The sequence below is a fragment of the Streptomyces sp. NBC_01669 genome (genome assembly GCF_026339735.1).
Lineage (GTDB): Bacteria > Actinomycetota > Actinomycetes > Streptomycetales > Streptomycetaceae > Streptomyces > Streptomyces yanii.
In genome coordinates, this window is record NZ_JAPEQG010000001.1 from 2358492 (window position 1) to 2473834 (window position 115343).

Annotated in this window: 98 protein-coding genes and 2 pseudogenes (2 of these 100 cut by a window edge); 37 read left to right on the plus strand and 63 right to left on the minus strand. The window is 70.3% G+C overall.

Annotated elements, in window-relative coordinates; translation table 11 throughout:
• From OG972_RS10310 to OG972_RS10330, 5 genes are all read right to left on the minus strand, one after another.
• Positions 1-2168 carry the 5' portion of a cell division protein FtsK gene (locus tag OG972_RS10310; RefSeq protein ID WP_266980329.1) on the minus strand. Its footprint begins 55 nt before the window's first position, so only the first 2168 of its 2223 coding nucleotides appear in the window; it begins with the start codon at positions 2166-2168; the stop codon falls past the left edge of the window.
• A 96-nt stretch (positions 2169-2264) separates the two neighbouring features.
• Positions 2265-2651, minus strand: a complete 387-nt coding sequence (locus OG972_RS10315; protein WP_266980331.1) for an RRQRL motif-containing zinc-binding protein — start codon at positions 2649-2651, stop codon at positions 2265-2267.
• On the minus strand, positions 2651-3301 hold the full coding sequence (locus tag OG972_RS10320) for a GGDEF domain-containing protein (RefSeq protein ID WP_266980333.1): 651 nt from the start codon (positions 3299-3301) through the stop codon (positions 2651-2653). The genes OG972_RS10315 and OG972_RS10320 overlap by 1 nt, the downstream gene beginning before the upstream one ends.
• The gene (locus OG972_RS10325; protein ID WP_266980335.1) at positions 3298-4299 is read right to left on the minus strand and encodes a DUF2637 domain-containing protein; all 1002 of its coding nucleotides are present in this window, start codon (positions 4297-4299) and stop codon (positions 3298-3300) included. The genes OG972_RS10320 and OG972_RS10325 overlap by 4 nt, the downstream gene beginning before the upstream one ends.
• Positions 4296-4595 carry a hypothetical protein gene (locus OG972_RS10330; protein WP_266980337.1) on the minus strand — a complete coding sequence of 100 codons (300 nt, stop codon included), beginning with the start codon at positions 4593-4595 and terminating at the stop codon, positions 4296-4298. The genes OG972_RS10325 and OG972_RS10330 overlap by 4 nt, the downstream gene beginning before the upstream one ends.
• A gap of 633 nt (positions 4596-5228) precedes the next feature.
• On the opposite strand from OG972_RS10330, the gene OG972_RS10335 reads away from it, so the two are divergent.
• Both OG972_RS10335 and OG972_RS10340 read left to right on the plus strand, forming a co-directional pair.
• Positions 5229-5987, plus strand: a complete 759-nt coding sequence (locus OG972_RS10335) for a helix-turn-helix domain-containing protein (RefSeq protein WP_266980338.1) — start codon at positions 5229-5231, stop codon at positions 5985-5987.
• A 2-nt stretch (positions 5988-5989) separates the two neighbouring features.
• Positions 5990-6463: an NUDIX domain-containing protein gene (locus OG972_RS10340; protein WP_266980339.1), complete on the plus strand. Its 474-nt coding sequence runs from the start codon at positions 5990-5992 to the stop codon at positions 6461-6463.
• On the opposite strand, the gene OG972_RS10345 is transcribed toward OG972_RS10340, so the two are convergent.
• The 5 genes from OG972_RS10345 to OG972_RS10365 form a co-directional block, all read right to left on the minus strand.
• Positions 6451-7023, minus strand: a complete 573-nt coding sequence (locus OG972_RS10345; protein WP_266980341.1) for an HD domain-containing protein — start codon at positions 7021-7023, stop codon at positions 6451-6453. The two genes, OG972_RS10340 and OG972_RS10345, sit on opposite strands and share 13 nt — an antisense overlap.
• Entirely contained in the window at positions 7020-7487 is a 468-nt protein-coding gene (locus OG972_RS10350) for a GntR family transcriptional regulator (protein WP_266980343.1), read from the minus strand. Before OG972_RS10350 ends, OG972_RS10345 begins: the two co-directional genes overlap by 4 nt.
• 509 nt (positions 7488-7996) lie before the next feature.
• The gene (locus OG972_RS10355) at positions 7997-10690 is read right to left on the minus strand and encodes an NB-ARC domain-containing protein (protein WP_266980345.1); all 2694 of its coding nucleotides are present in this window, start codon (positions 10688-10690) and stop codon (positions 7997-7999) included.
• Between the two features lie 564 nt (positions 10691-11254).
• Entirely contained in the window at positions 11255-11461 is a 207-nt protein-coding gene (locus OG972_RS10360) for a hypothetical protein (RefSeq protein WP_266980347.1), read from the minus strand.
• 55 nt (positions 11462-11516) lie between these two features.
• Positions 11517-11765 (minus strand): SCO4226 family nickel-binding protein, encoded by a 249-nt coding sequence (locus OG972_RS10365; protein ID WP_266980349.1) that lies wholly within the window; start codon positions 11763-11765, stop codon positions 11517-11519.
• A 351-nt stretch (positions 11766-12116) separates the two neighbouring features.
• Here OG972_RS10365 and OG972_RS10370 point away from each other — a divergent pair, with 351 nt between their 5' ends.
• Positions 12117-12344 carry a hypothetical protein gene (locus OG972_RS10370; RefSeq protein WP_266980351.1) on the plus strand — a complete coding sequence of 76 codons (228 nt, stop codon included), beginning with the start codon at positions 12117-12119 and terminating at the stop codon, positions 12342-12344.
• A gap of 727 nt (positions 12345-13071) precedes the next feature.
• Here the strand turns inward: OG972_RS10370 and OG972_RS10375 are convergent.
• A complete protein-coding gene (locus OG972_RS10375; protein WP_266980353.1) occupies positions 13072-13419 on the minus strand; it encodes a hypothetical protein in 348 nt (115 codons plus the stop codon).
• Between the two features lie 132 nt (positions 13420-13551).
• Complete coding sequence (locus OG972_RS10380) at positions 13552-14547, minus strand: LacI family DNA-binding transcriptional regulator (protein ID WP_266990388.1); 996 nt, start codon at positions 14545-14547, stop codon at positions 13552-13554.
• A gap of 286 nt (positions 14548-14833) precedes the next feature.
• Here OG972_RS10380 and OG972_RS10385 point away from each other — a divergent pair, with 286 nt between their 5' ends.
• The 6 genes from OG972_RS10385 to OG972_RS10410 all read left to right on the plus strand — a co-directional run bounded on the left by OG972_RS10385 (position 14834) and on the right by OG972_RS10410 (position 23226).
• A complete protein-coding gene (locus OG972_RS10385; protein ID WP_266980355.1) occupies positions 14834-15760 on the plus strand; it encodes a carbohydrate ABC transporter permease in 927 nt (308 codons plus the stop codon).
• A gap of 2 nt (positions 15761-15762) precedes the next feature.
• On the plus strand, positions 15763-16704 hold the full coding sequence (locus OG972_RS10390; protein ID WP_266980357.1) for a carbohydrate ABC transporter permease: 942 nt from the start codon (positions 15763-15765) through the stop codon (positions 16702-16704).
• A gap of 63 nt (positions 16705-16767) precedes the next feature.
• On the plus strand, positions 16768-18099 hold the full coding sequence (locus OG972_RS10395; protein WP_266980359.1) for an ABC transporter substrate-binding protein: 1332 nt from the start codon (positions 16768-16770) through the stop codon (positions 18097-18099).
• Positions 18100-18172: 73 nt separating this feature from the next.
• On the plus strand, positions 18173-20260 hold the full coding sequence (locus OG972_RS10400) for a beta-galactosidase (RefSeq protein ID WP_266980361.1): 2088 nt from the start codon (positions 18173-18175) through the stop codon (positions 20258-20260).
• Positions 20261-20340: 80 nt separating this feature from the next.
• A complete protein-coding gene (locus tag OG972_RS10405) occupies positions 20341-21546 on the plus strand; it encodes a sugar MFS transporter (RefSeq protein WP_266980363.1) in 1206 nt (401 codons plus the stop codon).
• Between the two features lie 399 nt (positions 21547-21945).
• Positions 21946-23226, plus strand: coding sequence for a DUF6056 family protein (locus tag OG972_RS10410; RefSeq protein WP_323135862.1), 1281 nt, complete (start codon positions 21946-21948; stop codon positions 23224-23226).
• On the opposite strand, the gene OG972_RS10415 is transcribed toward OG972_RS10410, so the two are convergent.
• On the minus strand, positions 23201-24331 hold the full coding sequence (locus OG972_RS10415) for a PP2C family protein-serine/threonine phosphatase (protein ID WP_266980365.1): 1131 nt from the start codon (positions 24329-24331) through the stop codon (positions 23201-23203). The genes OG972_RS10410 and OG972_RS10415 overlap by 26 nt on opposite strands.
• A 156-nt stretch (positions 24332-24487) precedes the next feature.
• Here OG972_RS10415 and OG972_RS10420 point away from each other — a divergent pair, with 156 nt between their 5' ends.
• On the plus strand, positions 24488-24988 hold the full coding sequence (locus OG972_RS10420) for a DUF6069 family protein (RefSeq protein ID WP_266980367.1): 501 nt from the start codon (positions 24488-24490) through the stop codon (positions 24986-24988).
• Positions 24989-25085: 97 nt separating this feature from the next.
• On the opposite strand, the gene mnhG is transcribed toward OG972_RS10420, so the two are convergent.
• From mnhG to OG972_RS10435, 3 genes and pseudogenes are all read right to left on the minus strand, one after another.
• A complete protein-coding gene (gene mnhG / locus OG972_RS10425) occupies positions 25086-25439 on the minus strand; it encodes a monovalent cation/H(+) antiporter subunit G (protein ID WP_266980369.1) in 354 nt (117 codons plus the stop codon).
• Complete coding sequence (locus tag OG972_RS10430; RefSeq protein ID WP_266980371.1) at positions 25436-25753, minus strand: monovalent cation/H+ antiporter complex subunit F; 318 nt, start codon at positions 25751-25753, stop codon at positions 25436-25438. Before OG972_RS10430 ends, mnhG begins: the two co-directional genes overlap by 4 nt.
• 8 nt (positions 25754-25761) lie before the next feature.
• Positions 25762-26262, minus strand: a pseudogene (locus OG972_RS10435) (Na+/H+ antiporter subunit E); the annotation flags it as partial.
• On the opposite strand from OG972_RS10435, the gene OG972_RS10440 reads away from it, so the two are divergent.
• The gene (locus OG972_RS10440; protein WP_266980373.1) at positions 26263-27396 is read left to right on the plus strand and encodes an FAD-dependent monooxygenase; all 1134 of its coding nucleotides are present in this window, start codon (positions 26263-26265) and stop codon (positions 27394-27396) included. It begins immediately after the preceding pseudogene.
• Positions 27397-27444: 48 nt separating this feature from the next.
• Here OG972_RS10440 and OG972_RS10445 read toward each other — a convergent pair whose 3' ends face one another.
• Positions 27445-27846, minus strand: coding sequence for a RidA family protein (locus OG972_RS10445; RefSeq protein WP_266980375.1), 402 nt, complete (start codon positions 27844-27846; stop codon positions 27445-27447).
• The gene (locus OG972_RS10450; protein WP_266980377.1) at positions 27843-29036 is read right to left on the minus strand and encodes an acyl-CoA dehydrogenase family protein; all 1194 of its coding nucleotides are present in this window, start codon (positions 29034-29036) and stop codon (positions 27843-27845) included. The genes OG972_RS10445 and OG972_RS10450 overlap by 4 nt, the downstream gene beginning before the upstream one ends.
• An 88-nt stretch (positions 29037-29124) precedes the next feature.
• Here OG972_RS10450 and OG972_RS10455 point away from each other — a divergent pair, with 88 nt between their 5' ends.
• From OG972_RS10455 to OG972_RS10470, 4 genes are read left to right on the plus strand one after another with little or no spacing between them, the layout of a single operon-like run.
• Entirely contained in the window at positions 29125-30756 is a 1632-nt protein-coding gene (locus OG972_RS10455) for an AMP-binding protein (RefSeq protein WP_266980379.1), read from the plus strand.
• 4 nt (positions 30757-30760) lie between these two features.
• Positions 30761-31588, plus strand: coding sequence for a PaaX family transcriptional regulator C-terminal domain-containing protein (locus tag OG972_RS10460; RefSeq protein WP_266980381.1), 828 nt, complete (start codon positions 30761-30763; stop codon positions 31586-31588).
• Positions 31589-31628: 40 nt separating this feature from the next.
• The gene (locus OG972_RS10465; RefSeq protein WP_266980383.1) at positions 31629-32465 is read left to right on the plus strand and encodes a GNAT family N-acetyltransferase; all 837 of its coding nucleotides are present in this window, start codon (positions 31629-31631) and stop codon (positions 32463-32465) included.
• Positions 32462-32920, plus strand: coding sequence for a hypothetical protein (locus OG972_RS10470; protein WP_266980385.1), 459 nt, complete (start codon positions 32462-32464; stop codon positions 32918-32920). Before OG972_RS10465 ends, OG972_RS10470 begins: the two co-directional genes overlap by 4 nt.
• Here OG972_RS10470 and OG972_RS10475 read toward each other — a convergent pair.
• Together OG972_RS10475 and OG972_RS10480 are read right to left on the minus strand one after the other, a co-directional pair.
• Positions 32907-35189: a bifunctional salicylyl-CoA 5-hydroxylase/oxidoreductase gene (locus tag OG972_RS10475; RefSeq protein WP_266980387.1), complete on the minus strand. Its 2283-nt coding sequence runs from the start codon at positions 35187-35189 to the stop codon at positions 32907-32909. The two genes, OG972_RS10470 and OG972_RS10475, sit on opposite strands and share 14 nt — an antisense overlap.
• Positions 35190-35193: 4 nt before the next feature.
• On the minus strand, positions 35194-36021 hold the full coding sequence (locus tag OG972_RS10480; protein ID WP_266980389.1) for an enoyl-CoA hydratase family protein: 828 nt from the start codon (positions 36019-36021) through the stop codon (positions 35194-35196).
• Between the two features lie 225 nt (positions 36022-36246).
• Here OG972_RS10480 and OG972_RS10485 point away from each other — a divergent pair, with 225 nt between their 5' ends.
• Entirely contained in the window at positions 36247-36678 is a 432-nt protein-coding gene (locus OG972_RS10485) for an ATP-binding protein (RefSeq protein ID WP_266980391.1), read from the plus strand.
• 21 nt (positions 36679-36699) lie between these two features.
• Here the strand turns inward: OG972_RS10485 and OG972_RS10490 are convergent, their stop codons facing one another.
• The 6 genes from OG972_RS10490 to mmuM all read right to left on the minus strand — a co-directional run bounded on the left by OG972_RS10490 (position 36700) and on the right by mmuM (position 45923).
• Positions 36700-38139 (minus strand): amino acid permease, encoded by a 1440-nt coding sequence (locus tag OG972_RS10490; protein ID WP_266980392.1) that lies wholly within the window; start codon positions 38137-38139, stop codon positions 36700-36702.
• Between the two features lie 213 nt (positions 38140-38352).
• Entirely contained in the window at positions 38353-39357 is a 1005-nt protein-coding gene (gene argF / locus OG972_RS10495) for an ornithine carbamoyltransferase (protein ID WP_266980393.1), read from the minus strand.
• Positions 39358-39492: 135 nt separating this feature from the next.
• Entirely contained in the window at positions 39493-40725 is a 1233-nt protein-coding gene (locus OG972_RS10500) for an arginine deiminase (RefSeq protein ID WP_266980394.1), read from the minus strand.
• 110 nt (positions 40726-40835) lie between these two features.
• Positions 40836-43403 carry a polynucleotide kinase-phosphatase gene (locus OG972_RS10505; RefSeq protein WP_266980396.1) on the minus strand — a complete coding sequence of 856 codons (2568 nt, stop codon included), beginning with the start codon at positions 43401-43403 and terminating at the stop codon, positions 40836-40838.
• The gene (locus OG972_RS10510) at positions 43400-44893 is read right to left on the minus strand and encodes a 3' terminal RNA ribose 2'-O-methyltransferase Hen1 (protein WP_266980398.1); all 1494 of its coding nucleotides are present in this window, start codon (positions 44891-44893) and stop codon (positions 43400-43402) included. Before OG972_RS10510 ends, OG972_RS10505 begins: the two co-directional genes overlap by 4 nt.
• A gap of 52 nt (positions 44894-44945) precedes the next feature.
• Complete coding sequence (gene mmuM / locus OG972_RS10515; RefSeq protein WP_266980400.1) at positions 44946-45923, minus strand: homocysteine S-methyltransferase; 978 nt, start codon at positions 45921-45923, stop codon at positions 44946-44948.
• Between the two features lie 322 nt (positions 45924-46245).
• Between mmuM and OG972_RS10520 the strand changes: the two genes are divergently transcribed.
• Positions 46246-47169 (plus strand): LLM class F420-dependent oxidoreductase, encoded by a 924-nt coding sequence (locus OG972_RS10520; RefSeq protein ID WP_266980401.1) that lies wholly within the window; start codon positions 46246-46248, stop codon positions 47167-47169.
• 187 nt (positions 47170-47356) lie between these two features.
• On the opposite strand, the gene OG972_RS10525 is transcribed toward OG972_RS10520, so the two are convergent.
• From OG972_RS10525 to tnpA, 14 genes and pseudogenes are all read right to left on the minus strand, one after another.
• Complete coding sequence (locus OG972_RS10525) at positions 47357-48181, minus strand: hypothetical protein (protein WP_266980403.1); 825 nt, start codon at positions 48179-48181, stop codon at positions 47357-47359.
• A gap of 403 nt (positions 48182-48584) precedes the next feature.
• Positions 48585-49109 (minus strand): DUF6099 family protein, encoded by a 525-nt coding sequence (locus OG972_RS10530; RefSeq protein WP_266990390.1) that lies wholly within the window; start codon positions 49107-49109, stop codon positions 48585-48587.
• A 124-nt stretch (positions 49110-49233) separates the two neighbouring features.
• Positions 49234-49593 carry a nucleotide pyrophosphohydrolase gene (locus tag OG972_RS10535; protein ID WP_266980405.1) on the minus strand — a complete coding sequence of 120 codons (360 nt, stop codon included), beginning with the start codon at positions 49591-49593 and terminating at the stop codon, positions 49234-49236.
• Complete coding sequence (locus OG972_RS10540; RefSeq protein WP_266980407.1) at positions 49590-50819, minus strand: AAA family ATPase; 1230 nt, start codon at positions 50817-50819, stop codon at positions 49590-49592. The genes OG972_RS10535 and OG972_RS10540 overlap by 4 nt, the downstream gene beginning before the upstream one ends.
• Positions 50820-50874: 55 nt before the next feature.
• On the minus strand, positions 50875-51273 hold the full coding sequence (locus OG972_RS10545; RefSeq protein WP_266980409.1) for a cell division protein SepF: 399 nt from the start codon (positions 51271-51273) through the stop codon (positions 50875-50877).
• Between the two features lie 104 nt (positions 51274-51377).
• On the minus strand, positions 51378-52655 hold the full coding sequence (locus OG972_RS10550; protein WP_266980411.1) for a cytochrome P450: 1278 nt from the start codon (positions 52653-52655) through the stop codon (positions 51378-51380).
• Positions 52652-53266: an ATP/GTP-binding protein gene (locus OG972_RS10555; RefSeq protein ID WP_266980413.1), complete on the minus strand. Its 615-nt coding sequence runs from the start codon at positions 53264-53266 to the stop codon at positions 52652-52654. Before OG972_RS10555 ends, OG972_RS10550 begins: the two co-directional genes overlap by 4 nt.
• Positions 53244-53597, minus strand: coding sequence for a DUF742 domain-containing protein (locus OG972_RS10560; protein ID WP_266980415.1), 354 nt, complete (start codon positions 53595-53597; stop codon positions 53244-53246). Before OG972_RS10560 ends, OG972_RS10555 begins: the two co-directional genes overlap by 23 nt.
• Positions 53594-54022: a roadblock/LC7 domain-containing protein gene (locus tag OG972_RS10565; protein ID WP_266980417.1), complete on the minus strand. Its 429-nt coding sequence runs from the start codon at positions 54020-54022 to the stop codon at positions 53594-53596. The genes OG972_RS10560 and OG972_RS10565 overlap by 4 nt, the downstream gene beginning before the upstream one ends.
• Positions 54019-55401, minus strand: coding sequence for an ATP-binding protein (locus OG972_RS10570; RefSeq protein WP_266980419.1), 1383 nt, complete (start codon positions 55399-55401; stop codon positions 54019-54021). The genes OG972_RS10565 and OG972_RS10570 overlap by 4 nt, the downstream gene beginning before the upstream one ends.
• A 62-nt stretch (positions 55402-55463) precedes the next feature.
• A complete protein-coding gene (locus OG972_RS10575; protein WP_266980421.1) occupies positions 55464-56462 on the minus strand; it encodes an MBL fold metallo-hydrolase in 999 nt (332 codons plus the stop codon).
• A 374-nt stretch (positions 56463-56836) separates the two neighbouring features.
• Positions 56837-58009: a Gfo/Idh/MocA family protein gene (locus OG972_RS10580; protein ID WP_266980423.1), complete on the minus strand. Its 1173-nt coding sequence runs from the start codon at positions 58007-58009 to the stop codon at positions 56837-56839.
• A 39-nt stretch (positions 58010-58048) separates the two neighbouring features.
• A complete protein-coding gene (locus OG972_RS10585) occupies positions 58049-58483 on the minus strand; it encodes a hypothetical protein (RefSeq protein WP_266980425.1) in 435 nt (144 codons plus the stop codon).
• Between the two features lie 855 nt (positions 58484-59338).
• A pseudogene (gene tnpA, locus OG972_RS10590) lies at positions 59339-59802 on the minus strand (IS200/IS605 family transposase).
• A gap of 25 nt (positions 59803-59827) precedes the next feature.
• Here tnpA and OG972_RS10595 point away from each other — a divergent pair.
• On the plus strand, positions 59828-61036 hold the full coding sequence (locus OG972_RS10595) for an RNA-guided endonuclease TnpB family protein (RefSeq protein ID WP_266980427.1): 1209 nt from the start codon (positions 59828-59830) through the stop codon (positions 61034-61036).
• 47 nt (positions 61037-61083) lie between these two features.
• Complete coding sequence (locus tag OG972_RS10600; protein ID WP_323135863.1) at positions 61084-61899, plus strand: ricin-type beta-trefoil lectin domain protein; 816 nt, start codon at positions 61084-61086, stop codon at positions 61897-61899.
• A gap of 42 nt (positions 61900-61941) precedes the next feature.
• Here the strand turns inward: OG972_RS10600 and OG972_RS10605 are convergent, their stop codons facing one another.
• Positions 61942-62742 carry a DeoR/GlpR family DNA-binding transcription regulator gene (locus OG972_RS10605; protein ID WP_266980429.1) on the minus strand — a complete coding sequence of 267 codons (801 nt, stop codon included), beginning with the start codon at positions 62740-62742 and terminating at the stop codon, positions 61942-61944.
• Positions 62743-62927: 185 nt separating this feature from the next.
• Between OG972_RS10605 and OG972_RS10610 the strand changes: the two genes are divergently transcribed.
• From OG972_RS10610 to OG972_RS10620, 3 genes are all read left to right on the plus strand, one after another.
• A complete protein-coding gene (locus tag OG972_RS10610; protein WP_266980431.1) occupies positions 62928-63812 on the plus strand; it encodes an SIS domain-containing protein in 885 nt (294 codons plus the stop codon).
• 7 nt (positions 63813-63819) lie between these two features.
• Entirely contained in the window at positions 63820-64716 is an 897-nt protein-coding gene (locus OG972_RS10615; RefSeq protein ID WP_266980433.1) for an acyl-CoA thioester hydrolase/BAAT C-terminal domain-containing protein, read from the plus strand.
• 122 nt (positions 64717-64838) lie between these two features.
• Positions 64839-65264 carry a hypothetical protein gene (locus OG972_RS10620; RefSeq protein WP_266980435.1) on the plus strand — a complete coding sequence of 142 codons (426 nt, stop codon included), beginning with the start codon at positions 64839-64841 and terminating at the stop codon, positions 65262-65264.
• A 263-nt stretch (positions 65265-65527) separates the two neighbouring features.
• Here OG972_RS10620 and OG972_RS10625 read toward each other — a convergent pair whose 3' ends face one another.
• On the minus strand, positions 65528-66067 hold the full coding sequence (locus OG972_RS10625; RefSeq protein ID WP_266980437.1) for a hypothetical protein: 540 nt from the start codon (positions 66065-66067) through the stop codon (positions 65528-65530).
• A gap of 899 nt (positions 66068-66966) precedes the next feature.
• Between OG972_RS10625 and OG972_RS10630 the strand changes: the two genes are divergently transcribed.
• The 4 genes from OG972_RS10630 to OG972_RS10645 all read left to right on the plus strand — a co-directional run bounded on the left by OG972_RS10630 (position 66967) and on the right by OG972_RS10645 (position 71068).
• Complete coding sequence (locus tag OG972_RS10630; RefSeq protein ID WP_266990394.1) at positions 66967-67728, plus strand: DeoR/GlpR family DNA-binding transcription regulator; 762 nt, start codon at positions 66967-66969, stop codon at positions 67726-67728.
• Entirely contained in the window at positions 67725-68672 is a 948-nt protein-coding gene (gene pfkB, locus OG972_RS10635) for a 1-phosphofructokinase (protein ID WP_266980439.1), read from the plus strand. Before OG972_RS10630 ends, pfkB begins: the two co-directional genes overlap by 4 nt.
• Positions 68673-68757: 85 nt before the next feature.
• Positions 68758-70755, plus strand: a complete 1998-nt coding sequence (locus OG972_RS10640) for a fructose-specific PTS transporter subunit EIIC (RefSeq protein WP_266980441.1) — start codon at positions 68758-68760, stop codon at positions 70753-70755.
• 40 nt (positions 70756-70795) lie between these two features.
• Positions 70796-71068: an HPr family phosphocarrier protein gene (locus OG972_RS10645; RefSeq protein ID WP_266980443.1), complete on the plus strand. Its 273-nt coding sequence runs from the start codon at positions 70796-70798 to the stop codon at positions 71066-71068.
• Between the two features lie 36 nt (positions 71069-71104).
• Here the strand turns inward: OG972_RS10645 and OG972_RS10650 are convergent, their stop codons facing one another.
• Complete coding sequence (locus tag OG972_RS10650) at positions 71105-73342, minus strand: SpoIIE family protein phosphatase (RefSeq protein ID WP_266980445.1); 2238 nt, start codon at positions 73340-73342, stop codon at positions 71105-71107.
• A 492-nt stretch (positions 73343-73834) separates the two neighbouring features.
• Here OG972_RS10650 and OG972_RS10655 point away from each other — a divergent pair, with 492 nt between their 5' ends.
• Entirely contained in the window at positions 73835-75271 is a 1437-nt protein-coding gene (locus OG972_RS10655; protein WP_266980447.1) for a helix-turn-helix transcriptional regulator, read from the plus strand.
• On the opposite strand, the gene OG972_RS10660 is transcribed toward OG972_RS10655, so the two are convergent.
• Entirely contained in the window at positions 75199-76203 is a 1005-nt protein-coding gene (locus tag OG972_RS10660; protein ID WP_266980449.1) for an adenosine kinase, read from the minus strand. The genes OG972_RS10655 and OG972_RS10660 overlap by 73 nt on opposite strands.
• A gap of 207 nt (positions 76204-76410) precedes the next feature.
• On the minus strand, positions 76411-76989 hold the full coding sequence (locus OG972_RS10665) for a Dps family protein (RefSeq protein WP_266980451.1): 579 nt from the start codon (positions 76987-76989) through the stop codon (positions 76411-76413).
• Between the two features lie 237 nt (positions 76990-77226).
• On the opposite strand from OG972_RS10665, the gene OG972_RS10670 reads away from it, so the two are divergent.
• Positions 77227-78594 (plus strand): NAD(P)/FAD-dependent oxidoreductase, encoded by a 1368-nt coding sequence (locus tag OG972_RS10670; protein WP_266980453.1) that lies wholly within the window; start codon positions 77227-77229, stop codon positions 78592-78594.
• Between the two features lie 50 nt (positions 78595-78644).
• Positions 78645-79772: a low temperature requirement protein A gene (locus OG972_RS10675; RefSeq protein WP_266980455.1), complete on the plus strand. Its 1128-nt coding sequence runs from the start codon at positions 78645-78647 to the stop codon at positions 79770-79772.
• A gap of 109 nt (positions 79773-79881) precedes the next feature.
• Here the strand turns inward: OG972_RS10675 and OG972_RS10680 are convergent, their stop codons facing one another.
• Entirely contained in the window at positions 79882-80604 is a 723-nt protein-coding gene (locus OG972_RS10680) for an alpha/beta fold hydrolase (RefSeq protein WP_266980457.1), read from the minus strand.
• A 58-nt stretch (positions 80605-80662) separates the two neighbouring features.
• Positions 80663-81634: an alpha/beta hydrolase gene (locus tag OG972_RS10685; RefSeq protein ID WP_266980459.1), complete on the minus strand. Its 972-nt coding sequence runs from the start codon at positions 81632-81634 to the stop codon at positions 80663-80665.
• A 615-nt stretch (positions 81635-82249) separates the two neighbouring features.
• On the opposite strand from OG972_RS10685, the gene OG972_RS10690 reads away from it, so the two are divergent.
• The 4 genes from OG972_RS10690 to OG972_RS10705 all read left to right on the plus strand — a co-directional run bounded on the left by OG972_RS10690 (position 82250) and on the right by OG972_RS10705 (position 86213).
• Entirely contained in the window at positions 82250-84130 is a 1881-nt protein-coding gene (locus OG972_RS10690) for an amidohydrolase (RefSeq protein ID WP_266990396.1), read from the plus strand.
• Positions 84131-84262: 132 nt separating this feature from the next.
• Positions 84263-84925, plus strand: a complete 663-nt coding sequence (locus OG972_RS10695) for a hydrolase (protein WP_266980461.1) — start codon at positions 84263-84265, stop codon at positions 84923-84925.
• Between the two features lie 48 nt (positions 84926-84973).
• Entirely contained in the window at positions 84974-85498 is a 525-nt protein-coding gene (locus OG972_RS10700; protein ID WP_266980463.1) for a DoxX family protein, read from the plus strand.
• Complete coding sequence (locus OG972_RS10705) at positions 85479-86213, plus strand: YoaK family protein (protein ID WP_266980465.1); 735 nt, start codon at positions 85479-85481, stop codon at positions 86211-86213. Before OG972_RS10700 ends, OG972_RS10705 begins: the two co-directional genes overlap by 20 nt.
• Positions 86214-86276: 63 nt before the next feature.
• Here the strand turns inward: OG972_RS10705 and OG972_RS10710 are convergent, their stop codons facing one another.
• From OG972_RS10710 to OG972_RS10725, 4 genes are all read right to left on the minus strand, one after another.
• The gene (locus OG972_RS10710; protein WP_266980467.1) at positions 86277-87308 is read right to left on the minus strand and encodes a helix-turn-helix domain-containing protein; all 1032 of its coding nucleotides are present in this window, start codon (positions 87306-87308) and stop codon (positions 86277-86279) included.
• A gap of 1 nt (position 87309) precedes the next feature.
• Positions 87310-88353, minus strand: a complete 1044-nt coding sequence (locus OG972_RS10715; protein WP_266980469.1) for a helix-turn-helix domain-containing protein — start codon at positions 88351-88353, stop codon at positions 87310-87312.
• A 100-nt stretch (positions 88354-88453) separates the two neighbouring features.
• Complete coding sequence (locus OG972_RS10720; protein WP_266980471.1) at positions 88454-89440, minus strand: alpha/beta hydrolase; 987 nt, start codon at positions 89438-89440, stop codon at positions 88454-88456.
• Between the two features lie 47 nt (positions 89441-89487).
• Complete coding sequence (locus OG972_RS10725) at positions 89488-92349, minus strand: LuxR family transcriptional regulator (protein ID WP_266980473.1); 2862 nt, start codon at positions 92347-92349, stop codon at positions 89488-89490.
• A gap of 245 nt (positions 92350-92594) precedes the next feature.
• Between OG972_RS10725 and OG972_RS10730 the strand changes: the two genes are divergently transcribed.
• Positions 92595-95375 carry a helix-turn-helix transcriptional regulator gene (locus tag OG972_RS10730; protein ID WP_266980475.1) on the plus strand — a complete coding sequence of 927 codons (2781 nt, stop codon included), beginning with the start codon at positions 92595-92597 and terminating at the stop codon, positions 95373-95375.
• Here the strand turns inward: OG972_RS10730 and OG972_RS10735 are convergent.
• Positions 95369-95857, minus strand: a complete 489-nt coding sequence (locus tag OG972_RS10735; protein ID WP_266980477.1) for a carboxymuconolactone decarboxylase family protein — start codon at positions 95855-95857, stop codon at positions 95369-95371. The genes OG972_RS10730 and OG972_RS10735 overlap by 7 nt on opposite strands.
• Before the next feature lie 122 nt (positions 95858-95979).
• Between OG972_RS10735 and OG972_RS10740 the strand changes: the two genes are divergently transcribed.
• From OG972_RS10740 to OG972_RS10750, 3 genes are all read left to right on the plus strand, one after another.
• The gene (locus OG972_RS10740; RefSeq protein WP_266980479.1) at positions 95980-96963 is read left to right on the plus strand and encodes a pirin family protein; all 984 of its coding nucleotides are present in this window, start codon (positions 95980-95982) and stop codon (positions 96961-96963) included.
• A gap of 37 nt (positions 96964-97000) precedes the next feature.
• On the plus strand, positions 97001-97342 hold the full coding sequence (locus OG972_RS10745) for a GNAT family N-acetyltransferase (protein ID WP_266980481.1): 342 nt from the start codon (positions 97001-97003) through the stop codon (positions 97340-97342).
• A gap of 340 nt (positions 97343-97682) precedes the next feature.
• Positions 97683-99482, plus strand: a complete 1800-nt coding sequence (locus tag OG972_RS10750; protein ID WP_266980483.1) for an AfsR/SARP family transcriptional regulator — start codon at positions 97683-97685, stop codon at positions 99480-99482.
• A 94-nt stretch (positions 99483-99576) separates the two neighbouring features.
• On the opposite strand, the gene OG972_RS10755 is transcribed toward OG972_RS10750, so the two are convergent.
• From OG972_RS10755 to OG972_RS10805, 11 genes are all read right to left on the minus strand, one after another.
• Positions 99577-100959, minus strand: a complete 1383-nt coding sequence (locus OG972_RS10755; protein ID WP_266980485.1) for an alkaline phosphatase family protein — start codon at positions 100957-100959, stop codon at positions 99577-99579.
• Positions 100956-102143, minus strand: a complete 1188-nt coding sequence (gene eboE / locus OG972_RS10760) for a metabolite traffic protein EboE (RefSeq protein ID WP_266980486.1) — start codon at positions 102141-102143, stop codon at positions 100956-100958. Before eboE ends, OG972_RS10755 begins: the two co-directional genes overlap by 4 nt.
• Before the next feature lie 13 nt (positions 102144-102156).
• Complete coding sequence (locus tag OG972_RS10765; RefSeq protein WP_266980487.1) at positions 102157-103047, minus strand: TatD family hydrolase; 891 nt, start codon at positions 103045-103047, stop codon at positions 102157-102159.
• A gap of 28 nt (positions 103048-103075) precedes the next feature.
• Positions 103076-103750, minus strand: coding sequence for an EboA domain-containing protein (locus OG972_RS10770; protein ID WP_266980489.1), 675 nt, complete (start codon positions 103748-103750; stop codon positions 103076-103078).
• Positions 103747-104679, minus strand: coding sequence for a sugar phosphate isomerase/epimerase (locus OG972_RS10775; protein ID WP_266980491.1), 933 nt, complete (start codon positions 104677-104679; stop codon positions 103747-103749). The genes OG972_RS10770 and OG972_RS10775 overlap by 4 nt, the downstream gene beginning before the upstream one ends.
• A complete protein-coding gene (locus tag OG972_RS10780; protein WP_266980493.1) occupies positions 104676-105569 on the minus strand; it encodes an SCO3242 family prenyltransferase in 894 nt (297 codons plus the stop codon). The genes OG972_RS10775 and OG972_RS10780 overlap by 4 nt, the downstream gene beginning before the upstream one ends.
• Entirely contained in the window at positions 105566-106759 is a 1194-nt protein-coding gene (locus OG972_RS10785) for an inositol-3-phosphate synthase (protein ID WP_266980494.1), read from the minus strand. Before OG972_RS10785 ends, OG972_RS10780 begins: the two co-directional genes overlap by 4 nt.
• A gap of 31 nt (positions 106760-106790) precedes the next feature.
• Entirely contained in the window at positions 106791-107585 is a 795-nt protein-coding gene (locus OG972_RS10790) for a hypothetical protein (RefSeq protein WP_266980496.1), read from the minus strand.
• 66 nt (positions 107586-107651) lie between these two features.
• Positions 107652-108932, minus strand: a complete 1281-nt coding sequence (locus OG972_RS10795; RefSeq protein ID WP_266980498.1) for an MFS transporter — start codon at positions 108930-108932, stop codon at positions 107652-107654.
• Entirely contained in the window at positions 108929-109927 is a 999-nt protein-coding gene (locus tag OG972_RS10800; RefSeq protein ID WP_266980500.1) for an ornithine carbamoyltransferase, read from the minus strand. Before OG972_RS10800 ends, OG972_RS10795 begins: the two co-directional genes overlap by 4 nt.
• Positions 109928-109989: 62 nt before the next feature.
• On the minus strand, positions 109990-115343 hold the final stretch of the coding sequence (locus OG972_RS10805; protein ID WP_266980502.1) for a non-ribosomal peptide synthetase. The gene runs 5377 nt beyond the window's last position; only the last 5354 of its 10731 coding nucleotides appear in the window; the start codon falls outside the window, past its right edge — the gene reads right to left on this strand; the stop codon is at positions 109990-109992.

Here is a 115343-nt window from a genome sequence, read left to right on the forward strand (position 1 = left end):
CGCTCGATGCCGCGCCGGTTGGCGCCCTTCCCGGACTCGGTCTTGCCCCATACCTGGCCGGTGTTGATGCCGTGCGGCTTCAGCGCGGCGGCCAGTTGCTCGGGCTCCCACCCGCCGTAGACGTCCGGCCGCAGCTCGGCGAGACGGGCCACGACGACTTCGGACCACAGCTTGGGCTCTTCGGCTGGCACGACGGCGAGGATGTCGGTGAGCAGGTCGTACGTGGATGCCTCGCTGGCCTCGAACGTCTCCCCGAGCGCGTGCCCGGACAGGGTTCCTGCGGCTTCGCGCAGGCGGCGGGCCCGCAGCCCGATCACCTCGGCGGTGGGGGCGTCGACGTAGACGGACGAGACGATCCTCGCGTCGGCGCCTTCACCGACGAAGTAGTGGATGCCCTTGTCCTTCCATGAGAACATCGTGGCTCGGATGCCCCGCTTGTAGGACGAGGTGCCCAGGACCATGTCGTTCTCCAGCTGGCCCATGACCTTCAGGCACCACCGGGCCGACGCGTTCGCGCTGATCCCGGTGGGCAGGGCCTTCGCGTCCGGGCGCTGCGTGGCCAGCAGGAGCACGATGCCGGTGGCGGGTCCGCGCTTGACCAGGTCGGTGCAGATCTCTTCGAACTCCCCGCCGTGCTTGGGGTGCTCGAACCAGACCTGGCACTCATCGACCCCGATCACGATCGGATGCAGCCCGAGCTTCGGCTTGTTCGCCAGCTCGGACGTGACCTTGGACTCGGGGCAGATGTCCCGCGGCAGGGACCGGATCATCTTCGCCCGACGTCGCAGCTCGGTGCGCAGTTCCCGCAGGTCAGCGAGGGCGTACTCGATGTCCTCGTCGTCGTCCCCGGCCCGGTGCCGGTGCGAGACCCGCTCGCCCACGGGGTCGAGGTCGCCGGTGCCCTTGAGGTCGTAGGTGTGAACCTCGGCCCGGGTGTCGAGGGCGGCGATGAGCAGGAGCAGGCGGAGCAGGAACGTCTTACCCATGCGGGGGATGGCTCCGATTACGCCTGCAATGTACATCAGGGTGATGTCGACCCAGCGTCCGCGCTGGTCAGTGCCGAAGGAGACCGGCTTGAACAGGTCGACGGAGCCACCCTTGACCAAGGGCCATGCGGGCTTCGTGGCCGTGGACATGTCCTGATCGCCGACCCAGAGGACCAGGCGCCCGGTGTGCTCGTCCGGCACGGCCTCGGGCCACACGCAGCCGAGCGGGCGGCGCAGCCCGGAGGCGAGCTTGTCCCGGCGCTCGATCACGTCGGTGACGGTCACGCCGTACGGGAGATCGCCCTCCGCACGCCATCCAGGACCGTCGCGGGTGATCGGGGCGGTGAACGTGAACCCGTCCCGCCCCTTGCTCTGCACCTGGTTGATCGCCGTGATACCGAGCGCACCGAGCGCCCGCAGCACGATGTCACTGGTGAGCTTGGGTGCCTTGGTCATCTCCACGGCCCGGGTGACGACCGGTGCGTCGGCCTGCGTGCCGGCCGACCCGAGCGCCATCAGCACCGCCCCGACCGACAGAGCCTGCAGCCAGCCGGGGGCGAGGACGTAGATGGCGAGCGCGGCACCGAGCCCGACGAACATGGCCAGCACCGTCACCAGCGTGCGCAGCCTCACCCGGCCGTCCCGCTGCCGGGAGAGCTTCAGATACTCGGCCGCGTCCTCGCGGCGGACGGACGCGAGTCGGACCGGCTCACCCTCGCGGTCGGCGGTCCACCGCATCGTGCCACCCATGAACTTCGCCGCACCGCGCGGCGACTGGAACGCGAGCCGTGCCGCGTAGTACGGGGACCGGAGCGCGTGGTACCCGGCCAGGTGGCCGTAGTGGCCTGCGGCCCAGCGGGTGGCGGTCTTGAACTCGGCGGTGGAGCGCAACCACGCGGGGACGATCGCCCGCCGCTTGGCGCCCATGAGTCGGCCCATGAACCCGGGCCCGACTTCCGCCGGACCATCGACCATCACGGGCTCCGTCGGGTCGCTCGACTCGGCGCCCGACCGTGTGGGGAACGAGTCGGCCGACCGGTCGGCGGTGTGGTCGGCCGACTCGGTACGGGCCGACCGTGCCTTGTCGAGGTCGACCACGTCCCCACCCGAGTCGGGTGCGGCGGCTGCCTTCATGTCGGCTTCGAGTCGGTTGAAGAGTTCGCTTTCGTCGTCGTGATTCACTGACAGTCCTTCCCGGACTTCTGGGGTTGGAAAGGGGTCCGGGCGGCGCTTCGGACGGCCTACCGTTCGGACCCCGCTAAGCGGTTGCTGTGCAGTTCAGGCGGCGCGCTGTTCGTCGGAGAAGGCGCAGCCGGGGCACATGCCGAGCGAGGTCGGGATGCAGTACCCGACATCCACCCGGCAGGCGGGGCAAGTGCGCCGTGCGGTCATGGCCTTGGCGAGCGCGGCCCGCTTGCCCGGCGTCATCGGCCGGACCGGCCTGGCCAGCTCGATGCGGTACAAGAACGCGACCGCCACACCGGCCTTGCGGCGGCGTGAGCGGCGCATGATCTGTGCGGCGACCGCCTGCCCACCGGGGCGCAGTCCGCGGGCGCGGAGCTGGCGGCGGGTGGCGTAGCCGTCCGGGGCGTACTTCCAAGGGAAGGTCGGTATCCCATGCAGGGCGCCGGTCGGGTCGTAGCACTTGCCGAATGTCGGGGACATCAGGCGACCGCTCCCATCTCGGGAGCGTCCGTGCGTGAGCCGCAGCGGCCGGAGCGGCGGCCGGTGACGGTGGCGAAGAGCCTGCCGAGTCCGGCCCGGCGGATACCGGCCCGGCCCTGCTTGGCCGCGTACATCGCCTCATCCGCCCGCCGTAGCAGCCCCGACAGATCGTCGCCGGGGTGGTCGGCTGCGCGGACCCAGCCGAGCGAAACCGTGGTGTGCACCTCGGGGTCAAGTCCATCGGCGGGACGGGCGAGGACGCCGTGCAGGACCGCGAGGAGGTCGGCGGCGGTGCCGTGGTTGTCGATGACGACCGCGGCAAACTCATCGCCCCCGAGCCGTCCAGCGACCCCGTGCCGGCCGACGTAGTGGGCCAGGCGGTCCGCAGTCGCTTTCAGCAGCGCATCGCCTGCGGCGTGGCCGTGGGTGTCGTTGATCTGCTTGAAGTGGTCGACGTCCGCGAGGACCACGACCGCCCGCGGGTCCTTCAAGAGGACCGTGGCCCGGCGGGTGAAGCCGTCGCGGGTGCGGAGCCCGGTGAGCGGGTCACGGCGGGCGGTGTACAGGCGTCGGCGCAGCCACAGCGTGTGGGTGGACCATCCGGCCGCGAGCGGTCCGGCAGCGGCCAGTGCGGTTAAGAGGGTGTTCATGCCGCCACCGCCCTGGGGGCGTCACCGTCGTTGTCCTGCTCGGTGTCGACGGCGTGCAGCGGCTGACCGGCCCGCTCGCTCTTGAGCGTGTCGCGCAGGATGCGGGCGGTGGCCTGGGATACGTGCACCGCGGCCCGGATCCGGTCAGCGGTCAGCTCCGCGTCCGTCCAACCGGCCGTGGTCGCCCGAGCCTCGGACAGGATCTCGTCCGGGCTCCGCTTGGTGTTCGCCTTGCCTGCCGTGCGGCGAGTCGGGCGCTTCGCAGACGGCTTGGACTCGACCGGGGGCTTGTCCTCGGGAGTCAGGTCCGGGGCGGACGGTACTGCCTCGCTCGCGAGGTTGAGCTCCCCGAGCTTGAGCAGCACGCGTTCCGGGCGGGGAGTCTTCGACCGCCACAGGCGGCCGTGCCGCTCGCGCAGCTCGGCGCGGGCCAGCAGGCGTTCCCGCTCCCGGGCCAGCGCGTCACCGTAGGAGGTGACCTCCCACAGCGTCATGCGGCGCCACAGGGCGAACGTCGACAGCGGGGCGAGCAGCCAGCGTGAGGCGCGGATCTTGTCCATGCGGCGGCCGGTCACCGCACCGATTCGTACCGCGTAGATGTGGGCGGCGATCTCGGAGAACACGACCCACAAGAGCGGCATCGTGCCGTGGGCGACCTTCGCCCATGTCCCCTGGCCAGCCGAGACGTTCAGCCCGCAGGTCACCAGGGTGAGGGCCCAGGGCACGAACCGGACCCAGGCAAGCGCCATGTCCATCCGGATCAGCATCAGGTTCGCCACGGTGAACACCGGGATCGCCAGATCGATACCGACCGGCAGCATCCACGGTGCACTGAACCCCCACCGCAGCGCGGCAGCGGACACGGCGTCGAACGAGGAGATCAGGCCGAGGGCGCCTACCCCGGCCGCGGCGAGCGCGCCGACCCCGGCCAGGCCCATTTCCGGGTGGGTCAAGGGCGGAACGGCCGGCCGATCCGGCGTCTGCGTAGTGGTCGTCATGCCGCGGCCGCCTTCCGGGACGGCCGACGACGACCGAACGGCTGCGGTAGCGGTAGCGGGATGACGTTGAACAGTTCCGGCGCGAACGTCTCGATCGCCTCGGCGGCGATCTGGCTCACGCGGTCGGGGAAGTCGGGGTTGTCCGCGAGGATGTCGCGGGCCGCGTCCAGGCGGGCCGCACGCTCCATCTCGCTCTCGCCCTCCACCCCGAGCCACAGCTCAATGGGGGTGCCAAGGGCCAGTTCGATGAACTCGGTGGTGTTGGCCGCGACGTGTCCGGCCACAATGTTCTTCATGGGTCGTGGTTCTCCCTAAGCGGTGGAACGGCCCAGAACAGCGGCCCCGGTGTCCAACCACCGGGGCCGCGCGCCGTTCAGATGAGATGAAGCGGAAAGTGATCTCCGGCTCCCCTCGACCCCGCCCGTACGAGACGGACGGAGGAGGCAACCGGCCGCTCCGCGAGGAAGCGGGCAGAGGTTCGGTTCTCCGATTCGCACGGCGCTGTTCGTTCCGGGGAGATCCGAAAGTCCCGGAGGTCGTCGCAGCTTCAAGGGGTGCCGTGCGGTTCTTTAGAGCCGATGGCGTGTCCCCCATCTGGGGTGTGGGGCCCGGTTGTGACATCGGGCCCGGTCTCGATCGGCTGGTCTCCACTCGCCTCGGCTGGAACGGTCACGGCCGTCGTACTGCGGTGGATCACGCTGTGGAGTTGTTGAGCAACTCGCTCCGGAGCCGATGCGATACCTGTATTACAGGTCCTGCATTGTGGTTCCGTCAAGCGGAGCGGTGGAACTTCTTGGCTTAGCGCCGGGATTTCCTGGCGTGCCATCAGCATCCGTGCAGACCAGGGGCGTTGGTTACCCCATACGTGGACAGCTCGGATTCATCTGGATACCTTCAAGAGGTCCCAAGACGTCCCATCGGGGGTTGCGATGTCCAACGAACGCTTACGGTCGGCCCTGCTGGCGCAGGGCATGACCGTGCAAGACCTGGCCGATTCGATCGAGGTCAACCCGAAGACGGTCGAACGCTGGATCACTCAGGGCAAGGTGCCGTACCGGCGACACCAGTACGCCACTGCGTCGCTGCTCAAGGTGGACGTGACGACCCTGTGGGACGACTCCCGCGCCGTCGACACGGCGGCAGACCTGAGCAAAGCGGAGATCATCACCATCTATCCGCACCGCCACATGGTGCCCAACAGCTTGTGGCGTGAGATCTACGAGCGAGCTGAATCGCGCATCGACGTCCTGGTCTACTCCGGACTATGGCTGTCGGAAGATCCCCTCTTCCTCGACCTCCTGAAGCGGAAGGTGCAGGGGGTAACCCAGGTGCGAATCCTGCTGGGAGATCCCGACTGCGCTGCGGTGCACCAGCGCGGCATAGACGAAGGTCACCGCATCATGGACGGCAAGATTCGCAACGCACTGATGAACTACCGCCCACTCTTCACGAGCCATCCCGACATCGGCTTTCGCCTGCACGACGGCACGCTCTACAACTCGCTCTTCCGGTCCGATGACGAGATGCTCGTGAACACCCACGTGTACGGAATCGGGGCGTACATGGCGCCTGTCCTGCACCTGCGACGACTTCCCGGAGGCGGGCTCTTCGACACCTACGCGAATAGCATCGAACAGACCTGGGGCAGTGCGCGCCCGGTTGCGGATCACGACATCACGGGAGCTTGAGCATGGGACGCATCGACTACCTTCACGACCCCGACGGCCCGCCGGCCAACTCGGTCGTGCCCTCCGTCGTGGCGTTCGTGCAGAACGAAGCGGGTCACGTCCTACTCATCCAGCGCTCGGACAACGGCCGTTGGGCGCTGCCAGGCGGTGGTCACGATGTGGGCGAGTCCATCAGCGACACCGTGGTGCGTGAGATCTGGGAAGAGACAGGAATCAAAGCCGAGGTCGTCGACATGTCGGGGATCTACACCGACCCCGGACACGTGATGTTGTACGACGACGGAGAGGCACGGCAGCAGTTCAGTATCTGTTTCCGTGCTCGCCCGGTCGGCGGCGAGGTTCGTACGAGCGACGAAACGACACAGGTCCGCTGGGTCTCCCCAGCGGACCTCGTGAAGTTCGACATTCACCCCACCATGCGGCTCAGGATCGAGCACGCGATGGATCGGACGCGAACCGCGCCTTACGTCGGCTGACGCTTGGCGGCCGACAGCCGTTCTACGACGCGCGCAGTACTGGCGAGGATCTCCGGTTCTGCGCGCCGGATGAATGTCCCGATCAGGCTGTCCGGGCCGTAGCGACCCGCGATCTCGTTCACCCGGTCCACAGGGTTCGTCGCCCTGCCGTCCGGCGTCGTGTTCATGTCGCAGTAGCAGAGCGCATCGGCGAGGTGGGGGTGCTCCCGAGGGAACTCCTCCTCCAGCTCGTCGCGGAGCCCGCGTGCCTCTGCCTCCATCCAAGCGCAGGAGTGGTGAGCCACGAGGCGCACCACCCGCTCGTCCGCTTGGGCGACGTGCCGGAGGTACCGTGCGCCGTCCATCGGGTGAAAGCCTGTCTTGGCGAGGTCGGGTGCATAGCCGATGTCGTGCAGAACTGCGGCTGCCTCCAAGAGGTCCGCGTCCGACCCCAGGATCGAGGCGATCGTACGGGCTCTCTCTGCGACCCCTTGTGAATGAGCCCATCGGCGGGGCAGGGGCTCGGAGAGCAGCGATTCGGCGAGGGGGTAGGCCCAGGCAGCCAATGCCGTGGAACTCAAGGTTTGGCACTCTCCTTTCGGTTCGGCAGGGACAGCACCGTTCGCTGCTTCCCCTGCTTCCCTTCTGACACCAGTCCGGCGGCCTGCAGTTTGTCGAGCGCTTTGCTTACCGTCGGCCGCGAGACGCCGAAGCGCGCGCACAGTGCCGACGCGCTGGGGAAGGGTGACCCCACCGCGATTTCGTCATCTGTGATCACGTCAGCCAGGCGTTCGGCCAGCGGCCGGCGGTCGACGGATTCCCCACGCCGAACCACCCGCCAGCGTCCGCCGGGCACCGGTTCCGCGACCCCCTCCTTCTGGAGAGCACCGAAGACCCGGAGCACGACGCCGCGGGATACGCCGTGCTCGCGCATCAGGTCAGCAGCCGACGGCAGCTCGGTCATCTCTTCGTCGGCGTCAATGTGAGCCCTGACCACGTCAGCGATCTTCAGGAAGGTCCCGCGAGGGCTAGCCTGCTGCGACACGCCTCTTCCCTCTCTCCGTCGTAGTTGTCTCAAGCCTGCCATGCCCTCCTCGTCTGTACTGCCCGCCGGGTACTTGGTCAGCGATCGGTCGCGGGGGAACCTCCTGTGGCTGCGGCGGTCGGCTCCTTTAGGCGCCTACCTGGTCCGGATCCGCGTAGAGCAAGACCAAGGGGACACTCATTCACGTTCTGGGTAGAACGCTGACCAACCCTCTGACGCGGCTCTCGAATACGTGCGCACGCCGGGACCGCCACCCGGCCCAGCCCGATGCCCGGCAGGCCGGGTGCCAAGTCCCGGCCGGTCGCCAGACAACTTGGCTGTCACAGAGGCCAACCGGACGGGCGGAACTCGGATTCAAGGACATGACGGCTGCACCTGGATCACTGGCGGACAGGCGTTGACGAGTCGAGCTGGTGAGGCTCCACCATTGCGTGTGGGTTGCCGGAGGAACCTCGACGAACTCCCAATGAATCGCTCCCGATCCCTCACGGCTAGGGATCCCCACTACATCAGTTGCCAGTCCCAGAGACGATAAGAACCCAAGAAGCGCGTGGACGAGCACCCGTTTCATACTCGTCGATGTCAAAACGCACTTGGCAACCCGTCAGGTCGATTTCTTCACCTCTCGCCGCAAGGTCGCGAACCACCGACGCAGGGAAGAAAACATCACTGGGGAAATCGCGGTGCGCGATGAAGCCATACCTTCCTAGCCATCCACTGACGCGCCCTGAGAGACCCTCTTGGGAGTCAGAATTTTCACTCTGAGAGCCAGAACCGCCTACAAGGCTACTGCATACTTCTCGAATTCGATCGGAAACATTCCGTGCACGGAAAATCTTGCCCACGTGACCTGGAACTTGACCCCAAGCTTGACACTTTTCGAAGAGATCGATGTGAGCTTCGATGTCCCGAAGCAAGAGGTACATTTTCCCTTCGAAGGGAGGATTCAATGCCCCTGTTGCTGTTACTGCGCGCATGAAGACTTTGGCACCCTCAAGTGCGCCGGCGGCCAGCCTCAAGTCGTATGTGCCTCTGCGTAGCTCTTGCACCCCTAACGAAAAGGCCGTATGTGCGTTGTGACTTGCCTCCACGGGCCGGAGATCGTTCTCCAGTAGATGTTCCGCCCACCTGCGCCACGAGTCGATCAGCGTAGTCAGGATGATTCTGTACAGCTTACCTGTTTCTTCGACTTCTTCTAGTGCCCAGACGAGATACTCTTGCGCCTTCTCGTATTCGCGCTGCCAGAGGTGAATAGTTCCAAGCGAATGCCCAGTTTCTGCAGTGCCAAAGAAATCGTGAGCCTCCTGTGAGTAGGGAAGAGCGGCCGTAAGGTCATGCGCTTTGCGTGCTAGATGCCCGGCTAGAAAGTGGCAAACTACTGCACGTTCCTTTCCAGGGGAGGCCTTCCGTAGCGCCGAATTGTAGGCGGCGGTTGCTTGGTCAATCCTACCTTTGGTAGACAATAGGAAGCCGTCAACCCTATCCACCTCCCAAAACTCTGGATTGAGCTGACGAGCCTTCGTTACATACTCTCTCGCTTTCTCGAAGTTCCCTCGAGAAGAGATCTTGAAAGCCATGCGAAGCAAGTGTGCAGTCGGCTCATCGTGAGAGTTCCGAACATGCACCACTGCGGGCGCCAGTTCACGCTGAGCCTCATCGGCCCGACGTAGCTCCTCGCCTTTGCGAATTTCTTGCTCTCGACTAAGAATTTGTCCGATCTCAGCCGTGCGCGGTGGCTCCACGGAACTAAGGAAGTGTCGCGCTGCTTCCGTCAGGCCAATATGGGAAACCAGAGCGTTATCTGGGCTTGGGCTGACAATGACCATGGATCCGCTAACTAGTTTCTGCACTGCTCGACGAAGCTCGTCGATCGAATTCTCGGTCAGAATAGCCAGCTCATCGAATGTAGCTACGCGCTCGAGCGAGTACAGGACTACCAGTAGTCGTTGGGTTATCTCTCCCAATGTTTCGTATACGGATCGCACGCAGAAATTAATTAGTTCATCCTGCTGAAGCAGCTTAAGGTTCGGTTGCGCGCCCGATTCCACGCTGAGGATGTACCATCGCACTGCAAGTGGGCTATACCTCAGCCGATTTACAACCTCCTTCACTGTGTCGGGTTTAAGTTCGGCCATCCAATCAACTCCGCGAGCGCGCGAGAAGGATCGGAAGAGGTTGTCGGCATCTTTCTCACGCAACGGCCCCAGTCGGACCCTGCGCTCTAGTTGCCCAACACCGATACGGCTGGTCAACAAATAAGTCACACTGTCCGGAAGCGCTTCATACAGGGCGATGATCTCGCTGCCGTCAACGGTTTCTAGATTATCGACAATTAGCAGCGTTTCGACCCCCTCAAGCATCTCTGCTAGATCAGAAACGGTACCCGCGAATTCATCAACGATAACCCTTCCCAACTGATGGACGGCTCCAGTGACATCGCGAACCGCATCGACGATGGTTTCTACGCCGTTAGCGGTCAATCTTTCGGTCTTGAGGGAAACCCAAAGAATGCACTCGTAAGGTACCTCAGGTGCATCCAGCACGCTGTAGGCCGCCTGAAGTGCCAGAGCGGTTTTCCCAATACCGCCTTCTCCCGTAATGGTAATCATGGTCTCGCGGCGGCGTAGCAGATGATCAACAATCGTTTGACAGTCGCGTGAACGTCCAACAAGCCCCGTCTCGTCGAACTCCGGCAGTGGAAGGTTGTGGAGTACCCTGTCTGAGCGTTTAGCGATGGAGCCAAAAGCGGGCTCCCAGCTGGGGTCCGCGTAAAGATGCTCAAGGGTGTCTCTTGTACTCTGCCAAAAGCGAGAAGTAAAGGAGTTTGTTGCGGAGATCGCGTTCTCGGCGTCGCCCTCTTGAAGGGGGCGGCCGTGCATCACTCGATTTCGAATGGGTACGAGTGAATCCATGTGAACAGTATTTGCGCGCAACTCGCGTGATAGCTCACCCGGTAGTGAATCGCGGTGCCGATTCAGAATGTCGTAGCATTCCCGCAGATCCAGATATTCCGCGATAGAGACATCCGCGTCCCCGCCATCCGCTTCTCTGCGATCGTTAGCCCGCTTGAAGTTGGGGCCTAGGGCTTCTTCCTCTGGAAGATGGTCCAAGATATAGCGGATGAGAATTCGTCTCAAATCAGACTCAAAAGAGTCAATTAGGACATAAAGCCTAGAACGCGTCATGCGAGTGTGCTTGATCATCAACACTCCGAGGTCCGACATCGGACAACCAAGTGTAGTTACTTCACTACCTGTTGATAAGTCGTTGTTGCATAACTCGTGTCCACCAACACCTGGGCTTGCGGCACGGTTTCAACAACCGGCGCCGGTCTGCGGGTCGGCCCGACTCGGCTGGGGGAGCGGCGCGGGTTCCCCAGCTGTTCCTCGGCTACTCCGGCTACGCGCGGAAACCGCGACCGCGAACGCCTCACCGCTGCTGACGGTGCGCGCTTGGGGCGCTCCCTTCCCTACGCAGGATTAGGCAGCTGCCGGCCTTGGCTGCCAGGGAGAGGAAGAGCGTGCTGGGCGTAGTGGTGACGGCAGTAGTTGACGGCAACATGGACGTACAAGTGCAACCCCCTGCACGCTCCTGCGGTCCTGCCGAATCCCTAGTTGCAAGTCGAATGCCACGTGCCGTGGTTAGCCGGTCGAACTTACAAAGCAGATGTCGGCGGTTCGAAACCGTCCGCGCCCACCAGTACGAAGGCCCCCAGCCGGTCGAGGCTGGGGGCCTTCGACATCCAGAAGTGACATCAACGGGGGCGGTCACTGGCGACCGGGACGCTTCCTGAGCAGCCGGCCCATGTGGCTGACGGCCTCACGTTCGCAGGAGGAACTGCCCATCCTGCACAGCACGTTGATCCGCCTCCAGGCCGAGCACCTGCCGGGCGGCAGGAACCCGAAGCCGGTCTGGCTGTGGTGCTCGGCCACCGGCCGGGCGGCCTCGACCACGGCCTGCGGATCCGCGCCCATCGACAGCCGCCGCCGCTGCCCCCGCCTGAGGTTCTCCGTGGGCAGAGGGCTTTTTTCACACGGTCAGGGGAACTGGGTGGATCTCGTCGGCCCGGTGACCAGCGCGTTCGTGAATGCGCTGGACCGCTTCAGCCGAGGGGGCCTCAGAGAGGCAGTAGACAGTCCCAGACTCCGGGTCCGCCCAGGCCTTCTCGAAGTGGACGCCTTCCTCCTTCTCGATGGCCAGGTCGGCCTTGTGGGTTTCCTTCAGCTGGTCGGCCGTGAGGCCCTTCATTCCGTGGTGGACGTCCATGAACTGGGGCATGGTGTCGTGCCTCCTTCCGACTGCCGCGTCCCGGCGGATGCTGAGTCGCTTGCTAGCTTCGTTACGTCCATCCTGTGCCTGTACGACCGTGATGGCGACCGTGCGGCACCCGCCAGCCGGTTTCCAGCACATGCGACATCGGACGAGAGGCCAGGGCTGCCAGCGCGACAGCAAGCCGTGCGTGCCCTCCACGTGCCGGATCCAGCAGTACCGGACGGGGAACTACAGCGACCGCCCCCGGAACGAGCAGGTCAGAGTCTCGTCAGGTCAGCCCCCATCCAGTTGCGCGATCTTCCAAGCTAGGGCTCTGGCGCGGTTGACGGAGGCCTGCCCATTTGGTCGGCTCTGACCATGACTGCGGACCCGAGCGAGTACGAGAGGGCCATGCCTGCGGTGTCGGCGTTCCTGAAGAAGATGGAACGAGGCGTCGACCGTACGCGAGCGACGCACACGGGGCAGCCGTACTCAACAGTCCGGCAGGCCCTTGTCCTCGCCCTGGAGGAAGAAGGGGCTCACCCGATCGTGCCGCAAGTGGTCGACGAGCTGGCCCGGCAGATCTCCGAGGGGACCAACCGCTGACACAGGCTCCCCTGTTGGTCCACACCGAGCGTGCCAGATGCGTGCCAGGTAGGGCGGGGAACAATCGAACTCCTAAAGCGGCGGTCAGCGAGTGCTCTACAGCAGGGAAGTACAGCAACCACCGCAACCACTCCTGACCACCGGCGGCCCTAAGCGACCGTTTGACGTGCCCAGCAGACCTCAGCGACCACCGTGCTCATAGTTCGCATCGAGATGGTCAGCGTCTCTCAAACTGGCGATGTCCCGGCTCGAAGTTCCCGGGCCGCCCCTGGGCCGTATGAGGGCAGCCCACGACGACTGGCAACGACCAGCAACAACCACTTCCCTGCTGGTCAGTGGCATCTGAGGGTGCATCCCCTTAGGTTGCAGCGCTGCGATGTAAGTTCCGCGACATCTGAATTCCGGACCGGGAAATGTCACCGCACCCAGCCTGCCCAGCAAGAATGCGGGCCGGAACGGGCGCGGCGACACCCGTGGGACCTCTCTGGGACTTTGCGCCGGAACCAGGCTGTTCCCGGCGACGTCGGCCGCCGGAACAAGCCGACCGTCAGCGGCCCGCGGCAGCGGCACTTCAGCCAGTGCCCGCCGCGGCCGGATCGCATCCACCCCGGAAGCATGACAGTTCCACCAACGGCTCCCGCCCTGTGGAAGGTCCTGGACTTCCCCGGCGGCAACCTCACGTCGATGACATCCACCCGCCCCGGATGCGGCCATGGATGAGGTCAGGTCAGGTCAGGCTTGGCAAGAAGCCGCCGCGGGTGGTGCCCGAGCCCAACAGGCGGGCCCAATCGAGCACTTCGGGCAGCCGGTCCAGGGAAAGGACGATCACACCGCCGACTTGCTCGGCATCCGCGCACCAGTCGGCCATGTCACCCGGCCCGGAGCTTCCTCCAGTCCCGTCGAACACGGGCGCGGCAAGGGCGGGAACGACGAGTCCGTGCTCCCCGGGTCCGTCCACGACACACAGGGTGAGCTTGGGAACGATCGTCCATCCCTCGCACCGGGGCACGACCCCATCGGGTGCGGTCAAGAACGGCAGGACGTCGTGGATGGGCGCGTCAGCAAGCAGGAGCACGGGGGTGGCACCCCGAACGAACAACGTTTTCTCAGGGCTCAGAAGCATCGGAACACTCTCGCAGGTCATGGGGCTGTTGCCTGCCCCGGCCCCTCGTGTACCGGCTTGGCACCCAGTCGGCCGCCGGATGCGTCAGCCGGCCGGCGCCGGGGGCCTCGCCGTGCTCCGGCGGATCACCAGTCTGGTCGGAACCAACGTCGTGCCCCGCTCCTCCGCGTCCGATCCGATCTGTCGCAGTGCACCCTCGACACAGCGTCTGCCCACCTCGGCGAAGTCCTGATGCACCGTCGTCAGCGGTGGTACGAACGAGCCGGAGTCCGGAATGTCATCGAACCCGACGACGCTGACCTGGTCGGGTACGGTCCGTCCGGACTCATGCAGCGCCCGCAACACCCCTAGCGCCATCTGGTCGTTGGCCGCGAAGATCGCCGTGCAGTGCGGCTCCTGGGCGAGGCGGAGTCCGGCCCGGTAGCCCGACTCCGCCGACCAGTCACCGCGCAGTGGTGCCGGTACGTCCCGGCCGGCCTCCTGAAGCGTGGCCCGCCACGCGTCGGTCCGGCGCTGCGCGGCGAACGACTCCTCGGGGCCCGCCAGATGCCAGACCGTTTCATGGCCGAGGTCGAGCAAATGCCGTACCGCGTCCCGGGCGCCGCCGGCCTGATCGGTGTCGACGACGCTGTAGCGGTCCCCGGCGTCCGAGTCCGCCACCACCACTCCGACGTTGGGCGGCAGTGACACGGTGGCCGCGTCGAGCAGATGAACCTCCATGATCACGATGATGGCGTCCACCGCCAGCTCGCCGAGGCGCGTGAAGGCACCGCGGACCTCGTCCTGGGTGGGGATCGCCACGGGAAGAAGGGTCGTGGCGTAGCCGTGCTGGGCCGCCGAGGTCGCGATGGCTTCGAGGGTACGCACGTTGCCTGTGGTGGAGAGCGAGAACGTGATGATGCCGATGGTGCGGAACTCGCCCCGTTTCAGGGCGCGGGCGGCGCTGTTCGGCCGGTAGCCAAGCTCCTTCATCGCGGCGAGGACCTGCCGCCGCGTGGTGTCGACGACGCCGGGGTGCCCGTTGGAGACCCGGGAGACGGTCTGCGAGGACACACCGGCCCGCCGGGCGACATCGGCCATGGACACCCGCCGCTGCCGACGTGCCCCGCCGGCCGGGCCCGATGCCGCCGCCCGGTCGCCCGCACCTGCGCTGCCGATCATCTGGTCCACCCGTGGCCTCACGTTTCGTCTTCGGCGGGTCAAGTGACATCGATGTAAATCTTGACGCCCTCCGAGAGGAGTGTAAGCATCTCACCGCGCGATGTTTACGTAAACATCTCGCATCACCCTCCCCCTCTCGCCCTGGCACATCTGCGCTCATTTCCGCCCGATTCCAGGTCCCCGGTACGACCAGCGAGGAAACCGCATGACGACGCTGTCACCGCCTGCCACGGCGGGCCGCCCAGCCCCGCCGCCCCGGGGGCCCCACCGCAGGCGAGCATGGGTCGGCTGGGGTTTCGTCGGACCGTTCGTCGCGGTCTTCGCCCTGGTGTTCCTGGCGCCGATCGCGTACTCGGTCTACCTGAGCCTCTTCCGCGCCCAGCTCGTCGGCGGCACCTCGTTCGTCGGCCTGGACAACTACAGCCGCGCGATGCAGGACCCGCAGTTCTGGTCGGCCCTCGGCCGGGTGAGCCTCTTCCTGCTGATTCAGGTGCCGGTCATGCTGGGCCTCGCGCTGCTCGTCGCCCTGGCCGTGGACAGCGGCCGGCTGCACGGCAGGAACTTCTTCCGTATCGCGATCTTCCTCCCGTACGCCGTGCCCGCCGTGGTCGCCTCCCTGATGTGGGCGTTCATGTACGGCACGCGCTTCGGGCTGGTCGGCAACATCAACGACACGTTCGGTGTCTCGCTGCCCGATCCACTCTCCCCCGGTCTGATCCTCGCCTCCATCGGCAACATCGTGACCTGGGAGTTCATGGGCTACAACATGCTGATCTTCTACGCCGCGCTGCGGGTGATCCCGCATTCGCTGTACGAGGCCGCGGAGATCGACGGCGCCGGACAGCTCCGGGTCATCACCGCGATCAAGCTTCCCGCCATCCGCGGCGCCCTGGTCGTCGCCACCATTTTCTCGATCATCGGCAGCTTCCAGCTGTTCAACGAGCCGAGCATCCTGCAGAACCTGGCGCCCAACGCGATCACCACGTACTTCACGCCCAACTTCTACACCTACTCGCTGGCCTTCTCCGGCCAGCAGCACAACTACGCGGCCACGGTGGCGATTCTCATGGGCATCTTCACCATGATCATCGCCTACGCCGTGCAACTGCGCGGCATGCGAAAGGAAGCGTGACGATGGGAGCCTCCGCACCGACCGCCGCCCCTCTGTCGGAGGGCCTCCGCCCGCGCCGGGCCTCCGCATTGCGCACGCCGCACGCGAAGTCCATGGGCAGACGGCCCCGGCGCAGCGTCCTGCTCACCGTGCTCACCGGCCTGATGCTGGTCTACGCACTGGTGCCGCTCGTCTGGCTCGCCATCAATGCCACCAAGACCCAGCAGGGACTGCTCCATTCGTTCGGCCTGTGGTTCGACGCCGATTTCGCGCTGTGGAGCAATATCGGCGACACCTTGACGTACGACGACGGCGTCTTCGTCCGGTGGCTGCTGAACACACTGCTCTACGTGGTGGCGGGCGCGGGCGGAGCGACGTTTCTCGCCGTGCTCGGCGGCTACGCACTCGCCAAGTTCGACTTCCCGGGCAAGCGTGCGATCTTCGCCGTGGTCATCGGTGCGGTGGCGGTCCCCGGCACGGCACTGGCCGTCCCGACGTTCCTGATGTTCAGCCAGATGGGGCTGACCAATACGCCCTGGGCCGTGATCATCCCCTCGCTGATCTCCCCGTTCGGCCTCTATCTCATGTGGGTCTTCGCCGCCGACGCGATCCCCGTGGAGCTGCTGGAGGCTGCGCGCATCGACGGTGCGAGCGAGCTGCGCACCTTCTTCACCGTGAGCCTCCCCCTGCTCGCCCCGGGCATTGTCACGGTGCTCCTTTTCACCATGGTCGCCACCTGGAACAACTACTTCCTGCCGCTGATCATGATCAAGGATCCGGACTGGTACCCGCTCACGCTGGGCCTGAGCTCCTGGAACGACCAGGCGTCCACCGCGGGCGGTGAACCCGTCTTCAACCTCGTGATCACCGGATCGCTCCTCACCATCGTCCCGCTGATCGCCGCATTCCTGCTTCTCCAGCGGCACTGGCAGTCGGGACTGGCCGCCGGAAGCGTCAAGGAGTGAACCGCACCACCGACTTCCCTCTCGTTCCCGGCTGTTCACTGACAACGAAGTGAGATGACACAGATGATCAAGAAAGCACGCCGTACCGCGAGAGCCGCTGGAGTGGCCTGCGTGCTCACGCTCGCACTCGGTCTGACGGCCTGCGGTTCCTCCGACTCCGGCACCGACGGCGCGGGCGACCCGCAGGCAGCGCTCGAAAAGGGCGGCACGATCACGGTCTGGGCGTGGGAGCCCACCCTGAAGCAGGTGGCCAAGGACTTCGAGGCCGAGCACCCCAAGGTCAAGGTCAAGCTGGTCAACGCGGGTACCGGCGACGACCAGTACAAAGCGCTCCAGAACGCGATCTCGGCCGGTTCCGGCGTGCCGGACGTCGCCCAGATCGAGTACTACGCGCTGGGTCAGTTCTCGCTGGCCAAGTCCCTCACCGACCTGTCGGGTCGCGGCGCGGGCAAGCTGGCGAGCAGCTACTCGCCCGGCCCGTGGAACGCGGTCGAGGACGGCGGCAAGGTCTACGCGCTGCCGATGGACTCCGGCCCGATGGCGCTCTTCTACAACAAGGACGTCTTCGACAAGCACCACATCAAGGTGCCGGCCACGTGGGACGAGTACGTCGAAGCGGCCCGGAAGCTGCACAAGGCCGATCCGCACGCCTACATCGCCAACGACACCGGCGACGCCGGTTTCACCACCAGTCTGATCTGGCAGGCCGGCGGACGCCCCTACGGTGTCAAGGGCACGGACGTGTCCATCGACTTCTCCGACGCGGGGACCACCACCTACACCAAGACCTGGCAGAAGCTCCTCGACGACGACCTGCTGGCGCCGGTCAGCAGCTGGAGCGACGAGTGGTACAAGGGCCTGTCGGACGGCACCATCGCCACCCTTGCCACCGGCGCCTGGATGCCGGCCAACCTGGTGTCGGGTGCACCCGACGCCGCCGGGTCCTGGCGGGCCGCTCCGCTGCCCCAGTGGAAGGCTGGTGACCCGGCGAGCGCCGAGAACGGCGGCAGTTCGCTGGCCATCCCCGAGAAGAGCGGCAAGAAGGACCTCGCGTACGCCTTCCTGGAGTACGCCGACGCCGGTGCCGGTGTGAAGTCCCGCATCAAGAACGGCGCGTTCCCGGCCACCACGGCCGACCTCAAGTCCAAGGAGTTCCTGGACGCCACGTTCGACTACTTCGGCGGGCAGCAGGCCAACAAGGTCTTCGCCGAGTCGGCGGCCAATGTCGCGGACGACTGGTCGTACCTGCCGTTCCAGGCGTACGCGAACTCCATCTTCAACGACAAGGTGGGCAAGGCGTACTCCTCGGGCACCCGGCTGGCCGACGGGCTTACCCAGTGGCAGGACGCCTCCCGCACGTACGGCACCGAACAGGGCTTCAACGTCGGCAAGTGACGTCGGCCGCACCGGCGGCGGTTGGCAGCCGAGCTGCCAACCGCCGCCCGCCCCCATCCTTACAAGGAGCACGATGACCCCCGCCCCCTCGCCCCGCTGGCTGCGCTGGCCGGCCGGCACCCCCACACAGCGGTTCGCGTACGGCGCCGACTACAACCCGGAACAGTGGCCGCGCGAGGTGTGGCACGAAGACATCCGGCTGATGCGCGACGCGGGTGTCAACATCGTGTCGCTGGCCATCTTCTCCTGGGCGCGCATCCAACCGGGCCCGGACGTATGGGACTTCGAGTGGCTCGACGAGATCATGGACCTGCTGCACGGAGGCGGCATAGCAGTTGACCTGGCCACCGCGACCGCTTCTCCACCGCCGTGGCTGACCACGCTGCACCCGGAGATCCTGCCGGTCAACGAGGTCGGCGAGACCGTCTGGCCAGGTGCCCGCCAGCACTGGCGGCCCACGTCGCCGGTGTTCCGGGAGTACGCGCTGAAGATGGCCGCCGCCATGGCCGAGCGCTACGCCGGCCATCCCGCACTGGCGGCCTGGCACATCTCCAACGAACTGGGCTGCCACAACATCTACGACTACTCCGACGACGCGGCCCGCGCCTTCAGGACCTGGCTGACCGCGCGGTACGGCACCCTCGATGCGCTCAACTTCGCCTGGGGTACGTCGTTCTGGTCCCAGCGCTACTCCGGCTGGGACCAGATACTGCCGCCCCGGCTGGCCGCCTCGCACCCCAACCCGACCCAGCAGATCGACTTCAAACGGTTCTCCTCCGACGCCCTCAAGGACTATCTGCGGGCCGAACGTGACCTGCTGTCCCGGATCACCCCGGACGTGCCGGTGACCACCAACTTCATGGTGATGGGCGAAACCAAGGGCATGCACTACGCCGACTGGGCCGCCGAGGTGGACTTCGTCTCCAACGACCACTACCTCCACCCGGGACCGCAGGGCCTGGACGAACTGTCCTTCTCCGCCAACCTCACCGGCAACATCGCGGGCGGACACCCGTGGTTCCTGATGGAGCACTCCACCAGCGCGGTCAACTGGCAGGACGTCAACGCCGCCAAGCGGGACGGTGCACTGGCCCGCGACTCGCTGCTCCATGTGGCCCACGGAGCGGACGCGGTCTGCTTCTTCCAGTGGCGCCAGTCGGCAGCGGGCGCCGAGAAGTACCACTCGGCCATGGTTCCGCACGCCGGGGCCGACAGCGACGTGTTCCGTGCCGCGGCCGGTCTCGGCAGCCTGCTGGGCGAACTGCGCGAGGTCGTCGGGTCGTCGCGGCTGCCCGCCCGCGCCGCGATCCTCTTCGACTGGGAGTCGTGGTGGGGCGCCGAGCTGGACTCCCACCCGACTTCCCGGCTGCGCTACCGGCAGGAGGCACTCGACTGGTACTCGGCGTTCCTCGGACTCGGGGTGCGGGCCGACGTCATCCACCAGGGCGCCGCACTCGACGGCTACGACCTGGTGGTCGCACCGACCCTCTACATGGTGCCGCGCACCCTCGCCAAGGAGCTGACGAACTACGTCGAGGGCGGTGGCCACCTGGTGACCACCTACTTCTCGGGTGTCGTCGACGAGAACGACCACGTCTGGCTGGGGGGTTACCCGGGCGCGCTGCGCGAGCTGCTCGGCATCAGGATCGAGGAGTTCGCGCCGCTGCCCGACGGACAGAGCGTCGCACTCGACAACGGCTGTGCCGGAACGCTGTGGACCGACCGGATCACCGTCACCGACCCGGCCGTCGAGGTGCTGTCCTCCTACCGCACGGGCGACCTGGCCGGCCGACCCGCCCTCACCCGGCGCCGCGTGGGCCGGGGCTCGGCCACCCATGTGTCCACCCGGCTGGGCGTGGAGGGCCTTCCGGACGTCCTGTCGCATCTGCTCGGGGAAGCGGATGTGTCCAGCGAACTGCCGGAAGCGGTACGGGGCCGGGTCGAGCTGGTGGTCCGCGGCTCCGGCACCGCCGCGTACTGGTTCCTGGTCAACCGCACGGACGAGCCGGTGGAACTGAATGCGCTGACAGGTGAGTTGCTCGCCGGAACGGCCGGCGGCCCTCCCCCTGGTCCGGTGGCGCGAGTCGTTCTGGAGCCCCGCGGCGTGGTCGTCGTACGCAAACCCGGCAGCGCCCCTGTCCCGGAGAGGGAACTCCCGTGACCCGCCACGGATAACGAGCCCGGACAACGCGGGAACCGCACCGCCCGGACCCTGTCCAACGCCGCACCGTGGGAGTCGACATGGCCGACCGCACAGCACGACAACACAGCCCGGCCGCACCCGAAGCCGCCGATACACCGGTCTTCAGCGGCGTCGCCGTGGTGGCGTCCTGCGTGGGCTTCGTCCTCATCGGTGCGCTCCAGGCCCTTTACGGGCCCGCCATCCCGGCGTTGCGCGAGAGATTCGACCTCACCCCGTCGGCTGCCGGGCTCGCCCTGAGCGCACACTTCGTGGGTGGAGTGACCGGCGTCCTGCTGTTCGGGCCGTTGAACGGACGGATCGGCAACCGCCGGACCCTCGGCGGCTCGTATCTGCTGATGGCCGTCGGCGCCGCGGGTTTCGCGGTGGCGCCGGACTGGCCGGTGGCGCTGGCCATGGCGCTGCTGGCCGGTCTCGGCTTCGGTGGGGTCGACTACGGGCTCAACCAGCTCTTCGCGACCGGCTTCGGCCGCCGCTCCACCGCCATGCTGAACATCCTCAACGCCCATTTCGGTGTGGGTGCCGTCCTCGGCCCCGCAGTGATCGGCGCGGTGGGCTCCGAGCACTACGCGGCCGTTTTCCTCGGCTTCGCGCTGGCCGCACTGCCGCTGCTGCTGTGCCTGGGCGGTGTGCGGGACACCGGCGCGCCGGAGACGGATGGCCACCCCGCACCACCGGTGGCCACCGGTGCCCGGATCCGCAACCGCAGCCTGGGCACCGTACTCGCCGCCTTTGTGGTGTTGTACGTCCTTCATGTCGGCATCGAGGCGGGCGTCGGCGGCTGGGAGCCCACCCATCTGCAGACGGTCGGCTTCGGCGCGGGGGTCGCGGCCACCGCCACGTCCGTCTACTGGCTGATGATGACGGCCGGCCGATTCCTGGTGGCACCGCTCGCACTGCGCTTCTCCGCCCCTTCCCTCATCGCTGTGTCCTGCGCAGGCATGACGGTCTGCCTGTTGCTGTCCTCGATACCGGAGTTCGCGCCGTACGCGTACGCGGGCGTCGGCCTGTTCATCGCGCCGATCTTCCCGACCGGTCTGCCCTGGCTCAACAGGGCGGCGCCGCAGGCCCGTCGAGCCGGGGCGATGGTGATCGCCGCCTCGATGGCGGGCGGTGTCGCCGCGGGCCCTGTGCTCGGCATGACCATCGAATGGTCGGGGATCCGCACGGTGCCGCTGCTGCTCGGCGCCGCCTCCGCGCTCTGCCTGCTGGCGACGCTGTGGCTGACCCGCGTCACTCGGCAGTAGTCCGCGAAGGAAGCGGCCGGGGGCAGAGCCTCGACGCCGCGACGGATTCCAGCGTCCGCCATTCGAGTGAAGGTGCGTCGGCTCTGCGTGTACGAAGACCGGGCCGCCCGCCTCCCCGTATCAGATAGCGGCAATGACCACGGTTCGAGAAGCACGATGACGGCCCCCGGCCCGGCGCGGGAGGCGGCCCCCGGTGCCTCACGGACAGGCCTTCCGCAGCAGCCGCGCGAACGGGTACGGACAGCACCCGGCAGGACGGCGAACACCCGTCCCGTGCCGGCGTGGAGGACACTCTGGCCGGCTGCGCTCTGTCTCCTGCCACTCGGTCTGCTCGGGGCGGCGGCGTGGTACGGGCGGTGGGTCCGGCCCGGGGCGGACGAGTGGTGCTTTCTTCCCGTCGTGCGGGACGAGGGGCTCCCTGGAATCGTCGGGAAGTTCTATCTCGGGGACAACGGGCGGATCGCGAACGCCGTTCTGGTCTGGGCGTACGGGACGTTCGGCGTGGCGGGGCACCAGTGGTTCGGGCTGGTCAGCGGTGTGGTCACGCTGGGGATCCTGTGGGCGGTGACCGTATCGGCGCTGCGCCGGGGCGGTCTGACGGCGCCACGCGGAGTCCCCTTGCTCGTGGCGTCGATGGTGACGGCCGTCTTTCTGTTCGCGACACCCAACACGTACAAGACGTTCTACTGGCCCGCGTCGTCCGTCTCGCACACCATGGCGCCGGTTCTGGCCTGTGCCGCGGCCGTTCCGCTGCTCCGGGCCCGGTCGCGCAGGGGGAGGCGCTGCGCGCTGGTCACCGTTTTCGCGACGGGTCTGTGCATGGGGACACTGTCGGAGGAGGCGTCCGTCGTCGTGCTCGTCGTCCTGTCGGCCGTTCTGCTGATCCTCGCCGGGCGGCACCGTGCCGGTGTGCGGCGGTGGTGCCTGGCGGGCATGGCGGGGACCTTGACCGGGACGCTCGTGCTCTACACGTCGCCGGGCGCGAGGATCCGGCGGGAGCGATTCGACACGGACGGACTGTCCTTCCTCGCTCCCGACTCGCTTCTCGGGTCCCTGCGCGGCTTCGGGCACATCCTGGGAACGCTCCTCACCACGTGGGCCTATCTGGGGGCGGTCGCGGCGGGGGTCCTGCTGGGGCTGCTCATCAGGGGGCCCGGTGGGCGGCGTGTGGTCCTGCCGGGGCGCTGGCCGCTACTGTCCTGCGCCGGTGTCCTCGCGTTCCTGGTCTCCGGCTATCTCTGCACGGTCGTCGCGTATCCCGCCTTCGGCGCGAGCGTGATGACCTCCTCGCGGATCTGGAACGACTACCTGCTGCTGTACGTCGCGGTGCTCGTCGGGGCCGGCGCGCTGGTGGGACTCGCCCTGGGTCTGCGCGTGCGGCGCACCGGTGCGGTGCAGGCGGCCGGCGCGGGTGTGTGTGCCGTCGTGTGCCTCGCGCTCGCCGTCCCGCTGGGTCAGCTCGAACGTGACATGCGCGTCCGGGCGGTGAAGTGGGACCGCCAGGACCGGTGGATGCGCGCGCGTGCGGCGGAGGGCGACCGGGTTCTCCCGTACAAGCCGCTGTCGGTCGGCGGCATGGTGGAACCGTTCCGTCAGCACGGGCGGAAGGTCTGGCCGGCCACATGCGTCGCCGACTACTACCACCTGGAGCGGATCACCTACTCGCTACGGCTCCCCTGACCGGGCCGGACGCCTTCGTGATCGCGATCAGGACGGCGTCGTCACCCAGGTGCCCACCGGCGTGCCGCAACAGGTCGGTCCGGAGATGCTCGACGAGGGCGTCGGGGCCGGTGCCCTCCCACGTGGCGAGCCGGTCGGCGAGCGGGTAGAAGATGCCGCTGCGGTCGCGTGCCTCGATGACGCCGTCGGTGTAGAGGAGCAGCAGATCGCCGGGGCGGAAGCCGAAGGTCTCGACCTCGTACTCGTTCGCCGACACGATGCCGAACCCCAGCGGGAGCGCGGGCTCCCTGACCTCCAGCGTCTGTACCCGGCCGTCGCGGAGCAGCAGCGGAGGGGGATGCCCGCAGTTCACCAGCCGGACGCAGTGGTCGTCCTCGTTGACATCCAGGACCAGCGCGGTCACGAACGATTCGTCGTACTCCGGGTCCGCCTCGGCGAGCTGGGCCATGTTCCAGTACGAGGCGTTGGCGATGTGCGCCACGGCTCCGGGCAGCGAAAGGTTCTCGTACGCCGCCCCGCGGAACGCCCCCACCACCACCGCGGCGTCGTCGACGGCGGGCAGGCCGCTGCCGCGGACGTCGCCGACCACCAGGCGGGTGCCGCCCGGGGCGGGCACCGCGGCGTACAGGTCACCGCCGATCTGGGCCTCCTCCTCCGCCGCGATGTACACGGACGCGATGCTCAATGGGCCGATCCGGTGGGGCAGCGGGTGCAGCAGGACCTGTTGTGCGATGACGGCCACCGAACGCACCCGGTCCAGTTGCTGCTCGTGGCGGTCGAGGGCATGGCGGAAGACCACCAGGAAGACGGAGATCACGACGACGGCGGCGATCTGGGCCTCGTGGTTCGGTGTCCCGACGCCGCCGTGCAGAGCCGCTATGGCGACCTGGGCCGCCACGGCCAGTGCTCCGACGACGGCCGTCAGGCCGGGGCCGGCGAAGGAGGCGGTGATCGCGGGCGCGGCGACGAGGAACGGGCCGAGGTGGATGGACTCCGGGGTGTTGAGGTCGATCAGCGCGATGGTTGCTATGACGGCGATCGGCACGGCGAGCAGTCCCTGGCTCAGCCGCCGGGACGGGGTGAGGCGGTTGTCTCTGTGCCGCACGCGCATGTCTTCTGCTTACACCCCTGTCGACCGGTCCGCGCCCCGTGGATGTCAGGGGATCCTCAGGTGCGTCACCCGCACGGACCGCGTGCGTTCGCCGGCTCCGGGCGCCCGGTCCACGATCGGGGTCCGTGTACCGAGGGGAGAAAAACGATCGTGGACGCATGGAACTCGCAGAACAGCTACGGGCAGCCGCAGCAGCGGACCGGATACCTCCGCCCGAAACCGCCCCGGCTCCGTGTCGACGCGGCGCGGCTGTGGGCGGGCGGTGCCATGACCGCCGTCGTCGCCGCGCTCACCGCCGTCGTCGGGGTGCTCCTCGTCCGCGGGGTCCTGGACGTGCCCCTCTTCGCGCCGGAGAGCGCCGGAGCGATGGGCGACGCCTCGACGGGGCTGCTGGCCGCCGGGGCCGCGCTGGCGGCGCTGGCGGGGACGGCGTTGCTGCATCTGCTGATCGTCGCGACGTCGCAGCCGGGCCCGTTCTTCGTCTGCATCGTCGTCCTCGCCACTGCCGTCATGGTGCTGCTGCCCTTCACCACATCGGTCCCCGTGGACGCCAAGATCGGCTCGGCGGCCGTCTGTCTCGCCGTCGGGACCGCGATCGGTTTTCTGCTGTCCGCCGCCGGCCGCAGCTCGGTACGACGCTCCCCCTACTGACGGCCGGCCGGGTCCGGGGCGTTCGGGGCGCACCGTCTCGGCGCGGGCCGCGTCCGTACGAGGTGTCACTCCCGCCGACCGGGACCCTCCGGAGCTGTCATTTCTCCTCGGTCAGCTGGGCGTCGAGTTCGTCGAAGAGCAGCTCGCCGTGGTCGATCTGGCCGGTCCGGTACGCGGAGCGCGCCACCATGTGCGCGGCGACCGGTCCGGTCATCATCTGGAAGAACCCGATGAGTGCGAGCGTGGCGAGGTCCATGCCGCTGCGCAGTCGCAGCGCGACCCCGGCGAGGACCAGCAGCATGCCGAGGCTCTGCGGCTTCGTCGCGGCGTGGCTGCGCGACAGGACGTCCGGCAGCCGCAGCATGCCGATCACTCCGAGCAGACAGACGGCGGCGCCGATGAGGATCAGGACCGCGCCGGTCGTGTCGACGATCTGGAGCCAGACGTTCACTTGCCTCCTTCATTCTGCTGTCGCGTTTTCTTCGGCCGGTCGCGTACGGCGATGAAACGGGCGATGCCCACCGATCCGGTGAACCCGAGGAAGGCGAGCACCAGCATGATCGGGAAGTAGAAGGGGTCGCGGGCGAAGGCGGACTTGGCGCCGAGCCCCGCGATGATGAGGGCGGCGCAGACATCCAGCGAGATCGCGCGGTCCAGCATCGAGGGGCCGCGCCAGACACGGGTGAGGAGCCCCACTCCGGCGATGACGATCAGCACGACGGCGGCGGTGAGGAGCGCCCGGTCGACGGTCTCGGGGACGCTCATGAGGTCGTTCATGCGGCAGGGGGCTGTGGCGTCGGCGGGGGTGGCTCGGCGGCGCGGGCGATCTCGTCGCGGGTGCCGAATGCCCGTACGGTCAGCTCCTCCAGCCGCCAGACCGAGCGCCGGGCCGCATCGAGCGCGGCGGGCCGGTCGGCGTCGAGGACGTGCAGGAAGACAGTGGCCGTGGCGCGGCGCACCTCGACGACCGATCCACCGGGCACGTTCGACACGGCGACGGCGGTCGCCGCGAGCATCAGGTCGGAGCGGCAGCGCAGCGGTACGGCGATGACAGCGGCCCGGTGCGGATGGTCGACGAAGATCTGCCGGGTGACCTTCACGCCCGAGGTGTACATGTCGTAGAGCAGATAGCCGACGAGCAACACGATGCCCCAGGGGTGCAGCCGGAGTCCCAGGTCGACGCGGGGCAGCGGGAAGGCCAGGCAGACGGCCACCGCGACGAGCACGCCCATCAGTACATTGGCCCAGTTCAGGCTGGACCAGAGCAGTACCCAATGGCATCACCCCTGCACGTCCTGATTCACGGCGGCGGCATCGGCGGACTCACCCTCGCCACCGCCCTCGCCCGGCGCGGTCACACCGTCGAGGTGGCCGAGCTCCGCGACGAGCTGGAGGCCCTCGGTGTCGGCATCATCCAGCCGTCCAACGCCCTGCACGTCATGCGGGAGATCGGGGTGCTCGACGACTGCCTGAAGGCGGGGTTCGAGTGGGAGATCCTGACCATCTCCGACCCGGCCGGGGGGACGGTCGCCCGGATACCGCAGCCCCGGATGGGCGACACCCCGTCCAACAACGGCATCCCGCGTCCCGCACTGGCCCAGGTGCTCGGCGCCGCCGCCACGGCGGCCGGGGCGACGATCCGCTTCGGTACGACGATCACGGAGCTGGCCGACGACGGCTCCGGTGTGGACGTCACGCTCTCCGACGGCTCCACCGGCCGCTGGGACCTGGTGGTCGGCTTCGACGGGATCGGCTCGCCGCTGCGGACGCGGCTGTACGGCGACCGCTACACCCCCGAGTACACCGGATTCGCCAACTGGCGTGTGACGGTGCCCCGTCAGCCGCAGGTGCAGGGTGTGGTGATGGGCGCCGCGGGCAAGGACGCCAAGGCGCTGCTCACCCCGATCACGGACGAACTGATGTACCTGGGGGCGGTGTTCGCCGAGGCGGAGGACTTCCGGCCGGACCCGGAGCGGGCGCATGAGCAGCTCGCGGAGCGGCTCTCCGCGTTCTCCGGGCCGGTCGCCGAGGCGCTCGCCACGGTCACCGACCCGGCTGCCGTGGTGTATTCGCGGATCTCCCAGGTGACGGTCGAGGAGCCGTGGCACGTCGGCCGGGTGGCCCTGGCCGGTGACGCCGCGCACGCCAGCACCCCGCACATCGCGCAGGGTGCGGCGATGGCTGTCGAGGACGCGGCCGTGCTCGCCGAGTCCCTGGACGGCGAGGCCGATGTGCCCGCCGCCCTCGCCGCCTGGGAGGGGCGCCGCCGGCCCCGGGCCATGTGGGTGCAGTCCATGTCGCGTGCCGTGCTCAAGCAGGAGATGGGCGCCGCGACGACGCCCGAGGAGGACGAGCTGCTGAAGGTCGGCATCCCGGGTGCGGCGCATGTGCTGGTGCAGCCGTACTGATGCGCCTGCCGTGCGGGCGTGGCGCCACGTCACGCCCGCACGGTGTGTTCACGGCAGTACGGCGATGCCGTCGAGCTCGACGAGTGCCTGTTCGTCCCAGAGCCTCGCCGCCCCGATGACTGCCATCGCCGGGTAGTCGCGGCCGGCCAGCCGTTTCCAGATCCGGCCGAGTTCGGGGGCGTGGGCGCGGTAGTCGGCGACATCCGTGGCGTAGACGGTCACCCGCGCCAGGTCGGCCGGGGAGCCCCCGGCCGCACGCAGCGCGGTGAGCAGATTGGTCAGGGCCGTCGCGAACTGCTCGGGCAGCGTGGCGCCGATGACCTTGCCGTCCCGGTCGAGGGCGGTCTGCCCGGCCAGGAGGACCAGGCGGCTGCCGGTGGCCGTGACGGCGTGCGAGAAGCCCGTGGGCGGGGACAGTTCGGCGGGGTTGATCCGGTGGATCGGGCTCATACGGGCGGCTCCTGATTCACGGTCGGCGTCCGGTGCGAATCCGGCGTCCGATGCGCGGGCCCCGTCGCTGTCTCCGTCGCCGCCGCGTACAGCTCCTTGGCGATGATCGTGCGCTGGACCTCGCTGGCGCCCTCGTAGATCCGCGGGGCACGCACCTCCCGGTAGAGGTGTTCGAGCAGATGGCCGCGGCGCAGTGCGCGGGCGCCGTGCAGCTGGACCGCCGCGTCGACGACGTACTGCGCCGCCTCGGTGGCGTACAGCTTCGCCATCGCCGCCCGGCCCGGTACGCCGGGCTCCCCCGCGTCGTACGCCGCCGCGGCCGCGTAGACGAGAAGCCGGGCGGCCTCCGTGCGGGTGGCCATCTCGGCGACCTGGTGGGAGACGGCCTGCAGCTCCTTCAGCGGACCACCGAACGCGGTGCGTTGCGCGGTGTGGGCGAGGGTCGCGTCGAGGGCGGCGCGGGCCATGCCGACGGCGAACGCGCCGACGCTGGGACGGAACAGATTGAGGGTGTTCATGGCGACCCCGAAGCCGCGGTCCGGTTCGCCGAGCACATCGTCGGGCGTGACCGGAACCCCGTCGAGAGCGAGGGCGCCGATCGGGTGCGGGGAGAGCATGTCGAGGGCGGTGCCGGTCAGTCCCGGGCGGTCGGCAGGGACCAGGAACGCGGTCACGCCGCGGGCTCCGGCGCCTGGTGTCGTACGGGCGAAGACGGTGTAGAAGTCGGCCTCGGGGGCGTTGGAGATCCAGCGCTTCTCACCGGTCAGCCGCCAGCCGTCCGGGGCTCGCTCGGCCGCCAGGGCGAGCGCAGCGGCGTCGGAGCCGGCGCCGGGCTCACTCAGTGCGAAGGCGGCGACGGCACGCCCGGCCCGCACCTCGGGAAGCCAGCGCGCCCGGTGGGCCGGGGTACCCGCCTGGACCAACGGGTACGTGCCGAGTCCCTGGAGGGCCAGCGCGGTCTCGGCCTCCGTGCAGCCGCGGGCGAGGGACTCCCGCAGCAGGCAGAGGTCGAGGGCGCCGGAGGAGAAAAGGCGGTCGAGCAGGCCGAGTTCGCCGAGAGCGGCGATCAGCGGGCGGTTGACGTGCCCCGGTTCGCCCTTCTCGGCGAGGGGGCGCAGCTCCTGTTCGGCCAGGGCGCGCAGCTCTTCGCACCAGGCGGTCTGTGCCGGATCGAGTGAGAATGCCGTCATACCGGCGCCTCCCCTGTCCCCTATCGCGAACTATTGACTACCGTCATTCAAACGATACGCTCCAAGGGCGACAAGGGGGCGATCCGTTATGGACCCGAAGACCTCAGCGCACCTCGACACCTTTGCCCGGGAACATCTGCCACCACCGGACCAGTGGCCGGAACTGGTCTTCGACCTCCCCGAGCTGAACTACCCGGACCGGCTGAACTGTGCCGCCGAGCTCCTCGACGGCACGGTCGCCCGCTTCGGTCCCGACCGCCCCGCCTTCCATACGCCCCAGGGATCAGTCTGGAGCTACGGGGAGCTCCAGGACCGGGTCGACCGGATCGCCCATGTCCTGACCGCCGATCTGGGAGTCGTTCCCGGCAACCGGGTTCTGCTCCGCGGCCCCACCACGCCCCACCTCGCCGCCTGCTGGCTGGCCGTGCTGAAGGCGGGCGCGATCGCGGTGACCGTACTGGCCCAGCAGCGGGCCCAGGAGCTCGCCACGATCTGTTCGATGGCCCAGGTCGGTCATGCGCTGTGCGACGTCCGGTCGGTCGACGACCTGGTGAAGGCGGGGGTACCGGGGCTGCGGATCACGGTGTACGGAGGTGACGGCCCCGACGATCTGCTGCACCTGGCCGAGGGGCGGCCGGGACCCTACCGCGCTGTGGACACGGCCGCGGACGATGTCGCGCTGATCGCGTTCACCTCGGGCACCACCGGACGTCCCAAGGGCTGCATGCACTTCCACCGCGACGTGCTGGCCATCGCCGACACCTTCTCCCGCCACGTCCTGCAGCCCTGTCCCGACGACGTGTTCGCGGGCAGTCCGCCGCTCGGCTTCACCTTCGGACTCGGCGGTCTGGTGGTCTTCCCGCTGCGGGCCGGGGGGTCGGCTCTGCTGCTGGAACAGGCCGGTCCGAGGCAGCTGCTGCCCGCGCTGGCCGCCCACCGCGTCTCGGTCCTGTTCACCGCACCGACCGCCTACCGCGTGATGCTCAACCACCTCGACAAGCACGATCTCGCCGCGCTGCGGCGCTGCGTGTCGGCGGGCGAGAACCTGCCCGTGGCGACCTGGCAGTCCTGGTACGAGCGGACCGGCCTGCGCATCATCAACGGCATAGGCGCCACCGAACTGCTGCACATCTTCATCTCCGCCGCCGACGACGTGATCCGCCCCGGCACCACCGGGGTTCCCGTGCCCGGCTGGGAGGCGCGCGTGCTGGACCGGGACGGCCGCGCGGTGCCCGACGGGGAGCCGGGGCTGCTCGCCGTCCGCGGCCCGGTCGGCTGCCGCTATCTCGCCGACATCCGCCAGTCGGAGTACGTACAGCACGGCTGGAACCTCACCGGCGACACGTACACGCGTGACAGCGACGGCTACTTCCACTACGTCGCGCGAGCCGACGACATGATCATCTCCTCCGGGTACAACATCGCGGGTCCCGAGGTCGAGGACGCCCTGCTGCGCCATCCCGAGGTCGCCGAGGTGGCGGTGGTCGGGCATCCGGACGAGCTGCGCGGGCAGATCGTGGTGGCGTACGTGGTGCTGCGCGAGGGCGGCGAAGCGTCGGCCGACGAGCTGCGCACACACATGAAGAACGAACTCGCCCCCCACAAATGCCCGCGGGTCATCGAATTCGTGCCGGCGCTCCCCCGGACCGCCACCGGCAAACTGCAGCGGTTCCGGCTGCGGAGCGACGGAGACCGGACCGGCGGACGGGACCTAGAGTGATCACGTGGCCGAGCAGCACACTCCCAGATCCCTGATCGTCACCCTCTACGGCGCGTACGGTCGCGCCCCCGGCAATGCACCGCTGCCGGTGGCCGAACTGATCCGGCTGCTGTCCGTCCTCGGTGTCGACCCCCCGTCCGTACGCTCCTCCGTCTCCCGGCTGAAGCGGCGCGGGCTGCTCGTCCCCGCGCGTACCGTGAGCGGTGCGGCCGGGTACGCGCTGTCGTCCGACGCCCGCCAGCTGCTGGACGACGGCGACCGGCGGATCTATGCGCACCCGTCGCCGCCGCTCCAGGACGGCTGGGTGCTCGCCGTCTTCTCCGTACCGGAAGCGGAACGGCACAAGCGGCACCTGCTGCGCTCGCGGCTGGCCCGGCTCGGCTTCGGCACGGCGGCGCCCGGGGTGTGGATCGCACCCGCCGCGCTGTACGACGAGACTCGGCACACGCTGGAGCGGCTGGAACTCGCCCCGTATGTGGACCTGTTCCGCGGGGAACACCTCGGCTTCGCCGCGACGCGCGAGTCCGTGGCGCGCTGGTGGGACCTCGACGCGATCGCCCGGCTCCACGTGGGCTTCCTGGAGCAGCACGAACCGGTGCTGCGGGCCTGGGAGTCACGCACCGGCGCCCCCGATCCCGAGACCGCCTACCGCGACTATCTGGCGGCCCTGGACTCGTGGCGGCAGCTGCCGTACGCCGATCCGGGTCTGCCGGAGGAACTGTTGCCGAAGGAGTGGCCCGGGGGCCGGTCGGCGGAGGTGTTCGGACTGCTGCACGCCCGGCTGCGGGACGCGGGGGCGGAGTTCGTACGGGGCGGGCCGGGCGGCTCGTAAAACGCGTGCACGGCAAGGACCCGACTGGCCATCATGGACCATGACCTGGACCTTCACTGACGATGCCGATGTGTTCCTGAACGCGGCCGGTGCGTGGCTGGCCGGTCGGCCCGCCGAGAACACCCTGGTGCTGACCATCGCCGCGACGCTGCGCAGCAGCGGCGCTCAGGCGTACGGCGACGGCGCCCCGGTGCTGGGCTGGTGGCGCGGGCCGGACGGTGAGGTGGCGGGGACCCTGGTGCAGACCCCGCCGCACCCACCCCTGCTCGGCGTCGTTGCCCCGGAGGCTGTCGGTCCGCTGACCACCGCGTTCCCGCTGACCACTGTCAACGCGGACCGGGCCACGGCCGACGCGCTGGCCGCCGAGTGGCCCGGCCACCGGGTCGACAAGGAGCAACGACTTTACCGACTGGGCGAGTTGATCCCACCCTCACCCGCGCCGCCGGGCGGCCCCAGGTCCGCGACGACCGCCGACCGGCCTCTCCTGGTTGCCTGGCATCGTGCGTTCGCCGCAGACGTCGGCCAGCCGAACGCGCGCGCCGAGCGAATGGTGGACGAGCGGACGGCGGCCGGCAGGCTGACGCTCTGGGAGACCGGCGGGGTCCCGGTGTCGATGGCCGGTGTCTCCTTGCAGGTCGCGGCTTCGGTACGGGTGGCGCCCGTGTACACACCGCCGGAGCACCGGGGCCGCGGGTATGCGGCGGCGGTGACGGCCGAGGTCAGCCGGGCGGCGCGGGAGGCGGGCTCGGACGAGGTGGTGCTGTTCACGGACCTCGCCAATCCGACCAGCAACGGCGTGTATCAGCGGATCGGGTTCCGGCCCGTCTCGGACCGGCTGCTGATCAGTGCACAGGGCACCGGCACGGAGGAGAGATGACAGAGTCCGGTGAGGTCCGGGAGCCGCTCTGGCTGATCGCCGCGAATGTGGTGCGCTTCCGGCGGTACGGGGAGGGCGGTCAGGAACTACGGCCCGGCACCAAGTCGTTCCGGGGCGGTTCGAAGGTGTACGTGATCGGTGGCTACGGCGGCATGGCGTACGAGGGAGTGACGGTCATCGGTCGGGGTCGGCATACCGGCGCCTGCATCACGATCGATATGGCCACCCGCAATCTGCACTCCTTCCGGCCGGCCCTGGTCCGCAGCCCCGCGGTTCTCCGCCGGTACGACGAGGCCCCGAGCGGGTGGTACGGGGGCGAGACCCGAGAGGTGTCGGAGGCGATGGCCACCGTGCTGGCGGACGTGGCACTCGCCGAGAGAACCGAGCACTGGCGCGGCTCCCCGCATCCGGATCCGTGCCGGTGCCACGAGTGCCTCACGCTCATCCCAGGGTGAGCCGCGGCTTCGGTGCGTCCGTGCGGCCGGTCGGGGGTGTGCGGCTGCCCGCGCGGTACGGGAGCGGCCAGGGGGCGCCCGGTCCTGCGTAACCCTGTTCGGCCGCCGCGTGCAGGGTCCAGTGCGGGTCGTAGAGGTGCGGGCGGGCCAGGGCGCAGAGGTCGGCGCGGCCTGCCAGCAGCAGGGAGTTGACGTCGTCCCAGGAGGAGATCGCGCCGACCGCGATGACGGGCACGACCAGGGTGTTGCGGATCCGGTCGGCGTACGGGGTCTGGTACGAGCGGCCGTACTCGGGGCGTTCGTCCGGGACGACCTGGCCGGTGGAGACGTCGATGGCGTCGGCGCCGTGCGCGACGAACGCGCGGGCGATCTCGACGGCGTCCTCGGCCGTCGTGCCGCCGTCTGCCCAGTCGGTGGCGGAGATCCGGACGGTCATGGGCCGGTCGTCGGGCCACTCGGCGCGGACCGCGTCGAAGACTTCGAGGGGGAAGCGCAGTCGGTTCGACAGCGGTCCGCCGTAGGTGTCGGTGCGTCGGTTGGTGAGCGGCGAGAGGAAGCCGGAGAGCAGGTAGCCGTGCGCGCAGTGGAGTTCGAGGAGGTCGAAGTCGCAGGTGACGGCGTGCCGGGCGGCTGCGGCGAACTGGGCGCGGATGACCTCGAGTCCGGCCCGGTCCAGGGCGTGCGGGACCTGGTTGACTCCTTCCGCGTACGGGATCGAGGAGGCGGCGGACAGAGGCCAGTTGCCCGCGTCGAGCGGCTGGTCGATGCCGTCCCACATCAGCTTGGTGGAGCCCTTGCGGCCGGAGTGGCCGAGCTGGATGCCGATCGCCGTGCCGGGCGCCGAGGTGTGGACGAAGTCGGTGATCCGGGTCCAGGCGGCCGCCTGTGCGGGGGTGTAGAGGCCGGCGCAGCCGGGGGTGATGCGGCCCTCGGCGCTGACGCACACCATCTCGGTCATGACGAGCCCGGCGCCGCCGAGCGCGCGGGCGCCCAGGTGGACGAGGTGGAAGTCGCCGGGAACGCCGTCGACCGCCGAGTACATGTCCATCGGCGAGACGATGACACGGTTGCGGAGTTCGAGTCCGCGCAGCCGCAAGGGGGTGAACATCGGCGGGGTGTCCGGGGCGCAGCCGAACTCCTCCTCGACGGCCGCGGTGAATCCGGCGTCGCGCAGCCGCAGGTTGTCGTGGGTGACGCGGCGGCTGCGGGTGAGGAGGTTGAAGGCGAACTGGCGGGGCGCCTGGTCGACGTACGTACCGAGCTCCTCGAACCAGCGCAGGCTGGCCGCGGCGGCGCGCTGGGTCGATTCGACGACGGGGCGGCGCTCGGCCTCGTACGCGAGGAGGGCGGCGGGCAGGTCGGGCTCTTCCTCGATGCATGCGGCCAGCGCGAGGGCGTCCTCGACGGCGAGTTTCGTGCCGGAGCCGATGGAGAAGTGGGCGGTGTGGGCGGCGTCGCCGATGAGGACGGTGTTGGCGTGCGACCAGCGGGCGTTGACGACGGTACGGAAGGTGAGCCAGGAGGAGTTGTTGGAACGCAGCGGGCGGCCGCCGAGGACATCGGCGAAGATCTTGGCGCAGCGTTCCGTCGAGGCTGCGGCGTCCATCGTGTCGAGCCCGGCCGCGCGCCAGACCTCCTCGCGCATTTCGACGATGACGGTGGAGGCACCGGCCGAGAAGGGGTAGGCATGCAGCTGCATCACGCCGTGTTCGGTCTCGGCGATCTCGAAGCGGAAGGCGTCGAGGGCGAAGTCGGCGGCGAGCCAGATGTAGCGGTTGCGGTGGGCGGTGAGGGTGGGCCGGAAGGTGTCGGCGTACGCCTCGCGGGTGGCGCTGTGCACCCCGTCGGCGGCAATCACCAGATCGTGCGTCGCGGCGAGTTCGGCGGCGGGCGGGGCCTCTTCGCGAAAGCGGAGCCGTACCCCCAGCGACTGGCAGCGCTCATGAAGGATCTCCAGGAGCCGTCGGCGGCCCAGCGCCGCGAAGCCGTGGCCGCCGGATGTCTGGGTCCGGCCGCGGTGGACGATGTCGATGTCGTCCCAGCGCACGAACTCGGCCTGGAGCGCCCGGTACACCACGGGGTCGGCGTGCTCGATGCCACCGAGCGTCTCGTCGGAGAGGACGACGCCGAAGCCGAACGTGTCGTCCGGGGCGTTGCGCTCCCAGACGGTGATGGAGCGCTCCGGGTCCAGGCGCTTGAGGAGCGCCGCGGCGTAGAGTCCGCCGGGACCGCCGCCGATGACCGCGATCCGCCTCGTGCCGTGCCGCATCGCGTTACCTGCCCTGCCATTTCGGCGGCCGCTTCTCCGTGAACGCGGCGTGGAACTCGGCGTAGTCGTCGCCGTGCATCAGCAGCGCCTGGGTGGCGGCGTCCATCTCGACGGCGGCGGCGAGCGGCATGTCGAGTTCGGCGGTGAGCAGCGCCTTGGTCTGGGCGAGGGCGAGGGCGGGTCCTTCGGCGAGGCGGTGTGCGAGCGCCGCGGCGCGTGCGTCGGCCTGCCCCTCCTCGGTCAGCTCACTGATCAGCCCGATCCGTTCCGCCTCGGGTGCGCGGACCTGCTCGCCGAGCATCAGCAGCCGGGTGGCATGGCCGAGACCGACGACGCGCGGCAGCAGATACGCAGCTCCCATGTCGCCGCCGGAGAGTCCGACCCGGGTGAAGAGGAAGGCGAACCGTGCGGACGGGTCGGCGACACGGAAGTCGGCGGCCAGCGCGAGGACGGCACCGGCGCCCGCGGCCACCCCGTGGACGGCTGCGATGACGGGGAAGGGGCACTCACGCAGCGCCCGTACGACCTGTCCGGTCATGCGGTTGAAGTCGAGCAGCTGCGCGGTGTCCATCGCCAGGGTGGCGCCGATGATCTCGTCGACATCGCCGCCGGAGCAGAAGCCGCGCCCCTCGCCGGCCAGCACGAGGGCGCGCACGGAGCGTTCTCGGGACAGCTCGGCAAGGAGATCGCGCAGATCGGCATAGGCGCCGAAGGTGAGCGCATTGAGTTTCTCGGGGCGGGCCAGGGTGACGGTGGCGACGCCGTCGTCCGTCGTCAGCCGCAGATGGCGCCAGTGCTCCGTGCGCGGCGCGGAGCTGGGAAACGGGCTCATGGAGGGTGGTCCCCTTCAGCCGTCGGGCTGCTACCTGCTCTCGAATTTATCACTCATCCGTGACTCCCGTCACGAGTACGCAATAAGGCGACGGCGAGGGCGAAGTGGCGAAGGTCCCATTCGTACCGGTCGCCCGCCCCTTGTCTGCGTCGTTGCACTTCGTATGGTTGAAACCGAGAAGTCTTGAGCTCCAGAAAGTCGTGCCCTCCGGAACGGAATCCTGCTGTGCCCCCCAATGGACCGATCCCCGCCTCCTGGCGTATCGCGCTGCCGCACTCGACGGCGGCAGTGCCGATCGCCCGCGCCCTGATCCGTACGGCGCTGACGGACATCGGCGCCTCGGCCGACTCCCTCGACACCGCGGAGCTCCTCACCTCCGAACTGGTCGCCAACGCCGTGGAGCACACCGCCGACGATCCGATCGAGCTGGTGGTGGAGATTCTGGAGACCGGCTGGCAGGTGGAGGTCCACGACCGCGACCCGGCTCCGCCGGGCGATCTCTCCCGGCCCGGTCCGGGCAGCGAACCGGACCCCTGGCAGGAGCACGGCCGGGGCCTGCTGCTCATCCGCACCCTCAGTTCGTCCTGCGGCCATCGCACGACGGAACACGGGAAGGCGGTCTGGTTCACCCTGCCGTCGCATCAGCCCCAGCACTAGTGCCGTGACCGGCGGGCGCTCTCAGAGCCGGTCCGTACCGGCCAGCCGGGACCGGCGTCGCCCGTAGCAGGCGTACACCGCCGCGCCGACCAGCAGGAAGACCGCGAACTGCACCCAGGTCGCCCAGCCCGTCCCGTACATCAGGTAGAGGCAGAAGCCGACGCCCAGGATCGGGCTGGCCGGATAGAGCGGCACCCGGAAGGAACGCTTCAGCGCGGGGTGGCTGCGGCGCAGCGCGATCACCGCGACATTGACCGCCACCATGGTGGCGAGCGTGCCGATGGTGGTCAGGTTCACCACCGCGTCGAGAGAGGCGAAGGCCGCCGGAACGGCAAAGACGGCGGCGACGATCCAGGTGTTGGCGACGGGCGTCGCGGTCCGCGGCGAGACGCGTTCGAAGACCCGCGGGACCAGGCCGTCGCGGGACATCGACATCAGGATGCGGGTCTGCCCGTACATCACCGCGAGCACGACGGACGCGATGGCGACGACCGCACCGAAGGCGATGATGCCGCCGCCGACGGTCGAGTCGGTGACCTGGTCGACGATCAGCGAGAGCGCGGCCGGCTTGTCGGAGACGGCGTCCGCGCCGAGTGCCCCGATGGCGGTGAGGGCGACCGCGCAGTAGAGCAGGGTGGCGACACCGATGCAGATCATGATCGCGATCGGGATGTTCCGGCGGGGGTTCCTGACCTCTTCGCCGGCCGTGGTGATGGCGTCGAAGCCGATGTACGAGAAGAACGCCAGCGAGGCGCCGGAGGTGATCCCGGCCACGCCGTGGGTGGCGAACGGCGAGAGGTGTCCTGCCTCGAACGCGGTGAACGCGATGGCACAGAAGGCGATCAGAATGCCGATCTTGAGGACGGCCATCGCGGCCGTGGCGCCCGCGCTCTCCCGGACGCCGCGCACCAACAGGGTGGCGGCCATCATGATCACCACGACGGCGGGGAGGTTGATCACACCGCCGTCGCCGGGCCCGGCGGACAGGGCGGCGGGCAGGTGCCAGCCGACGATGCTGTCCAGCAGCTCGTTGACGTACTGGCTCCAGCCGACCGCGACCGCGGAGACCGAGACGCCGTACTCCAGCAGCAGGCACCAGCCGACGAGGAACGCGGTGCGCTCGCCGAGGGTGGCGTAGGCGAAGGAGTAGGAGCTGCCGGAGACCGGGATCGCGCCGCCCAGCTCGGCGAAGGAGAACGCGGTGAAGATGCAGGTGATCGCGGCGAGGACGAAGGAGACGACGACGGCGGGACCGGCCTCGGCGACGCTGTCGGAGAGGCCGACGAAGATGCCGGTTCCGACGATGGCGCCGATGCCGAAGCACACGAGCTGGAAGAGCCCCATGGTGCGCTTGAGGCCGTGCCCCTCCAGGTCGGCGCCGGATTCGGCGACCAGCTGGGTGGGGCTCTTGATGCGCAGTTCCGGCCGGGGCGACAGGCTCTGCGGGCGGAGCGGACTCACGGGGATGATCTCTTCTCTGGTGGAGCATGTGGGGGGGTCGTGCGCGCGGAGCTGGTGGGGGCTCCGGTCGGCTCCGTGGGGGGAACGCGTCAGACACGACGATGGGGTTCGAGCCCGCGAGCTCGAACCCCACCAAGTGGAACCATCGTAACCAATTGCCTGCATGTTCACCCAATCGGGCGCATGTTCATACAGAACTCGGGCGGCGACCCGTCAGCCGACGGCCAGGGTCGCCACCAGGACGGCCTTGATCGTGTGCATCCGGTTCTCGGCCTCGTCGAAGACGATCGAGTGCGCGGACTCGAAGACCTCGTCGGTGACTTCCAGCTCGGTCAGCCCGTGGGCGGCATGGATCTCGCGGGCGACCTTGGTACCGAGGTCGTGGTAGGCCGGGAGGCAGTGCAGGAACTTCACATCGGCGTTCCCGGTGGCGTTCAGGACGTCCATGGTGACGGCGTACGGCGCGAGCGCCGTGATGCGCTCGGCCCAGACCTCCTTGGGCTCGCCCATGGAGACCCACACGTCGGTGGCGACGAAGTCGGCGCCGCGGACGCCCTCGGCGACATCCTCGGTGAGGGTGACGGTCGCACCGCTGGCCTCGGCGAGCTTGCGGGCCTGCGCGACGATCCCCTCGGCCGGCCAGTAGGGCTTCGGGGCGACGATCCGGACGTCCATGCCCAGCAGAGCGCCGGTGACCAGGTACGAGTTGCCCATGTTGAAGCGGGCGTCGCCGAGGTAGGCGAAGACGATCCGCTCCAGCGGCTTGTCGCTGTGCTCGGTCATCGTGAGGACATCGGCGAGCATCTGGGTCGGGTGCCAGTCGTCGGTGAGCCCGTTGAAGACGGGGACCCCGCCGTACGCCGCGAGCTCCTCGACGGCCGCCTGACTGTCACCGCGGTACTCGATGCCGTCGAACATCCGGCCCAGCACGCGGGCGGTGTCCTTCACCGACTCCTTGTGGCCCATCTGCGAGCCCGAGGGGTCGAGGTACGTGGTCGAGGCACCCTGGTCGGCGGCGGCGACCTCGAAGGCGCAGCGCGTGCGGGTCGAGGTCTTCTCGAAGATCAGCGCGATGTTCTTGCCGCGCAGCCGCTGCACCTCCGTGCCCGACTTCTTGGCTGCCTTGAGCTCGGCGGCCAGGTCGATCAGGCCGCGGAACTCCTCGGCCGTGAAGTCCAGCTCCTTGAGGAAGTGGCGGCCTGCGAGGTCTATGGCCATGGTGGCTGCTCCTGGGTCGGGCGAGGGTCGCGCGTACAGTTCCCTGGAAGTCTATACGAGAGAGCGCATTGCTATACAGGTCCGCCACCCTCCGTACTCCCGCGCGCTCCTGTGTTCGCCCATTCGGTCGCAGCACTAGACCGCATCGCGGACCACCGGGCAGCTCATGCAGCGGGGACCGCCCCTGCCCCGGCCGAGTTCGCTGCCGCGGATCTCTATGACCTCGATGCCCTGCTTGCGCAGATACGTGTTGGTGGTGGCGTTGCGCTCGTACGCGACAACGACGCCCGGCTCGACGGCCAGCACATTGCAGCCGTCGTCCCACTGCTCGCGCTCGGCCGCGTGCACGTCCTGGGTGGCCGTGAGGACCCGGATCGAGTCCAGCCCCAGCGCCGCCGCGATGGCCCGGTGCATGTGCTCGGGCGGATGGTCGGTGACCTTGAGCTCCCGCGGTCCGCTGCCGGGCTCGATGGTGTACGAGCGGAGCATGCCCAGCCCCGCGTACTGGGTGAACGTATCGCCGTCGACCATCGTCATCACCGTGTCGAGGTGCATGAACGCCCGCCTCTTGGGCATGTCGAGCGCCACGATCGTCCGGGCGGAACCTGCGTCGAACAGTCCGCGGGCCAGCATCTCCACCGCCTGCGGGGTGGTGCGCTCGCTCATCCCGATCAGGACGGCGCCCTGCCCGATGACCAGGACGTCGCCGCCCTCGATGGTGGACGGATAGTCGTCCTGCCCTTCGGACCAGTGGTGGAAGGCTCCCGCCTCGGAGCCGGTGAAGAGGGGGTGATGGCGGTAGATCGCCTCGAAGTGGACGGTCTCGCGCTGCCGGGCAGGCCAGCGCATCGCGTTGATGGACACCCCGTCGTATATCCAGGCGGAGGTGTCCCGGGTGAAGAGGTGGTTGGGCAGCGGACCGAGCAGGAAGTCGTCCAGGTCCATGACATGGAAGCGGACGGATGTCGGCTCGCTGTGCCGTTCCAGGAACTCCCGCTTCGTCATCCCGCCGACCAGCGCCTCGGCCAGCTCGGCGGTGGGCAGCTCCTCGAAGGCGGCCCGCAGGTGTTCGGTGGCGAGCGGGCCGTACTCCTTCTCGTCGAAGACCCGGTCGAGGACGAGCCGCTTGGCCACCGGGATGTCCAGGGACTCACGCAACAGATCGCCGAAGAGGTGCACCTCCACCCCGCGGTCGCGCAGGACGTCCGCGAAGCCGTCGTGCTCCTGCCGGGCGCGGCGCACCCACAGCACGTCATCGAAGAGGAGCGCGTCCTTGTTGCTGGGGGTGAGCCGCTTCAGTTCCAGATCGGGGCGGTGCAGGATGACGCGGCGCAGCCGCCCGGCCTCGGAGTCGACATGGAATCCCATGCCTCCATCCTCACCGCGCGGAGCGCCGTTCACCCGGCGAATCGCCACCTGGTTCGCCACCGAATGCGATGCCGGGTCCGGCATCGCATCCCGGCGCGTTCCGGCTGCGGTCAGAGCCTCGGGTCGACGGGCTCCGACTCCAGGGCGAGCACCGCGAACACCGCCTCGTGGACCCGCCACAGCGGCTCGCCCTCGGCCAGCCGGTCCAGGGCCTCGAGACCGAGCGCGTACTCACGGAGCGCCAGCGACCGCTTGTGGCCCAGGAACCTGGAGCGCAGCCGCTCCAGATTTTCCGGACGCGTGTACTCCGGGCCGTAGATGATCCGGAGGTACTCCCGGCCGCGCACCTTGATGCCCGGCTGGACCAGCCTGCCCTTCTCGTCCCGCACGAGCGCGGCAAGGGGTTTGACAACCATGCCTTCGCCACCGCCACCGGTCATCTCCAGCCACCAGTCGATGCCGACGCGGACCGATGCCTCGTCGCCGGTGTCGACGACGAGCCGCCGGGTGACCTGGAGCAGCCCCGTGGGGTCGTGCTCCACCAGCCGGTCGAGCCAGGCCAGCTGCTCGTCGTGCGGTACGGCGGCCAGCGAACGGCCCTGCACGGCGAGGATCTGGAACGGGGCGATCCGCACCCCGTCCAGGCCCTCGGTGGACCAGCAGTAGCGACGGTAGGCGTCGGTGAACGCCGCCGCGTCGGCCGTCCGGTCCTGCTGACGCGCAGCCAGGTCGGCGACGTCGACACCGCGGGCCGCCGCTGCCGCGAGTGCCGCGTCGACCTCGGGAAGTACGGCACCGGACGCGGCGCCGACCGCCGCGTACTGCGAGCGCAGCAGCCCGCCCGCCTTGAGGGACCAGGGCATCAGCTCGGCGTCGAGCAGCACCCAGTCGGTGTCCCACTCCTCCCACAGTCCTGCGGCGGCGACGGCCGTGCGCAGCCTGCCGAGGATCACCTCGGTCAGGGCGGCGTCGTCGAGGAACGGCCGTCCGGTGCGGGTGTGCAGCGCCCCGGTCGGGCCCTCGACCCCGAACCGCTCGCGGGCCGCGTCCGCGTCACGGCAGACCAGGGCCACCGCGCGCGAGCCCATGTGCTTCTCCTCGCACACGACCTGGGCGACCCCGTCGGCCCGGTACTGCGCGAAGGCCTCGGCGGGGTGCTCCAGGAAGCCCTCCTCGTGGGAGGTCGCGGTGGGCGCCATCGTCGGCGGGAGGTAGCCGAGCAGCCGCGGGTCGACGGCGAACCGGCTCATCACTTCCAGGGCCGCCGCGGCGTTCTCCTCGCGCACCGAGATGCGGCCCATGTGCCGGGTCTCCACGATCCGTCGGCCCTGCACATCGGCCAGGTCGAGCGGACGCCCCTCGCGGCCCCCGGGCGCCTCGGTGACGAGCGGTTTCGCGGGCTCGTACCAGACCTTCTCGGCCGGTACGTCGACGAGTTCGCGCTCCGGCCAGCGCAGCGCGGTCATCTTCCCGCCGAAGACCGCGCCCGTGTCCAGGCAGAGCGTGTTGTTGACCCAGGAGGTGCTGGGCACGGGGGTGTGGCCGTAGACCACGGCGGCGCGGCCGCGGTAGTCCTCCGCCCACGGGTAGCGCACCGGCAGGCCGAACTCGTCGGTCTCGCCGGTGGTGTCCCCGTACAGCGCGTGCGAGCGGACCCGTCCGGAAGTTCGCCCGTGGTACTTCTCGGGCAGCCCGGCGTGGCAGACGACCAGCTTCCCTTCGTCCAGCACGTAGTGACTGACGAGCCCGTCGATGAACTCCCGTACCTGCTCGCGGAAGGCCGGGTCCCTGGCGTCCTCGCGGTCCAGCTGCTCGATGGTCTCGGCGAGCCCATGGGTGTGCTGGACCTTGCGGCCCTTGAGGTAGCGGCCGAGCTTGTTCTCGTGGTTCCCCGGCACGCACAGGGCGTTGCCCGCCGCCACCATGGACATGACGCGGCGCAGCACGCCGGGGCTGTCGGGGCCGCGGTCGACGAGGTCGCCGACGAAGACCGCCGTGCGCCCTTCGGGGTGCGCGCCGTCGACGTAACCGAGCTTGCCGAGCAGGGTCTCCAGCTCGGAGCTGCAGCCGTGGATGTCACCGACGATGTCGAACGGCCCGGTGAGATGACGCAGGTCGTTGTAGCGGCGCTCCAGCACCACGTCGGCGTGGTCGACCTCTTCCTCGGTGCGCAGGATGTGCACCTTGCGGAACCCCTCGCGCTCCAGGCCGCGCAGCGAGCGGCGCAGCTCGCGGCGGTGGCGCTGGACGACATGGCGGGGCATGCCGGCGCGGTCGGGGCGGGTGGCGTTGCGCGCCTGGCAGACCTCTTCGGGCAGGTCGAGGACGATCGCGATGGGCAGCACGTCGTGGGTCCGGGCCAGCTGCACCAGCTGCCTGCGGCTCTCGGCCTGGACGTTGGTGGCGTCGACGACGGTCAGCCGTCCCGCGGCGAGCCGCTTGCCCGCGATGTAGTGCAGGATGTCGAAGGCGTCACCGCTCGCGCTCTGGTCGTTCTCGTCGTCTGCGACGAGGCCGCGGCAGAAGTCCGAGGAGATGATCTCGGTGGGTTTGAAGTGCTTGCGCGCGAACGTGGACTTGCCGGAACCGCTGGCCCCGATGAGCACGACGAGGGAGAGGTCGGTCACCGGCAGCGTGCGGTGCGCGTCGGTGCTCTTTTCGGTGTCGTTGTCGGTCATGCTGCCTTCGCCTCCTTCTTCTTCGTGTCGTCCTTCTTCGTGTCGTCCTCGGCGGTCTTCGTGAACACGGCCATCTGTGTGGGCGGCCCCACCTCGGGGTCGTCGGGTCCCACCGGCACGAAGCCGACTCCGTATCCGTGCCGCTGCGCCACTTCCTGCGCCCAGCCCCGGAACTCGGCCCTGGTCCATTCGAAGCGGTGGTCGCCGTGGCGCACGTGCCCGGCGGGGAGGCTCTCCCAGCGGACGTTGTACTCCACGTTCGGCGTCGTCACGAGCACCGTCTGCGGCCGGGCCGAGCCGAACACCGCGTACTCCAGCGCGGGCAGCCTCGGCAGGTCGAGGTGCTCGATGACCTCGCTGAGCACGGCCGCGTCATACCCGCCCAGCCGCTTGTCGGTGTACGTGAGCGAGCCCTGCCGCAGCGTGACGCGGCCGGCCTGCCGCTCGCCCATCCGGTCCAGCTTCAGCCGGCGCGAGGCGATGGTCAGGGCGCGCATCGAGACGTCGACGCCGACGATCTCCGTGAAGCGCACGTCCTTCAGCAGTGCCTGCACCAACTGACCCTGTCCGCAGCCGAGGTCAAGCACCCGGCTCGCCCCGGCGGCCCGCAGCGCCTCCAGGATCGCTTCACGCCGCTGCTCGGCGAGCGGCACCGGCTTCTCCTCGGTGTCCGTCGTCTCGTCCACGGCGTTGTCGACGCTCTCCACCGCCAGGTCGTCCAGCTCGGCGAGCCGTACCAGTTCGAGCCGTTCCATCGCCTGCCGGGTCAGCCCCCAGCGCCGGGAGAGATAGCGGCTGGTGATCAGCTTGTGCTCCGGGTGGTCGGCCAGCCAGCCGTCACCGGCCCGCAGCAGCTTGTCCACCTCGTCGGGCGCGACCCAGTAGTGCTTGGCGTCGTCGAGCACCGGCAGCAGGATGTACAGCTGCCGCAGCGCGTCCGCGAGCCGCAACTCGCCCTCCAGCACCAGTCGTACGTACCGCGAGTCGCCCCACTCCGGGAACTGCTCGTCCAGCGGTACGGCCACCGCGTCCACGCTCGTCCAGCCGAGCGGACCGAAAAGCTTCGTCACGAGCTCCGCGCCACCGTGCGCCGGGAGCGCGGGCACCTCGATCCTGAGCGACAGGGACGCCGCCGCGCGCTCGGGCAGGGCCCGGCACACGCCGTTCAGAGCGGACTTGAAGACGGTGCTCATCGCGACGGAGAGCAGCGAGGACGCCGCGTACGGCCGGTCGTTGACGTACTGCGCGAGCGCCGCGTCGGGAGCGCCGCCGCGACCCTTGCCCTTGCCCCGGCGCACGAGCGCCACGGGATCCACCTGCAGCAGCAGGGCGGCCGTGCAGCGCTCGGCGGATGCCTCGGGATAGAAGACATGCGCGGTGCCGTGGGAGGTGGAGAACGTCTGCGCCTTCTCGGGATGCTTGTGCAGCAGGAAGCCGAGGTCGGTCGCGGGGCGCTCAGGGGTGCCGGTCGTACTGATGGTCAGGAACACACGTCCGAGTATGGTCTGGATCACCGCCCCCGACCAGGCATTTTCGTGGTGCCTACGGTTCTGTCGCCCCTCCCGTCCCACGGTCCGTGCCACACGCCGACCCGCTCCCTGACCCCCGCGCCGTCCGTCCCGCCGCGATCAGCCCGGCCAGTTCCGCGATCGGTCCGGGCCCGACCCGGCAGCAGCCGCCGACCAGCCGCGCACCGGCCTCCTGCCAGCCCCGCACCCGGCGAGGGTCGAACGTGGCACCACCGGTCCATCCCCGGCCCTCGGCGTCCCACTGCTCCCCGCTGTTCGGGTAGACGACGACCGGTTTCCCGGTCATCTCGGCCGCCGTCACCACCGCCCGGTCCGCGTCCGCCGGATCGCAGCAGTTCACCCCCACGGCCACCACCCGGTCATGCCCGGCGGCGAGCCCGAACGCCGTCTCCAGCGGCTGCCCCGCCCGGGTCCGGTCGCCCGCCACGCTGTACGAGAGCCAGACCGACAGCCCGTAGTCGTCGACCACCCGCAGCAGCGCCTCGGCCTCATCGGTGTCCGGCACCGTCTCCAGCGCCAGCACATCGGGACCGGCGGCGGCCAGCGCCTCGATCCGGGGCCGGTGGAAGCGCTCCAGCTCCCGCACCGAGAGCCCGTACCGCCCGCGGTACTCACTGCCGTCCGCGAGCATCGCCCCGTACGGACCGACGGAGCCCGCGACCCAGACCTCCCGGTCCGCCGCGGCACCGGCCCGCCGGGCCAGCTCCACGCTGGAGGCGAAGAGCTCCGTCGCCCGGTCCCGGCCGATCCCCCGCCGCGCGAAACCCTCGTACGTCGCCTGGTAGCCGGAGGTGATGAGCACCTGCGCCCCCGCCCGCACATACGCCCGGTGCGCGGCCTCGATCTGCCGTGGCTCGTCGACCAGCAAGCGGGCCGACCACAGTTCGTCGGACAGGTCGCAGCCCTGCGCCTCCAGTTGGTTGGAGAGACCGCCGTCGAGGAGGACGATTCCTTCGGCGAGCGCGGCGGCCAGCGGGCGGGCGGGTTGCACAGCTGCTCACTTCCCTCCGGTCGACCACCTGCACAGGTGCGTGCGTGGGCCGCGGCGATACGGTCCTCGTCGGCCGGGGACCGCAGGAGGCCCGGATCCCACGACAGCCGGACGCGATCGCCACCAGGGCGTTCTGCATGTCGGTGACGAGGAGCGCACAGGTGTGTGTATGACCCACGGTAGCGGTCCTTCTCCGGGCAGCGAGGTGATCGCGGAGAAACGGCCTGAGTACGCCTGAGTACCGTGCCCTCCGCACGCCGTGATGCGCGTGCGACAGCGGTTCGAGGCGAGTCCGTGAGTACACCACGGGCATGATGGATGCATGGATCTTCGTGTCTTCACAGAACCGCAGCAAGGGGCGACCTACGAGACGCTGCTCCGCGTCGCCAAGGCAGCCGAGGAACTCGACTACGGAGCTTTCTTCCGCTCGGATCACTATCTGCACATGGGAGCCGTGGACGGCCTCCCAGGACCTACTGACGCCTGGATCACGCTTGCCGGTCTCGCGCGCGAGACGACGCGGATCCGCCTCGGAACACTCATGACCGCCGGCACCTTCCGCCTCCCCGGTGTCCTCGCGATCCAGGTTGCGCAGGTCGACCAGATGTCCGGCGGACGGGTGGAGCTGGGTCTCGGCTCCGGCTGGTACGCGGAAGAGCACGCGGCCTACGGCATCCCGTTTCCCAAGGAGAAGTTCGGGCGCCTGGAGGAGCAGCTCGCGGTCGTCACCGGGCTGTGGAACACCCCCGTCGGTGAGCGATTCGACTTCGACGGGACGTACTACCAGCTTTCGGACTCCCCCGCGCTGCCCAAGCCGGCCCAGGCCAGGGTGCCTGTCCTGATCGGCGGTCACGGAGCCAGGAGGACACCCGCTCTTGCCGCTCAGTACGCCGACGAGTTCAACATTCCGTTTGCGTCCCTTGCCGACACGGAGCAGCAGTTCAAGCGCGTGCGTGCGGCGGCTGAATCCTGCGGGCGCAGGGCGGACGACCTCGTCTACTCCAACGCCCTCGTCGCCTGTGTCGGCAAGACCGACGCGGAGGTGAAGCGCCGGGCGGAAGCCATCGGCCGCGACGTCGACGAGCTGAAGGCAAACGGTCTTGCCGGGTCTCCCGCAGAGGTAGTCGAGCGCATCTCGGCGTTCCGGGCCGTCGGCTCACAGCGGATGTACCTGCAGATGCTGGACCTTGACGACCTGGACCACTTGGAATTGATCGCGTCCGACGTGATGCCGCAACTCTCGTAGCGAGCCACAGTGGGAAGTCGTGGGGGCCTGTTGACCGACGCGGCCGACCGACGCGGTCCTTGCCTCAACCTGCAGATGAGTGCGCCGGTCGACCTGTGACGGGTGAGGTTCGGCCGCGGGGGCGGTCCGCTGTTCGCGCTGCCCCCGCCCCGGAATCCGGCGGCCCGTCCGCGGCCACCCCGACCCGTCAACTCACCCCCGGGGGAAGGGCGATGCTGCCGCCGAACACTCCACGGTTCTCCTCGCTCACGTCCTGGGTGTACGTGATGTTCTGCCCGCCGTTCGGAATCAGGAAGGCGAACCGGAACGCGTGGGCTTCCACCTTCCCCGTCCTGGCATCAAGCGTCAGCGTCTCGGTCAGCCGGGACAGGGTGACCTGAGACTTGTCCACCGCCACGCCGGCCCCTCGGAGCTGGTCGAGGACGGGCTCCATCTCCCGTACGGCGGACTTCACATAGGCACGGTCCTGCACCTCGGGCACCTTGCGCGGCGAGGCCACCCGCACCTGGAGCCGCACCTTGCCGTGACTGTCCGCCTCGGTGAGGGTGACGCCCCCCTGCTTCAGGTAGGTCCGGAACGTCTGGATGACAGCGACGGGATCCTCGACCTTGTTCGCGATCACCGGATCAGTGAGGGCCCCCTGCTTCCAGGCGCCTGCGTCGCCCTCCTTCACGTACCCCGTACCGCCGACGACGAAGACCTCTTCGGGCTTGCGCTGCCCTTTACTGCTGATGATGACCCCATGCGACTGGAGCGCCTCGGGATCACTGGTGAGCCGCACGGTGGCCGTATAGGACGCATTGCTGGGCTGCTGCCCTTGCAGGGTGAGCCCTTCCTGCCCGCGCACGGCGAAGGTCCATCCGTGCTGCGCCGCCATGGCCTTTTCGGCGAGGTCGAGAAAGTCGCCGGGGGTCTCGGGCGAGGCGGGCGCCTTCTCCGATGCAGCCGCAGCCGCGGATGCGGATGCCGCTGCCGACTTCGCCGCGGCCGGCTGCCCATCCTCCCCGCCCACGACGGAGCAGCCAACGGCCGCAAAACAAAGGGGCGCAACCACCCCGACAAGCCCGACCCGCCTCTTCATCTACGTACCCCTCCTCCGGCCCCCCGCCTGACGTGGGGTTACGAGGCGCGGACTATATAGCAAGGCACGCCACTCGGTCGCGGCAGCGGACAATCCGCCCATTCGGATGGGCAGCCACGAGGGCCACCGGGCGGGAATGGCGTCAGACGCGCACACTGTGCCGGGGGTCCCCGCGGCCACATGCCAGAGCGCCATCGACGACCAGGGCCGTCCGGCTCACGGGTGGACGCAGCATGTGTCGCGTCCACCCGTGGTGTTGTGGCGTTCGAAGGTCAGCACGCCCTGTCATGAGGGAACGCGGAGTAGGTCCAGCTCCAGCCTCATTCTCGCGCCGTCACAACGGGCCCGCCGCCGAGCCCGCCGGTCCGCGCACCGCACCGTACGCACCGTCCCGCTCCCGCTGCCGGTCCTGCTCCCGGTCCTGCTCGGCGAGGAGCCGGAGCATGCTGTGCACCCGGTCCAGCGCCTCGTCGGCCGCATCGATCGCCTCGATGCACTGCCAGTAGAGGCTCTCCTCGCCGGTGTCGCAGGCCACCGCGACGAGAGCCATCCCCATCTCCCCCAGCAGCGCGCCGAGACCGGTCAGTGCCGCCCGGGGATCGGCAACCTCGGCAAGCTGCGCCGCCCGCGCCGTGCCGGTCCGCACCACCGGATGGTCCGGCGCCCCGCCGCCGCTTCCCCCGATCTCGCCGAGCCCCCGTGCCTCGCCCCGCAGCGCCTTCGGCCCGTGGGCCGCCAGGTGCTCGCCGATCGCCTGGGCCAGCGCCTGGACCTGCCAGGCCTCCGCCATGATGGACGGCGCGCCCCGGCTTTGCGCCAGAGCCCGCCGACTTACCTCTATGAGCCGCTCCGCTTCCATACGTCGCCCCCGTCCGAACGAAAACCCGCTCACCTCATCCATTACCCACAGTGAAGGGAGCGGTACCGAAAGGCCAGGGGATTTCGGAAATCTGTGGACACGAAATCGACTGTGGAGAAGTCGATCACTCCGAAGAGTGACGATCTTGAGGCTCTGGAGGCTTCGGAACCGGGAAGCGCGCTTCGTTCCTGTCGATCTTCTCCGCCAGCGCCGCCAGCGCATCGATGCCCAGCACCTCGCAGAACTGCAGCAGATACGCGAGCACATCCGCGACTTCGTCCGCCACCCGATGCGCCGTCTCGGGCACCTCCATCACCTGCGCGGACTGCTCCGGCGTCAGCCACTGGAAGATCTCGACCAGTTCGGACGCCTCGACGCTGAGCGCCGCCGCCAGGTTCTTCGGGGTGTGGTACTGCTCCCAGTCACGGGCGGCCGCGAACGCGGCGAGCCGTCGCTGCAGTGTCTGTACATCGAGTCCGTTCACGGTCCCAGGTCTACCACCGTCGCACCGGCCGTCCCACGGGCCCGTGCGGTGGCCGCCTCGGCGACCGTCCCCACCAGCCTGAGGTGCCCGGTCGAGCCGACCGACGCGGCCAGGGCCAGCAGTTCCGCCACCTGCCGTCCGTCCAGGTCCCGGTCCAGCCCGTCGACCAGGACGGTGAGCGTCTGCATGGCCGACGGCACCTCCGCCGCGGCGTCCATGGCCAGCACCCCCGGGCCGGTGAGCAGGACCAGGGCGAGCGCCAGATACCTCAACTCGCTGTCGCCGAGCCGCCCGACCGGGGTGAGGTGACCGCCGTCGCGCTCCACCACGGCGCGCAGCAACCCGTCCGGGAGCCGCTCGACGCCCAGCCCCCTCACCGTCCCCGCGCATCCGGCAGCGGCCGCCGCCACCAGCCGGGCATGCCGCTGTCCGCACTGGGTGTGTGTCCGTTCCAGTACCGCCGCGAGGTTGTCGCAGTCCCGGCGCAACCGGCCTTCCCCGCCGGGCACCGGCGCCCGCATCCGCTGCGGCTGCGGTTCGCAGACGAAGACGGAGCGCAGGGCCACGACCATCTGTTCGGCGGCGGCGAGGACCCGTAACTGTCCCTCGGTCGTGCCCGCGACCCGCAGCGGCAGCAGCGCCGTGCCGAGCAGGTCGTCCGGCAGTGGCGCCCGGGTCACCGGGACGGTGCCGGCCGTGTGCCAGGCCGCCTGGACCGTCGAGCCCCTGGGGTCACGCAGCGCAGTGGTCAGCAGCGTCTCGCCGCCGCCGGTCAGCCATTCGCCGACGATCCGAAGGGCGGGCTCGGCCTGCACGGCCAGGTCGAGCCGGACCGGTCCTGCCGGGCCGGTCGCGGTGCAGCCGATCCGGAAGCCGCGGCGCCCCTGGGTGTCGGGACCGGCCCGTTCGGGTACGTACGCATCCGGGTCCGGGAACACCTCGTCGAGCGGGTCGCCCGCGCCCAGCCGGGCCAGCGCCTCGTACGCCCGCAGCGCGCTGGACTTCCCACTGCCACCGGCCCCCGCGAGCAGCGTGAGCGGGCCCACCGGGAGGACGGTGCCACGGTGCGAGGCGAAGGCGGAGAGCCGCAGTTCGGTGACGACGGGGCCGGCGGAACGGACCGCACTGTTTCGGGGAGGTTCGGTTCGGACAGCCTCGGTTCGGGCTTCTCGGGCGGCTGATGCCTCTGGGGTCGCCCACGGGTTTTCCGGGCAGCGTGCAGTCATGAGCGGACCGTACGCACGCCGTCGACCGGCGAACCGTTCCGCCCGCGCGACCTTCCTACGATCGGGGGACGCCCGCGGCCGCGACCCCTTCGACCTCCATGCCGGCCGGCGACAGAAGAAACACGTTCCGGTCGACGCGGTGCATTCCGCTGCCGAGCCCGAAGACCACACCGCTGGTGAAGTCCAGGATCCGCTTGGCCACATCGGTCTCGGCACTGGTCAGATCGAGCAGGACCGGGATCTGTGCGACCAGATACTCGGCCACCTCGCGCGCGTCCGCGAAGACCTGCACCCGCAGCACGACCATGCGGCGCTGTTCGACGGTCTCGTGGTCGTCGGGGACCGCGCGGTGGTCGACCCGTGACGGCCATTCGTTGCGGCTGCGCAGCGGTACGACCTGGGCCAGTCCCTCCCACTGCTCGTCCGTGACGTCATACCTGTCGTACCTGCTCACCGGACCACCCCGTCTGTGCTTCGGTCGGCGTTGCGCCGGCTGCGCTCGCTGTTCATCGGGCAATTCTCGCGCCCCTCACCCGTTCGGCGTACCACCGACACGGGTCATCGGCTGATCGACACCTCCGACGGGGCCGAGAGCGCCGTGTCGCCGGTCACGTCGAGCGGGGTGAAACGGACCGGGAGATGTACCAGTGCGCGGTGGAACGGACCTGGTCGCCACATCAGTTCACTCGCCGTAACAGCCAGTTCCGCATCGCACAGCTGGCTGGTCAGCTGCTCGATCGCGGTCATCGCGATGAGCAGTGCCGGCTGCTTCGCGGGGCACCGGTGCGGCCCCGCCGACCAGGACAGATGGGCGCTGCCTCCGGAGCGCACGCCGGGGTCCGAAGGGGCGGGCGGGGACTGGGTGTTGGCCCCGGCGAAGGAGACCAGGAGCAGCTGCCCGGCGCGCAGCTGGACGCCGTGGAACTCGGTGTCGTGGCGGGGGTAGTGGGCGGCGAAATTGGCCAGCGGCGGGTCCTGCCACAGGACTTCGTTGATCGCCTCGTGGGCCGTCATCGCTCCGCCGTGCAGCGAGCCGGCGTAGCGCGTGTCGGTGAGCATGTGCAGCAGCGCGTTACCGATCAGGTTGGTCGTCGGGTCGTGGCCCGCGCTCATGACCAGAGTGATCTGACGCACAGTCTCGTCGTTGTCGAGACCGGCCGGGTGGCCGAGGAAGTACGAGGTGAGGTCGCGGCGGGGGCGGGCACGCCGTTCGGCGACCAGCTCGGTGACCACGGTGACGAGGTCGGCGTACGCGGCGGCGGAGTCCTCGGCGGAGTTGAACATGCCGCCGATGCCGTCGACGATCCGTTCGCTGTCCTCGGGCGGTACGCCGAACCAGGTGGTGAAGACGTGCAGCGGAAGCCGTCGGGCGTACTGGGCGACGAGGTCGCCGCTGCCGGTGGCGGCGAACTCCCGGATGAGCTGCCGGGCGACCCGGGCGACCTCGGCCCGCAGGACGTGCGGTTCGATCAGGGCCAGGCTGTCGTTGATCGTGTCGCGGTAGCGGGCATGCACGTCGCCGTCGCTGAAGAGTGCGGTGGGCCGGTAGCCGAGCATGGGCAGGACCGGTGAGTCGGCGGGAACGGTGGCCTGCCAGGCGCGGGGGTCCTTGGTGAAGGTGTGGGTGTCGCGGAGCAGGTCGACGGCCGCCTGGTAGTCGGTGACCAGAAGGGCGTCGATGCCCGGGGCGATCCGGACGGGGGCGAGCGGGCCGTGTGCGCGCAGCTGCCGGTAGTGGCTGTGCGGGTCGGCGGCGAAGTCGGGGCCGTACAGCGCGAGCGGCTGCGGCGGCTGTACGGAGCGGGCCGGGCGCGCGGAGTGGGCGGGGGACGTCATGACGGGTCCTGAGGCTGGGGCAGACGGGTCAGCACGTGCTCGGCGAGGGCGATCAGGGCGTCGATGCTGCCGCGGCGTTCGCGGGCGTCGCACTGGAGCAGCGGGGTGTCGGGGTGGAGGTCGAGGTGCTTGCGCAGGACCTCGTCGGTGTGGGCGGGGGCGTCGGGGAAGCGGTTGACGGCGACGGCGTACGGCAATCCCTGCTCCTCGACCATGTCCATGACGGCGAAGGAGTCGCCGAGCCGGCGGGTGTCGACGAGGACGAGGGCGCCGAGGGCGCCGCGGGCGATGTCCTCCCAGAGCGGGAGGAAGCGTTCCTGTCCAGGGGTGCCGAACATGTAGAGCACCAGGTCGTCCTGGACGGTCAGCCGGCCGAAGTCGACGGCGACCGTGGTGGTCGTCTTGTCCGGCAGCCCGGCGGTGTCGTCCAGCCGGGTGCTGGACTGGGTCATCGCCTCTTCGGTGTGGAGCGTGGGTATCTCCGACAGCGTACGGATCAGGGTTGTCTTGCCCACGCCGAAGGGACCCGTGACCACGAGCTTCATCAGGGTCTGGGCGGCAGGCGGCAGATAGCCGATGCCGGTCCGGTCAGTGGAGGGAGCGGAGTCCAACGAGCAGCCTCTCGACGAGCGACCGGTCGGTCCCCCCGGCACTGGGGATCGGCGGTCGGGTGTGCAGGTGTCCGGAGGCCGCGAGATCCGTGGCCAGGAAGACGGTGGCGCTGACCGGGAGGTCCAGGTGGGCCGCGCATTCGACGACGGTGAGCGCGCCCGGTTCCAGCAGCTCGCACAGCCTGCGCTGTTCCGAGCCGGTGTCCGGCGCCAGGGCCGTGTCGGTGCGTACGAGCACGGCGAGCCGGTCGAGTGCGGGTCCGGTCGGCCGGGTCCGGCCACCGGTGACCAGATAGGCGGGGATCAGGCGGCGTCCTGGGCCGGCGCTCATGGCCGGGCGGCGGTGTCCGGTTGGCGGGCGGGTGCGTTCATCGCCCGGGTCAGCGCGTTGACCTGCACCTGCATCTGGTACGCGATGTCGCCCAGCCTGGCCCCGGGTTCGGCGAACAGGGCGAGCGTGGTGTTCTTCCCTGCCGGTACGACGATGGCGAAGCCCTGGTCGGACTCGACCACCGTCTGGGCCAGCCGCGGGGTCTCGACATCGGTGAACGCGGTGGTGAAGGCGCGGGCCGCGGCGTGCAGGGTGGCGGTCATGGCGGCGACCCGCTCGCCGGACGCCCGGTCCAGGCCGGGCGAGGCTCCTTCGACGAGCCCGTCGCCGGTGGCGACCACGGCGTGCTGCACTCCGGGCAGTTCCAGCAGAGGGGTCAGCACCCATGCGAGGTCACCGGTGGTGGGGGTAGGGGTGCTGCTCACGTCTCGTCGTCTCCTTCGTCGTTCCTGGCGTTCCGGGCGTTCGGGTCTTCGTCGTGCTCCGATGCCGGTGGGGCGGCCGGGGCGGGGGCGCTCCGGCCGCTGAGGGTGCCCTGCTGGAGCGCCGCCCAGGACGCCTCGGCCTGTTCGGGGGTACGGGGCGCCGGTGGGCCGGCCGGGGGCACCGGGGCCGCGGGCGTGGACCGTACCCCTGCCGGGCGGGGCGCTCGGCGGCGCCGGCTGGGCAGCTCGGTGCGTACCTCGACGGCGGGCTCCGGCTCGGCCGCAGCGGGGGCCGTGGGCTCGGCGGTGGCCGGCGCCGCAGTGTGCGCGTGCACCGGTTTCGGGGCGAGGGCGGAGAGGCTGGGGTCGTCCTGCAGCACCGTCAGGAGGTGGGCGGGCACTCTCAGAATCGTCCGCATCCCGCCGAAGGGTGACGCCTCGATGTGGCAGCTGAAGCCGTACTGCACGACCAGCCGGCCGACGACGGCGAAGCCGGTCTGCGGCGGATCGCCCAGCTCGGTCAGGAGGACTTCGGACGGGCCCGCCAGCAGGGCTCGGGCTCGTTCCAGCGCGTCGTCGTCCATGCCGATGCCCGCGTCGTCGATCACCAGGAAGGCGCCGCGGCCGCCACTCTGCTGGACCGTCACCTGGACGTCGGTGTCGGGGTGCGAGTAGGCGGTGGCGTTGGCCAGCAGCTCCGCGAGGGCGATCGCGAGCGGTTCGGCGGCGCGGGCGACGACGGCGAGCCACTCGTCGCGCAGATGGTTGGCGACCTTGATCCGTTCGTAGCCCGCGACCCGGGACTGGGCGCCGAGCACGATCTCGACGAGCGGCGAGTTCTGCCGGGCCAGCCCCGGCCAGGCGTCGCAGAGCACCGCGGTGGCCTGGGTGCGGCGCAGCGCCAGTTCGTTGCGGAAGTCCAACTGCAGGATCCGCGGGTCGTCGTACTCGTGCTGGAGTTCGTGCAGCAGCTGCTGGGACTGGTTGAGCAGCGACTGGATCTTGGCGGAGGTGCCGCGCATCGCCGCGCGTGCGGCCGCGTCGACGCGCTGCCGCTCCTCGACGACCGCCGCGCGTGCGGCCTGCACCGCCTCGGTCAGGAGAGTCGCGGATCCGCCGTCGATCTCGGCCGCCTCCCGCAGTCCGGGGACCGGCGCGCTGGGGTGGGAGAGGGCGAGCGCGGCGGCGGGTATCCGCTTCCGGGCGAGCTGCCGGATCTCATCGGTGAGGGCGACGGTACGGGCATCGGCCGCCTTCGCCTGGCGTTCGGCCAGCTCGGCGCGGGCCCACGCCACATGGGCGTCCCGGGCCGCGTTCTGGGAGCGGACCACGGCCACCACGGCGGTGACGACGGCTGCCAGCGCCACGATCCATGCCATGCCGTCACCGTATTTCTGTGGTCGGGTCGGACTCCCCGCCCGGGCGGCGGAAGATCCGGATGTCACCCCTCGTGGTCTGCCGTCCCACGGGACTGCTCCACTTCTTGAGCGACGACGGCGACATCGGTCATCACCTGGAGCACGCCGGGCAGTTTCGAGCCGTCGAGCTGCCGGTACTCGCTGCCGATCGTCACCACAAGGCGTTCGGCCAGGCCGAGTTCGGGGTGGCGCCCCTCGGCGATCACCCGGCGGGCCGCCTCCAGTGCGGGCACCCCGGCCGCGTGGAGGGCGTGGGCGCGCTCCCGTACGTGTTCGAGGTAGCCGATGTGCGCGCGCACGCCGGCCGGGTCGAGGACCGGACCGTGGCCCGGGACGATGGTCTCGGCGCCGGTGGCCAGCACCTGTTCGCAGGCGGCGATCACGTGGGAGAGGGGGCCCGCCCAGTGCACCGGATGGTCGCCCGGCTGCTCCGGCGTGGAGGCGAAGATGACGTCGCCGCTGAACACGGTCTGCTGCGCGGGCAGGTACACGATCAGGTCGCCCGTGGTGTGGGCGGGGGGCAGGGCCGTCACCTGGACGGGGTACTCCCCCAGGGTCAGTTCGAGTTCGCCGGTGAAGTACGTGGTCGGCTGCACGGGTTCGGTCCGTGACCAGTCGAACGGGCCGAAGTGGCGCTTGAGGTACTCACCGAGCGCGGTGGCCGGATCGCTTCCCTGGACGAGGGCGTGCTGCTGCTTCGGGGTGGGTTCGTAGTGAATGTGTTCCCGGGCCTCGCGGGTCGCGATGATCTCCGCGTCCGGGAGTACGCCCGCGCCCCAGAAGTGGTCCCCGTTGGCGTGGGTGACGATCACCCGGTCGATGGCGGCCCCGTCGGGCAGCCGCTTCGTGGACTCCGCCAGGAACTGGCCGGCGAGCACGGGGTCGTACGGGGTGTCGATCCAGATCGCGCCACGCGTTGACGTCAGGAGGCCGCAGTTCGCGAGGCCCCAGCCCCGTTTCGGCGGGAGCCATGCGTACAGGTCCCGGCCCAGCTCGACGAAGTCTCCGCCCGTGATCGACATGGACGCGATTATGCCGACCGCGAACCTGCAACGCGTTCGAACTCGGCCACCGAGGGTTCCGTTTGGCGCAAAGTCACCCCTTGCTCGCACCGGTCGCGGTGCGGCGGTGACGGTACGGGACCGGGCCCCCTCACCCCCGTACGACATCTTCCGGATGATCGGTCTCATTTCACCCGACGGTGTCACGCTTCGCGGCCGTGACCGATCGAGCGGCCGCCAAACAGGAAGGGGCCGATTACCCACCGAGCATGGCTGAAAACGGACGCAGAGAGACCTCCGGCGACGGTGCCTGACAGCGCTGTCACCGGAGGTCCCCACGGCTTCCGGCCGGTTGTTCCTAGTGCCGTGACCGGCCATGTTTGCCGGTCACGGCACTAGCGGACCTGACCGCGTTCGAAGTACGCGATCAGCTCGGGGTCGAGGGCCGGCACGTCGTACGGTGCGCCGCCCTCACGCAGCGAGCGGGTCGCGAGGACCCCGGCGGCGACGCTCATCCGGGCGGCGACCGGAGAGGTGTCCGTGACACCGCCCTCGCGGACGAACCGGCAGAACTCCTCCATGATCCGGGTGTCACCGCCGCCGTGCGAGCCATTGGCCTCCGGCACCCGGTAGGTGATGTCGGCCTCGGCTCGGTATCCGCTGGGTCCGGTGTTCCAAACCTTGACCTCGTCACCGGGGCTGTCGCCGAAGTTCTCCAGCCGCCCCTCGGTGCCGATGACGGTGTAGTTCCGCCAGTAGTCCGGGGTGAAGTGGCACTGCTGGTAGGCGGCCACGACGCCGTTGTCGAGCTGCATGTTCATCACCGAGACGTCCTCGACGTCCACGATGTGGTGCAGGTCCTTGCGGGCCGTCGGCGGCCAGTCGAACTCCCGCAGCCAGTTGTCCGGGCGCGGGGTGTCCGCCTCGCGGCGCGGCAGGTCGCCGTAGACGAGGAGGTCGCCGAGGGCGTTGACGCGGCGGGTGTAGCCGCCGGCCAGCCAGTGCAGCACGTCGATGTCGTGTGCGGCCTTCTGGAGCAGCAGTCCGGTGGTGCGGGTCCGGTCGGCATGCCAGTCCTTGAAGTAGTAGTCACCGCCGTAGCCGACGAAGTGCCGCACCCACACGGCCTTCGGTTCGCCGATGTCACCGCGGGCGATGATGTCGCGCATCAGCCGCACGACGCCCATGTGGCGCATGTTGTGACCGACGTACAGCCGGGTCCCCGTCTCGTACGCGGCGCGCAGGACGTTGTCGCAGCTCTCCACGGTGATCCCGAGCGGCTTCTCGACGAAGACCGCCTTGCCGGCCCGCAGGGCATCGATGGCGATGACCTCGTGGGTGTCGTCCGGGGTGGCGATGATGATCGCGTCGAGGTCGTCCCGGTCGAGGAGCAGTTTGTAGTCCTCGACCGCGACATCGGTGCCGAAGCGCTCGGCCTCGCGCTGCCGCACCTCGGGGTCGAGGTCGCAGACGGCGGTGATCGCCGAACCCTGTCCGGGGTGGTGGGCGGACATCGCGATGGAGCGGCGGAGGCCGAGCCCGATGACGCCGAGTCGCAGGTCTGACACGGGGGTCCCTTCTGTCTGTACGGGTGGTGCGGGCGGAGACTACTTACCGGCGATCGAGGCCTCGAACTCGGCCCGGATCTCGTCGCCGCCGCCCGAGCGCCACTTCTTCACCTGATCCTGGAAGGCGGAGATCGGCTTGCGGCCCGCGACGACGTCGAGGACGGTGTCGCTCACCGCGGTGCCGATGGAGGTGCCCTTCTTCGTCGAGGCGTCCGAGAAGTGACCGCTGGTGGGGTTGGCCTTGCCCATCTTGAGGAGTTCTTCCTGCCAGCCGTGGATCTTCGAGGCCATCTCGGACTTGCCGGGCAGGTAGATGTACTCCGGGGTGTTGGCGAGGAAGGCCAGCGGCATGGCGGTGGTCACGGCCTCGGCGTTGCCCTTGGCGGTGAGCTTGATGTCGCCGCCGGAGGTACGGGTGTAGTGCGTGCCCTCGATGCCGTTGTCGAAGGAGAGTCGGACCGGCGCATCTGCCATCGTCACAGGCACCTCCAGGGCTGATGGAGCAAGGGGGAGTGTCCCGCGATCACGATTGCGGCACGCACCAGTGACGGTGCGGCCGCTGCTCCCTCGCGGCGACAGCCACATAGTTCACGACAGTGCACCTCAGTGGCAAGAGTTGTCCATTTCTCGTAGGTAACGAACATTTATAGACACCGAAAAGTTCCGAAGAAGGTCAGGTTTAACCCCGTTGACGACCCGGAGTCCGGCACAACGCGGGCACAAATCGACACGGAAGCGCCTCGACGAGATCGCCGAACCTCTTAACCAGTGGGTTCATCGCGGGTCCAGGACGCGACCTCGTGCTCAAATTTGCACCGATGATCGCAACTCCCAACATTCTCGAGCAGAGGCGAGTATGCCCGTATGAGCTCTCGCACGTCCAGGTCCGGCTGCGGTCGGCTCGGCCGCATCGCCGGAAGTGCCGTCGCGGCACTGGCGCTTGCAGCCGGTATCGGCATGTCCACGGCGGCCACGGCGGACGCCAACGAGGACGGCTGGGGGGACACCCCCGGCACGTACACGCACCACACCTTCCCCGCCGGGACCCCGGACCTGTCGTCCGTGACATGGAGTACCACGGTCACTGCCGACCCCGGCTTCACCTCGCACACCTTCTGGTCGCATCGGTTCGGCTTCAACCAGGGCAACGGCGGCTACATCGGCATGCAGGACAACGGGGGCGAGGACCAGTTGTTCCTCTTCTCCATCTGGGATGTGAACCAGGCCAACCCGGCAGCAAAGGCAGCTGGTGCCAGGACTTCGGCGGCGAGGGCACCGACTACCGGGCTTCAGCCCGGTGGTGACGCGAATCTCAACACTGCTCTGACCTCAGCTGTGGGCACGGATTCGCGCTGTCCGCCCCAGCTCGGGTCGGAGCGGCCGGTTCCGCTGCTCGATGTACTGCTTGACGATGCTGAGCGGAACGCCGTCGACGGATCGGGCAAAGTAGGAGCCGGCCGGACTACAGGCGTTGCGTCCGTCAGTAGTGGCGGACGAGGTCGAAAAACTCCTGGCGGAGCCTGCGCGAGCTGACGCCCTTGAGGGAGTTCACCAGCTTGGAGACAGCCACTTTCGGGGGAGGTTCACGAGCAGGTTGACGTGGTTGGATTCGCCGTTGAACTTCACCAGCTCGGCTTCGAAGTCCTCGCGCACGCTCCGCATGATCTCCTCGCGGCGCAACAGGTGTCGGTGAGCGAAGACGGAATGCTGGTATTTCGTCATGAAAACCAAGTGGACGTGAAGCCGGAAGACGCAGGGTGACGACCTGTACGAACGTTCTCATCGATACTCAGAAACCAACTGTGCATCATGATCGGTGTGCAGCTTCGGTACAGCTTCCGCCTGTACCCGAGCGCCGGTCAGTGTGCGTGGCTGGCGAAGGCGTTCGGGTGTGCGCGAGTGGTCTACAACGACGCCCTCAGGGCCCGGGAGACCGCCCGCAGCAAGGGGCTGCCGTTCCCGAAGACCGGCGACCTGTCCAAGTCGCTGATCACCGGGGCGAAGCAGACGCCGGAGCGAGCCTGGCTCGGCGAAGTCTCGGCGGTCGTACTCCAGCAGTCTCTGCGGGACCTGGATGCGGCGTACCGGAACTTCTTCGACGGCCTGAAGGGCAAGCGCCCCCGCATGGGTGCCCCTCGGTACAAGTCGCGGAAGGACACCCGTCAGGCGGTGCGGTTCACCGCGAACGCCCGCTGGTCCATCACGCCGGGCGGCAAGCTCAGGTTGCCGAAGATCGGCGACGTGAAGGTGAAGTGGTCCAGGACGCTGCCCTGCGTGCCGTCCACGGTGACAGTGGTCAAAGACAGCGCGAGCAGGTACTTCGCGAGCTTCGTCGTCGAGACCGGCCCGGAAGAGGTCCTGCCAAAGACGACACCCGAGGTGGGAATCGACCTCGGCCTCGGGCACTTCGCGGTCCTCTCCGACGGAACGAAGATCGACAGCCCGCGCATTTTGCGCCGGTCGGAGAAACGGCTGAAGAAGGCGCAGCGCGCCCTGTCCCGCAAGGAGAAGGGCTCCAAGAACAGGGACAAGGCCAGGACCCGCGTCGCGCGGGAACACGCCCGTGTCGCGGACGCGCGGCGCGAGTTCCATCACCAGCTCTCCATGAGGCTGATCCGCGAGAACCAAGCGGTCGCCGTGGAGGACCTGGCGGTCAAGGGACTCGCCCGCACGCGCCTGGCCAAGTCCGTCCACGACGCCGGATGGTCCGCCTTCGTGGCCATGCTGGAGTACAAGGCCGCCCGGTACGCGCGGACGTTCGTCCGGATCGGCCGCTTCGAGCCGACCTCTCAGGTCTGCTCCGTGTGCGGCGTGAAGGACGGCCCCAAGCCCGTGCACATCCGCGTCTGGACCTGCGGGACGTGCGGGACGGTCCTGGACCGGGACATCAACGCGGCGGTCAACATCGCCAAGGCGGCCGGACTGGCCGTGACAGCCTGTGGAGCGCAGGTAAGACCGGGACTCGTCCCGGCACCGCGCAGCGAAACAGGAACCCACCCGACACCGCGGCCTTCAACGGCACGGTAGACGGGAATCGCCATCCTTCAGGGCGGCGAGGATGTCAAAGCTGCCGGATGAACGTGCCGTGGAAGGCCGGTCACACCTACACGTTCAACGTGGCCTCGGAGGGCGGCGGCTGGTTCGGCGCCACCGTCGAGGACACCACCGCCCACACCTCGTTCAAGCTGGGCAGCATCCTGACTCCGGCGACCGGGATCAAGACGGCCGGCATGGTCGACTGGGTCGAGTACTACGAGTGGAGCATGACCCGCTCCACCTGTGTGCAGCAGCCCTACAGCGCGGCGACCTTCGGTCTTCCCGAGGCCACGACCCTGAACAACACCCGGGTCACCGGCACGGCCACCCGGCCCGAGAACAACGGTGACTGCGCCAACGTCACCAGCACGATCGGCCCCGACGGCGGCGAGCAGGTCCTGGGCATCGGCAACTCCACCCGGGACGCGGTGACCGACCGGGCGGGCAACTGCCTGGACGTGGAAGGCGTGGACTACGCCCAGCTCGAATGGGCCGAGGACGCCGATCTGGCCGCCGACGAGAACCGGGCCGCGGTCGTCGAGACGTGCCACCGGCGCACCGACCAGGGCTGGGTGCACGGCGCCGACCGGACGCTGCGCCTGGTGAACAACTTCTGCCTGACCGCCGCGCCCGAGGCGGCGGGGAACGACAAGAAGGTCCCCGTCACGATCACGACCTGTGCGGGCGCTCCCGGACCGCTGACGACCTGGACGTACGGCGCACAGGGCTCGATCGTGAACGACGCGACCGGCCAGTGCCTGTACGCCCCGGGCGGCAACGAGACCGGGCACCGTGTGGAACTGCGCGACTGCACCGGCAAGGCCGACCAGCAGTGGACCGCGCCCCGCGCCTGATCCCGCGGGACGGCGTCACCGCCGGACGGGCCGGCGTCACCTTCACACAGCGATGACGGTGACGCCGGCCTCGGTGAAACGGGCCTTCGCGTCGTGAGTGATGCCGGTGTCGGTGACCAGGAAGTCGACCTGGCTGAGATCGCAGACCCGGGCGAAGGCACGCTTGCCGATCTTCGAGGAGTCGGCGGCCACGACCACCCGCTGTGCCTGCTCGGCGAGCAGCCGGTTGATGCTGGCCTCGCCCTCGTGGTGAACGTACGCCCCGCGCTCGGTGTCGATCGCGTTGACGCCCAGCACGGCGACATCCAGCGTTATCTCGCCGAGCACGCCACTGGCCAGCGGCCCCGTGAGCTCGTACGACTGCGGCCGGGCCACTCCGCCGGTCACCACGATCTTGATCTGCGGCCGTATCACCAGCTCGTTGGCGATGTTGAGGGCATTGGTCACCACCGTCAGGGTCGGCTGCCCACCGGCCCCGGGGCCGGTGTCACCGACAAGGTCGGAACGCACGGCCAGCGAGCGGGCGACCTCGGTGATCGTGGTGCCCCCGGTCAGTCCCACCACCTCGCCCACCGCCACGAGTTCGGACACGGCGCGGCCGATGGCCTGCTTCTCCGGGGCGTTGCGTCCCGTCTTGTAGCGCAACGCCAGTTCGTACGAGACTCCGTGCGCGACGGCGCCGCCGCGGGTTCGGGTGAGCAACTGCTGCTCGGCGAGCTGGTCCAGGTCACGGCGGATGGTCGCGGCCGAGACGTCCAGCGTCGTCGCGGCGTCCTCGACCTCCACCCGGCCGTGTTTGCCGACCAGCTCAAGCAGCGCGTCCCACCGAGCATCCCTGGACAAGTGAACTCTCCTTACGGGCCCGGGATTCGAACGCCCATCCCCTTGGGCAATGTCACCGGACATGCGCAAGGGTCGCACAAGGCGCCGATCAGTCAAGCCTTATGCAAGCAGAATGCTTGATAATGATCGTAGGACGTGTATAACGTGCGTGAACGAGCATCCCAACACCCATACGGAGTGCAAAAGTGTCGTTTGTCGAGATTGAGACTGCCAGCCAGCCGGAGTGCTGGCGTCGCGCCGCGGACCTGGCACAGAGCCAGTCGGCCGCCCTGCCCGCCACGGGCGAGCGCATCGCCGTCGTCGGCTGCGGCACCTCGTTCTACATGGCTCAGGCGTACGCCGCACTCCGCGAGGAATCCGGACAGGGCGAGTCCGACGCGTTCGCCGCATCGGAGTTCCCCTTCGGCCGCAGCTACGACCGGGTCGTGGCGCTCACCCGCTCGGGCACGACGACCGAGGTGCTGGAGCTGCTCGACCGCCTCCGTGGCGTCACCCGCACCGTCGCGATCACGGCCGACCCGAACACCCCGGTGATGACGTCCGCCGACGATGTCGTCGTCCTCGACTTCGCCGACGAGCAGTCCGTGGTGCAGACCCGGTTCGCCACCACGCTGCTCACGCTGCTCCGCGCCCACCTCGGCCTGCACACCGACGCCGTGGTCCGTGACGCGGAGACCGCACTGGCCGAGCCGCTGCCCGAAGGGCTGCTGGAGTGCACCCAGTTCACCTTCCTCGGCCGGGGCTGGACGGTCGGTCTCGCCAACGAGGCCGCGCTCAAGATGAAGGAGGCGTCGCTCTCCTGGACCGAGTCCTACCCGGCGATGGAGTACCGCCACGGTCCGATCAGCATCGCCACCACCGGCACCGCCACCTGGGTGTTCGGTCCCGCTCCCGAGGGTCTTGAGGAGCAGGTCACGTCGACCGGCGCCCGCTGGGTGGCGAGCGGCCTGGACCCGCTGGCCGAGCTGGTCCGCGTACAGCGTCTGGCGATCGCCCGCGCCGAGGCCGCCGGCATCGACCCGGACAGCCCCCGTCACCTGACCCGCTCGGTGGTTCTCACCGACGCCTGACCGGCGGATGGGCGTCATCGAACGCGCGCTCACCGTTCCGCACGACGGTGTGCGCGGGGGCGCGTGCGAGGGGTTCCTCGCCGCGCCCGCACGGGGCGGCGATACCGGTGTCCTCGTCCTTGCCGGGTCCAGTGGACGGATCGAGGACGAGCGATGCCGGATCCTGGCGCGGGAAGGCCTGACCGCCCTGTCGGTCCGCTGGTTCGGCGGCGCCGGGCAGCCGCCCGGGATCTGCGAGGTCCCGCTGGAGACGTTCGTGTCCGCGACCGAGCTTCTCCGGTCGCGCGGGGCGCGGCGCATCGGGGTGCTGGGCACCTCCAAGGGCACGGAAGCTGCGCTGCATCTCTCGGTGCTGCACCCCGGGACCGATGCCGTGGTGGCACTCTCCCCCACGTCGCTGACCTGGGCCAATGTCGGGCCCGGGCAGGACGGTCGGACTCACCCGTACCGGTCGTCCTGGACCTGGCGGGGCGAGCCGCTGCCCTTCGTCCCCTATGACGACAGCTGGACGCAGACCGAACCGGAAGGCACTCCGGTCGCCGTCCTCGGCTGGTACGAACGCAGTCGGCAAACCTTCGCCGCCCGTGTCGACGCGGCCGCGATCCCGGTGGAACGGTCCGCCGCCGACCTGCTGATCGTCGCGGGCGGCGACGATGCGATGTGGCCGTCCCTGCGCTCCGCCCAAGAGCTGGCCGCTCGGCGTCGCACGGCCGGACGGCCGGTACGGGTGGTCACTCACGCCGATGCCGGACACCGCCCGCGCTTTCCCGGCGAAGGCCCTGCACCGGTGTCCGACCGATTCCTGTACGGCGGTTCGCCCGCCGCCGACGCGGCACTCGGCGCGGCCGCCTGGCCGTACGTACTCGATGTGCTGCACGGGGTTCGGGAGCCGGACACCGTATGACCGCGCGTGCTGTCGGGCTGTGCCCCGAGGCTCGACGCCCGCCCGCCGACGGTCGGTCACGCCCCCGGACCTCAGCCTCGGTCCGGCGTCGAGCGCGACACCCCTGCCGAACCTCCCGCTCGATGCCCCTCCGCGCCGACCTGCGACGGCGCGGCATCGGACAGCACGTCATCGAGCAGGGCATCGGCACCCCCACGGTGCAGAGCGGAGGCCGTCTTCGGCATGCCGTCCGCGCCCGCCGAACTTCGGCGCGCGCCGGCAACGCTTGGGGCCTGGGCGCCTGCTGCGCCTCGTACTGCCGGCTGACGACCGCGCACCACGAACGGGAGGACCTGGACCTCGTCCCCTGTCTGCGGCGCTCCGAACCGCAGTTGGGCCCGGTGTTCGACCGGCTGGAGAAGCATCACGCCATCCACGGCGTCATCGAGTGGATCGACCAAGCGCTGGGGACCAGGGTCATCGGCGAGGACGGCGACGACGGTGCTGCGTTCGGCCGTCGAGCTGCTCACCGATGCGCTGGTCCCGCATCCGGCAGACGAGGAGCATGAACTCATCGAGCCGATGGCCCGGTTCGGCACCGGCCGGTAGGGACGCATCGCGGGTGAGGGGCCGGCCGTGGAGGTCGGTCCCTCACCCGTGTTGCAGCACTCGGGGCGTGTTGCCCGTGACGACGGGGCAGCCCAGGTCCGCGTCTCGGCGACGTCGCACCGGATCCGGGGGCAATCCGCCCCGTTGGCCGGGTACGCCGCCCCGGGCCGCGCCGGGGTTGATCCGGTCGCGCCTCCGGCCGGCCCTTCGCCACCGCCCCGGGCTACTCCTCGAAGTAGGCGTCAAGCACCACGTCGAGTTCTTCCGCCCACGCCTTGAGACTGCTTCTGGCGGCCGCCTCGACCTCGGCGTTGAACCAGCGGCGGGACGACATGTGGACGGTGACGGTGAACCGGCGCCCGAACCGGGGGACCTTCACCTCGACCGCACCGACCTCGTCCCAGTGGAACTCGGCCTCCTGGTCGTCCAGCCGGAACCGGATGCCGTCACGGTCCGCGGTGATCGAACCCCGCCGGTCGCTGACCTCGAATACGGGCCCGTTCTCGCCCTTCTCGTCCTTCTCGTGTTCCTCCTGCTCCCCGTCCTTTGCGTCCTCCGAGCCTGAATCGGCGGCGGAGCCCTCGGGGGCACCCTCCGCAAGGGCGTCGTCAGGGACGGCACCCTCGGGCGCCGGCTCCTCGGTCTTCTCCTGGTCCGCCTCGGGCGTCCCGACGGCGAGGGGGGCCGTGAGACCAGGTATGTACGCCGGGTCTGTCCCTGCGGCGTACGCGGGCTGAGTGTTCGGATCTATGCGCTGCTCCACGGCGGGCAGTATGGCCGACGAACCTGTACGAGACCAGTAAGGGCCGGACGGGCCGTGAAGTCACCCGAGAACGTACCGAGTTGGCGGAGCAGGAACCGGCGTCCGCAGGACCTCCGCGGCGCCCGCGGCCAGGAGCCCCGGGTGATCGATACGACCGACGCCCCGGGAGGGGCATGCCTTGCGCCTGTTCCGCAACCCGCAGTCCGGCGGCCGGGATGGCGATCACCCTCCTCTCAGGGGGGCCTTCGGAGTCCTGCCGTACCTCCCGACCATCCCCTTCCGCAGCGTTCACGACTTCACCGCCCTCCGGACGTATCCGCCTTCCTGGTGCCGTCGCTGTCGATCGCCGCGGGTGCGCAGGTCGGCGAGCGGATGACCACCCGCCCCGCGCCCCGGACCGGGCTGCTCACGGGGCTGCCCGTCGGCGCCGCTGGAACCTCTGGCGCTCGGGATCTCCACCGACGTCGGGTGCGGTGCGGTCGCCGGCCGCACTCGCGCTGATCGCCTTCGGCATCGGCATCGGACAGGGCATCACGTGGACGGGGATCCGGGTCGCCGCCGCCGCTGTCGACGCCAAGGAGCAGGGCAACGCCTCCACCATGGCCTACGCCGCGCCGGCGGATCGGCGGCGCGGTCTGCCTCGCCGTCCCGATCGCCGTCGCGGGCTCCGGCATCGAGGGGCCGCGCGGCGACGGGCTGCGCACCGCCATGGCCGACGGCGCCGGGACCGCCGTGTACAGCGTTACCGCAAGCATCCTGCGCCAGGCGCTCCGGCCGCCCTGGTCCCGCACATGCCCGTTCGCACCCATTCCTTGCCCGAGTCTGTTTACATCGCCGCCTCGCCGCCGTAACCTGACGGCGAAACCACGCAGTCGGACATGGATCGGACCCAAAACAACATGTACGCACCGGAGCGGCAGCAGGAAATCCTCCGCCTCGCCCGCGAGAGCGGCCGGGTCGATGTGGTGTCCCTGGCCGAGGAGTTCCAGGTCACCGCCGAGACCGTGCGGCGTGACCTCAAGGCCCTCGACCGGGCCGGGCTGCTGCGGCGCGTCCACGGCGGTGCGATCCCGGTCGGGCGACTCGACTTCGAGCCCGATCTGGCCGAACGCGATGCGGTGGCCATCGACGAGAAGGAACGCATCGCGGCCGCCGCGCTCGGCGAACTCCCCGTCGACGGCAGCGTGATCATCGACGCGGGCAGCACGGCCGCCCGGCTGGCCGCGGTCATCCCGCTGGACGCCCACCTCACCGTGGTCACCCACGCGCTACCGGTCGCCGTCCGGCTCGCCGACCACCCGGGCATCGCGCTGCACCTGGTCGGCGGCCGGGTCCGGCACCGTACCCGCGCGGCCGTCGACGCCTGGGCGCTGAACGCCTACCGCGAGGTCAACGCGGACGTCGTCTTCCTCGCCACCAACGGCTTCTCCCCGAACGGCGGTCTCACCACGCCGGACCTGGCCGAGGCCGCCGTCAAGCGCGCCATGATCTCCGCCGCCCGGCGGGTCGTGCTGCTCGCCGACTCCGCCAAGTTCGGCCAGGAACACTTCGCGCGCTTCGGTGATCTCGCCCAGGTCGATCTGCTCATCACCGACACCGGGCTCGGCCCCGACGACGCCCTCGCCATCGAGAGCCAGGGCACGGAAGTAGTACGTACATGATCCTCACCGTCACCCCCAACCCGAGCCTGGACCGTACGTACGAGCTGCCCGGGCTCACCCGCGGCACCGTATTGCGGGCCACGACGGACCGTGTCGACCCCGGCGGCAAGGGCATCAACGTCTCGCGCGCGGTCGCCGCGGCCGGCCACCGTACGGTCGCCGTCGCACCGCTCGGCGGGCCGGAGGGCGCACTGCTCACCCGGCTGCTCGGCGAGCACGGCATCGAGGCGGCCGGAGTCCCGATCGTCGCCAGCACCCGTATCAACGTCACGCTCGTCGAGCCCGACGGGACACTCACCAAGGTCAACGCCGTCGGTCCGCAGCTCACCGGCGCCGAGGCGGAGGCCCTCCTGGAAGCGGTACGGATCCGGTCGGCGGGCACGGACTGGATCGCCTGCTGCGGCAGTCTGCCGCGCGGGCTGCCCCCGCAGTGGTACGCCGAGCTGGTCGCCCGGAGTCACCGCGCCGGGGTCCGCATCGCCCTCGACACCTCCGGAGCCGCGCTGACCGCGGCCCTGCGGGAGCGGCCCGATGTGATCAAGCCGAACGCGGAGGAGCTCGCCGAAGCGGTCGGCCGCCCGCTGGCCACGGTGGGCGACGCCGTGAAGGCGGCCGAGGAACTGCGTGAGCGCGGTGCCCGAGCCGTGCTCGCCAGCCTGGGGGCCGACGGGCAGCTGCTGATCGACGGCACGGGCACCTACTTCGGCACCGCCCGGGTGGAGTCGGTCCGCAGCAACGTCGGAGCGGGCGACGCCTCCCTCGCGGGCTTCCTCTCCGCGGGCGGAAGCGGCCCGGCCGCGCTCGCCGCGGCGGTCGCCCACGGGGCAGCGGCCGTACAGCTCCCCGGCAGCGTCATGCCGACCCCCGCCGATCTCGACCTGTCGGCGGTCACCACGACCCCCGACATCCCCCTGGACCGCCCCCTGGAGGAGCCGGCGCCGTGACCGCCGCGCTTCCGCGAACGACCCCGCACCGCCCCACGTCCCCCCGCACCGCCCACAGGACGGTCCCCGAGCAAGGAGCCCCGCGATGAGTGAACTGATCACCGCGGCACTGGTCGATCTCGATCTTCCAGCCGAGACGAAGAACGACGCCGCCAGGTCGCTCGCCGAGCGGATGGTCGCGGCCGGCCGCGTCACCGACCTCGACGGCTTCCTCGCAGACGTCGCCGCCCGTGAGGCACAGATGCCGACCGGTCTGGACGGCGGAATCGGCATCCCGCACTGCCGCAGCGAGCATGTCTCCGTGCCGACCCTCGCGTTCGGCCGCAGCGAGCGTGGCATCGACTTCGGCGCTGCGGACGGCCCCGCCGATCTGATCTTCCTGATCGCGGCTCCGGCCGGGGCGGACGACGACCACCTCACCATTCTCTCCAGCCTGGCACGACGGCTGATGGACCCGGAGTTCACAGGCGCACTGCGCGCGGAGCGCGATGCGGGTGCGGCCGCTGCCCTGATCCGCGGCGAAGAGGCCGTGGCGGACGAGTCGGCGCCGGATGCTGCGGCGACCGAGGAGCCCGCAGGAACCGCCCCGGCCGCCCCCGCCGCCGAACCCTTCCGGATCGTCGCCGTCACCTCATGTCCGACCGGCATCGCCCACACCTACATGGCTGCGCAGTCCCTGGAGGCCGCCGCCCGCGCCGAAGGCGTGGAACTCACCGTCGAGACGCAGGGCTCGGCCGGCTTCGAGCGGCTGGACCCCGCGGTCATCGCCGCCGCCGACGCGGTCATCTGGTCCCACGACGTCGAGGTGCGCGAGAAGGCGCGGTTCGACGGCAAACCTCTCGTCGACACCGGGGTCAAGGCGGGGATCAACCGGCCCGCCGAGCTGATCGCCGAAGCCCGGCAGAAGGCAGCGCGCGGCGAGATCAGCACTGTCTCGGACGGCACCGGCCCGCAGGACGACGGCACCCCGTCCGGCGGCGACCACGCGCACTTCGGGATCCGGCTGCGGACCTATCTGATGTCCGGCGTCAGTTACATGGTGCCGTTCGTCGCCGCCGGTGGCCTTCTCATCGCGCTGTCGTTCGCCATCGGCGGCTACGAGATCGCCAACGCCAAGTCCGTCGCCGACCACTTCGTCTGGGGAGAGACCGCCAGCTGGGCCGCTCTGCTCAACCAGATCGGCACCGCAGCATTCGCCTTCCTCGTGCCGGTGCTGGCCGGATACATCGCGTACGGCATGGCGGACCGGCCCGCGCTCGTCCCCGGTTTCGTCGGCGGTGCCATCGCCCTCACCATCAACGCGGGCTTCCTCGGCGGTCTCGCCGCGGGTCTGCTGGCCGGTGCGGTGGTGATGGCGATCCAACGGGTGAAGGTCCATCCCACGCTGCGCGGCATCATGCCGGTGCTGGTGATCCCCCTGGTCGCCTCGACCGTCGTCGGCTTCCTGATGTTCATCGTCGTCGGCAAGCCGATCGCCTCGCTGCAACGGGCCCTGACCGACGGCCTCAACGGGCTCTCCGGATCGAACGCGATCATCCTGGGCGTCGTCCTCGGCCTGATGATGTGCTTCGACATGGGCGGTCCGCTCAACAAGGTCGCGTACGCCTTCGCGGTCGGCGGCCTGGCCGACCCGACGCCCGGCAGCCTCAAGGTGATGGCCGCGGTCATGGCGGCCGGCATGGTGCCGCCGCTGGCCATGGCCCTCGCGACGACCGTGCGCGGCAGCCTGTTCAGCAGGACCGAGCGGGAGAACGGCCGGGCGGCCTGGGTGCTGGGCGCGTCCTTCATCAGCGAGGGCGCGATCCCGTTCGCGGCGGCCGACCCCCTGCGGGTGATCCCGTCGGCCATGGTCGGCGGCGCGGTCACCGGTGGACTGTCGATGGCCTTCGGCTGCACACTCCGCGCCCCGCACGGTGGCATCTTCGTGGTGCCGCTCATCGGCAGCCCGTTCCTCTACCTGCTGGCCATCGCCGTCGGTACGGCGGTCGCGACCACCCTGGTCGTCCTCCTCAAGGGGATGCGCAGGACCGCGCCGACGCCCGCCCCGGCGACCGGCGAACCCCAGATATCCGTCGCCGCCTGACGGACTCCGCCTCCCACCACCACACGGAAGAGAGATCACCATGCACCAGCGCACCGTCGCCGTCGGCTCCCGCAGCGGACTCCACGCCCGTCCGGCCTCCTTGTTCGTCCAGGCAGCCACCCGGCAGCCGGTCAGGGTGACCATCGGCCGGGACGGCCAGAGCCCGGTCGACGCCCGGAGCCTGCTCTCGGTTCTCGCCCTCGGGGCCCAGCACGGCGACTCGATGGTGCTGGCCGCGGACGGCGAGGGTGCGGAAGCCGCGATCGAGGAACTGGCCACGCTCCTCGCCCGCGACCTCGACGCGACACCGTAAAGCCGCAACGCCGCCGGACGGCGCGGCAGCCCCTCGTCATTCAGCCCGCAGGCCGATCTCGAACCAGGTGGTCTTGCCGCGCCCCGCGGGCGAGCTTCCCCAGTCACCGGCGAGCGCGTCGACGATCAGCAGTCCGCGCCCGGACTCGGCCTCCTGATTGGTCTCCTCCTCCGCGACGATCGCCGTGGGGACAGGCGGATGCGGGTCGCTGTCGCGGACCTCGACGCGGATGCGGTCCGGGTACTCCCGCAGCCTCAGTTCCACTTCGCTGTCGGCGTGGATCAGTGCGTTGGTGACCACCTCGGTCGTCACCAGTTCCAGGGTTTCCTGCAGCTGAGCCCTGTCCCACTGGCGCAGCAGGTCCCGCAGGAACACTCTGACCTGGGCGACTCCCTGCAGGTGGTGTCGCTGTACCGACATCCGCGCCGTCCGCCGGTGGCCCTGGGGCTGCGCTCCCTCGTACCGCACCAGCAGCAGAGCCGCGTCGTCGGCGAGCACCCGCCACTCGCGGCGGTCCGCGACGATACGGTCGGCGAGTACCTCCAGGTTGTCTCCGCTGTGGTCGGCGAGCACCCGGCCGAGCTTCGCCATCGCCGCGTCCGATCCGAGGAGTCGCGCGTCCAGCAGGCCGTCGGTGAACAGTGCCAGTACCGAGCCCGGCTCCAGCTGCGCATCGCTCTGCTCGTACCGCGCCAGTGGGTCGACGCCCAGCGGAGGTCCGACGGGCAGCGGTCCGGTGATGCTCCGCCCTCCCACGCCGACGAGGAGCGGACTCGGGTGGCCCGCGGTCGCCGTGGCGGCGGTCCCGGTCGACAGATCGAGCCAGACGCAGCAGCAGGTGGCGTACAGATCCGTGTCCAGCCCGGACAGGAGCCGGTTGCTCCGTTCGAGCACGGTGGCCGGGTCGTGTCCCTCGGTGGCGTACGCCCGGACGCCGCTGCGCAGCTGCCCCATGACCGCCACCGCCTCCAGGCTGTGGCCCTCCACGTCACCGATGACCAGGCCGATTCCGCCGCCGGGCAGCGGCACGATGTCGTACCAGTCGCCGCCCACCTCCGCCCCCTCGGTCGCCGGGAGATAGCGGGCCGTGGCGACCGCCTCGGTCAGATGGGGGAGGCTGCGGGGCAGCAGACTGCGCTGCAGGGTCTGGGTGAGCGCGTGCTCGATCTCGTACGAGCGGGCCCGCTCCAGCGACTGACCCACCTGCTCCAGCATGATCGCCAGGACGGCGAGCTCCTCAGGCGCGATGGGGCGCGCGGGTTCCGGGAATTCCAGGACGCAGCAGCCCATGGCCCGACCGTTGGAGACGAGGGGGAGGTAGGCGCGGGCCTGGACCTCCGGGTCGGGGTCGCCATCCGGATAGGCGTCCCGCAGTGCCTCGGCGGACCGGAACGACCGGATCTCGAGCGAGCGGATCGTGTCCGTCTCCGGGGTGCGGCGGGACAGCAGCGTCCCCTCCACCCGGTGAACCGCCTCGCGTGAGAACCCCGAGGCGCCGATCACATGCAGCCGCCCCTGCTGGGCGAGGCACAGCATCACCGCCCGGCCGCCGAAGGGTCGCACCACTTGGGATTCGGCAGCGGCGATTACGTCCCGGACGTGCACCGCGGCCGTGAGTTCGGCGGCGAGCCGTTGCAGCTGGTAGAGGAACATGCTGCTGGTCGGCACGGGGACGATCGGCGACTCCGCTCCCCCACTCCTTTCCGTGGGGGCGTTGCCGTGCGGCAGCGCGGAAATGAACAGCGGGAGGTCCGGAGCCTTCATCGACACGCCCTGCTGTGCGAGGTCCTGCAGCTCGACAGCCAGGTCGTCCGCGACAACCCGGAGGTAGTCCAGCGTCTCGTCGGCGACCGGCCTCGGCGGCACCCACCGCATGGTCACGGCACCGAACCGGTGCCGGTCGGTCCGTACCGGCGCGGAGGCGACCATCATCGGGTAGGGGTTGGTGAGGAAGAGCGCGGGAACCCGACGGGTCAGCTCCCGCAGCTCCGAGTTCTCGAACACCACCACCCTCCCCGACTGATGCGCTCGCGCCGCGGAGAAGTTGCTGTCGTCCGCCGCAATGCCCGAGGGCACCGTGAAACTCATGGTGGTGTCGACCATCATCGCGGCCACCAGCGCCCGGTCGTCCTCCGTCAGCAGATAGGCGGTGCAGGTGCTGAAGTCGACATGGCGATTCAGGCGGCGCAGGGCCGCGGCGATGGCGCGGTCACGGGACGTCGTCGGGCGCCCGGCCGACCCGTCGGGGCGTGCCGCGGAGGATGGGGAGTCCATGAGATCCACCCCAGTGCGTCGGCGACAGGTGGGGGCTGCCCGGCTGCTCGGCGATACGCGCCGTAGCCATTTCAGTATGGGCGCAATCCCCGAGGTACGCGCCCGCGCGACGCCATTCGGTGTCCCCACCGGTGCGTGGAGGGCCGGGCGGACAGGTCGCGGTCGCCGCATCGAACTCCGGGATCCCGCCGTATGCCCGTCGCGCCGCCCGGCAGGCCGGAAGCGGGCCGGACGGGCCCTTGAATCCCGTATTAAACGGGCCCTTGAATCCCGTATTAAGAGGAGCTCCCTGGCAGGGGGCGGCCACCGATGAACAACGACCTGGTGCGCGATAGGGAGCCCGCTCGCTATCGTGCACCAGGTCGTAAGGTTGCGCTTGCACATCCCACCGAAGAATCCGGCCATGGGAAACAATCCGTGCACACATCCGTCCTTGCTGCCGCGTGGGACGTTCACCCGTACCGAGCAGCCGACAGCGGAGGAGCAGGCACGATGTCAGGAACCGGCCGGGCAGCCGCGGCCGACGAGGCAGCGGGAACCCCCGCGCACGGCGTGCCGGAGCGGCCTGACCGCCCGGTGGGCCAGGACGCCCCTCTCGTGATCGGTGAACGGGTGAAGCGGCTCCGCAAGGAGCGCGAGCTGACCCAGCGCCAGCTGGCCGAGCCCTCCTACACGGCCGCGTACATCTCCACCCTGGAGGCCGGAAAGGTCCGGCCCTCCGAGGCGGCGCTGCGCCACCTCGCCGAGCGGCTCGACGTCTCGTACGAGGAGCTCGCCACCGGGCGCCCCAGCCATCTCGCCACCGCGCTCCGGCTTCGCCTGGCCGACGCGCAGCGGATCCTGGCCACCGGAGACGCGGCCGATGCGGCCGTGGACTACGAGCGGCTGCTCGCCCGGGCCGAGGAGTACGGCCTCCGGACCGAACAGGCCACTGCCCTCACCGGGCTGGGTGAATGCGCGCTGGAGACGGGCGAACTCGCCGAGGCGCGTGCCCACTTCGAGGCCGCCGAGCAGCAACTCGCCGACGCACCCCTGCCCGAGCGGGCCCGAGCGGTACGCGGCCGGGCGGTCGCCCATTTCCTCGCAGGCGAACTCCGCTATTCCTGCTACCTGCTGGAAAGCGCCCTCGACGAACTGAACACCTCGGGCCTGCAGGACCCCGGCGCCCTGCTCCAGCTCTACACCGCCTCCATCGCGCCCTACATGGACCTGGGAGCGCACGCACGCGCCGCGCAGGCCGCCGACCTGGCCCTGGCGCTGGCTCCGCAGGTCTCCGATCCCGCGCTGATCGCCTCCATGCACCGCTCGGTGGCCCGCACCCTCATCGCGGAAGGCCGGGCAGCAGCCGCCGATGCCGCACTCGCCAAGGCGGCCGAGCTCTACCAGCAACTGCAGATGCGCACCGAACTCGCCCACTGCCACTGGATGCGCGGCTACGTCCACGCCCAGCACGACGACCTGGAGAAGGCGGAGAGCGAACTGCGCACCGCGCACTCCATGCTGATCTCCAAGCGCGCCGCCCTCTACACCTCCCAGGTCGAGGTGGAACTCGCCGACGTACTTCGCCGCCGTGGCAAGGCCGACGAGGCCGCGGCCCTGTTGCGCGACCTGCTCGGCGGTCTCCACCCCGACCGCGGCGCGGTCCACGCGGGCGGGGCCCATCGACTGCTCGGCCTGATCGCCGAGGAATCCGGTGACGCCGAGGCCGCCGAGGAGCACTATGTCACCGCGCTCTCCCTGCTCGAACGCGCCGGAGCGGCGGGCGACCTCGCCGACATCTGCCGGCTCCTGGGCGACCTGCTGCGCAGCGAGGGCCGCACCGAAGCGGCCATGGACGCCTACCGCACCGGTCTCGGTCACCGCTCCAGTCCGGGCACCACCACCCTCGGCCCGGCTCCGGCCCGCCCGCCGGAGACACCCTGGGACTGACGGTCCCGGCCGTGGCCCCGTTTCTCACTCTCCGACTCCGCGACACGGGCGAGGAGTTCGTCACGGCCGATCGGGTCGGTTCGCGTCGACTCCACCGTGCAGGCGTGGGCTCCGGCCACCGCACCGTAGAGGCCGCACCGCCGCGGCGGTTCGCCGGCCAGCCAACCGAGGAGGAAGCCGGACACGAAGGCGTCACCGGCGCCGTTGGAGTCCACCACCGGCCCCGGGGGCGTGACGGCCGGAATCCGGGTCACCTCGCCGTCGGCCAGCAGATAGGCGCCCTCGGCTCCGGCCGTGGCAACGACCACCTGGGCCCGTCCCCGCTCGGCGACCCGTCGCATGGTCCGCTCCGGGTCGGCCAGGGCGACGGCGGAGACGAAGACGAGGTCCGCCTCGTGGGCGAACGGCTCGTGGTAGGGGTTGACGCCGTCCCAGTTGTGCAGGTCGGTCGAGATCGTCACTCCGGCCTCCCGCAGCACGGGAAGAGCGAAGGCGCACGGATAGGTGATCGAGACATGGGCATGACGGCTCGCCGTGGCCAGGGACCGGACCGTCGCCTCGGGCAGCCTGTCCCCCTCCTGCGACCGGCTGTCGTCGTACAGGGACAGCCGTCGCCCGTCGGGGCCGACGAGATTGACGGCGCGCTTGGTACCGCCGGGCAGCGGGACCTCGGTGAGTGCGATGCCACGGTCGCGGTGCAGGGCCCGGATCAGGTCACCTGCGTGGTCGTCGCCGATCATGTCGAGGTGATGGGCGCGCAGGCCCAGGGCGCTCACCCCCAACGCGACGAAGTCCCCGGTCTGCCCCGCCCGCGTCTCGATCCCGGGGCGGATCATGTAGCTGTCGGCGTACGGGAGGGGCAGCTCCGGCACGTACACGATCGTGTCGACGCCCGCGCCTCCCAGGACGAGGACATCGGTCTCGGCGCTCATGGGTGTTCCTCTCCGGCCGACCGGCAACTGTGGCTGTCGGCAGGCGAGTCAAGCAGGGCAGCCACCACGACCGCAAGACGTTGCAGAATCTTCCCGCAAGCATTTGCTCCTCGCCCGCGGACCCGGCCGCGGCGGCCGGGTCACCAGACCGTCCCGGGCCCGGTGCGGGGGGCCGGGTGCAGCCGCCCCGCCGTCGCTTCCGTTCCCTCAGGCGCGGACCAGTGGCGTGTCGACCAGGTGCTCGGCCAGGAACCATGCCTGGAGCTCGCCGGTGCGGATCACCTGGGAGACGAGCAGGTCGTTGGAGCCGTCGTCCCCCAGCTCGGCCGTCCGGGCAGCGGCGGCGTGGGCGTCGATGAGAATGGCCTCATGGGCCTCAAGGAGCCGTGACAGCATGGCCGGCACCTGCTCCACGCCGTCCGGAGGACGCGGGATCGACGTGATCTCCGCTACGTGCCTGGGGTCGCCCACCGCGACGCCGCCCAGGGACTGGACGCGTTCGGCGATGGTGTCGACGAGTTCGAGCTGCTCCCCCGCGTGCTTGTCCAGGACCAGGTGCAGTTGGTAGAAGGTCGCGCCGCGCATCAGCCAGTGATGCTTCTTGTAGAGGCCGTAGAGGATCTGGGTGTCCGCCAAGACCTTGTTCAGGCGCTGGCAGGAGTACATCCGCGCCTCGTAGGACAACCCGATCGGGAACTGCTTGACGGTGCCGAATTCCTGGATCACCTCGCCCTTCTGGTGCAGCCACGGCTGGCTGCTGCTCAAAGGCTTGGAACTGCTGGTCATGGTCCGCCTCCTGCGATGCCGTGCTGTGCGTACCCGAGTGACGCTAGGTGCCCTGCCGCAGGGCGCATTGACCGGTAGCGCATGTGGTGATACCTGCCAGCGCACTGTGTCCGTCGCATGTGCGAGACGTTCGCTCTCGGGCAAGACCCCGTGCGCTGGCAGGCATGGACGGTTGCCCTGCCGCCCTAGCCTCGGCCAGGCAACCCACGCCCGGTGAGCCGGGGAGCGAGGAGAGACATGAGTACGAACGAGCAGGTGGATGTGGTGGTCGTCGGGCTGGGGCCGGGCGGCGAGTACGTCGCGGGCACGCTGGCCGGGGCCGGACTCGACGTGGTGGGGGTCGAGGCGGAACTCGTCGGCGGCGAGTGTCCGTACTGGGCGTGCGTGCCCAGCAAGATGATGATCCGGGCCGGGAATCTGCTCGCCGAGGCGGGCCGGATCCCCGCTCTCGCCGGTGAGGTGGTCGTGACTCCGGACTGGGGCCGCGTCGCCGGGCGTATTCGCAACGAGGCGACCGACGACTGGAACGACCAGGTGGCGGTCGACCGGCTCGCGGCCAAGGGCGGTCGACTCGTCCGGGGAACAGGTCGCCTCACAGGGCCGCGCCGGGTGGCGGTCGGCGACCGTACCTTCGAAGCCCGGCGCGGTGTCGTGCTGGCCACCGGCACGAAGCCACGGATCCCCCCGGTGCCAGGCCTCGAGGGAACGCCGTACTGGACCAACCGGGATGCCGTGGCGGCCAAAGAGCTGCCGGAGTCGATGGTCGTGCTCGGCGGAGGCGCCATCGGCGTCGAACTCGCGCAGGTCTTCGCCCGCTTCACGTGCGTGGTCACGGTGCTCGAGGGGCAGGAACGGCTGCTGGCACAGGAGGAGCCGGAGGCGGGGGAGCTGGCGGCGCAGGCTCTGCGGGCGGACGGGGTCACCGTCCTGACAGGCGCTCGGGTGCGGCAGGTCGCCCATGACGGCACGGCGTTCACCATACGGCTGGAAGGGGGCGGGGAGCCGCTGCGTGCCGAGAGACTGCTGGTCGCCGCCGGGCGTCACGCCGACCTTGCTCCACTGGCGGTCGACTCGGTGGGGCTCGATCCGACCGCAGGAGTCGTGCACACGGACGGGCAGATGCGGGCCGGGGACGGGCTGTGGGCGGTTGGTGACATCACCGGCCGGGGTGCCTTCACCCACGTGTCGATGTACCAGGCCGAGATCGCGGTTCGGGACATACTCCGCCGGCCCGGTCCCGACGCCGACTACCGGGCGCTGCCCCGTGTCACCTTCACCGATCCGGAGATCGGCGCCGTAGGGCTGACGGAGCGTCAGGCATGGGAACAGGGACTGCGGGTGCGCACCAGCGTGCTGCCCCTTTCCTCCTCCACGCGGGGGTGGATCCACGGGCCCGGCAATGAGGGGTTCATCAAGCTCGTCGAGGACACCGACCGCGGCGTACTGGTCGGCGCGACGTCGGCGGGGCCGGCGGGAGGAGAGGTGCTCTACGGGCTGAACGTGGCCGTCCACGCCGAAATACCCGTCGACCGCCTCCAGCACATGATGTACACGTATCCCACCTTCCACCGGACGGTGGAGGCCGCGCTCGGAGCCCTCCGCTGAACCGCCCACCGATCGCTCACACCGACCCGGCACCCAGGCGATGGCGCACCATGCCGGGCCGCGACCCCGGCGAGCCGCACAGGTCCGCCACCCCGCTGGAACTCCTCTTCGACCTGTGCTTCGTCATCGCGGTGGCGCAGGCGTCCGGGAGTCTGCACGAGGCGCTGACCGATGGGGAGTACGCCACCGGTGTCCTGCGCTTCGCGCTGATCTTCTTCACCATCTGGTGGGCGTGGATGAACTTCACCTGGTTCGCATCCGCCTACGACCCGGACGACCTCCTGTACCGGCTGACGGTGTTGGTCCAGATCACCGGGTCGCTCGTGCTCGCCGCCGGTGTTCACAGCGCGTTCGAGGAGGGCGATCTGCGGGTCATCACGGCCGGATACGTCGTGCTGCGCACGGCGCTGGCCGCCCTGTGGCTGCGTGCCGCGTGGTCCGACCCCGCTCGGCGGCCGACCACTCTGCGTTTCGCCGTTGGAGTGTCGCTGTGTCAGATCGGGTGGGTAGGACTGCTCGGTCTCCCGGCCTCGGCGCGGCTGCCCGGCATGGTCGTGATGATCGTCGCCGAGGTCTCCGTCCCGGTGTGGGCGCAGTCCGCCGGGATGACCCCATGGCATCCGCGCCACATTGCCGAGCGCTACGAACTCTTCACCCTGATCGTCCTCGGGGAGTCCGTCGCGGCGGCCACCGTCGCCGTCCGGGGCGCCTTCGACCGCCACCAAGGCACCGGTTCGCTGTACGCGGTGGCGGCCGGTGGCCTGTTCATGGCCTACGCCATGTGGTGGCTGTACTTCGCCAGACCCGCGCACACCCTGCTCGCTACGACGCACCGGGCCCATCGCAGGAGATTCATCTGGGCCTACGGCCACTACCTGATCTTCGCTTCGGCGACCGCCGAGGGAGCCGGCCTGGCCGCGTACGCCGATCACGTCACGCGTCGCACGGACGCCTCGCCGTTGGCCGCCGGCGCGGTGGTCACCGTCCCCGCGGCCGTCTTCCTGATCACCGTCTGGGCTGTACATCTGCGGCCCCACCAAAAAACCGCGGCGGAGTGGATTCCGTATCCCGTCGCCGCGGTCGGCATCCTGCTGGCCGCTTGCTCCCCGGCCCCTGCCCTCGCTGCCGGCGCGCTGCTGGCGGCCCTGGTCGTGGTGGTCACGGTGCCGCGCCGGTGAAGAAGCCAGCAGCGGGATCTCACGCTGCGCCAAGACCGAAGGCCGCGCGGCCGAACTCCCCGTACGGAGAGTTCGGCCGCGCGGCCCGTCTGCGCCGCCTGCCGCCTCGTCAGCTCGTCGCGCGTACCGCATCGCGGATCAGTTCGGCGACCTCCTCGGGCCGGGACACGGCCACGGCGTGCGAGGCGCCCTCGATCTCGACGATCGTCGCCCCGGCCCGCTTCGCGCCGAAGCGCTCGACCTCGGGGTTGATCGCCTGGTCCGCGCCGGCGACGAGGGCCCAGGAGGGCTTGGTCTTCCACGCGGCGGCCGAGGCAGTCTCCGTGAACGCCGAGGCGGCCAGCGGACGCTGCGTCACCGCCAGGACCTTGGTGACGGCGGCCGGGACGTCGGCGGCAAAGATGTCCCCGAACGCCTCGGCCTTGATGGTGACCTCGACCGCAGGCTCAGCGCCCTCCACGGGGTACGTCATCTCCTTCAGGTTGCTGACGAGCGGCGAGAGCGGGAAGCGGCCCTGCAACTCGCCGAGGCTCTCGCCCTCTTCGGTGACATAGGCCGCGATGTAGACCAGCCCGACGACGTTCTCCACGGTGCCTGCCACAGAGATGAGCGCACCGCCGTAGGAGTGGCCGACAAGCACTACCGGACCGTCGATCTGAGCAGCCACGGAAGCGATGTACGCGGCGTCGGACACCAGGCCGCGCAGCGGGTTCGGCGGCGCGACCACGGGAATGCCGTGGTTCTGAAGCTCCGCGATGACCCCGGTCCAGCTGGCGGCGTCCGCGAAGGCTCCGTGCACGAGAACGGCTGTGGGGGTCGGGTTTGTGGTCATGCTTGGGTTGGTCTCCTTGTTGTCGGGTGGTTTTCGGAAATGAGCATGGAGCGCGGTGTCAGCCGGCGTGGAGCGCGGTGCGCAGGGCGCTGCTGGCCAACGTGATGGCGGCCTGGGCGGCGTGGGTCTCGCGCAGGGCGTTGAGCATGACGAAGTCGTGGATGATGCCCTGGAAGCGGACGGCAGTGACGGGGACGCCGGCCTCGCGGAGCTTGTTGGCGTAGGCCTCGCCCTCGTCGCGCAGTACGTCGGCCTCGCCGGTGATGACCAGGGCCGGCGGCAGCCCGGTGAGCTGCTCGGTGGTGGCCCGCAGCGGGGATGCGGTGATCTGGGCGCGTTCGGCCTCGTCGGTGGTGTACTGGTCCCAGAACCACTGCATGCCGTCGCGGCGCAGGAAGTAGCCCGTGGCGAACTGGTGGTAGGAGCCGGTGTCGAAGTTCGCGTCGGTGACCGGGTAGAAGAGAACCTGCTGGACCAGCGGTACGTCGCCGCGCTCCTTGGCCATCAGCGTCAGTGCGGCGGTCATGTTGCCGCCGACGGAGTCGCCGGCAACGGCCAGCCGGGTGCCGTCGAGGCCCTTGGACGTACCCTGCTGGACGACCCATCGGGCGACCACGTAGTTCTGCTCGATGGCGACCGGGTAGCGAACCTCCGGGGAGAGGTCGTACTCGGGGAAGACCACGGCGGCGTTGGCGCCGACGGCGAGTTCGCGCACCAGGCGGTCGTGGGTGTGCGCGTTGCCGAACACCCAGCCGGCGCCGTGGATGTAGAGGATCACCGGCAGGGACCCCTCCACGCCGGCGGGCCTGACGATGCGCGCGCGGACACTGCCCGTCGGACCGCCCGGGACAGTGATCCACTCCTCGTCGATCTGCGGCTTGTCGATCTCGCCGGACTGCACCTCGTCGACCGCCTTGCGCCCCTCGGCGGGCGGCAGGTCGAAGAGGTAGGGCGGATTGGCGGTCGCCTCGGCGAACGCGGCTGCCGCCGGCTCCAGCACCGGCTGGACCGGCTCCACGACGTCGGACATGTGAGTCTCCTGAGTTTCATGTGATCCGCCGGTCTATCCGGCGAGGCGAATGCGGGCCGGACATATAGATCTGCGGGGCCGTCCATCACCACGCTAAAACCCTGAGGACGGCGGAGATTGACCACCAACGCACCGGAGCCGGCCTCGAAGTGCACGTCTGAGCTCCTCCAAAGGCTGTCCCGTAGTCCCTGGTGGATCAGCGCGCGGCGTCAGATGGGGTGCATCGCAAGGCGGAGGGGCGTCCTCGTACTGGGTGTATTCGGGCGTTCCGACAACGCAGCGAGGTGCCGCAGCTGTCGTCGTGCGCCCGCCGGGGATTACGGGACAGGCCTCAGCGAGGCAGTGCACTCCCGGAACGCCTCCAGTGCACTGCCGGGACACACAGGTGCTTCGGCTCGAAATAGCCTGCCGGCAGAGCAGTTGCGGTCTGCCGGGGTTCGGGCTTGCGCATGGAGCGGAAAGCCCACCGGGAATTCGGCCTGATGGAACGTGGGCGCAGTGATGTGGTGTACCCCCGGCTCTCTCCCGCCCGCCGCTGCCGCCGAAGTCGGACGTCGATGCAGACGGAAATCGACGCTGTTTCATCCCGCAGGAGGTTGTCGAAAGGTGTCCACGATGCCGGTCGGTGGGCTGGTTCCCAGCGCCACCGACAACGCCGCGGACCTCGTGGTTCGCAACGCGAAGATTCACACCGGAGACCCGGTCCGGCCGCAGGCCGAGGCGATCGCCGTCCGGGACGGCGTCATCACGGTCGTCGGCGACGACAAGGACGTGGCTCCCCATGTCGGCCCGGCCACAAGGGTGGTCGACGCCCTCGGCCGCCGGGTGGTCCCCGGCCTCAACGACTCCCACCTGCACGTCATCCGGGGCGGGCTCAACTACGTGCTGGAGCTGCGCTGGGACGGCGTCCCCACGCTGCGACAGGGTCTGGCGATGCTGCGTGAGCAGGCGGCCCGCACGCCCAAGGGCCAGTGGGTGCGGGTGGTGGGGGGTTGGTCGGCCGAGCAGTTCGCCGAACGGCGGCTGCCGACCGTCGCCGAGCTGAACGGCGCCGCGCCGGACACCCCGGTGTTCGTTCTGCACCTGTACCAGTCGGCGGTGCTCAACCGCGCGGCGCTCAAGGCCTCCGGATACACCAGGGACACCCTGGACCCGAAGGGTGGCCAGATCGTACGGGGCCGGGACGGTGAGCCCACGGGCATGTTGCTGGCCGCGCCGAGCGCCCTGATCCTCTACTCGACTCTGGCCAAGGCCCCGGTGCTGGATGGTGAGGACAAGAAGACCTCCACCCGCCATTTCCTGCGGGAACTGAACAGGTTCGGGCTCACGTCGGCGATCGACGCTGCGGGGGGATTCCAGAATTTCCCCGACAACTACAGCACGGTCGTCGAACTGGCCCAGGCCGGCGAGTTGTCGCTGCGCATCGCGTATCACCTTTTCCCGCAGACCGCCGGACAAGAAATCGACGACCTCGCCCGCTGGATCGAAATGGCCCGCCCCGAGGACGGGGACGAATGGCTTCGCCTCAACGGTGCGGGTGAGAATCTCACTTGGGCGGCGGCAGATTTCGAGAACTTCGCCCAGCCGCGCCCGGAACTCGCCCCCGGCTATGAGGCAGAATTTGAGAAGGCCGTGCGCCTGCTCATGGAGAACGGCTGGGGATTCCGGCTGCACGCCACGTACGACGACACCATCCGACGCGATCTTGCAATATTCGAGAAGCTTGCCGCGGACGGACTCTTCCCGGCCGGAAACCGGTGGCTTTTCGACCACGCGGAGACCGTCTCCGCGGACAGCCTCGATCGCATCGCCGCCCTCGGCGGCGCCATGTCCGTGCAGAACCGGCTGTCGTTCCAGGGGGAGGCGTTCGTTCGCCGCTACGGCCCCGGTGCCGCCGCGGACGCCCCTCCGATCCGGGCCATGCTGGAGCGCGGCCTGACCGTCGGCGCCGGCACCGACGCCACCCGGGTCTCGACCTACAACCCGTGGGTCGCCCTGCACTGGCTGGTCAGCGGCCGCACCGTCGGCGACCTGGTCGTCCGCCCGCCGCACAACCGTGTCGACCGGCGGACGGCGCTGTCGATGTTCACCGAAGCCGGTGCCGCGCTGACCGGCGAGGAGGGCGTCAAGGGCGTCCTGCGCCCGGGCTGTCTCGGCGACCTCGCGGTCCTGTCCGAGGACTACTTTGCCGTGCCCGAGCCGGACATCGCGCACATCGAGTCCCTGCTGACGGTCGTCGGCGGCCGGATCGTCTACGCCGCCGCCGAGTACGAGGGCCTCGACGAGGAACTGCCGCCGGTCAGCCCCGAGTGGAGCCCGGTCGCGCACTTCGGCGGCTACCAGGCCACGCCGCGTATCGGCCCGTCGGGCGCCCGCCAGGCCGAGTTGCTCGGCCAGGCCGTCGCGGAGTCGGAGCAGCACCGGCAGTGGCGCGCCCGTCGAGGCCTGGCCGCGGATACCGAGAGCACGGTCTTCGACCCCTGCTTCTCGCTCTGATCTCCCGGGAGAGGCCCGGTCACGAGCCGCCCCTCCCGGGACACCACCCCCCACCTCGCGCCGTCCTGCGGACGGTTGTTCTCAGCAGCGGACGCCTGTCCGCGATCACATTTCTCATGGAAAGGCTCTCTCATGGTCGACATCTCCGAGGTCACCGCGGTCCCCAGCCCCGACCTGCTGACCCCCGACAACTGCGCGGTGCTGTTCGTGGACCACCAGCCGCAGATGTTCTTCGCCGCCGCCAGCGGCGACCGGACCGCGATCATCAACTCGACCGTGGGCCTGGCGAAGGCCGCCAAGGTCTTCGATGTGCCCGTCGTGCTGAGCACCGTGGCCGCCGAGTCGTTCTCGGGCCCGATCCTGCCGCAACTCGCTGCGGTCTTCCCGGACCAGAAGATCATCGACCGCACCTCGATGAACGCCTGGGAGGACGTCCCCTTCGTCGAAGCCGTCAAGGCGACCGGCCGCAAGAAGATCGTCATCGCCGGCCTGTGGACCGAGGTCTGCGTCGTGCTTCCCACGCTGTCCGCCCTCTCCCAGGGTTACGAGGTCTATGTCGTCACGGACGCGTCCGGTGGGGTCAGCCCGCAGGCGCACGAGCACGCCATCCAGCGCATGGTCCAGGGCGGCGCGATTCCGGTGACCTGGGTGCAGGTCCTGCTGGAGCTTCAGCGGGACTGGGCGCGTACGGAGACGTACGCCCCCGTCACGGAGGTCGTGAAGGAGCACGCCGGTGCCTACGGCCTCGGGGTCGTCTACGCGCAGGCCGTCATCGGCGCGCACGCCGCCGGCTGACCCCTTCATCCTCGCATCGACGGAACGTCAGGAACAGGCAGGAACGCAATGGACACCGGACTGTTGATCCTCCGGCTGGTGGTGGGTCTCCTCATCGCCGCACACGGAGTGCAGAAGATCAGTTTCCGGCTGGGCGGCCACGGCTTGGCGGGCGGAACCGAGGAGTTCCGCCACGACGGCTTCCGGGGCGGCCGGCTCACCGCGCTCGCCGCGGGCGGCAGCCAGATCGGTGCCGGCCTGTTCCTGGCAGCCGGTCTGCTCACACCCGCGGCGGCGATGGCCGCCATGGGGGTGATGACGGTCGCCGGCACCGTCAAACGGCACAACGGGCTCTGGGTCCAGAACGACGGCTACGAGTACCCGATGGTCCTCGTCGTCGCCTCCGTGGTCCTGGCGCTCACCGGCCCCGGCCGCTGGTCGGCCGACCACGCCCTCGGGCTGACCCCCTGGCCCCTGTGGGTCCCGGTCGTGGCCATCGTGGCCGGTCCGGTGAGCGGACTGCTCACCCGTGTGGTGCTGCATCGTCCCGCGGTCAAGGAAGGAACAACTCGATATGCGCAAGCTGCTGACTGACGTGGCCGGCACGCTGGCTCCGCCCACGGGGGACAGGCACGGCCCGTTGCCGCCGCTCATGCTGATGATGACGGTGGTGACCGGCCTGGTCGACGCCGTCAGCTATCTGGGGCTCGGGCACGTCTTCGTCGCCAACATGACCGGGAACGTGGTGTTCCTGGGATTCGCCCTCGCGGGTGCCGAGGGCCTGTCCGCGCTCGCCTCCATCGTCTCATTGGCCTCCTTCCTCGTCGGCGCACTGGCGGGAGGGCGATTCGGCACCCGGTTCGCGGCACACCGCGGGCGGCTGCTGACCTCGGCCACAGCGCTGCAGGCGGTGCTCGTGACCGCGGCCGTCGTCGCGACGGTGGTCTCGCACGGCAAGGTGACCACCGCGGTCGAGTACACCCTGATCGTGCTTCTCGGCCTCGCCATGGGGCTGCAGAACGCGGTCGCCCGGCGCCTCGGCGTCCCCGACATGACCACGACCGTCCTGACCCTCACCCTGACGGGACTGGCCGCGGACTCCGCCTCTGCCGGGCCGGTGCCCCGGCCCGGTCGGCGGATCCTGTCCGTCCTCGCCATGTTCCTCGGCGCCCTCGCCGGTGCCGTGCTCCTGCGGTACGCCGGACTCACCCCCACCCTGGGCCTGGTGCTGGTGCTGCTCACGGCGACCTCCGTGGCCGGGCATCGCCTCTCGGCCTCGAGCGCCGCCTGGACCAGGCCGCAGTCGTGAAGGGGCGCGGGCCCCGCACCCGGATCGTGGTGCGGAGCCCGCTCTCTTCTCCGGTCGTACGGCTCAGACCGAACGGGCCCGGTCGGCCGTTCGCCGCTGCTGCGTGCCGGCGCTCGCACGCCACTGGGTCGGGGACACCCCGTAGGCCTGGCGGAAGGCACGGCTGAAGTGGGCCGGGCTGATGAAACCCCAGCGGGCGGCCACGGCCGAGATCGCCAGGTCGGCCGCGCCGGGACGGGCCAGTTCGGCCCTGCACGCATCGAGTCGCCGTTGGCGTACCCAGCCGCTGACCGTGGTGCCCTGCGCGTGGAAAAGCTTGTGCAGGTAGCGCAGGGAGATGTGGTGCTCGTCGGCGAGCATCCGGGGAGACAGCTCGGGCTCGCCGAGGCGGGACTCGACGGAGGTCTTGATCCGGTCCAGCACCGTGGCCGGCCCCGCCTCGGCCCCGGGCCGCCCGTCCGTGTCCACCAGGTTTTCGGCCAGGGTGGAGAGCAGACCCGTAACGGTGCGCGCGAGTCGCTCGCGTACCTGGGGCGCGGCGGAGCCGATCTCCCCCACCAGCCCGGACAGGAGCGGCAGAATCAGTTCTGACGGCCGGCCGGCCGTGTCGCCGACGGCCCTCGCAGTGACCCGGCGCATCTCCGCCTCGTCCAGCCTCAGCATCGCGCGGGGAACCATCAGGACACGGGCCCGGTGCGGCTCCGGCAGGACAAGGGTGAACGGTCGGCTCGCGTCGTAGAAGGCCAGGGCTCCCGGGTGCAGCTGCGCGGCGCGACCGTCCTGGGACAGCAGCGCCGGACCCTCCAGCTGGACGCGGGCGAACATGTACGCGCGGCCGTCCGCCGCCGCGCCCTCCGGGGTCCGAAGGACCTTCACGGGGTCCGACTCCTCGGTGGCGACCTGAAGCGATCCCAGCCGGTCCGCCCTGAGGGACCCCTTCCAGGACCGCGGGTCCTCCCGGACGACCAGGTCCAGATCGACGTAGGTCCGCGAAAGGGCCCGCTTCCAGGCCGGGACCCTGTCCGCGGGCCCGACGGTCTCCGTGGACAGGTCCATCGGCGGCACACCGTCCGTCAGCGGCGTTCGGACCGGCATGTCACTCGTCCCCCTCGACGGAGCGTCGGCCCTGCTCGTGTCGCAGCCACTCGGTCGGCGACGTCCCGTACTCCCGGCGAAAGGCCCGTCCGAAATGGGACGTGCTGGTGAATCCCCAGCGGCGGGCGACGCTTCCCACGCCGGCGCCCTGCGCGGCGGTGCCCGTCAGCTCCCGGCGGCACTCCTGCATGCGCAGCTCACGGATCCAACGGCTGACCGTCGTGCCCTCCCCCTCGAACAGCCGGTGCAGATACCGCACCGAGATGTGATGGGCCCGTGCGACGGCCTCGGGGGTGATGTCCGGTTCCGCCAGATGCCAGCGGATGAACCGGTGGATGCGCAGCAGCAGGACGCGGTCGGCGCCGGGCAGGCTCGTCGGCTCCGCGGCGAGTTGCTGCGCCGCCGCCGCAGCCAGCAGGTCCACCGCGCTGCCGGCCAGTTGCTCGGCGGCGGACCGGGAGTACGACTCGGACGTGTCCGCCAGGCGCGACATGAACGGCGAGAGCAGGGCCGCCAGCCCGGTCTCCGGGCGCATGGACCTCGCTGTGATCTGCCTGAGGTCCGCCTCCGCCAGGCCCAGGAGGTTCCGCGGCACGGCGAAGATCTTCAACTGGAACCGTTGGGGAAACCATGCGCGGAAGGGGCGAATGGTCTCGACGAACGCGACATCGCCCGGTCGTAGCTCCGTGGCGCGGTCATCCTGCTCGACCTGGGCGAGGCCCCGGGTGAGTACGGCGACGAACACCTCGTGGCCGTCGCCGCGGGCGATGAAGCGCGGGGCCCGGTGGACCACTCCGGGATCGCACTCGACCGTGCTGATCCGAAGGTCGCCGAGGTGGTCCGTACGCATGGTGGCGGCGTACGTTCCCCCTTCCGCGGAGATGTCCATCCCCACGAGCTGCGCGAGGACGGCGTCGTGCCAGAAGTCCATACTCTCGCTGAGGGGCACGGTGCTCGTGCACAGCACCTGACGCGGGCGGCGCCGCGTGGCGGAGTCCTGGACGTGGACACCGTCTCCCGGGAAGGAACCGAAACTCGTTGGCATACAGGCCAGCGTGCCTTCGCCCGGGTGACGGACGCATCAGTCGGCCGACTGGTCCGGCCCCACCTACTCCGTCCTGGCCGGGCACAGCGGGCAGCCGCTCTCACCTCAGGTGGCTGCGAAGGAAGGATCCTCCCAGCAGCACGGCCGCCCGCGTGGGCGGGCTGTCGCGCAACGCGGTCAGCGACACGAAGTCGTGGACCGTGCCCAGGAATCGGGCTGCGGTCACTTCGACTCCGGCCCGACGCAGCCGGTCCGCGTACCGCTCTCCCTCGTCCCGTGTCACGTCGGCCTCCGCCGTGATCACCAGCGCCGGCGGCAGCCCGGCGAGCTCCGCGACGCTCGCACGCACGGGGGACGCGGCCGGCTCGTCCCGCTGCCCGGGATCGTCGGCGTACTGCTGCCAGGACGAGCGCAGCGCCTCCCGGGTGAGCAGATAGCCCGTGGCGAACTGCCGCTGGGAGGGGCTGTCGCAGCGGGAGTCGGTGAGCGGGTAGTACAGCAGTTGGGCGCGGACCCTCGGGCCGCCGCGCGACTTCGCCATCAGCGTGAGCGCCGTGGCCACGGTGGCGCCGGCGCAGTCCCCGGCGACCGCCAGCCGGTCGGCGTCGAGCCCGAGTGCCCCGGCCTGCCGGACCACCCAGGTCATCAGCGCGTAGCACTCCTCGAGGGCCACGGGGTAGCGGGCCTCGGGAGTACGGCTGTACTCGGGGACGACAGCGGCCACGCCCGCGCCCCGCACGAGCTCGCTGACGAGCCGTGCGTGGGTCTGTGCGTCTCCCAGCATCCACCGGCCCCCGTGGGCGTAGAGCACCGCGGGAAGCGGGGCGGTGAGGTCCAACGGCCTGAAGATCCAGAAGCCGACCAGGCCGGAGGGCCCCACGGGCGCCACGTGGAAGGTGACGTCCACCTCGAAGTCGTCGACCAGGTGGATCTGAGACTCCCGCAACGCCTGTCGGCCGTCGACCGGTCCCAGCTCGTGCAGAAAGGGGGGTGCCGTGGACGCGTCGACGAGCCGCTGCACCAGCGGATCGAGGATCACGGCCGACGGGGGCTTTCCACCCGCTTGCCCCTCGGGGTCCGACTGCATCCGGTTCGCCTCTCGCGCGGCCCCTCGGGGTTCTGGTTCGTTGCCCGTCACCTGTCGTGCAGGAGGTCCCGCAGTTGGTGGCGGCTGCTGATGCCGAGCTTCGGATAGACGTTGTAGAGGTGCGAGCCCACGGTACGCGGCGAAAGGAAGAGCCGTTCGCCGATCTCGCGGTTCGACAGTCCGTTCGCAGCCAGCCGCGCGATCTGCTGTTGCTGAGCCGTCAGTTCGGCCAGACGATCGGCCGACGCGGGAGCCTGGGCCACCCCGGTCGCGCGCAGCTCGCCGCGGGCCGACGCGGCAAGGTGCCGGGCGTCGAGCCGGGCCGCGACCTCCAGCACCGCGGTCAGCTGAACTCGGGCCTCCAGGGGCCTTCTGCGCCTGCGCAGCCAGATCGCGTAGTGCAGACGGGCCCGGGCACGCTCCAGGGGCCACTTCTCCGCCTCCGGATTGACCAGGGCCAGCCGGAAGTGGTGCTCGGGGTCGGCATCCTCGTTCACGAGGGCCGCCGCATGATGCATCAGGAGCGTCATCCGCGTCGTCGGTCGCGCACCCTGGCGTTCCCGTACGTCCCCGAGGATGCGCGCCGCCTCCCGCTGCCGGCCGATGCGCTGGGCGGCGGCGGCCAGTTCGCTGATGGAGCGTGGCGAAAGGAAGGGATCAAGGGGCGAGCCGTCCTCCGCGAACAACGCCCGCAAGTGCCGGAAGGCCCGGTCACCGTCCCCGAGGACCATCGCGGTCAGACCGCAGGCCCGCAGCATCCTGGCGTGGGTGGACCGGTTCTCGTCCAGACTGACGGAGCGCCAGTGGGGCCCGGTGAACGGGATGTCCGGCATCGTCTCGCCGCGAAGCGCGCGGAGGGTCACCTCCAGGGCTTCGAGGTCCATGTCGACACGGGTCAACCGGTGGACGGCGGCGGCGGACCGGCCCTCCTCGATCACCGCCTCGGCCTCGGCCCACCGCCCGATGCTCACGAGGGTGTCCACCTGGGCCGCGAGCGTCCATGCGCGCGGCCCCAGCGTTCCCCGCGTGCCACGGAGCGCTCCTGCCTGCCGGTACTTCTCCGCGCACAGCTCCGACTCGTCGACGTGGTGGGCGACCGAGGCGGTCGCCAGCAGACGGGTCAGCCGACGCGCACCGTCGAGGGGTTCGGATAGAGGGGCGGTCAACCTTCGCAGCGCGTCGCTACCGCCCCGTACGGCAGGATCGATTTCCACCGACACGGCTGCCTCCAGGGAGGCGAGGACCTCGGGCCCGGAGAGCTCGTGGAAGAACCCGCCCTGCTGTGCGCACCGGTCCTTCTCGGCCTGCGCTGCCCGGACCGCGTGGTCGAGCAGTCGTGGCAGCGGCAGCCGGTGCTCGGGCAGCCCGGACCGGCGGGAGATCCCCATGGCGACCGCGGCCAGTGCGAAGGAGGTCGTTGCACGGCTCGGCGGCGTGCGCTGCCACACGTCGAGCAGGAGGTCGAAGGCCTCCCGCTGGAAGGAGAGCAGTGACAGCGCTCCACTCATGGCGCAGGCTGCGATGCACAGCAGTTCCGGGTCGCGGTTCACCCGGGTGAACCGTTCGTACAGGTCGCGCACCCATTCCGGGTCCCCGACGTCGCTCGCGGCGGCCAGCGCTCCGGCCAGACGCCGAGCCCGGTCGTGGACGCCGGCGCTGAAGCGCGCGGCTTGTTCCAGTGCCTTCGCCGAGGCGAAGCAGTCTCCGGTCTGCGCGGCCCGGGTGGCGGCTTCCTCCAGGGCCGTGGCCACCGCCTCCTCCGGGCCGATGGCTGCTGCGGCCAGGTGCCAGGCCCGACGCGCGGGGACCTGGCCTCGTGCGGCGGCGAGATCCCGGTGGACCTGCTGCCGCAGCTTCGCGGCGTACCGGTGGAATGCCGCGGTGCGGATCAGCGGGTTGCGGAACGCGAGACGACCGTCGGCGATGGTGATCAGGCCGGCTTCCTCCGCCCGGACCCACACGGTGAGGTCGTGGGCGCCCAATGCGGCCATGACGGTGACGAGATCGTCCTCCTGCAAGGAGGCCGCGGCGTACAGCAGGGCGCGCTGTGTTTCCTCGGGGAGCTCGCCCAGTCGTGCGGCGAACATCTGCTGGATCCGCGCGGTCTGCCGCGGGTCCGCACCGGCCGTTGCCGGCCCACTTGCGCCGTACGCCGCCCGGCTCAGCTCGACGACCGCCAGCGGGTTCCCCTCCGCCTGCCGGAGCAGGTCCAGTCTGGCCCTTCCCGCGGGTGCGCCGGGCTGCGCATCCAGAAGCAGGGCCGACGCCCGGTCCGACAGCGGGCCGAGCGACAGGACGGGAAGATCCGTGGGGACCCAGGCCGGGGGAGCCTCGCCGCGTGCGGTGAACAGCACGGCCACGGCCTGGTTCGTCAGGCGTCGCGTCACAAAGAAGAGAACATGCATGGACGCGCGATCGCAGTCCTGCAGATCGTCCACGGTCAGCAGGACCGGGCATGCCTGCGCGAGGTGCCCCAGGAGTGTCAGGACCGCAGCGCCCAGTGCCTTGATCTCCGGCAGTCCGGCCTCCGGGGCCGGCCCGAAAGCGGTGCGAAGCGCCCGCCGTTGGTGCTCCGGCAGAGCGTCGAGCGCGCCGAGCACCGGCAGGAGCAGCTGGTGCAGGGTGGAGAACGCCTGCGGCTCCTCGGAGCCCCAGCCCTGCGCCGACAGGACCCGGGTGCGGCGTCGTTCGGCTGTCTCCGCGGCAACCCGGAGTAGCCGGGACTTGCCGGTTCCGGCCTCGCCGAGCAGGAGAAGAGCCTGGGGGAGGCCATCGCGTACGTCGAGGGACCGCAGGATCCGATCGACCTCCGCCTCCCGGCCGATCACCGCTGCGGCAATCGGCTCGGTGCCGCCGGGGTCGATTCCTTCACCGGCGGCTGCCGCGCCCCTCACGTCGAATTCCGTCATCGCACTCCGCTCCCCCGAACCATGAACGAGATCGCCACGGCCTACCGACTTCGCTGGACGAAAGGTCGGCAACTCTCACGTCCCACGCCCATGAGTGGATGCTGTCAGGGCGCCGGAAGGGACGCTTCTGTCATGTGACCAGTCATGCCGGAATCGGGCCTGGCAGGATGCCTTCAGAGCGATGAGCAGGCAATTTGCATCCACACCGGTTCGACAGGCGGACGGTTGGACGGACAAGGGAGAGCATGGACTTCGGCACCGACCCGACACGTACGCGGGAGATCCTGGGCAGGGATCGTGAACTGGCGCGGATCGCGCAACTGATCGACTCCGAGGACGACCGCGGCCCGAAAGTGCTCGTGCTGACCGGCGAGCCGGGAGTGGGCAAGAGCGCCCTGGTGGAATGGGCGGCCTCGCACGCCGTGGCGGGCGGCCGGCGCGTGCTCCGGGTTCGAGGCAGCGAAGGCGAGAAGGATCTCGGTTTCGCGGGGGTGCACCAACTGCTGCGCCCGGTACTCTCCGGTGTCGACCGGCTTCCCCCGCGGCAGCGCGATGCCCTGCGCCGCGCACTGGGTTCGGACGACACTGACGAGTCACAGGCGCCGGACCCACTGTTGATCATGGTCGGCGTGCTGACGCTGCTCTCGGACGCGGCAACGGAACGCCCGTTGCTGATCGCCGTCGACGACGCACAGTGGCTGGACGTCGGCTCGCTGGACGTACTCGCGTTCATCGCCCGGCGTCTCGAAGGCGAACGCATCGGCCTGCTGCTCGCCGCACGGGATGAAGCGGTGCCGGCGCGCTTCGACCGCGACTTCCCGCATCTGGCCGCAGGTCCTCTGGACCGAGCCGCGGCGGGGCTCCTGCTGGACGCGCAGCCGCATCCACCACGGGATCGCGTCCGGTCCAGGATTCTCCGGCAGGCGGCCGGGAACCCGCTGGCCCTCATCGAGCTCACGCGAGCCTTCGCCAGGGCCCTGGGCAGCCGCGGAGTCGGGTCGATCGACTCGCTCCCCCTCACCGCCCGGCTGGAGCACCTGTTCGCCGCCGACCTGCCCACCCTGCCGCACGCCACACGCCGGGTCCTGCTCCTGACGGCGGCAGCCGGCAGCGCCGATCTCTCGGACGTTCTCCACGCCGTGCCCGGCCTGGACGGGCCGGAGGTGTGGAGACCCGCCGAGCAGGCGGGGCTGGTGCGCGTCGAGGGCAGTCATGTGCGTCTGCGTCATCCGCTGGTCCGCTCCGCGATCTACCAGGCCGCTTCGTTCGCCGAGCGCCGCGAGGCCCACCTGGCGCTCGCCGCCGCGCTCGCGCAGGAACCCGATCGCCGTGCCTGGCACCTCGCCGCAGCCGCACTCGGCCCGGACGATCAGGTCGCCGGCGCTCTCGCGGAGAGCGCGGAACGCTCGCGGCGTCGCGGCGGATACGCGGCCGCGGCCGCGGCGCTGGAACGCGCCGCGGAACTCACGTCGGAGCCGGATCAGCGTGCCAGGCGCCTGCTCGCCGCTGCCGAATCGGCCATGTACGCCGGGTATCCGCAGTGGGTCGGTGAGATCGCGGCCCGCGTCGACACCCTGACGGACGACGCCCAGCTCCTCGCCGAGGCGTCCCTGCGCGGCGGGTGGTCCCTGGCCGTGACGCTCCGGCACGACGACTCCCTGGCCTTCCTGCTGCCCGTGGCCGAATCCATGGCCACACACGCACCTGCCCTGGCTCTGAGCGCGCTGTCAACGGCATCGACCCCCGCGTACAACTCCGGCGCCCCGTTCTACCGGACCGAACTCCAGCGGATCGGCGGCCTCATCACGCCGCCGCCGAACAGGATCGACTGCCTCTGGCCACAGGTGGCCAGCCACCCGTTCACGGACCGGGAGAAGGCTCTGAAAGGCCTGGCCCACGCGGTGGACACACTGCAGGACGGTTCCCTGTCCGACTTCGTCGTGCTCGGCGCCACAGCCTGGATCCTGGACGAGACCGACCAGGCCGTACGCCTGCTCGGCCAGGCCCTGGACCATCTGCGACGAGCTGCAACGGCCGGCGCCAACTGCACCGTCGCGCAGGCCCTCGCCCTCGCACTGTTCGAGAGCGGAGCCTGGACCGCGGCCCGCTCCGCCGCCGAGGACGCCTTCTGGATGGCGACAGAGTCAGGCGCGGACAACGTCACCGTGGGGTCATCCATCCTGCGGGCCACGCTGCGCGCCGCCCGCGGGGATCACGAGGCCGCGCGTGCGCAGGCCGGCGATGCCGTCCGCGGCATCGACCTGCTCGATTCCCGCAGCCTGTATGTGCGCTACTGCCACGCGCTCGCCATGGCAGCCCTGGCGGAGGGCGACCACAAGGCGGCGTACGAGCACTTCCGGCGCGTGTTCACCCAGGACTTCCACCCCGCACCCGTGCACTACCACGCTTCCCTGTACCACCTCGCCGATCTTGCCGCCGCAGGCGTCCGCGTCGGCCAGGCGGACGACGCCCGCTCCGTGCTCCGGGCCGCAGAGACGACCCTGGGCGCGTCCCGCTCCGCCCGCCTGGACGCGATCGTGCATCGTGCCTCGGCCCTGCTGAGCGATCCCGAGGACGCGGAGCCCCATTTCCGTGCGGCGGTCGCCGACCCGGCCTGCCTCCTATGGCCCTTCGAGCACGCCCTCGCGCAGCTGGACTTCGGCGAGTGGCTGCGGCGGCGCCGACGGGCCGCGGAGGCGCGCACCGTTCTCGGCACCGCCCTCGAGATCTTCGAACGGCTCGACGCACGCCCCTGGATCGAGCGCACCACGGCCGAACTCCGCGCGGCGGGCGTGGCCGTGGCGGATTCCGCGGCGCCCGAAGCGGTGGCCGACCTGACGCCGCAGGAGCTGCAGATCGCCCAACTGGCCGCGGAGGGCCTGACCAACCGGGACATCGGCGCCCGGCTCTATCTGTCTCCCCGTACCATCGGCTTTCATCTGCACAAGATCTTCCCCAAGCTCGGCATCACGGGCCGCACCCAACTGCGCGATGTCCTCGGCCTCGCGCGCCTGCCGGATCACTGAGGGGGGATTCCCCGCACGGGATGCTTGCTCAGGATGGAGACCCGGTTGAAGGCGTTGATGGTGATGGCCACCCAGATCACCGCGGAGATCTCCTCCTCGGTGAGGACCTGGCGGGCCGCGGCGTAGGCTTTCTCCTGCTCGACGGCGTTCGCGGGTTCGGTGGTCGCCTCCGCGAGGGCGAGTGCCGCGCGTTCCCGGTCCGTGAAGAGTTCGGTGTCGCGCCAGGCGGCCAGCACGCCCAGGCGCTGCGTCGTCTCACCGGCACGGAGCGCGGCCCCGGTGTGCACGCTGAGGCAGTACGCACAGCCGTTGATCTGCGACACGCGGAGATTGATCAGCTCCACCAGGCTGCGGTCGATTCCCGCCTCGGCGGCGGCCGTGCGGACCGCGTCGGCCGTCCCGACGAGTGCGCGGTAGGCCTTGGGGCTCTGCTTGTCGATGTAGACCCGTCGGCTTGCCAGGTCTGCTGTCGTGTCACTCAACGTGGACTCCTCCGGGGCCGCTTCCGGCCCTCGCTCCTCTGCCGTGCGTGTGCGGGGACATGGACTTAGTATCAGGCATAATAGTTGAATGTGAAATCATTCTCGGATGAGAGGGGCGTACGGTGAGTGATGTCGAAGTGGATCCGGTCGAACGGCGCCGGGGTGCGGCAGGCCACGGCGAGTCTGCCGTGCAGCATGTCGATGTGCTGTCCGCGCGGGACGTCCCGTTGGGCGGGCCGCGCGCGATGACGGTACGGCGCACGCTGCCGCAGCGGGCGCGGACGCTGATCGGGGCCTGGTGCTTCGTCGACCACTACGGCCCCGACGACGTCGCCGACACGGGTGGCATGGACGTGGCTCCTCATCCACACACCGGTCTGCAGACCGTGAGCTGGCTGTTCAGCGGAGAGATCGAGCACCGCGACAGCCTCGGCAGCCACGCGCTCGTCCGGCCCGGAGAGCTCAACCTCATGACCAGCGGGTACGGCATCAGCCACTCGGAGGTCTCCACCACCCGCACCACCGAGCTGCACGGCGTCCAGTTGTGGGTGGCTCTGCCCGAAGAACACCGGCACACCGGACGTGACTTCCAGCACTACGTCCCGCGACGGGTCCGGGTGGACGGAGCCGACATCAGGGTGTTCCTGGGGTCGTTGGCGGGTGACGCCTCTCCGGTACCGACCTTCACGCCCTTGCTCGGCGCCGAACTCGTTCTCGACCCGCGCTCGACGACCAGCCTCCGCGTGGATCCCGGCTTCGAGCACGGCCTGCTCGTCGACGAAGGGAACGTCCGCGTCGACGGAACACTTCTGCACCCGGCCGAGTTGGGATACATCGGCACCGGAAGCGACGCCCTGACCCTGACGAACGAGACGGAATACCCGGCCCGCGTGGTGCTGTTGGGCGGCACACCGTTCCAGGAATCGATCGTCATGTGGTGGAACTTCATCGGTCGCAGCCACGAGGACATCGTCGAAGCGCGGGCCGCGTGGGAGAACGCCTCCGATCGCTTCGGCAGTGTCGACGGTTACGACGGCGGCCGCCTTCCCGCGCCGGGCCTTCCGAACGCCCGGATCGCACCACGCAAGAATCCTGCACACCACTGAGCTCCTCTGAGTGACGTACGACACCGAAAGGCCCGTCATGACCCAGCACGCATCCGAGCCGACCGTTCAGAGAGTCGACTCCAGGCACCGTTACGAGGTTCTGGTCGACGGCGAGCGCGCGGGCCTCACCGCCTACCGCGACCGCGACGGACAACGCGTCTTCTTCCACACCGAGATCGACGACGCCTTCGCAGGCCAGGGCCTGGCCTCGCTCCTCGTGGAGCAGGCCCTGACCGACGTACGCGCCTCCGGAAAGCGCATCGTGCCGGTCTGCCCGTACGTGGCGAAGTTCCTCAAGAAGCACGACGAGTTCGCGGACATCACCGACCCGGTGACGCCCGAGGTCCTGGAGTGGCTGGACACCGCCCTGAAGCGGTGACCGCCCCGGAGCCGGCCCGTGCGTGCGCCACTTCGATCGGGCACGTCCGGTTCCCGCTGCCCATCGGGACGGCGTGACGGATCCTCGGGCCGGCAGCCCGCCGGCGTGCCTGTCCTCGGCGAGCATCCGCCACGCCCGCCCGGGCGTCCGTGGCGACGGCGGCCCGGACCGAAGGCTGCGGGCGGGTCGGGAGCGGGCACCGCCGTTGGCCGAGAAGGGCCGTTCCGCTCGCCGCCACAGGCCGCGAAATCGAAACGATAATCCGTGAACACCACCCCCTTCTAGCGTCCCCCACAACAGCCGTCGCGCTTCCGCGCGCGGCTCGGAACGGGGGAAACACATGAAGTTCAGCATCCTCGGCCCGGTGGAGGCGTCCGTCGACGGTGCCGACATCCCGCTCGACGGCACCAAACAACGCACCACGCTCGCCGCCCTGTTGTTGGCTCGCGGGCATATGGTCACCGACGACCGGCTCAGCACCCTCCTGTGGGGCTGGGAGCCGCCCGCGACGATGAGCGCGCAGATCTACACGTACATCTCCCGGCTGCGCAAGCGTCTCGGTCCCGGGATCCGGCTGGAACGACGCGGTCCCGGCTACTGGCTGGACATCGGCCCCGCCGGTTTCGACTGGGCGGAGTTCGAGCGGCTGGCCGGCATCGGGACCCGGGCGCTGAGCGGCGGACGGTTCGAGCAGGCCGCCCGGGATCTGCGGGACGCGCTGAGTCTGTGGAGCGCGCCGGCCCTCTCCAACACCACCGACTTCCTCGGCGAGATCGAGCTGCCCCGGCTGGAGGAGGCCTACATGGCCGCCCTGGAGAGCCGCATCGAGGCCGACCTCGCCATGGGCTCGCACGCCGCGCTGATCGCGGAGCTGACGCCGCTGGTGGCCCGCCATCCGCTGCGGGAACGGCTGCGCGCCCAGCTGATGACCGCCCTCTACCGCAGCGAGCGGCAGGCGGAGGCGCTCGCCGTCTACCGCGCCGGACGGCGCACGCTGCGCGAGGAGCTCGGGATCGACCCTGGGCAGGCGCTGCGTACGGTCCACGACGCGATCCTCACCGGGGACCTGGGCGGGCCCGCCGCGGGAACCGCCGTCCTGTCGGCGTCCTCCCACAGCTGGAACGGGCTCGTGCCCGCGATGCTGCCGTCGGACACCACCGACTTCCACGGCCGCGAGAAACAGCTCGCCGAAGTGACCGCCCTGCTCCGGCCGCACGCGGCGCACCCGCACCGGGCCGTGATCACCGGTATGTCGGGCATCGGGAAGTCGGCGCTCGCCGTGCACGCCGCCCAGCTGAGCCGTCAGCACTTCCCCGACGGACAGCTCTACGTCGACCTGCGCGACGCCCAGGGGCGGGCCAAGGACCCGCATGAGGTGCTGGGCTGGTTCCTGCACGCGCTCGGCACCCCCGAGGGGGATCTGCCGGTCTCGCTGGACGAGCGCAGCCAGCTGTACCGGAGTCGGCTGGCGGGGCGCCGGGTGCTCGTCGTCCTCGACAACACGGAGGACGACCGGCAGACCCGACCCCTGCTGCCGGGCGGGCAGCTGTGCCGGACCATCATCACCGGGCGCAGTCCGCTGAGCGGCCTGGAGGGCATCCGCCTGGTCCACCTCGGGCTGCCGGACCCGGACGAGGCGACCGGGCTGCTCGCCCGGCTCGTGGGCGCCGACCGGGTGGCGGCGGAGCCGGAGGCGGCGGCCCGGCTGGTCGAGCTCTGCGACCGGCTTCCGCTCGCGCTGCGCATCGCCGCGACCCGGCTGACGGCCAACCCCCAGTGGCGGCTCTCCCGGCTGGTGGCCAGACTCGCACCCGAAGAGCACCGGCTGAGCGAGCTGCGGCTCGGTGGCCACGATCTGCGGGCCTCCCTGCGGCTCGGGCATGCCGCGCTCGACGCCGAATCACGCCGGGCGTTCCGGGAGTTGGCACGGGGCTGCGCGGCCGGGCTCAGCGCGCGGGAGGCCGCCGAGGTGCTGGGGGTGTGCGAGGAGCGGGCCGAATGGGTTCTCGAGGCGCTGGCCGACGCCCGGCTGATCGAGGTCAGCGGGGTCTGCACCGACGAGCGACTGCACTACCGCTTCCTGTCGCTGGTCCGGCTGTTCGCCCAGGAGCAGCCCGCATCGGAGCCCGCCGCCTCCTAGGACTTTTCATCGAACCGCCGTCTGCCGCGCATACGCGTGTGCGGTGCGGACACTTCGCCGACGCCCCTGTGGCAGCAGGGGCGCCGGCGACGCGTCAGGACCAGCCGTGCAGGCGCAGGATCAGCCGCTTGACCTCGGTGGCGTGGTAGCGCTGCTGAGCCTCTGCGGGCTCCGAGCACAGCAGCATCGGGGCGTCCCGGTCGTCGTCGGGAAGTCGGCCGTGGCTCCCCCGCACACAGTGCGGATCGATCGGCACGACGGTCATCGGGGCCCGCATGCCCGCCTTCTTGCGCATCAGCGTCAGCGCCGCCTTGGCCTTGATCATCGGATCGGCCGGGTCGAAGAACAGCTCGGCCGGGTCGTAGCCGGGCTTGCGGTGGATCTCGACGCCCCGGGCGAAGTCGGGGGCGCGGTCGTCGTCCAGCCAGTAGTAGTACGTGAACCAGGCGTCCGGTTCCGCGACCGTCACGAGCTCGCCGGCGTTCGGGTGGTCGATGCCGAAGTCGGCCTGCTGGATGCGGTCAAGGACCGCGTCGACACCCGCGGTGGCCTTGAGCGTGTCCCGTACCCGCGGCAGGTCGGAGGGGTCGGCGACATACACATGGGCGACCTGGTGGTCGGCGACGGCGAAGGCCCGGGAGGTATGTGGGTCGAGATACTCCATGCCGCGCTGCACATAGACGGAGAGCAGCCCTTCGCGGCGCAGCGCCCGGTTGATGTCGACGGGTCGGCGCACCGGGGCAATCCCGTACTCGCTCAGCGCGATCACGGTGGTGCCGCGGTCCCGCAGGTCGTCCAGGAGCGGTCCGAGCGCGGCGTCCGCCTCGCGGGCCGCCCGGACGGCCTGCGGGCTGTCGGGGCCGTAGCGCTGGAGGTCGTAGTCGAGGTGCGGGACATAGATGAAGGTCAGGTCGGGGCTCCGGCGGTCCAGGACGTAGCGGGACGCCTGGGCGATCCAGCTGGTCGAGGCGATGCCGGCAGTCGGACCCCAGTAGTTGAAGAGGGGGAAGTCACCCTGCAGTGCGGTCAGTTCGTCGCGCAGGCCTGCCGGGACGGTGTAGCAGTCCGGCTGCTTGCGGCCGTCGTAGTGGTAGACGGGGCGCGGGGTGAGGACGGTGTCGACCTCGGCGCCCATCGCCCACCACCAGCAGAGGTACGCGGTGGTGTGGTCCGGGTCCTTCTCCCGGGCGGCGTGCCACACCTTTTCGCCGTGGACGAGGGCGTTGTGCTGACGCCACATGAGCACCTCGCCCTGGTCACGGTGGTACCAGCCGTTGGCCACCGCGCCGTGGTCGTTGGGCAGGCTGCCGGTGGTCAGGGACGCCTGGACGGTGGCGGTGACGGCCGGGAAGACCGTGTCCAGCGCGGCGGCGAAACCCTGTTCGCCGATGGCCCGGAGATGGGGCATGTGCGGCAGCAGCCGCGGGGTGAGGCCGACCGTGCACAGCACGGCGACCTTTCTGCGTCGGTCGGTCATGAGTGGTGCTCCTCAGCACTCGTGAGGCCGAGTGCATTCAACTCGGCTTTTGTCCATGCCAGTTCGGCGGCTATCCCGTCGACCAGGCCATCGGGTCCGGCGGGGCGCCGGCCTTCCGGCAGCACGGTCCAGGTGTAGGTCTCCACCTCGACATGGCCGGTGAGCGCCCGCTCCCCCGCGAACAGCGTGCGGAGGGTGGCGCGGAGCTCGTGCTGGGTGCTGCTGAGCGGCGGCGCCGGCTCGGTGTGCAGGGGGACGTGGTAGTGGACCCGCCAGGGCCGGTGGCCGGGAAGCCCGCCGTCCTCGGCGAGAGCCTCGTCGAGGTCGTCGCGGCCCAGCACGGAGCCGTCGGGCGTCTGTTCCCTGGTCTGGTGCAGGAAGCGGGGTTCGACGAACTCGGCCAGGGCGGACCGGACTGCGGGGTCGTGAGGCCGGTCGGCGCACAGGGCGGCGGACGCCTGGAGCTTGACCACCGGGACCTCGTGGACGGCCAGGGCGCGGAGGGCTTCGTGGGGGTCCTCGTGGGCCACGGCGAGGTGGCAGGCGTCGAGGCACACCCCGATCCGCTCGGGATCCGTGGCGGCGAGGGCGGCGGCCGTGTGCCGCACCGTCTCGGTCACACAGCCGGGTTCGGGTTCGACGGCGACCCGGATGACGCGGCCGGTGTCGGCCTCGATCTGCTTCAGCCCTGCGGCCAGCAGGTCGAGTTGGCGCAGGGCGGTGTCATGGCGTTCCGTCGGCCAGGGGGTGCGCCAGGCGAAGGGGAGCGTGGAGACGCTGCCGTGGGTGGCGGTGTCGGGGAGCAGGACGGCGAGGATACGGGCCAGACGCAGGGTGTGGTCGAGTCTGCGCGGGTCGGACCAGTCGGGGGTGTACACGGCGTGCTTGACGACCGGATCGTGGAAGCCGCGGTACGGGAAACCGTTGAAGGTGACCGTCTCCAGGCCGCGGGCAACCAGGTCGGCGCCGAGGCGGGCGAGGGCGGCCGGGTCGGTGTCAAGTGCGGCGGCGGTGGTGTCGGACAGCCAGAGGCCCAGCCCGAGGGTGGCGGCGCCGAGGCGTTCCCGTACCGGAAGGGCGTACAGGTCGAACTGTGCGGTGATACCCGCCAGATCCTCCGCCGGGTGCACATTGGTGCAGTAGGCAAGATGGACGTCGGTCCCGTCGCGATGGCGCAGTCTCACGGTCCCGGTTTCCTCAGCTGCCGCCCCGGGCAACGGAGTTGCCCGCATAAAGGCCCGCCGTCGGGGACGTCGGGTTCGCCGGGGTACCGCCGCTCTCCGCGGACCCGGTGGCGTCGACGTCGAGCCGGCCGCTCTGTGCGTAGAAGACGGTCGGGTTCTGCCACAGGACGCGGTCCACATCCGCCTCGTCGAAACCGGCGGCGAGCATCGCCTCGCCGGTCGCGCGGGTGAGCAGCGGATCGCTGTGTCCCCAGTCCGCCGCGGAGTTCACCAGCATCCGTTCGGTGCCGTACCGCTGGAGGATCTCGACCATGCGGGAGGGGGTCATCTTGGTGTCGGGGTAGATGGAGAAGCCCATCCAGCACCCTGTTTCGACAACGTGACCGACGGTCAGTTCGTTGAGGTGGTCCAGCACGACGAAGCCCGGGTCGATGCCGGATTCCGCCACGACGGCCAGCGACCGGGCGGTGCCGCCCGCCTTGTCGCGGTGCGGGGTGTGCACGAGTGCGGGCAGCCGGTGCTCGACGGCGAGGGCGAGCTGCGCGGCGAAGGCGTGCTCCTCGGCGGGGGTGACGGTGTCGAAGCCGATCTCACCGACGGCGACGACGCCGTCCTTGGCGAGGAAGCGCGGCAGCAGGTCGAGCACGGGGGTGCAGCGGGGGTCGTTGGCCTCCTTCGGGTTGAGGCCGATGGTGCAGTGGTGCCTGATCCCGTACTGGGCGGCGCGGTAGGGCTCCCAGCCGAGGAGTCCGTCGAAGTAGTCGCTGAAACTCGCCGGCGAGGTACGGGGCTGGCCGAGCCAGAACGCGGGTTCGACCAAGGCGCGGACACCCGCGTCGTACATCGCCCGGTAGTCGTCGGTGGTCCGTGAGGTCATATGGATGTGCGGGTCGAAAATCCGCATGTGCGGGCTCCTGCGAGTAGGGGGGTGGCTATCGGTCGCGGCCGCGGTCCGGGACGAGAAGGACGAGATCGGCCGGCACGGGGCGGCCCGCGGCGCGGCGCTCGTCGGCGAACGCCTGTGCCATCCGGGCGAGTTCGACGTCCTTGCGCTCGTGGAGCCCGGCGACGACGGACAGCGGTATCTCGGTGAACAGGCACTTGAGTACGGCATGGCGCCAACGGTGCTGATCGAGATGTGCGCGGGCGTACGGGCCGAGTGCGGCGATGATCAGCCGGGTGTCGTTGCTGCGCAGGGCGTCGTCGGTGAGGGAGGCCGCGGCGCCGCCGAGCGGCAGATAGGGCAGGGACAGCAGCACCCCGCGCCGTTCGGCGGCGTCGCCCTGCGCATACCGGGCGGCGGTCTCGGTGGCGGTGCGGTCGGGGGCGACGGCGAGCAGCAGTGCGGCACGCACGGCGTCCTCGACGGCCCAGCCCGCGCGGTCGGGCAGCGCCCGGTCCGGCAGCGGGAGCCGCCCGTAGACGCGGCCGGCCGAGGCGAACCGGGTGTCCAGCGCGGCCGGGTCGGCGGCGACGGCCGCGGTGTCCCGCGCGAGCCGCTCCCGGCGGTCCGGGTCGAGGGCGGCGTCCAGCGCACCGAGCAGCGCCCGGACGGTGCGCCGGTCATGGACGGCTCCGGTGGGTGTGGTGGTGTCCGAGAGCGTCATGGGCGTACCGCGCCCTTCATGAGTCGGGGTTCGGGGGTGGGGGTGGACACGAGCTCCGGCGGGCGTACGGTCCTCGCGGCGGCCGCCGCCTCGCGCAGGAACGCGATGCTGCGGCGCGCCTGAAGGGTCGCTGCGTGGCTGTGCCGGGGCAGTTCCACCGACACCAGGCCGCGGTAGCCCACATCGGCGAGTGCGGCCAGAACCGGTGGGAAGTCGATCTCGCCGTCCCCGAACGGAAGATGCTCGTGCACCGCGCGTCGCATGTCCTCGATCTGGACATGGGCGAGCCGGTCGGCCGAACGGTGCACGCACTCCACGACGGGGTGCGGTTCCAGGCAGCGGCAGTGCCCGATGTCGAGGGTGAGCCGGAACCGGTCGTGCCCACCCAGCAGGTCCACCAGCCGCTGGTAGTCCTGCAACGTGGCGACCAGCATGCCCGGTTCGGGTTCGAAAGCCAGGTCGACTCCCGCGCGTCCGGCGTGCTCCAGCACGGTGGCGCACCCTTGGGCGAGCCGCTTCCACGCCTCGTCGGCCGGTACGGCCGGGACGTCATCGGGGGCGGCGCCGCTCCACAGGTGGACGGTGGTGGCGCCGAGTCCGGCCGCGATCTCGGTCGCCCTGCGCAGCAGATCGACGCGGTGGGCGCGGCCCTCGGTGGAGACCAGGGTCGGCTGGTGCTTGCGCATCGGGTCGAGCAGGTAGCGGGCACCGGTCTCGACGACCACGTCGAGACCGGTACGGTCGAGCACCTTCCTGACCCCGGCGGTCCGCGCGGCCACGTCCGGTGCGTACGGGTCGAGGTGGTGGTGGTCGAGGGTCAGCGAGACCCCGTCGTAGCCGAGGTCCGCGAGGACCCGCAGGGCGTCGCCGATCCGGTGGTCGCCGAAACCGTTGGTTCCGTACGCGAAGCGCAGCGCGGTCCTCGTCATGTCGGCGACACCTTCCGGGCCAGTCGTCGGGCGAGAGGCAGTGCCGCGGCCACCGGCAGGGCCACGGCCGTGGAGCCGGCCGCCGCGGTCAGCGCGGCCTGGAGCGGCATCATGGCGTGGATCCCGGCGCCCACGGCCCGGCGTACGCTCGCGGCGGTCGGGGTGCGGGCGGCGCTGTACTGGGCGAGTCCGCAGGTACTGAGGTAGGCGGCGGCCAGGGTGCGGCTGACCGCCCGGTGTGCCGGTGCGGCCCGGTTGCCGTATGCCACGGCCGCCGCCGTGACCGCCCCGCTCGCGGCGAGCGTCGCGGCGGGAACGGCCCTGCTCGCACCGCTGACTTCGCGCCGGCTGAGCACGGTGACGGCGAACGTGTGCGCGGCCACGGTGAGGGCCGCCGGGAGCGCGGCCCGGGTCCGTCCGCTGCCCGCGCCGCCGAGCAGCACGTCGAGCCCCCGGGCGGTCGCCATCGCGGCGGGCCCGGCCGGGGTGGACTTCAGGGCGAGGTCGTACGCCCAGACGACCCCGGCGAGCGATACGGCGGTGGGCAGTGCGGCGCGTCCCCCGCCGAGCGCGGCGAGTCCGATCCCGGCGGCGGTGAGACCGGTGGCGAGGGCAAGGGCCTGTCCGGGCGAGACCTCTCCGGAAGGGATCGGGCGCTCGGGGCGTTCCACGACGTCGAGGCCGCGGTCGGCGTAGTCGTTGAGCGCCATACCCGCCCAGTAGAGGCAGACGGAGGAGGCGGCAAGCCCCACTGTCCGGGGCCCGCGTCGCACTCCCGCGGCCGCGGCCCCCGCCAGCACATCGCCGGGGACGGTGAGCGCGGCGGGAGCCCGTACCAGCCGTGCGACGGCACCCGCGGAGGGCAGGCGCCGCCTCGGGTACCCGCTCACACCCGCACCGCTGCGGCGGCCCGTGCCCAGTCCACCAGGGCCGTGAACTGTTCCTCCAGCCCATGGACCGTGGAGCCCACCGGGTCCTTGAAGAAGAAGCCGAGGGCGGGCACGGGCCCGCTCTCCCCCGCGCGGTGGGCCAGAGCCGTGAACCGGGCCAGATCGAGGACGAGCGGCGCCGCGAGCGCGGAGTCGCAGCCCTCCCAGGTGAACTGCATCGTCATCCGCACGTCGAGGAACCCGTCGAAGACGATGTGGTCCCAGGCCGTCTTCCAGTCGCCGAGCGCGGCGATGTGGTGGATGTGCACCCCGCCCTCGACCGGGTGGCCGAGCCCTTCGTCGAGCACGCGCCGCTTGGACTCGACCTTGCTGCGGGCGCGGGAGGGTTCGGCGAGTGCCGCTCCGTCGCCGCCGCCGAGCAGGTTGGTGCCGGACCAGGAGCGCACGGCGAGGGCCCGTCGCGCGAACATCGGCATCAGGACGGACTTGACGAGGGTCTCCCCCGTCTTGCCGTCGCTGCCCGCATACGGCAGCCCGGCAGCGACGGCGTACTCGTGGAGTGCCGGCAGCCGCGCCCCCGCCGAGGGCGTGAAGTCGACGTACGCGCAGCCGGACTTCAGTGCGGCGTAGGCGTACACCGCGCTGTAGGGCAGCGGTGACTCCCCCGCCGCGAGCGCCGCGTCCAGTGCCTCCGTCGAGGCGCAGGCCGGGTCGGGTTCCGCGAGGGGTTCGGTCGTGGCGACGTTGACGACCACGACCCGGTCGAGTCCGGCGCGGCGCCGGAAGGAGTCGATGTCCGCCGCGAGCGTCTCGATCAGCAGGTCCTGCCGCCCGGCGGCGCCACCCCCGCCGACCGGCCGGATCTCGGCGTCGGCCTCGGCGAGGTCCGCCGCCAGCGGGCCGAGGAGCGCGTACGGCAGAACTCCCGCGTCCGCCAGCTGCTCGGCCCGCTTGACCAGCGGGGTCTCGTCGATGTCGTGACCGCCGAAGACCAGCCGGTCGAAGTCGGGCAGGCCGAGTTCCGCGAAGGGGGGCAGGGCGGCGACACAGCCGGTCTGCCGGGCCAGTCCGGCCCGGATCGCCGCGGCTCCGACGACCGCGGTCGTCGCCACCGAACCACGGGCGCCGATGAGCCAGACTCCGGTCCTCTCCTCAGGTGCTGCGGTCGGTTCCGTCTGTGCCGTTCGCATGGTTCTGCCTCTCGGAGCGCGGTCGGGTGGGTCAGCTGACGCCCTGCGGGTACGGGAAGGTCTCGAAGGCGGTGTCGCACTCGCCGGGGCTGCGGCTGAGCCACTTCGCGGTCAGCCGGCGGAGCACCTTGGCGTCGAGCGGCGGGTAGATGACGTCGGGCTTCGGCTTGACGATCGACTGGATCTCCCAGGACAGCCCGATCAGCGGGTCGATCACGGCCCAGCGGCGGGAGTCGATGCCGAGGAGCTGCATGGCGCGCAGGTAGCAGTGCCAGGCGTGGAAGCCGACCGGCGGGTTGCCGTTCATGGTGTGGCTGCGCTGGCCCTCGGACAGCCGCGGGTCGTAGAGGACGCCCTGCCCGAAGTCGGCGAACGCCTTGGTGAGACCGGCCAGGTCGGTGTGCGGGTAGTAGCGGTCGATGACGCTCCACTGGGCGTCGGAGAGGACGGTCAGCGCTTCCTTGAGGGGGGTGACGAGCGTGCGGAAGCCGCTGGGGTAGGTGCCCGCGCTGCGGTGGGCGAGGTACGCCTGGATGATGGCGACCTCGGGGTCCTCGCCGAGCACCTCGCCGAGCTTCTCGTTGGCGGCGATGACCTCGGGCGTGCGGTGGTACCAGAGTTCCTGGTCGAAGACGTACCAGAACTCGTTGGATCGGGGGTCCCCGTTCATGCCCGGAACGTTCGGGATCTCCGGGTAGTCCGCGGACTTCGGCCGGACGGGGGCGGCGGACGCGGTGGTGGCCGTTCCCACGGTGGCGAGGCCGGCTACCAGGAGGGCCCCGGCGGAGGTACGGAGGGCCTGACGGCGGTCGATGGGCGGAGTCATGGGAAATTCCCTTTCGCCGGGAGGAGGTTGATGGTCCAGAAACTAGGAAGAGGCGCTATACCGGGCCTATACCGCCGAGATGTCCTCGCCCGGTGCCGGGTCGGGGCGCCGAAGTGCCGGAGTGACCAGCGCTGTTACGGCGAGGAGCACCATGCAGCCCGCGATCCCGGCGAGGGTGCCGGTCACTCCGAGCCCGTCGAGCAGGAAGCCGCTGCCGAGCGCGCCGAGCGCGCCGGCGCCGGAGGCGATCAGGGTGAGGACGCTGCTGACGCGCCCCTGCATCTCGTCGGGGGTGACGGACACCTGGTAGACGCCGCCCACCACATTGACGAGTCCGCCCGCGTACGCCATGACGGCGAGGAGGGCACCGATGAGGACCGGTGCACGCACCACGATGAGCAGGGGAATGACGGCGGCCCAGACGGTGATGCTCCCGATGACCACGGTGCGCAGGGGCGCCCGCCGGGTCCACCACGTCGCGCCGAGTGCGCCGAGCATCCCGCCGATCCCGCCGACGGCGGTGATCGTTCCCAGGAGCGCGGCCGAGCCTCCGCCGTCGCGCACGATGAGGATCACGGCGAGGCTGATGCCCTGGAAGAGCAGATTGGTCGCGGCGATCAGCCCGACCAGGGTGGTGAGGAACCGACGCTGCCAGGTCCAGGTGAACCCTTCGGCGACTTCGACGGCGAGCCGGCGACGCGGTGCGGTGTCGCGCGGGCCCTGGAACGGCTTTCTGATCAGCAGGAGCGAGATCAGCGACAGCAGATGGGCCGTGGCCGCGAAGAGGAAGGGTGACCAGCGCGCCAGGGTGTACAGCGCCCCGCCGACGGGCTGCCCCAGCAGTCCGGCGGCCCGCCAGCGCGCCTCGTTCTGGGTGAGGGCGACGGGCAGTTGTCCGGGCGGTACGAGGTGGCGCACCGCGGCCCGTTCGGCGAGCTGGTGGAAGACGGCCAGGCTGCCGCTGACGAAGGCGGCGGCCACCAGATGGCCGAGGTTGATCCGGCCGGTGGCCACCGCGGCTGCGACCGATGCGGTGGCCAGGAGGGAGCCCAGATCGCAGAGGATCATCAGCCGCCTGCGGTCCCAGCGGTCCACGAGCGCCCCTGCGGGCAGCTGCACGAGCAGATTGGGCAGGAGCGCGGCGAAGCCGACCAGTCCGGCGTCGCTCGCCGATCCGGTGTACCAGAGAACCAGGAAGGGGTACGCGACATAGCAGGCGCGGGCGCCGAGCAGTGTGGCCCCGACGCCGCCCCACAGGAGGACGAAGTCGCGGTTGCGGCGCAGGGGCTGGAGGGGGGCGGAGTCGGCCGTGCCGGTGTCCTCCTGCTCACCCGGCGGAGCCGTCATCCGGCCGTGGCCACGGCCCTGGCTCCCGCGCCGCCCTCCACCGTGAGACCGGTCGCCGGGCTGCCGACGGGGCCGGTGCGGCACCATTCGAGGACGGCCATGGCGCTGTGCATCTTGTTCTCGGCCTGCTGGAAGGCGATCGACGTCGGTCCGTCGAGGATCTCGGCGGTGACCTCCTCGCCCCGGTGGGCGGGCAGGTCATGGAGGAACACCGCATCCGGACTCCCCTTCCACAGCGTGGAGTTCACCTGGAAGGGCGCGAAGATGTTCCGCCAGTCGGGGTCGGGCTTGCTGGTCCCCGTGGTCTGCCACCGGGTGGTGTAGATGGCGTCGAAATCCTCGGGGAGCGCCTCCATGTCGTGCCGCTCGACGACGGTGGATCCGGTGCGTTCCGCGGTGGCGAGGGCGCGGGCGAGGGTCGCGGGGGCGAGTCCGTACCCGGGCGGGGTGCGCAGCTCCAGGGTGATGTTCCTGAACCTCGGCAGGGCGAGCGCCAGGGCCGCCGCGGAGTTGTTCCCCTCGCCGACGTACAGCACGCGCAGTCCCTCGATCCGCCCGAACCGGCCGAGGAGCGTGGTCAGATCGGTCAGCGCCTGAGTGGGGTGCTCGTCGGCGCTCATCGCGTTGACGACGGACATTCCGCCCTGCGAGGCCCAGCTGCGCATCTCGGCGGGGTCGGCGGCGGTGCGGGCGACCAGCAGGTCGAGCATGCCGGCGAGGACGCGTCCGGTGTCCTCGGTGGTCTCCCCGGTGTTGGTCTGGAGATCGTTGGGGCCGTACGAGACGATCTGCGCGCCCAGGCGCAGGGCGCCGCTGGAGAACGCGGTACGGGTACGGGTCGAGGTCTTGGCGAAGTAGATGCCGGCCACGAGCCCGGCCAGCGGGCGGTCCCCGGTGGCACGGCCCGCGGAGAAGTCCGCGCCCCGGGCGACGATCGACGTCAGGTCCTCATCGGTCAGATCGTCGATGGAGATGAGATGGCGTACGTCGGGCATGGGGTGATCCCTTCTGTCGGTTGTGGCAGGTCCGGGTGAACGGGCGGCCCTGAGGGCCTCGGTCACCACTGGCCGCCGAAGGACGAGGAGTCGCTCCGGTGGGATTCGATGGCCGCGCGGCCGACCTCGCGGCCGCAGTCGCCGTTGGTGAGCACGATCAGTCCGTCGCCGTCCTTGATCCGGGTGAGGCTCATCGCCCAGTAGCCCTCGAACTCGCCGAAGGCGCCGTACTCGATGTCGTCGCCTGTGGCGTCGACGACGGTGGACAGCCCGTACAGGGCGTCCTGATGAGGTGTCAGCATCTGCTGGGCGAGTGGCTGGGTGAGGAGGTCGGCGCCCCGCCCGAGGTGGGCGCGGCGGATCTCGGCGGCGGCCCGGGCGAGATCGCCGGCCGTGGTCCACAGGCCGCCGCCGGCGACCGAGGGGTGGATCGGCAGTCCGGGCGGCACGGGCTGCCCGGACGCGTCGTGGCCGAGGGCCACGGGGCGGCGGGAGTGCGCGTGATGGGCCCAGTCGTAGGCGCTGCGGACCATGCCGAGCGGCTGAAGGACCAGGGTGCGCATCAGTTCGGGGAAGGGGTCGCCGGTGACCTCGGTCATCAGCTGTTCCAGGATCAGGTAGTTGAGCCGGTTCTTGCGGAACACACCTCCCGGTGTGTGCTCGAAGCGGACGGCGGGGGTGCGGGCCGGCGGCCGGCCGTGCAGCGCGTCCAGGACGCCGGGCACGGCGTCGCCGGGGAGATAGGGGTCGTGGGCCGGTTCCAGGGCGAGCCCGGACACATTCGCCAACAGATGACGCACCGTCACGGCGCCGCCCTGATGGCCCTCTTCGCCAAAGGAGGGCGCGCGCCAGCCGGTGAGATAGCTGTTGATGTCGGCGTCCAGGTCGATGACACCCTGAGCGGCCAGCGTCAGTGCGCCGAGTGCGGTGATGTGCTTGCTCACCGACGCCACCTTGAACGGGGTGTCGGGGGTGATCCGGTCCGTGGAACCGGCGCCCACCACCCCGTACGCCTCCAGCGCGACCAGCTCGCCGTCCCGCAGCACCGCGAGGCTGGCCCCCGGTACTCCGTGCAGCTCCATGGCCTCCGCGACAGCCCCCTTCGGGGCGGGCCGGTTGCGGGGAGCGGATGTGGCCAGTGACGCGGCGAGCTGTTCGATCGTCCCGGCCCGGTAGAGGGCGCGGAGCGTGACGGGCAGCCCGGCCTCGCGGACCTCGGCCATCACCCGGAGCACGCTGATGGAGTCGCCGCCCAGGTCGAAGAAGCTGTCGCGGATGCCGACCTTCTCCACATCGAGCACCCGGGACCAGATCTCGGTGAGCTGCCGTTCGACGTCGGTGCGCGGCGCCACGAATGCGCGGTCCGACCAGCCGGAGGAGCGGTCGGGGGCGGGCAGCGCGGCGTGGTCGAGCTTGCCGTTGACGGTGAGCGGGATCCGGGCCATCGGCACGAACGACGACGGGACCATGTAGGCGGGCAGCCGCTCCGAGCAGTGCGCGGCCAGCTCGGCGGCGGTCGGGGCGTCCGCCCCGACCGGGACCACGTAGCCGACCAGGCGGCGGTCGCCCTGCTCCGACTGCCGGGCCACCACGACGGCCTCGCGGACCCGCGGGTGCTCGGTCAGCGCCGTCTGGATCTCGCCGGGCTCGATGCGATAGCCGCGGATCTTCAGCTGCTCGTCGGCGCGGCCCAGGAACTCCAGGTCCCCGTCCTGCCGTACGCGCGCCAGGTCACCGGTCCGGTACATCCGGGCGCCGGACGGACCGTACGGGTCGGGCAGGAAGCGTTCGGCGGTGAGCGCCGGGCGGTTCGCATAGCCGCGGGCGAGACCCGCGCCGCTGACGTACAGCTCGCCGGGGACCCCGACGGGGGCGAGCCGCCCCTCGCCGTCCAGGACGTAGACCCGGGTGTCGTCCACGGCCCGCCCGAGCGGCACGGCGCCGCCGGCCGCGACATCGTCGGCCATGACCCGGCGGAAGGTGACGTGGACGGTCGTCTCGGTGGGTCCGTACGCCTGGATCGGCACGGTACGTTCCAGCCCCTGATGGGCCAGCCATTCAGCGAGGTCGGACACGTCGAGGCCGTCCCCGCCGAAGACGACGGTGCGCAGGGCGAGGGCGTCCAGGCGCGCCTTGTCGCCGCCCGCCGCGGCGATCAGCGCGCGGAAGGCCACCGGTGACAGCGAGAGCGTCGTCACCTGCTGCTCGGCGAGCAGGGAGAGCAGTGCCTCGGGGTCACGGGCGACCGCCGGTGGCACCACGGACACCCGGCCGCCGTGCAGCAGCGCGCCCCAGATCTCCCAGACGGAGACATCGAAGGCGTACGAGTGCAGCAACGCCCAGACCTGCGAGGAGTCCAGGTCGATGCGGTCGGCCGTGGCCGCGTAGAGCCGCAGCAGATTGCGGTGGGTGAGGGTGACGCCCTTGGGCCGCCCCGAACTGCCCGAGGTGTAGATGACGTACAGGGCGTTGTCGGGCCCGGCGAGCGGATCCGGGTCCGTGGCCGGCCGGGCGGCCAGGGTGCCGGCGTCCGTGTCGATGAGGACGAGTCCGCGCGCCCCTGTCGCCGCCTCGGTGTGTGCACTGCGGGTCACGACGAGGGGCCCGCCCGCGTCGCTCAGCATGTAGGCGAGGCGGCCCGTCGGCTGGGTCGGATCAAGGGGCAGATAGGCGGCGCCGGACTTCATGACGCCGAGCAGGGCGGGCAGCAGGTCGATGTCCGGCTCCAGGAGCACGCCGACGACCGACTCGGGGCCCGCGCCGAGGGCGCGCAACTGGTGGGCGAGCCGGTTGGCCCGGGTGTTCACCTCGGCGTAGCTGAGCCGCTCGTCGCCGTGCGAGACGGCGATCGCTTCGGGGGTACGGGCTGCCCATGACTCGAAGACCTCGTGCACACAGCCGTCGCCCGCGGCGAGCGTGAGCGGTGCGCCGTTCCAGGTGTCGAGCAGCAACTCCCGCTCCCCCGGCGGCAGACAGGTCGCCCGTGCGTCTCCGTCGGAGTCGGCGACCATCGCCTCCAGCACGGCCCGGTACATCCCCGCCAGTCGGTCGGCGTGGTGCCGGGAGAGTGCGTGGGTGTGGGTGCGCAGGGTGAAGTAGCCGGGGGTGGTGGGCACTCCGAGCGCGAATTCGGTGGAGTCGTCGCCCTCACCGGCGTCGGTGTCGATGAGGTCGGTGTCCATCTGGTCGAAGTCCTGAAAGGTGAACAGCACATCGATGAGCCGTTGTCCGTCTCCCGCTTCGCGCTGGATGGCGGGCATCGGGTAGCGCCGGTACTGCCATTGCTCGACCTCGCGGTCGAAGGTCTGCCGCACCAGTTCACGCCAGGTGGCGGCGGTGCGTTCGAAGGGGAAGGGCAGGCTGTTGAGCTGCATGCCGTAGACCCGGTCGGCGCCTTCGAGTTCGGGCCGGGCGCTGTAGACGAGTCCGGTGAAGAAGGTGGACTCGTCGGTGAGCATGCTCATCACCTTGAGATGGGCGGCGTGCAGCACGCTCTTCAGTGAGACGCCGGCCTCGGCGGCCAGTGCGCGCAGCCCCGGCTCCAGGTCCCGGTGCGGGACATGGATCTGGTAGTCCGCGCGGGGCGCGGTGGTGTCCGCCCAGGCGGCGGGAAGGGTGAACTTGGGGTGGCGGGCCACGAGGTCGTGCCAGTAGGCGCGGTCGTCGGCGGACTGGAGGGCGCGCTGTTCGGCGGCGATGAAGTCGGCGTACCGGACGGCGGGGGGCTCGACGGTCGTGGGCCGGTTTCCGTCCCGCAGGGTGCGGTAGGTGTCCAGGATCTCCATCACGAGGGAGTGGAAGGTCCAGCCCTCGGTGATGGCGTGGCACTGGGTGAAGGTGAGCCGCCAGCTCCGGTCGGTCTCGAGCAGGGCGCCGATGCGCATGAGGGGTGCGCGGGTGATGTCGAAGACGGCGGCTCGCTCGCTCGCGGTGTACGCCTCGACCGCGGCCTGCTGCCGTTCGGCGTCCAGGGTCCGCAGATCCCGTACCTCAACGGGGACATCGGCCTGCTCGTGGACGAGCTGCATCGGTACGGAGTAACCGGAGACGGCGAAGGAGGTGCGCAGCATCTCGTGCCGGCTCGTGACCAGCGCCGCCGCCTCACGGAGAGCGTCGGCGTCGAAGGGCTGCTCGTCGCGGATCCGGAACAGCGTGATGTTGTGATAGCTGTGCTGCTCCTCGTCGGCCAGCATCTCCACCAGCATCCCGAGCTGCACCTGCGACATCGGATACGCATCCGACACCCCGACAGGCACCCGCTCCCGGTCCGCGGCCGACAACAGCGCGAACCGCTCCACCGGCCGCTCCCGCTCCACCACCCCACGACCACCCACCGACGCCGCCAGCTCGGCAACCGTACGGAACTCGAACACATCCCGCACCGACACATCCACACCCGCCGACCGCAGCGCACCCACCAGCACCACCGCACGGATCGAGTGGCCGCCGAGCTCGAAGAAGTTGTCGTGGACACCGATCCGGTCGGCTTCCAGGACCTGCGACCAGGCGGTCGCCAGCAACTCTTCGAGGGGGTTGCGGGGTGCGACGTACGCCCGCTCGCCATGGCCGAACGAGGCTTCGTCGGGTGCGGGCAGGGCCCGCCGGTCGACCTTGCCGTTGCGGTTGAGCGGCAGGGCGTCCAGCGCGAGGAACGCGGTGGGCGTCATGTAGGCGGGCAGCCGTGCGCCGCAGTGGGCGGCCAGTTCCGCTGTGGCCGGGGCCCGGCCGTCGGCCGGCACGTAGTGGGCAACGAGCCGCGGATCACCGGTCGCCGAACGGTGGGCGACGACGACGCACTCCTGGACGGCCGGGTGTTCGGCCAGGACGACCTGGATCTCACCGAGCTCCACGCGGTAGCCGCGGATCTTCACCTGCTCGTCGATCCGACCGAGGAACTCGACGACGCCGCCCTCGGTCATCCGGGTCAGATCGCCCGTGCGGTAGAGCCGGGCGCCGGGCGGTCCGAACGGGTCGGGTACGAAGCGCTCGGCGGTGAGGCCCGGCTGGGCCGCGTACCCGCGCGCCACTCCCGCACCCCCCACATAGAGCTCGCCCGGCACGCCGACGGGGACGGGGCACAGCGTGGAGTCGAGGACGTAGAGGGTCGCGCCGGGGAGGGCGCTGCCGATCGGCACGGTCTCGGCGCCGCCCAGGCGCTCCACGTCGACGGGGAAGACGGTGCTGCCGACGGAGGCCTCGGTGGGCCCGTACTCGTTGATGAGCCGGCCGGGGCCGAGGAGGCGCAGCCAGTGGTCGGCGCTGCGCCCCGGGAAGGCCTCGCCCGCCACGACGATGACCGAGGCGAGCTCCTTGGCCCGGGTGTCGTCGAGCCGGTGCGCGATGATCTCCAGATGGCCGGGGGTCAGCTTGAGGAAGCTGAAGGGGCCGGCTTCGTGCAGCAGCGGACCGAGGTCCT

Excerpts from the sequence above, each read along its gene's own strand:
- OG972_RS10325 (WP_266980335.1), bottom strand. The coding sequence starts at position 4,299 with ATGACGACCACTACGCAGACGCCGGATCGGCCGGCCGTTCCGCCCTTG.
- OG972_RS10700 (WP_266980463.1), top strand. The coding sequence starts at position 84,974 with ATGGACACCGGACTGTTGATCCTCCGGCTGGTGGTGGGTCTCCTCATC.
- OG972_RS10445 (WP_266980375.1), bottom strand. The coding sequence starts at position 27,846 with ATGAGCCCGATCCACCGGATCAACCCCGCCGAACTGTCCCCGCCCACG.
- OG972_RS10550 (WP_266980411.1), bottom strand. The coding sequence starts at position 52,655 with ATGACGTCCCCCGCCCACTCCGCGCGCCCGGCCCGCTCCGTACAGCCG.
- OG972_RS10675 (WP_266980455.1), top strand. The coding sequence starts at position 78,645 with ATGCCGGGCCGCGACCCCGGCGAGCCGCACAGGTCCGCCACCCCGCTG.
- OG972_RS10745 (WP_266980481.1), top strand. The coding sequence starts at position 97,001 with ATGACCCAGCACGCATCCGAGCCGACCGTTCAGAGAGTCGACTCCAGG.
- OG972_RS10335 (WP_266980338.1), top strand. The coding sequence starts at position 5,229 with ATGTCCAACGAACGCTTACGGTCGGCCCTGCTGGCGCAGGGCATGACC.
- OG972_RS10355 (WP_266980345.1), bottom strand. The coding sequence starts at position 10,690 with ATGATCAAGCACACTCGCATGACGCGTTCTAGGCTTTATGTCCTAATT.
- OG972_RS10585 (WP_266980425.1), bottom strand. The coding sequence starts at position 58,483 with ATGGCAGATGCGCCGGTCCGACTCTCCTTCGACAACGGCATCGAGGGC.
- OG972_RS10765 (WP_266980487.1), bottom strand. The coding sequence starts at position 103,047 with ATGCGGATTTTCGACCCGCACATCCATATGACCTCACGGACCACCGAC.
- OG972_RS10370 (WP_266980351.1), top strand. The coding sequence starts at position 12,117 with ATGACTGCGGACCCGAGCGAGTACGAGAGGGCCATGCCTGCGGTGTCG.
- OG972_RS10380 (WP_266990388.1), bottom strand. The coding sequence starts at position 14,547 with ATGGCCGATGTCGCCCGGCGGGCCGGTGTGTCCTCGCAGACCGTCTCC.
- OG972_RS10320 (WP_266980333.1), bottom strand. The coding sequence starts at position 3,301 with ATGAACACCCTCTTAACCGCACTGGCCGCTGCCGGACCGCTCGCGGCC.
- OG972_RS10695 (WP_266980461.1), top strand. The coding sequence starts at position 84,263 with ATGGTCGACATCTCCGAGGTCACCGCGGTCCCCAGCCCCGACCTGCTG.
- OG972_RS10450 (WP_266980377.1), bottom strand. The coding sequence starts at position 29,036 with ATGACGGCATTCTCACTCGATCCGGCACAGACCGCCTGGTGCGAAGAG.
- OG972_RS10705 (WP_266980465.1), top strand. The coding sequence starts at position 85,479 with ATGCGCAAGCTGCTGACTGACGTGGCCGGCACGCTGGCTCCGCCCACG.
- OG972_RS10655 (WP_266980447.1), top strand. The coding sequence starts at position 73,835 with ATGTCAGGAACCGGCCGGGCAGCCGCGGCCGACGAGGCAGCGGGAACC.
- OG972_RS10665 (WP_266980451.1), bottom strand. The coding sequence starts at position 76,989 with ATGACCAGCAGTTCCAAGCCTTTGAGCAGCAGCCAGCCGTGGCTGCAC.
- OG972_RS10600 (WP_323135863.1), top strand. The coding sequence starts at position 61,084 with ATGAACGTGCCGTGGAAGGCCGGTCACACCTACACGTTCAACGTGGCC.
- OG972_RS10570 (WP_266980419.1), bottom strand. The coding sequence starts at position 55,401 with ATGGCATGGATCGTGGCGCTGGCAGCCGTCGTCACCGCCGTGGTGGCC.
- OG972_RS10575 (WP_266980421.1), bottom strand. The coding sequence starts at position 56,462 with ATGTCGATCACGGGCGGAGACTTCGTCGAGCTGGGCCGGGACCTGTAC.
- OG972_RS10530 (WP_266990390.1), bottom strand. The coding sequence starts at position 49,109 with ATGGAAGCGGAGCGGCTCATAGAGGTAAGTCGGCGGGCTCTGGCGCAA.
- OG972_RS10710 (WP_266980467.1), bottom strand. The coding sequence starts at position 87,308 with ATGCCGGTCCGAACGCCGCTGACGGACGGTGTGCCGCCGATGGACCTG.
- OG972_RS10770 (WP_266980489.1), bottom strand. The coding sequence starts at position 103,750 with ATGACGCTCTCGGACACCACCACACCCACCGGAGCCGTCCATGACCGG.
- OG972_RS10540 (WP_266980407.1), bottom strand. The coding sequence starts at position 50,819 with ATGACTGCACGCTGCCCGGAAAACCCGTGGGCGACCCCAGAGGCATCA.
- OG972_RS10630 (WP_266990394.1), top strand. The coding sequence starts at position 66,967 with ATGTACGCACCGGAGCGGCAGCAGGAAATCCTCCGCCTCGCCCGCGAG.
- OG972_RS10775 (WP_266980491.1), bottom strand. The coding sequence starts at position 104,679 with ATGACGAGGACCGCGCTGCGCTTCGCGTACGGAACCAACGGTTTCGGC.
- OG972_RS10720 (WP_266980471.1), bottom strand. The coding sequence starts at position 89,440 with ATGCAGTCGGACCCCGAGGGGCAAGCGGGTGGAAAGCCCCCGTCGGCC.
- OG972_RS10620 (WP_266980435.1), top strand. The coding sequence starts at position 64,839 with ATGCCCCTCCGCGCCGACCTGCGACGGCGCGGCATCGGACAGCACGTC.
- OG972_RS10640 (WP_266980441.1), top strand. The coding sequence starts at position 68,758 with ATGAGTGAACTGATCACCGCGGCACTGGTCGATCTCGATCTTCCAGCC.
- OG972_RS10715 (WP_266980469.1), bottom strand. The coding sequence starts at position 88,353 with ATGCCAACGAGTTTCGGTTCCTTCCCGGGAGACGGTGTCCACGTCCAG.
- OG972_RS10730 (WP_266980475.1), top strand. The coding sequence starts at position 92,595 with ATGGACTTCGGCACCGACCCGACACGTACGCGGGAGATCCTGGGCAGG.
- OG972_RS10430 (WP_266980371.1), bottom strand. The coding sequence starts at position 25,753 with ATGAGCGTCCCCGAGACCGTCGACCGGGCGCTCCTCACCGCCGCCGTC.
- OG972_RS10360 (WP_266980347.1), bottom strand. The coding sequence starts at position 11,461 with ATGGGCGCGGATCCGCAGGCCGTGGTCGAGGCCGCCCGGCCGGTGGCC.
- OG972_RS10475 (WP_266980387.1), bottom strand. The coding sequence starts at position 35,189 with ATGCGGCACGGCACGAGGCGGATCGCGGTCATCGGCGGCGGTCCCGGC.
- OG972_RS10685 (WP_266980459.1), bottom strand. The coding sequence starts at position 81,634 with ATGTCCGACGTCGTGGAGCCGGTCCAGCCGGTGCTGGAGCCGGCGGCA.
- OG972_RS10670 (WP_266980453.1), top strand. The coding sequence starts at position 77,227 with ATGAGTACGAACGAGCAGGTGGATGTGGTGGTCGTCGGGCTGGGGCCG.
- OG972_RS10330 (WP_266980337.1), bottom strand. The coding sequence starts at position 4,595 with ATGAAGAACATTGTGGCCGGACACGTCGCGGCCAACACCACCGAGTTC.
- OG972_RS10520 (WP_266980401.1), top strand. The coding sequence starts at position 46,246 with ATGGATCTTCGTGTCTTCACAGAACCGCAGCAAGGGGCGACCTACGAG.
- OG972_RS10680 (WP_266980457.1), bottom strand. The coding sequence starts at position 80,604 with ATGACCACAAACCCGACCCCCACAGCCGTTCTCGTGCACGGAGCCTTC.
- OG972_RS10480 (WP_266980389.1), bottom strand. The coding sequence starts at position 36,021 with ATGAGCCCGTTTCCCAGCTCCGCGCCGCGCACGGAGCACTGGCGCCAT.
- OG972_RS10390 (WP_266980357.1), top strand. The coding sequence starts at position 15,763 with ATGGGAGCCTCCGCACCGACCGCCGCCCCTCTGTCGGAGGGCCTCCGC.
- OG972_RS10660 (WP_266980449.1), bottom strand. The coding sequence starts at position 76,203 with ATGAGCGCCGAGACCGATGTCCTCGTCCTGGGAGGCGCGGGCGTCGAC.
- OG972_RS10785 (WP_266980494.1), bottom strand. The coding sequence starts at position 106,759 with ATGCGAACGGCACAGACGGAACCGACCGCAGCACCTGAGGAGAGGACC.
- OG972_RS10505 (WP_266980396.1), bottom strand. The coding sequence starts at position 43,403 with ATGACCGACAACGACACCGAAAAGAGCACCGACGCGCACCGCACGCTG.
- OG972_RS10385 (WP_266980355.1), top strand. The coding sequence starts at position 14,834 with ATGACGACGCTGTCACCGCCTGCCACGGCGGGCCGCCCAGCCCCGCCG.
- OG972_RS10690 (WP_266990396.1), top strand. The coding sequence starts at position 82,250 with ATGCCGGTCGGTGGGCTGGTTCCCAGCGCCACCGACAACGCCGCGGAC.
- OG972_RS10725 (WP_266980473.1), bottom strand. The coding sequence starts at position 92,349 with ATGACGGAATTCGACGTGAGGGGCGCGGCAGCCGCCGGTGAAGGAATC.
- argF (WP_266980393.1), bottom strand. The coding sequence starts at position 39,357 with ATGGCCATAGACCTCGCAGGCCGCCACTTCCTCAAGGAGCTGGACTTC.
- OG972_RS10455 (WP_266980379.1), top strand. The coding sequence starts at position 29,125 with ATGGACCCGAAGACCTCAGCGCACCTCGACACCTTTGCCCGGGAACAT.
- OG972_RS10315 (WP_266980331.1), bottom strand. The coding sequence starts at position 2,651 with ATGTCCCCGACATTCGGCAAGTGCTACGACCCGACCGGCGCCCTGCAT.
- OG972_RS10470 (WP_266980385.1), top strand. The coding sequence starts at position 32,462 with ATGACAGAGTCCGGTGAGGTCCGGGAGCCGCTCTGGCTGATCGCCGCG.
- OG972_RS10395 (WP_266980359.1), top strand. The coding sequence starts at position 16,768 with ATGATCAAGAAAGCACGCCGTACCGCGAGAGCCGCTGGAGTGGCCTGC.
- OG972_RS10790 (WP_266980496.1), bottom strand. The coding sequence starts at position 107,585 with ATGACTCCGCCCATCGACCGCCGTCAGGCCCTCCGTACCTCCGCCGGG.
- OG972_RS10500 (WP_266980394.1), bottom strand. The coding sequence starts at position 40,725 with ATGGGATTCCATGTCGACTCCGAGGCCGGGCGGCTGCGCCGCGTCATC.
- OG972_RS10615 (WP_266980433.1), top strand. The coding sequence starts at position 63,820 with ATGGGCGTCATCGAACGCGCGCTCACCGTTCCGCACGACGGTGTGCGC.
- OG972_RS10465 (WP_266980383.1), top strand. The coding sequence starts at position 31,629 with ATGACCTGGACCTTCACTGACGATGCCGATGTGTTCCTGAACGCGGCC.
- pfkB (WP_266980439.1), top strand. The coding sequence starts at position 67,725 with ATGATCCTCACCGTCACCCCCAACCCGAGCCTGGACCGTACGTACGAG.
- OG972_RS10400 (WP_266980361.1), top strand. The coding sequence starts at position 18,173 with ATGACCCCCGCCCCCTCGCCCCGCTGGCTGCGCTGGCCGGCCGGCACC.
- OG972_RS10800 (WP_266980500.1), bottom strand. The coding sequence starts at position 109,927 with ATGCCCGACGTACGCCATCTCATCTCCATCGACGATCTGACCGATGAG.
- OG972_RS10560 (WP_266980415.1), bottom strand. The coding sequence starts at position 53,597 with ATGAGCGCCGGCCCAGGACGCCGCCTGATCCCCGCCTATCTGGTCACC.
- OG972_RS10650 (WP_266980445.1), bottom strand. The coding sequence starts at position 73,342 with ATGGACTCCCCATCCTCCGCGGCACGCCCCGACGGGTCGGCCGGGCGC.
- OG972_RS10365 (WP_266980349.1), bottom strand. The coding sequence starts at position 11,765 with ATGCCCCAGTTCATGGACGTCCACCACGGAATGAAGGGCCTCACGGCC.
- OG972_RS10340 (WP_266980339.1), top strand. The coding sequence starts at position 5,990 with ATGGGACGCATCGACTACCTTCACGACCCCGACGGCCCGCCGGCCAAC.
- OG972_RS10795 (WP_266980498.1), bottom strand. The coding sequence starts at position 108,932 with ATGACGGCTCCGCCGGGTGAGCAGGAGGACACCGGCACGGCCGACTCC.
- OG972_RS10645 (WP_266980443.1), top strand. The coding sequence starts at position 70,796 with ATGCACCAGCGCACCGTCGCCGTCGGCTCCCGCAGCGGACTCCACGCC.
- OG972_RS10750 (WP_266980483.1), top strand. The coding sequence starts at position 97,683 with ATGAAGTTCAGCATCCTCGGCCCGGTGGAGGCGTCCGTCGACGGTGCC.
- OG972_RS10755 (WP_266980485.1), bottom strand. The coding sequence starts at position 100,959 with ATGACCGACCGACGCAGAAAGGTCGCCGTGCTGTGCACGGTCGGCCTC.
- OG972_RS10405 (WP_266980363.1), top strand. The coding sequence starts at position 20,341 with ATGGCCGACCGCACAGCACGACAACACAGCCCGGCCGCACCCGAAGCC.
- OG972_RS10440 (WP_266980373.1), top strand. The coding sequence starts at position 26,263 with ATGGCATCACCCCTGCACGTCCTGATTCACGGCGGCGGCATCGGCGGA.